The organism is Streptomyces roseolilacinus, assembly GCF_014649335.1.
Taxonomy (GTDB): Bacteria; Actinomycetota; Actinomycetes; order Streptomycetales; family Streptomycetaceae; genus Streptomyces; species Streptomyces roseolilacinus.
The window spans coordinates 388,347-482,737 of record NZ_BMSV01000007.1; the positions used below are offsets into that span (position 1 = coordinate 388,347).

Genomic DNA, 94,391 nt, shown 5'->3' on the forward strand with positions numbered 1-94,391 from the left:
TCCGCATAAACATCCAAACCCTGCCCGCGTCAGGGCGGCGACCGACCAGCGAGACGGCCGCAGCCGAGCCGCGGGCGAGACTCTCGGGAAGGCGCTACGTGAGTCCCAACGGCTCCGACCGCTCGTCGCGGCGCCCGATGCGGCGGAAGCTGCCGCAGGTGCTGACTGCGGGCCTGATCCTGGCTACCGCCTCCGGTTGCTCGTACAACTGGAAAGACTTCCCTCGCCTCGGCATGCCCACCCCGGTGACGGAAGAGGCCCCGCGGATCCTCTCCCTCTGGCAGGGCTCGTGGGCGGCAGCGCTCGCCACGGGCGTGCTCGTGTGGGGCCTGATCCTGTGGAGCGTCGTCTTCCACCGGCGCAGCCGCACCAAGGTCGAGGTTCCTCCGCAGACCCGGTACAACATGCCCATCGAGGCGCTGTACACGGTGACCCCGCTCATCATCGTCTCGGTGCTCTTCTACTTCACCGCGCGTGACGAGTCCAAGCTCCTCGCCCTCTCCGAAAAGCCGGCCCACACCATCAACGTGGTCGGCTACCAGTGGAGCTGGGGCTTCAACTACATCGAGAACGTGGACGGCAACGCCACCACGGGCGCCAAGCCCTCCCCGGAGCTCGGCGCCATTCCGGACAAGTGGCAGAAGCAGTTCCCCGCCGGTGCCGAGGGCGTCCACGACGCCGGCGTCCCGGGGACGCGGAACCCGCAGACCGGCAACCCGGGCCCGACGCTGTGGCTGCCGAAGGGCGAGAAGGTCCGGTTCGTCCTGACCTCCCGCGACGTGATCCACTCCTTCTGGGTGGTCCCGTTCCTGATGAAGCAGGACGTCATCCCGGGCCACACCAACGCCTTCGAGGTGACCCCGACGCAGGAGGGCACCTTCCTCGGCAAGTGCGCCGAGCTCTGCGGCGTCGACCACTCCCGGATGCTCTTCAACGTCAAGGTCGTCTCCCCGGAGCGCTACCAGCAGCACCTCAAGGAGCTGGCCGAGAAGGGGCAGACCGGCTACATCCCGTCGGGCATTCAGCAGACGGACCCGGCCAGGAATGCGGAGAAGAACCAACTGTGAGCATCCTCAACGATCCTCAGGGTGCCGCCACGGCAGCTGACGGCTCGAAGGAGCCGTACGAGAACGAGCTGCCCGTCCGGCGCAAGCAGCCCGGCAACGTCGTCGTGAAGTGGCTGACCACCACCGACCACAAGACGATCGGCACGCTCTACCTGGTCACCTCGTTCGTCTTCTTCTGCATCGGCGGTCTGCTGGCGCTGTTCATGCGCGCCGAACTGGCTCGTCCCGGCACGCAGATCATGTCGAACGAGCAGTTCAACCAGGCGTTCACGATGCACGGCACGATCATGCTGCTGATGTTCGCGACGCCGCTGTTCGCCGGATTCGCGAACTGGATCATGCCGCTGCAGATCGGCGCGCCCGACGTGGCGTTCCCGCGGCTGAACATGTTCGCCTACTGGCTCTACCTGTTCGGCTCGATCATCGCCGTGGCCGGCTTCCTCACCCCGCAGGGTGCCGCCGACTTCGGCTGGTTCGCCTACACCCCGCTGTCGGACGCCGTCCGCTCCCCGGGCGTCGGCGCCGACATGTGGATCATGGGCCTGGCCTTCTCCGGCTTCGGCACGATCCTCGGCTCGGTCAACTTCATCACCACGATCATCTGCATGCGTGCCCCCGGCATGACGATGTTCCGCATGCCGATCTTCACCTGGAACGTCCTGCTGACCGGTGTCCTGGTCCTGCTGGCCTTCCCGGTCCTGGCCGCGGCGCTCTTCGCGCTGGAGGCCGACCGCAAGTTCGGCTCGCACGTCTTCGACCCGGCCAACGGCGGTTCCCTGCTCTGGCAGCACCTCTTCTGGTTCTTCGGCCACCCGGAGGTGTACATCATCGCGCTGCCGTTCTTCGGCATCGTCTCCGAGATCATCCCGGTCTTCAGCCGCAAGCCGATGTTCGGTTACATCGGCCTCGTGGCCGCGACCATCGCGATCGCCGGCCTGTCGGTGACGGTGTGGGCGCACCACATGTACGTCACCGGTGGCGTGCTGCTGCCGTTCTTCTCCTTCATGACCTTCCTGATCGCGGTCCCGACCGGTGTGAAGTTCTTCAACTGGATCGGCACCATGTGGAAGGGCTCGCTGTCCTTCGAGACGCCGATGCTCTGGACGATCGGCTTCCTGGTCACCTTCACCTTCGGTGGCCTGACCGGTGTGATCCTGGCGTCGCCGCCGATGGACTTCCACGTCTCCGACTCGTACTTCGTCGTCGCGCACTTCCACTACGTCGTCTTCGGCACCGTGGTGTTCGCGATGTTCGCCGGGTTCCACTTCTGGTGGCCGAAGTTCACGGGCAAGATGCTGGACGAGCGCCTGGGCAAGATCACCTTCTGGACGCTGTTCATCGGCTTCCACGGCACCTTCCTCGTCCAGCACTGGCTGGGCGCCGAGGGCATGCCGCGCCGCTACGCCGACTACCTGGCCGCGGACGGCTTCACCGCGCTGAACACGATCTCCACGATCAGCTCGTTCCTGCTCGGCATGTCGATCCTGCCGTTCTTCTACAACGTCTGGAAGACCGCCAAGTACGGCAAGAAGATCGAGGTCGACGACCCGTGGGGCTACGGCCGGTCGCTGGAGTGGGCCACGTCCTGCCCGCCGCCGCGCCACAACTTCCTCACGCTTCCGCGCATCCGCTCGGAATCGCCGGCGTTCGACCTGCACCACCCTGAGATCACCGCGATCGACCAGCTCGAGAACCAGGGCCGCGAGGACACCGCGCTGGTCGGCGGCAAGGAGGCCGGCAAGTGAAGATCCAGGGCAAGATGTTCATCTGGCTGAGCTTCTTCATCCTGGCCATGGCCGTCCTGTACGGCCTGTGGTCGAAGGAGCCGGTCGGCACCACCGCGCTGTTCATGGCCTTCGGCCTGGCGATCATGGTCGGCTACTACCTGGCCTTCACGGCCCGGCGCGTGGACGCCATGGCGCAGGACGACAAGGAGGCCGACGTCGCGGACGAGGCCGGTGAGCTCGGCTTCTTCGCGCCGCACAGCTGGCAGCCGTTCTCCCTGGCCATCGGTGGCGCGTTCGCCTTCCTCGCGGTCGCCCTCGACTGGTGGCTGATGTTCTTCTCCCTGCCGATCATCCTGATCGGCATCTGGGGCTGGGTCTTCGAGTACTACCGCGGCGAGAACCAGAACCAGTAACCGCCCCGGCGGTGAAGGGACCCGGCGGCCTCCGGAAGGAGGCCGCCGGGTCCCTCTTTTGCACCCATCCGGCGTGCCGCGTTCGACAGCCGTTCCTACCGTGTGGTTATGAGCCACACGCCGAGTCTCCGCATCGCCCTCAGCTGCTCCCTGCTGGTCGCCGCCGCGGGTGCCGGCGTGGCCGGCTGCGGGGGACCGGACGGCCACCCGCTCTCCGCGCGGCCGTACGACGCCGCCCGGCAGGTCGCCTTCGAGGGGGTCCCCGAAGGCCGCGAGGTGCCCCTGGGCAAGCCCCTCACCGTCACCGCCGAGGACGGCGACGCCCGCATCACGGACGTCACCGCCGTCGACGAGGCGGGCCACTACCTGGCGGGCGAGCTCTCCGCCGACGGCAGCCGCTGGCGCTCCACCGCCCCGCTCGTCGCCGGCGCCCGCTACACCGTCAGGGTCGCCACGGAGAACGGCGACGGCGCCCCCGGCGCCCGTACGCTGACCTTCCAGACGGCGCGGGCCAAGAAGCTCCTGAAGGTGGATTTCGGGCCGGAGGCGGGCAAGTACGGCGTCGGACAGCCCCTCACGGCGACCCTCAGCGCCCCCGTCACCGGCAAGGAGGGCCGCGCGGCCGTCGAGCGCGCCCTGAAGGTCCGCTCCACCCCCACCGTCACCGGCGCCTGGCACTGGGTCGACGACAAGGAGCTCCACTTCCGGCCCCGGGAGTACTGGCCCGCCGGCGCCTCCGTCACCCTGACGAGCAACCTCGCCGGCGTCCACGTCGGCAACGGGTTCCACGGCACCGCCACCGCCCCGCTGCGGATCGACATCGGCGACCGCGTCGAGGCCGTCGCCGACGCCTCCACCCACCAGATGGTCGTCAAGCGCAACGGCGAAGTGATCAACACCATCCCGGTGACGACCGGCAAGCCCGGCTTCGCCACGCGCAACGGCGTCAAGGTGGTGCTGGAGAAGCAGGCGTTCGTCCGGATGCGCAGCACCACGGTCGGCATCGCCGAGGGCAGCAGCGAGGCGTACGACCTGCCCGTCCACTACGCCACCCGCGTCACCTGGAGCGGCGAGTACGTCCACGCCGCGCCCTGGTCGGTCGGCTCGCAGGGGTACGCCAACGTCAGCCACGGCTGCGTCGGGATGTCCACCGGCAACGCCGCCTGGTTCTTCGAGAACATCCGGCGCGGCGACATCGTCCGGGTCGTCAACAGCCAGGGCGAGGAGATGCCCCCGTTCGGCAACGGCTTCGGCGACTGGAACCTGCCCTGGGACCAGTGGCGCCAGGGCAGCGCCGTCCACGCCGGCACCCGCGAGGGCGCCCTCCCCGCCCGGCTGCGGCCCCAGCCGCTGTGACCGGGCCCGGGGCCGTACGGCGGGGGCGGCGGGGGGCCTAGGGAGTGTCTTCGAAGTAGCGTCGTCCGCCCGCAGGGCGGGCCGGGCGGCGTCTGGTGCGTGCGATCGCAAGGCGGAGGAGGGAGCCACTGCGGAGCATTGGCGACCGACGACAACGCGGCGAGCGTGCGTGCCAGACGCCGGCAGGCAGACGGGACTTCGAAGACACGACCTAAGCCTCCACGGCCAGGCGGCTGCGCAGGAGCGACGCCAGGGCCTCCGCCAGCTCCACCGGGTCCACCGGCAGCGTCACCGCCGCGTCGGCCCGGCTCCACGTCGCCAGCCACGCGTCCTGCGGCCGCCCGATCAGCAGCAGCACCGGCGGGCAGTCGAACACCTCGTCCTTGATCTGCCGGCACACGCCCATCCCGCCCGCCGGAACGGCCTCGCCGTCCAGCACGCACACGTCGACACCGCCCTCGCCCAGCTGTTCCAGGACCGCCGGCAGCGTCGCGCACTCGACGTACTCGACCGGGGGAACGTCGGCCGCGGGGCGCCGCCCGGCCGCCAGCCGCACCTGCGCGCGGGTGTTCGCGTCGTCGCTGTAGACCAGTACGGTGGCGCTGGACTGCATGGTTCCTCCGAGTTCGTAACGGGCAGTGCTCGGTAACCGATGCGGCGGATGCTACTCCGTCCCCCCGCCCGTCGACACCGGTCCGACACCGCTTCGGACGCACCTTCGCTGGGCCGTTCGGGTGGGCCCGCGACGCCCGCGGAGGGCCGGGACACTCCGAACGGCACCCCCCGGAGTGAGGGCGGGATAAGCGACCGACATAATGTCGGTCGTGGCGACAGCAACGACAGTAGACACCGGGCACGCGCACCCGTCGGTCAATCGACCGAACCTCACCAGCGTCGGAACCATCATCTGGCTGAGTTCCGAGCTGATGTTCTTCGCGGCCCTCTTCGCGATGTACTTCACCCTGCGATCGGTAACGGGTGCCGAATACTGGTCCGAGCAGGCGGGCCATCTGAACTTCCCGTTCTCGGCGACCAACACCACGATCCTGGTGCTCTCCTCCCTCACCTGCCAGCTCGGCGTCTTCGCCGCCGAGCGCGGTGACGTGAAGAAGCTGCGCGCCTGGTTCATCGTGACGTTCATCATGGGCGCGATCTTCATCGGCGGCCAGGTCCTCGAGTACACCGAGCTGGTCAAGGACGCGGGCATGTCCCTGTCCTCCGGCCCGTACGGTTCCGTGTTCTACCTGACCACGGGCTTCCACGGCCTCCACGTGACGGGTGGCCTCATTGCGTTCCTGCTGGTTCTCGGCCGGACGTACGCCGCGAGGCGGTTCACTCACGAGCAGGCAACCGCCGCCATCGTCGTGTCCTACTACTGGCACTTCGTCGATGTCGTCTGGATCGGCCTCTTCGCCACGATCTACATGATCAAGTAATCGGGCCCGGCCCGACACATCCAGCAAGCATCGACGCAGAAGATCCTGACACCGGGGTAATCCGTGAAAAAGCTCTCCGCACGACGACGCCATCCGCTGGCGGCGGTCGTCGTCCTACTTCTCGCGCTGGCGGCCACCGGGGGGCTGTACGCCGCGTTCGCGCCCGCGAGCACGGCACAGGCCGACGAGACCGCCCAGTCCCTCGCCATCGAGGAGGGCAAGAAGCTCTACACCGTCGGCTGCGCCAGCTGCCACGGCACCGGCGGTCAGGGCACCTCCGACGGCCCGTCCCTGGTGGGCGTGGGCTCCGCCGCCGTCGACTTCCAGGTCGGCACCGGCCGCATGCCCGCGCAGCAGCCGGGCGCCCAGGTCCCGCGGAAGAAGAACATCTACACGCAGGCCCAGATCGACCAGCTCGCGGCGTACATCGCGTCGCTCGGCGCCGGTCCGATCACCCCCACCGAGAAGCAGTACAGCGTGGAAGGCGCGGACGTCGCCAAGGGCGGCGAGCTCTTCCGCAACAACTGCGCCCAGTGCCACAACTTCACCGGTGAGGGTGGCGCGCTCACCAAGGGCAAGTACGCACCGAGCCTTGACGGCGTCAGCGAGAAGCACATCTACGAGGCCATGCAGACCGGCCCGCAGAACATGCCCGCCTTCCCCGACACGACGATGCCGGAGAAGGAGAAGAAGGACATCATCGCGTACATCAAGGCCGTGAACGGTGAGGAGACGCCGACCCCCGGCGGCTTCGCACTGGGCGGTCTGGGACCCGTCAGTGAGGGCCTGTTCGGCTGGATCTTCGGGCTGGGTTCGCTGATCGCTGTCGCCGTCTGGGTCGCGGCCCACACCGCTAAGGCCAAGAAGTCATGAGTAGCCAAGAGATTTCCGAAGAGAGCCTGCCGAGCGAGCAGGACACCGCGCACGGCAAGGCAGTAGCCGAGAGCCCGTTCGCCAACCCGGGGCTGCCGCCCCACAAGCCCCGCATCCAGGACATCGACGAGCGGGCGGCCAAGCGCTCGGAGCGCACGGTCGCCCTGCTGTTCACGATCTCGATGCTGGCCACGGTCGGCTTCATCGCCTCGTTCGTGATCTTCCCGGTCGACAAGATCGTGTACGTGTGGCCGCTCGGCCACGTGAGCGCGACCAACCTGTCGCTCGGCCTGACGCTGGGCATCGCCCTCTTCTGCATCGGCGCCGGCGCGGTCCACTGGGCCCGCACGCTGATGTCGGACGCGGAGGTCGCCGACGACCGTCACCCGATCGAGGCGGCGCCGGAGCTCAAGGCGAAGGTCATGGCCGACTTCGCCCAGGGTGCCCAGGAGTCCGCGCTGGGTCGGCGCAAGCTGATCCGCACCACCATGTTCGGCGCGCTGGCCATGGTGCCGCTCTCCGGTCTGGTGCTGCTGCGCGAGCTGGGCCCGATGCCGGAGAAGAAGCTCTTCCACACGTCGTGGGCCAAGGGCAAGCAGCTCATCAACATGAACACGATGCAGCCGCTGCGCCCCGAGGACGTCGCGGTGGGCTCGCTCACCTTCGCCATGCCGGAGGGCCTGAGCGAGGAGGACCACGACTTCAACAACAAGATCGCCAAGGATGCCCTGATGATCGTCCGGATCCAGCCGGCGGACATCAAGGACAAGCGCGAGCTCGAGTGGTCCTACGACGGCATCGTCGCGTTCTCCAAGATCTGCACCCACGTGGGCTGCCCGATCTCCCTGTACGAGCAGCAGACCCACCACGTCCTCTGCCCGTGTCACCAGTCCACCTTCGACCTGTCCGACGGCGCCCGCGTCATCTTCGGTCCTGCCGGTCACGCCCTTCCGCAGCTGCGGATCGGCGTCAACGGCAAGGGCAACCTCGAGGCGCTCGGCGACTTCGCGGAGCCGGTCGGTCCTGCATTCTGGGAGCGCGGATGAGTACCGCAAACGACACGAAGCGGAAGGCGCCCGCCGGTGAGCGGGTGGCCGACTGGGCGGACGGCCGTCTCGGGATCTACACCCTGGCCAAGTCCAACATGCGGAAGATCTTCCCGGACCACTGGTCCTTCATGCTGGGTGAGATCTGCCTCTACAGCTTCCTGATCATCATCCTCACGGGTGTGTATCTGACGCTGTTCTTCCACCCGAGCATGAACGAGGTCGTGTACCACGGCAGCTACGTGCCGATGCAGGGTGTCCGGATGACGGAGGCGTACGCCTCGACGCTGGACATCAGCTTCGACGTCCGCGGCGGCCTGCTGATCCGGCAGATCCACCACTGGGCCGCGGTGATCTTCCTCGCCGGCATGTTCGTGCACATGATGCGCGTCTTCTTCACCGGCGCGTTCCGCAAGCCGCGTGAGATCAACTGGCTGTTCGGCTTCCTGCTGTTCGTCCTGGGCATGTTCACCGGTTTCACCGGCTACTCGCTCCCGGACGACCTGCTCTCCGGCACCGGTGTGCGCTTCACGCAGGGCGCGATCCTGTCCATGCCGATCGTGGGCACGTACCTGTCGATGTTCATCTTCGGCGGCGAGTTCCCCGGCCACGACATGGTCGCCCGGTTCTACTCGATCCACATCCTGCTGCTGCCGGGCATCATGCTCGGCCTCGTGGTGGCCCACCTGATCCTGGTCTTCTACCACAAGCACACGCAGTTCGCGGGTCCCGGCCGGACCAACAAGAACGTGGTCGGCATGCCGTTCATGCCGGTCTACATGGCCAAGGCCGGCGGCTTCTTCTTCCTGGTCTTCGGTGTCATCGCGGCCATCGCCGGCATGTTCACCATCAACCCGGTGTGGGCGCTCGGCCCGTACCGCCCGGACCACGTGTCCACCGGCGCCCAGCCCGACTGGTACATGGGCTTCGCCGAGGGCCTCGTCCGCGCCATGCCGGGCTGGGAGATCACCGTGTGGGGCCACACGTTCGTCCTGGGCGTGCTCCTCCCGCTGGTCCTGTTCGGCGTGATGCTGGCCGCGATCGCCGCCTACCCGTTCATCGAGTCCTGGATCACCGGCGACAAGCGCGAGCACCACATCCTGGACCGCCCGCGCAACGCCCCGACGCGGACGGCGCTCGGCGTCGCCTGGATCACCGGCTACATGATCATGCTGATCGGCGGTGGCAACGACATCGTCGCCACCTACTTCCACCTGTCGATCAACGCGGTCACCTGGTTCGTCCGGATCTTCTTCTTCGTCGGACCGGTCCTCGCGTTCATCATCACCAAGCGGATCTGCCTGGGTCTCCAGCGCCGCGACCGCGACAAGGTGCTGCACGGCCGCGAGACCGGCATCATCAAGCGGCTGCCGCACGGTGAGTTCGTCGAGGTCCACGAGCCGCTCAGCCAGGCGCACCTGCACGCGCTCACCGCGCACGAGCAGTACGCCCCGGCCGAGATCGGCCCGACGGTCGACGAGAACGGCGTCGAGCGCAAGCCGACCGCCAAGGAGAAGCTCCGCTCGAAGCTCAGCAAGGGCTACTACGGCGAGGGGAACCAGATCCCCAAGGCCACGGTGGAGGAGTACAAGGAGATCAGCGCGGGCCACGGCCACCACTGATCACCTGACCGAAGGTCGCCACGGCGAGAGCCCCGTCCAATCATCGGACGGGGCTCTTTGCCGTCACCCGGGCTCGCTAGGCTGGAGCCGTCTATCCGTCACGGACCCAGGAGCGACCATGAGCGCTGTGCAACCCGCTGGAGGCCCCACGGCGGCGGGCCGCTCCTGGCCCGTCGTCCTCGACACCCTGCTCTCGGGCCGCGACCTGGACGCGGACGCGACCGCGTGGGCGATGGAGCGCATCCTCGGCGGGGAGGCCACGAACGCGCAGATCGCCGGCTTCGCGGTGGCCCTGCGCGGCAAGGGCGAGACCGTGGAGGAGATCTCCGGCCTCGTCCGCACCATGTACGCCCACGCCCGGACCATCGAGGTCCCCGGGCGGACGGTCGACATCGTCGGCACGGGCGGTGACGGCGCGAAGACCGTCAACATCTCCACCATGTCGGCGGTCGTCGTCGCCGGTACGGGCGCGAAGGTCGTCAAGCACGGCAACCGCGCCGCCTCGTCCGCCTCGGGTGCCTCCGACGTCCTGGAGAAGCTCGGCGTCAACCTGGAACTGTCCCCGGAGCGGGTCGCCGAGGTGGCGGAGGAGGCGGGCATCACGTTCTGCTTCGCCGTCAAGTTCCACCCGGCGCTCCGCCACGTCGCCGCCGCCCGCAAGGAGTTGGGCATCCGCACGACGTTCAACTTCCTGGGCCCGCTGACCAACCCGGCCCGGGTCCGCGCCCAGGCGACGGGAGTGGCGGACGCCCGGATGGCGCCCATCCTCGCCGGGGTGCTCGCCGGGCGCGGCTCGTCGGCGCTGGTGTTCCGCGGTGACGACGGGCTGGACGAGCTGACCACGACGGCCGGGTCCCGGGTGTGGGTCGTCCGGGACGGGGCCGTCCGCGAGGAGGCCTTCCACCCGCGCGACGTCGGCCTGGACCTGGTCCCGGTGGAGGCCCTGCGCGGCGCCGACGCCTCGTACAACGCGGACGTGGCGCGCCGGCTGCTGGCCGGCGAGACCGGGCCCGTACGGGACGCGGTGCTGCTGAACGCGGCGGCGGCGCTCGTCGCGCTGGACCCGTCGGACGCGCCGCTGGCCGAGCAGCTGCGGGCCGGCATGGTGAAGGCCGCCGAGTCCGTCGACTCGGGCGCCGCCCGCGACGCCCTGGACCGCTGGGTGCGGGCCAGCAACCGCTGACTCCACGGGTTCGCGGCGCCGCCCCGCGCGGGGCGGCGCCGCGAACCCGTCCGCCGTGCGGGCCCCCCGCCTTGCGGGGTGACGGGGTGCGTGTGGCAGGATGCTCGGCAAGGTCATGAGTGACAGCGACCACGGCCCCGGCCCGCTGTCCGGCAACCCTCCGTCCGTGGCGGGGTGCCCCGGGTGAAGACCAGGCCGCAGGCAAAGGTCTGCGGCAAGCGCGGACCCCTGCACACCCTGGGGTCCTGGTCCCGAGGGAGCAGTCTCGTGAGCAAGCGAATGCGCTAGGGCCCTTCGGCCCCTTCCCCCCTCCTCCGCACGGCCGTCGTCGTGCGTCGAGGCAACACCCGTGTGCCGTACGGCCGTCGAGCCGTCCCCGCGGGACGTCACCTCCGTTCGCCCTGTCCTCACCGGGAGAGTCCGCCATGTCCGCGTACCCGAACACCGCCACCGCCCCCGCGCCCACCACCGTCGCCGCGCCCGCCGCCACCGCCCCCGCGACCGCCGTCGGGCCCGTCGGGTCCGCCGACCCCGCCGGCTGTTCCGCCGCTCTGCCGCTGCCCGTGCTCGGGCGGGACGTGACCGTGCCGCTCGTCACCGGCGGGGAGGTCGCGTACGCCGCCCTGGACTACGCGGCCAGCGCCCCGGCGCTCCAGCGCGTGTGGGACGACGTCGCCGCCTACGCGCCGTACTACGGCAGCGTCCACCGGGGTGCCGGATACCTGTCGCAGCTGTCCACCGACCTGTTCGAGAACAGCCGCAGGACGGTCGCGGAGTTCCTCGGCTGCCGCCCCGGCGACCAGGTCGTGTTCACCCGCTCCACGACCGACTCGCTGAACCTGCTCGCCCACGCCCTGCCCGCCGGCTGCGAGGTGTTCGTCTTCGAGACCGAGCACCATGCCTCCCTCCTGCCGTGGCGGGGCGCGCGCGTGACGTATCTGGACGCGCCGCGCACCCCCGGCCGCGCCGTGGAGACGCTGGAGCGGGCCCTCGCCGACCGGGACCCCCACGGACCCGCCCTGGTGTGCGTGACCGGCGCCTCCAACGTGACCGGCGAGCTGTGGCCGGTACGGGAGCTGGCGGCCGCCGCGCACGCGCACGGCGCGCGGATCGTGCTGGACGCCGCCCAGCTGGCGCCGCACCACCCGGTGGACGTGGCGGAGCTGGACGTGGACTGGGTGGCGTTCTCGGGGCACAAGCTGTACGCGCCGTTCGGGGCCGGCGTGCTGGCCGGGCGGACCGACTGGCTGCGGGACGCCGAGCCGTACCTGGCGGGCGGCGGCGCGTCGCGGACGGTGGCCCGGCGGGCCGACGGCGGGGTGGACGTCGACTGGCACACCACGGCGGCCCGCCACGAGGCCGGCTCGCCGAACGTGATCGGCGCCTACGCCGTCGCCTCGGCCTGCGAGGCGCTCACCGCGGCGGGGTTCGACGCGCTCGTGGCCCGCGAGCGGGAGCTGATCGCCCGCGTGCGGGAGGGGCTGGCCGAGGTGCCCGAGGTGCGGGTGCTGTCGCTGTTCGGCGACGACGCCCCGCGCGTCGGCGTCCTCTCCTTCGTCGTGGAGGGCTGGAACAGCTCGCACTTCGCCGCGGCGCTCTCCGCCGAGTACGGCATCGGCGTCCGCGACGGGCTGTTCTGCGCCCACCCGCTGGTCCGGACCCTGCTGGGCGGGTCGCCGCAGGAGCCCGGGGAGTGCGGGGCGCCGGAGGCCGGGCCGGGGGAGGGGTCCCTCAACGCGATCCGGGTCAGCTTCGGGGCGGGGACCCCGGACGAGCACGTCGACCGCTTCGTCCGGGCCGTGCGGGAACTGGTCAGGGACGGCGCCCGGTGGAGCTACCGCACGGAGGACGGGCGCTGCGTGCCCGACCGCGGCTGAGGCGGCGGCCGGGCCGTGGCCGGTTCCGCCTCACCCGTTCAGGTGGATCGGGTGGCGGGGAGGGTCAGGTGTCGAGGCCGATCGCGAAGGCCGCTTCCAGGTCGTGCTGCGAGTACGTGCGGAACGCGACGTGCGTGTCCGTCGCGACGACGCCGGGGATCTTGCTGATGCGGCCGGGGATGATGTCGGCCAGGTTCTCGTGCCGGGGCACGCGGACCATGGCGACCAGGTCGTAGGTCCCGGTGACGGAGAAGACCTCGCTCACGCTGTCGAGCGCGGCGATCGCCTCCGCGATCTCCGGGATGCGGTCCACGCTGGTCTTGATGAGCACGATCGCGGTGATCACGGCTGTCCCTCTCCCTCGGTGGCCGCTGCTGGGGCCTTCACTCTAATGCCCCGGTAGCGCGCCCACGCGTACAGGAACCCCAGCGCGAACCCGATGAGGTGCGCCAGGTAGGCGACGCCCGGCCCGCTGCCCGCCCCGCGCGCCGCCAGCCACTGCAGGACGAACCAGAAGACCAGGACGATCCAGGCGGGGAAGCGCAGCGGCAGGAAGAACAGGAACGGGAAGAGGCTGGTGACCCGCGCCCGGGGGAAGAGGTACAGGAAGGCGCCGAGGACCCCCGAGATCGCCCCCGACGCCCCCACCAGGGTCTGCTCGCTGTCCGCGTGGGCCAGTGCGTAACCGGCCAGGGCGAGGTAGCCGCACACCACGTAGAACACCCCGAACCGGAGGTGTCCCATCCGCTCCTCGGCCATCGCGCCGAAGACGAAGAGGAAGAGCATGTTCCCCAGCAGGTGAAGCCAGTTGCCGTGCACGAACAGGGCGCTGAGCGGGGTGAGCAGCGCCCGGGGGGAGCCGCTCAGCAGGTCCGCCGGGATCACCCCCCACCGCTGGAAGTACACGCTCTGCGCGACGACCAGGGCGTCTTCGGTGCCGTACGAGGCGGACAGGCCCGAGGCCGGGCCGAGGACGAAGACCAGCGCGCACACCCCGATGACGCCGTACGTCACCGAGGGGCCGGTGACGGCGCGCCGCAGCGCCCCACGCCCATCGATCATGAACAGATCATGACGTAAAGGGAGTGAGCAGGACAGAGCGCCTCGCCGGGGCGGATGTGTCCCGGTTCGGGCTTCCCCCGCCGTCCGCACGGGCGGGACCGTGGAGGCCGTAGGGTTACGGGCGTGCCCGGGCCGCTCCCGGGGCACCCGCAGTCCGAGGGCGCACCGCGGGTCGAAGTAGTGGAACGACCGGACCATGACAAGGACGGCACCATGACGACGGTTCCCCAGCCGACCGCCGACACCCGCTGGCGCTGCACGCTCTGCGGCAACCTGACGCGCTTCGACGTGACGCGCTCCTCGAAGGTCGTGGAGTACGTCCATCTGGACCTGGCGGGGGAGCCCACGGTGGAGGAGCGCGAGGTGGTCAGTGAGACCATCGAGTCGGTCCGCTGCCGCTGGTGCAACGCGGTGGACCGGATCGAGCTGGTGGACAGGCCGGGCGCCGGTTCCTGAGCGCGGGCCCGGGACGACGGGCGGCCCGGCAGAGTCAGAACGGACGGGTAGTGGGGTGACGGATCGTGGCGCAGCCCGCAAGCGGCGCTGAGTCGGCCGGTGCGGCCGGTGACGCCGCCGAGGCGCTCGACCGCCCGCTGCCGGAGGCAGTGCGGCGCCGGGTCGTCGCGCTCGTCTCCGAGGCGTTCGGCGGCCTGACGGTCCCCGAGCTGCCGCCGCAGCTGCGGCAGTACGCCCGCTTCACCCCCTCCCGGCGGGCCCGGTTCGCGGGCAACGCGATGGCCGCCGCTCTGGAGGGCGACCCGCGGTTCCGCCGGCGCGTCGGCGACTGGCTGGGGACCGCCCAGCCGGAGCTGACCGCGACCGTCGAGTCGGGTGCGCCGCCCGCCGCCGCCGACCCGGTCGACGTGGCGGCCGCCGCGTACGTGCTGCGCCCCACCGGCTGGGTCAAGCTGGTCGCCGCCGCCGGCGAGGAGGTGCAGCGCGCGGACGCCGAACGCGCCGACGAGGCGGGCCGGCGCGAGCTGGAGCGGCTGCGCGAGGAACTGGCGGAGGCCCGCGCGCACACCCGTACCGAGACGGAGCGGCTGCGCTCCGAGCTGGAGGCCTCCCGCAAGGAGGCCGAGGCGCTGCAGCGCAAGCTCCGCAGCGCGCAGAGCGACGTCAAGCGCGGCGAGGCCGCCCTGCGCCGCACCCAGGCCGAGGTCGACGGGATCAGGGCGGACGCCGCCGCCCGCGTCTCGGCCGCCGAGAGCGAGACCCGCCGCCTCAAGGCCCGGCTCGGCGAGACCGAGGCCGCCCTGGAGGCGAGCCGCCGGGCCGCCCGCGAGGGCCGCTCGGTGGAGGACGTACGGCTCCGGCTGCTGCTGGACACGGTCCTGGAGGCCGCCCAGGGGCTGCGCCGCGAGCTGGCCCTGCCGCCCGTCTCCGTACGGCCCGCGGACTCCGTGGACGCGGTGGAGCCCGGCCGGATGTCGCCGAAGGACGTCGCCGCCCGCGCGCTGTCCGAGACCGACCCGGCCCTCCTCGACCAGCTCCTCGCCCTCCCGCAGGCCCATCTCGTCGTCGACGGCTACAACGTCACCAAGACCGGCTATCCGACGATGCCGCTGGAGAAGCAGCGGCTGCGGCTGCTCGGCGGGCTCTCCGCGCTGGCCGCCCGCTCCGGCGCCGAGGTCACCTGCGTCTTCGACGGCGCGGAGCTGGCCGCCCCGGTGCTGCTCGCCCCGCCGCGCGGGGTGCGCGTGCTGTTCTCCAAGCCGGGCGTGACCGCCGACGAGCTGATCCGCCAACTGGTCCGCGCCGAGCCCGCGGGCCGGCCGGTGGTCGTGGTCTCCAGCGACCGCGAGGTGGCCGACGGCGTCGCCGCGTCCGGCGCCCGCCCGGTCGCGTCCGTGATGCTGCTGAAGCGGCTTTCGCGGCTCTCGTAACTCCTGGGCCGGATGCCCGGTTTGAGGAAGTCCCCGGGGAACACAACGTCAACCCCGCGTGACGCATTGTGGGGTGGGAGTAAAGAAAATGCCTGGCAGGCGAGATTTTTCTCATGAGGATTTGAACTGATCACAAGGTGGTCACTAGGGTCTGGGCTCGAACCTTCGCGCGGTTGACCGTCCATCCGGGACGGCAGCGAAGGCACCGCCTGAACCGTGCAGTTCGGACGTGGATCACGGGGAGTGTCCGGACATCCAGCGCGGAACCGGGGCATTGACCGTCGACCCGGCAGGCGGCTCGAACGAGGAAGAAGGAGCTCGCCTCCGTGGCGTCCCACCGTCGACCCAAGCAGCCGAGCCGCGCCCGCGTGACCGTGCTCACCGCGACCGCCGCCGCTGCCGTCGCCCTGACCTCCCAGACCGCTTCGGCCACGCCGCAGCCCACCAAGGAACAGGTCAAGGAAAAGGTCGACAAGCTCCATCACGAGGCCGAAGAGGCCACGGAGCAGTTCAACCTCGCAGACGAGCGCCGTGAGAAGCTCCAGAAGGAGGTCACGGCCCTCCAGGACCAGGTCGCCCGCGGTCAGGAGGAGCTCAACACCCTGCGCGACAGCATCGGTTCGGTCGCCAGCGCCCAGTACCGCAACGGCGGCATGGACCCGTCGCTGCAGCTGTTCCTCTCCTCGAACCCGGACGACTACCTCGACAAGGCGTCCGCCGTCGACCAGCTCTCCGCCAAGCAGGCCGAGACGCTGCGCACCATCCAGGCCAAGCAGCGCGCCCTCGCCCAGCAGCGCGCCGAGGCCACGACGAAGCTCGCCGACCTCGAGGACGTCCGCAAGACGCTCGGCGAGAAGAAGAAGAAGTTCCAGGGCAAGCTCGCCGAGGCCCAGAAGCTCCTCAACACGCTCACCGCCGAGGAGCGGGAGAAGATGCGCGAGGAGGAGCAGCGGGCCAGCCGCGACGCCGGCGAGCGCGTCGAGCTCGGCAACGAGGTCCCCGCCTCGCAGCGCGGCGCCGCCGCCCTCAGCGCCGCCGCCACCCAGATCGGCAAGCCGTACGTGTCCGGTGCCGAGGGCCCCAGCTCGTACGACTGCTCCGGCCTGACGCAGTGGGCCTACCGCCAGGCCGGCGTCAGCATCACCCGCACCACCTACACGCAGCAGAACGACGGCGTGAAGATCGGCCGCGGCCAGCTCAAGCCGGGCGACCTCGTCTTCTTCAACAACCTCTCCCACGTGGGCCTCTACGCCGGCAACAACACCGTCCTGCACGCCCCGTACCCGGGCACCTCCGTCCGCTACGAGTCGATGAACTACCTGGGCACGTTCCAGTTCGGCGTCCGCATCTGAGCCGTCCCGCCCGCGCCCCGGGCGCCCGATGCGCGTGACGTGCCGGGACCGGTCCCGAACCGTCGCGCGCACGCGCCCGATCGGGGGATTTCCGCCCCCCGTGCCGACCCCCCGCCCCGCCGGTGACCTGTGGTTCCCGGCGGGGCGGCGCCGTGTGCGGGCCCCGGGGACTTTGGCCGCTCCGTGACCGCCCGGCTACTGTCTGCCGCGCAACAGCCCCGAACAGCTGAAGGGAGCGCGGTCCGTGGCGTCCCACCGCCGTCCCCCCCACCCGGGCCTCCACCGGAGCGCCGCCAAGGCCGGCGTCCTGTCCGCCGCGGCGGCCACGGCGGCCGCCGCCTTCGGCGCCACCCCCGTGAAGGCCGAGCCGGCCGGACCCGCCGACGCCGTGCGCGCCCGTGTCGACCGGCTCTACGCCGAGGCGGAGAAGGCCACGGAGGACTTCAACGCCGCCGACGAGCGCGCCGACGAGCTCCGCGTGATCGTCGCCGCCGCCCGTGACCGGGTGGCGCGCGGCCAGGAGCGCATCAACCGCATGCGCGGCACCCTCGGTTCGGTCGCCGGCGCCCAGTACCGGTCCGGCGGGATCGACCCGGCGCTCGCGCTGATGCTGTCGGAGGAGCCCGACACGTACCTCGCCAAGGCCGCCGCCCTGGACCGGCTCAGCGAACGGCAGGCGACCGTCCTCGCCGAACTCCGCCTCGGCCAGCGCCGGTTGGCCCAGGAGCGCGCCGAGGCCACCCGCACCCTCGCCGAACTGGAACGCAGCCGCGCGGTGGTGGCCCGGTACAAGCAGGCCGTCGAGCGGAAGCTCGCCGCGGCGCGGGCGCTGCTGAACTCCCTGCGGTCCGAGGAGCGCGGCGCCTTCGACCGGGCCTCCCGCTCCGGCCGCGACGGCGCCCTGCTGCCCCCCCTGCCGGGCGGGGCCGCCTCGCCGCGGGCCGCCGCCGCGGTGCGGGCCGTCCGGTCGGTGGTGGGCAGGCCGTACGTGTGGGGGGCGAACGGGCCCGACGCCTTCGACTGCTCGGGCCTCACGCAGTGGGCGTACGCGCAGGCCGGGGTCGGGCTGCCGCGCACCTCGCAGGCGCAGCGGAACGCGGGGCGGCACGTGGGGCTGGCGGAGGCGCGGCCGGGCGACCTGGTGACCTACCGCGCGGACGCGAGCCACGTGGCGATGTACATGGGCCACGGCCAGGTCGTCCACGCCCCGTACCCGGGGGCCGGGGTCCGCTACGACCCGGTGGGCATGATGCCCGTCTCCGCGGTGACCCGCCTCTGAGGGGCCGGGCGCCCCGGGGGGACCGGGGCCGGGCGTCTACGATCGGCGCGTGGGTGTTCCGGGACGTTGGGCGGCGGCCGTGCTCGCGGCGGTCGCGCTGCTCGCGGGGTGCGCCCCGCAGGGGGGCCCGCCGGCCGCCGGGGCGGCCGGGGGCGTCCGCGACGCGGTGGAGGCGCACCGCCGCACCGAACTCGGCGGAGCGCCCCTCGCGTCATGGGCGTACCGCGTCCTCGCCGTACGGCGGGACGGCCGCCGCGCGACCGTCGACGCCGAGCTGACCTACGCCCTCGACGGGTACGACCCCGCCCCCGCCACCACCCGCCGCCGCCTGGACCTGGCGGAGCGCGACGGCCGGTGGCGCGTCACCGGCGACCGCCCCGCCGAGGGGCAGCCCGCCCAGCTGTGGGACCAGGGGCCGGTCCGGGCGGCGCGCGGCGCCCGCAGCCTCGTGCTCGGCGTCGGCCAGCCCCCGGCGCGGCTCGACGAGGTCGCCGCGGCCGCCGACCGCGCCGTCCCCGCCGTGGCGGCCGCCTGGCCGGACGGGACGTGGCGGGGGAGGGTCGTCGTCCTCCTGCCGGGGTCGCTCGACGCCATGGCCGCCCTCCTGGGGGAGGGGCCCGCCGCGTACCGGGGCGTCGCCGCGGTCACCACCGGCCGCACCGGCGGCGGGGCCGCCGACCGGGTGGTGGTCAACCCGGAGGCGTACCGGGACCTCGGCGACTTCGGGCGGACCTTCGTCCTCACCCACGAGACCGCCCACGTCGCCACCCGCGCCGCCACGACCGCCGCCACGCCCCTGTGGCTCTCGGAGGGGCTGGCCGACCGGATCGCGTACCGGGGCACGGGCCGCACGGCGGTCGAGGGGGCGCCCGAGCTGGGCCGGGCGGTGCGCTCCGGGGCCGTACCGGCGGCGCTCCCGGCCGACGCGGACTTCTCCTTCGGCGGGGAGCCCGCCGCCGTGGCGCGCGCCTACGAGGGCGCCTGGCTGGCCTGCGAGCTGGTCGCGGAACGGTGGGGCGAGGAGCGGCTCGCCGGCTTCTACCGGGAGGCCGGGCGGTCCGGCGCGCGCCGCGCCTTCCGGGACGTCCTGGGCACCACGCCGGAGGAGTTCACCCGCGCCTGGCAGGGCCGCCTCCGTCAGGAGTTCAGCAGCGCCCCGTCACGGTGACCGCCCTGGGCCGGCACCCGCGCCGACGCGGCCCTGTCCGCGCGCAGCCGCGGCTCGGTGACCGTCTGCCGCCACAGCTGCCGCCCCGCGACCAGGGAGGCCGCGACGAGCAGCCCGTTGCGGACGAACAGCAGCGCCAGCCCCAGCGCGTCACTGGCCACCACGTGGGAGAACCAGATCGGGAACTCCAGGATCGTCACCCCGGTCGCCGCCAGCACCATCAGCGCCGCCCGGCGCATCCGGCTCCGGCGCCACACCAGGCACACCGCGGCCAGCCCGACCAGCCACAGCATGTACTGGGGGCTGATCACCCGGCTCGTCGTCGTGAACAGCAGCACCGCCACGAACGCCGCGTCGCACAGCGTCGTCGCGCCGAACTCCCGCGCCCGCAGCCGCCACAGCACCAGCCAGCCGAACGCCAGCGCCGTCAGCGCCATCGCCGCGCCGCTCACCAGCGGCACGTACGGGCCGAGGAACTCCACCGACCCGTAGTTCAGCCGCACCTCGCCGTGCCAGCCGCCGAAGAACCGCGCCACGTGGAACACCAGCGACCCCAGCGACTCCACCTCGGTGCCCCGGTCGCGCTGGAACGTCAGGAACGCCAGCGCGCCCGGCGCCGCGAGGAGGCACGCCGCCAGCACCGCCGCGCCCGACGCCGCCGCGGCCGCCCACGACCGGCGCGTGACGCGGCCCCGCGCCGTGCCCGCGAGCAGCAGCGCCGGCCACACCTTCAGCAGCGCGCCGATCCCGGCGAGGACGCCCATCGTGCGCGGGTTGCGGACCCCGGCGAGCAGCGCGGTGACGGCGACGGCGGTGACCATGATGTCGTACCGGGAGTACGCGGTCGGCCCGAGCAGCGGCACGCCCACGAGCCACACCCAGGCGCCCGCGCGGCTCTTGCCGGGGCGCCCGCCCGCGTACACGAGCAGCCCGAACACCACCGCGTCGCAGACGAGCGCGAGCACGAAGAACGCGTGCGCGTACTCCAGGAACGGCAGCAGGCCGGGGGCCAGGATCGCGAACGCCGCGGCCGGGGGGTACTGCCACGTCACGTCGTCCAGCGGGTACGTGCCGCCGCGCAGCACCTCGTACCAGTTGAAGTAGATCACCGAGACGTCGGTGGTGACGTCCGGGCCGGGGACGAAGACGACCCTGAAGGTGTAGAGCAGGAGGACGGCCCTGCTGACCAGCCAGAAGGCCGCCAGGGACAGTCGCGGTCCGCTCGGGTGCTTCATCGGTACCTCGTCCGGTCTCGTGGTGGTCTGCGGGTGGGGGCGGTACGGGGCGCGAGCGGTGCGGGCGGGCCGTTCGGTACTGTCGGCCACGATGCACAAGACGCTGATCGTAACGAACGACTTCCCGCCCAGGCCCGGCGGGATCCAGGCGTTCCTGCACAACATGGCGCTGCGCCTGGACCCGGAGCGGGTCGTCGTCTACGCCTCCACGTGGAAGCGCGGGCGGGAGGGCGCGGAGGCCACCGCGCGCTTCGACGCGGAGCAGCCGTTCCGGGTGGTGCGGGACCGTACGACGATGCTGCTGCCCACGCCGCGGGTGACCGCGCGGGCGGCCGGGCTGCTGCGGGAGCACGGCTGCACCTCGGTGTGGTTCGGCGCGGCCGCGCCGCTCGGGCTGATGGCGCCCGCGCTGCGCCGGGCCGGCGCCCGCCGCCTGGTCGCGACGACCCACGGCCACGAGGCCGGGTGGGCGCAGCTGCCGGTCGCGCGGCAGCTGCTGCGGCGCATCGGCGAGGGCACGGACACGATCACCTACCTCGGGGAGTACACACGCTCCCGCATCGCCGCCGCGCTCACCCCCGAGGCCGCGGCGCGCATGGTGCAGCTGCCGCCCGGCGTCGACGAGAAGACCTTCCACCCCGACTCGGGCGGCGACGCGGTGCGCGCCCGGCTGGGCCTGGCGGACCGGCCCGTGGTGGTGTGCGTCTCGCGGCTGGTGCCGCGCAAGGGGCAGGACACGCTGATCCGGGCGATGCCCGCGGTCCTCGCCGCCGTGCCGGACGCCGTCCTGCTGGTCGTCGGCGGCGGCCCGTACGCGAAGGACCTGCACCGCCTCGCCCGCGAGACGGGCGTGGCCGACTCCGTGCAGTTCACGGGCCCCGTGCCGTGGGAGGAGCTGCCCGCGCACCACGGGGCCGGCGACGTGTTCGCGATGCCGTGCCGCACCCGGCGCGGCGGACTGGACGTGGAGGGGCTCGGCATCGTCTACCTGGAGGCGTCCGCGACGGGCGTTCCGGTCGTCGCCGGCGACTCGGGCGGCGCCCCGGACGCGGTCCTGGACGGCGAGACCGGCTGGGTCGTGCGCGGCGACTCCCCGCAGGAGGCCGCCGAGCGGATCGTGCCCCTGCTCCAGGACCCGGAGCTGCGCCGCCGCATGGGCGAGCGGGGCCGCCGGTGGGTCGAGGAGAAGTGGCGCTGGGACCTCCTCGCGGAACGCCTCAAGGCCCTCCTGTAGCCCCCGCCCCGCGAGACCCGCCCCCGGGACCGTCCCCGGCCCGGCGGGCGGTCCCCGCGGCCCCTCGCGGGCCGTACGGGCCGGCCGTCGGCGGGGAGGGCCGGCCGTCGGCGGGCCGCCGGCCTCGCGGCCCTCGCCCCGGAGCGCCCGCGGACGCCGAAGCGCCCGCCAGGACGGGTCCTGACGGGCGCCGGAGGGCTTCGGGCGGCGGGCTCAGCCCCGGTAGATCGCCTCGATCTCGTCGGCGAAGTCCTTCGCCACCACGTTCCGCTTCAGCTTCAGCGACGGCGTGATGTGGCCGGCCTCCTCCGTGAACTGCGCGGGCAGGACGCGGAACTTGCGCACCGACTCCGCCTTGGACACGGCCGCGTTGCCGTCGTCCACGGCCCGCTGCACCTCCGCCAGCAGCTCCGGGTCCTCCCGCAGCTGCGCCGCCGTCGACCCGGCCGGCTTGCCGTGCTCGGCCGCCCAGCGCGCCAGGAACTCCTCGTCCAGCGTGACCAGCGCGCCCACGAAGGGCCGTCCGTCGCCGACGACCATGCACTCCGCGACCAGGGCGTGCCCGCGGATGCGGTCCTCGATCACCGCCGGGGCGACGTTCTTGCCGCCCGCGGTGACCAGGATCTCCTTCTTGCGGCCCGTGATGGCCAGGTAGCCGTCCTCGTCGAGGGTGCCGATGTCGCCCGTGTGGAACCAGCCGTCCGCCAGCGCCTCGGCCGTCGCCGCCTCGTTGTTCCAGTAGCCGGCGAAGACGTGCTCGCCGTGCAGCAGCACCTCGCCGTCGTCGGCGATCCGCACCTTGGAGCCGGGCAGCGGCTGGCCCACCGTGCCGATCTTCTGCCGGTCCCACGGGTTGAACGCGGTCGCCGCGCACGACTCCGTCAGGCCGTACCCCTCCAGCACCGTGAAGCCGATGCCGCTGTAGAAGTGGCCGAGCCGCTCGCCCAGCGGCGCGCCGCCCGAGATCGCGAACTCGCAGCGGCCGCCCAGCACCGCGCGCAGCTTGCCGTACACGAGCACGTCGAACAGCTTGTGCTTCAGCCGCAGGCCGAGGGACGGGCCGCCCGGCGCGGACTTCGCCCGGCTGTACGCGATGGCGGTCTGCGCGGCCCGGTCGAAGATCCGGCCCTTGCCGTCCGCCTGGGCCTTCGCCCGCGCCGAGTTGTACACCTTCTCGAAGACGCGCGGCACGCCCAGGATCAGCGTGGGCCGGAACGACGCCAGGTCGTCGGTGAGGTTCTTGATGTCCGGCACGCAGCCGAGCCGGATCGGCGCCAGCACCGACGCGACCTCGACCATGCGGCCGAAGACGTGCGCGGCGGGCAGGAACAGCAGCACCGACGAGCGGCCCGTCCGGAACAGCGGCCCCAGCCGCTCCACGACGTTGCCGCACTCGGCGAAGAAGTTGCGGTGGGTCAGCACGCAGCCCTTGGGGCGGCCCGTCGTGCCGGACGTGTAGACGATGGTCGCCACGTCGTCGGCCCCGGCGGTCGCGCCGCGCTCGTCGAGCGTCTCGTCGGACACGTCCCGGCCGGCCGCGGTCAGCTCCTCGACGGCGCCGCCGTCGATCCGCCACACGTGCTTCAGCGCCGGCAGCGCGTCCCGCACGGACTCGACCGCCTCGGCGTGCGCCGCGCTCTCCACGACCGCCGCGACCGCGCCCGAGTCGCCGAGGATCCACTGGATCTGCTCGGGCGAGCTGGTCTCGTACACCGGCACGGTCACCGCGCCCGCGCTCCAGATCGCGAAGTCCAGCTGCACCCACTCGTAGCGCGTGCGGGAGATCACCGCGACCCGGTCGCCCGGCCGCACGCCCTGCGCGACCAGGCCCTTGGCCGCGGCCCGCACCTCGGCGAGGAACTCCTTCGCGGTGACGTCCGACCAGCCGCCGGCGACCTTGCGGGCCATCACGGCCACGTCTGGGTGCTGCGCGGCGTTGCGGTGGACGAGATCCGTCAGATTGCCGTCGGCGGGGACCTCGTACAGGGCCGGAAGGCTGAACTCGCGCAAGACTGCTGCTCCTCATCGGGCGCCGACGCCACGGCTCTGTGTGATGCGCCGGTTCGCGGTCCAAATCGGACACGTGCTCAGTGGGGTGAGCACGACTGGACTGCCCGGACGTTACCCACCAGTACCGGGTTCCCGATAGGGGGTCCTGGTCAGATGTTCGCTGCGTCACACACATCATGGGCACTACCTCGCGCACAGTAGTCCACTCCCGTCACGACTCGGAAGTAACCGCAGGTCCGGCCCCCTCCGGACCGTAAGGTGGGGTCCCATGCGAGTTCATGTGGTCAGCGACGTACACGGGAACGCCCAGGACCTGGCCAAGGCGGGGGACGGCGCCGACGCGCTGATCTGCCTGGGCGACCTGGTGCTCTTCCTCGACTACGCGAACCACGCCCGCGGCATCTTCCCCGACCTCTTCGGCGAGGAGAACGCCCGCCGCATCGTCGCCCTGCGCACCGCCCGCCGCTTCGACGAGGCCCGCGTCTTCGCCCGCGGCCTGTGGGAGGAGCTGGCGCGGCGCGGCGTCGACAAGGCCACCGCCGTCGAGTCGGCCGTCCGCGACCAGTACGCCGAGCTGTTCGCCGCGTTCCCCGCGCCGACGTACGCCACGTACGGCAACGTCGACGTGCCCCCGCTGTGGCCCGAGTACGTCCGCCCCGGCACGACCGTCCTGGACGGCGAGCGCGTCGAGATCGGCGGCCGCGTCTTCGGCTTCGTCGGCGGCGGCCTGCCCTCCCCGATGCGCACCCCGTACGAGGTGCCGGAGGAGGAGTACGCGGCGAAGGTCGAGGCGCTCGGCGAGGTCGACGTGCTGTGCTCGCACATCCCGCCGGAGGTCCCCGAGCTGACGTACGACACCGTCGCCCGCCGCTTCGAGCGCGGATCCACCGCCCTGCTGGCCGCGATCCGCCGGGTGCGGCCCCGGTACGCCCTGTTCGGGCACGTGCACCAGCCGCTGGCGCGGCGCGTGCGCGTCGGCGCCACGGAGTGCGTCAACGTGGGCCACTTCGCCTCCTCGGGACGGCCCTGGGTCCTGGAGTGGTGACCTGCGGGCACGCGATAGCCTTCCCCCACGTACCGAGCCCTGCGGAGGAGCCACAGCGATGGCGGAACACACCAGCTCGAGCATCACGATCGAGGCGGCGCCCGCCGAGGTCATGGGAGTGATCGCCGACTTCGCGCGCTATCCGGAGTGGACGGGCGAGGTCAAGGAGGCGGAGGTCCTGTCGCGGGACGCGGCCGGCCGCGCCGAGCAGGTCCGCCTGCTCCTGGACGCCGGCGCGATCAAGGACGACCACACCCTGGCGTACACGTGGACCGGGGACGACGAGGTCGGCTGGACGCTGGTGAAGTCCCAGATGCTGCGGAGCCTCGACGGCTCGTACCGGCTCGCCCCCCTCGCCGGCGGGACCCGCACGGAGGTCACGTACCGGCTGACGGTGGACGTCAAGATCCCCATGCTGGGCATGATCAAGCGCAAGGCCGAGAAGGTCATCATCGACCGGGCCCTGGCCGGCCTGAAGAAGCGCGTCGAGTCGACCACCGGCGCCTGAGCACCGGGCCGTCCGGGGCGCGGCCGTGGCAGCGCCCCGGACGGGAGCCGCGCGCCCCGCCCCGGACACCGCCCGCTACCGTGCACCCATGCGCACCCTTCTCGTCACGGGGCCCGGCGGGGCCGGCCGGTCCACCGTCGCCGCCGCGACGGCCCTGGGCGCGGCCCGCGAGGGCCGGAAGGTCCTCCTCCTGACCGCCGACCCGGCCGGCGCCCTCGCGGCCGGCGGCGACGACGGCCCGGCCGCCCGGCGCCCGGCCGTCCACCGCCTGGACCCCGCCGCCCACTTCCGCGGGGAGGTCCTCGCCCTCCAGTCCCACGCCGCCCCCGCCCTGGAGCTGCTGGGCGCCGCCCCCCTCGACGACGACGAGCTCACCCCCCTCCCCGGCAGCGCCCACTTCGCGTACCTCGCGGCCCTGCGCGAGGCGGCCCGCGGCGACTGGGACCTCCTCGTCGCCGACCTCCCGCCCCTGCGCGACGCGATCGCCCTGCTCGCCCTGCCCGAGCAGCTCCGCCGCTACCTGCGCCGCCTCCTCCCGCCCGAGCGGCAGGCCGCCCGCGCCCTGCGCCCGATGCTGGCCCAGCTCGCCGGCGTCCCCATGCCCGCCGACGGGCTGTACGAGGCGGCCGCCCGCCGGGACGCCGAGCTGGCCGCCGTACAGGACCTGATCGACGCCCCCGGCACCAGCGTCCGCCTCGTCGTCGAACCCGGCCCCGCCGCCGCCGACGCGCTGCGCACCGCCCGCGCCGGACTCGCCCTGCACCGCCTTCCCCTCGACCCGGTCGTCGCCAACCGCGTCCTGCCCGCCACCTCCCCCGACCCGTGGCTCGCCGCCCTCGCCGCGCGGCAGCAGACCCACCTCAAGGAGCTGTACGAGGACGGCGCCGTGCACGAGGTCCCCCACCTGGGCCGCGACCCGCGCACCCCCGACGACCTGGCCCTCCTCGGCGCCCCCGCGCCCGCCGCCGCGCCCGCCCCGGCCCCGGAGTGGCCCGTGGAGGACCACCGCGGCACCGACGGCGTGCTGGTCTGGCGCGTCCCGCTGCCCGGCGCGGCCAAACCCGACCTGGGACTCGTGCGGCGCGGCGACGAACTGGTCCTCACCGTCGGCCCGTTCCGCCGGGTCACGCCGCTCCCGTCCGCGCTGCGCCGGTGCGCCGTCGCCGGGGCCGCCCTGCGCGACGGCGAGCTGCGCGTCCGGTTCGCCCCCGATCCGGGGCTGTGGCCCCGCACCCCCTGAACGCCCGCCGCGGTTCGGGTACCGTCGATGGCATGAGCGATGCCACCCACCGTCCCGGCCCTCCCGAGGACGACGCCTGGGCGCGGGCCTGCGCCGAGGACCTGGCCGCCGAGCGCGCCCGCCGCGGCCACGGTGGCCCCCCGCCCGGATCCGCCGCCGAGGAGCTGCGCAAGCTCGTCGACGCCGTCGCCGACAAGGTCTCCTCCCTGGGCACCCCGCTGCTCGGGGCCGGCGCGCAGAGCGCCGTCCGGCAGGCCGTCGCGCAGGCGAAGTCCGCGATCGAGCCGGTCATCGAGCGCAACCCGGAGGTTTTCGACCACCTCGCCGCCGCGGGCGGCGAACTCCTCGCCGCCTACCGCTCCGCCGTCCAGGGCCACGAGCACCGCTGGACGCAGGGGACCCGGGAACCACGGGCGCCGCGGGACGCCTCCGCACCCGGAGCCGGGGAGCCCGACGAGGGCCCGGAGGGCAGCCACCGCATCGACCTCGACTGACGCGGGAGCGACCGGGCGGGAGGCCGCCCTCGGGTACGGTTGGGCATAGCGGGGCTCGACCGAAAACTGAGGGACACATGGGACTCACCATCGGCGTCGACATCGGCGGCACGAAGATCGCGGCCGGCGTGGTCGACGAAGAGGGCACCATTCTCGACACCCACAAGGTGTCCACCCCGTCGACGCCCGAGGGCATCGTCGACGCGATCTGCGCGGCCGTCTCCGAGGCGGGCAAGGGCCACGACGTCGAGGCCGTCGGCATCGGCGCCGCCGGCTACGTCGACGACAAGCGCGCGACCGTCCTCTTCGCACCCAACATCCACTGGCGGCACGAGCCGCTGAAGGACAAGGTCGAGCAGCGCGTCGGGCTGCCCGTCGTCGTGGAGAACGACGCGAACGCCGCCGCCTGGGGCGAGTACCGCTTCGGCGCCGGCCAGGGCCACGACGACGTCATCTGCATCACGCTCGGCACGGGCCTCGGCGGCGGCATCATCATCGGCAACAAGCTGCGCCGCGGACGGTTCGGCGTCGCCGCGGAGTTCGGCCACATCCGGGTCGTCCCGGACGGCCTGCTGTGCGGCTGCGGCAGCCAGGGCTGCTGGGAGCAGTACGCCTCCGGCCGGGCCCTCGTCCGGTACGCGAAGCAGCGCGCCAACGCCACCCCGGAGAACGCCCGGATCCTCCTGTCCCTCGGCGACGGCACCCCCGACGGCATCCAGGGCAAGCACATCAGCGACGCCGCCCGCCAGGGCGACAAGGTGGCCGTCGACTCGTTCCGCGAGCTGGCCCGCTGGGCCGGCGCGGGCCTCGCCGACCTGGCCTCCCTGTTCGACCCGTCCGCGTTCATCGTCGGCGGCGGCGTCTCCGACGAGGGCGAGCTGGTCCTCGACCCGATCCGCAAGTCCTTCCGCCGCTGGCTCGTCGGCGGCCGGTACCGGCCGCACGCCCAGGTCCTCGCCGCCCAGCTCGGCGGCAAGGCCGGCCTGGTCGGCGCCGCGGACCTCGCCCGCCAGGGCTGAGCACCCGCCCGGGCCGGCGCCCGGGATCCCGGCGGCCGCCCGCCGCGCCCCCCGCGGGGCGCGGCGGGCGCTGTCGTATCGTGCCCGCATGGCGCTCACCGCACTGCCCGACTCCCGCACCGAGCCGGACGGTTCGGCCGTGGTCCGGGTGCTCGGCTACAACGTCCGGTCGATGCGCGACGACCAGGACGCCCTGGTCCGGGTCATCCGCGCCTGCGCCCCCGACGTCGTCCTCGTCCAGGAGGCGCCCCGCTTCTTCCGCTGGCGCGCGCACGCCGCCCGGCTCGCCGCCGGGAGCGGGCTGCTCGTCCTCGGCGGCGGGGCCCCCGCCGCCGGACCGCTGCTGCTGTGCTCCCCGCGCGTCACCGTCGAACGGACGCGGGACGTCCTGCTGCCGCTCACCCCCGGCCTGCACCGGCGCGGCTTCGCCACCGCCGTCGTCCGGGTCGCCGGCGCCCGCTTCGGGCTGCTCAGCTGCCACCTCGGCCTGCGCGGCGACGAGCGGTACGCGCAGGCGGGCATGCTGCTGGACGAGCTCGCCGCGCTCGACGTGCCCCACGCCGTCGCCGGGGGCGACGTCAACGAGGGCCCCGGCGGACGCTCGTTCCGCCGGCTCGCCGCCGAACTGCAGGACTGCCGGGCCGTACGCCCCTGGGGCGGCGAGCACACCTTCACGCCGGGCGACCCGCGCCGGCGGATCGACGCGATCTTCGCCACGAGGGGCGTGGAGGTGCTGGGCTGCGGCGTGCCGGCCGGGCTGCCCGGCGTCACCGACGCGGACCTGAGGGCGGCGACGGACCACCTGCCCGTGCTCGCCGCCCTCCGCGTACCGGCCGCCCCCTGACCGCGGGGGTCAGACGACCGCGCCGCGTCCCGGGTCGTCATCCTCGTCGTCGCCGGCCTGCATCCGCGCCACCAGCGTCGCGAAACCGCCCAGGAAGCCGCCGACGCACAACGTGGTCAGCCACCACGTCATGTCCCACCCGAGCAGCACGGCGAGCAGCATCAGCACCGGCCCGCCCACCACGCCCAGCCAGCCGAACTTCACCGCCGGGTCCGCCTCGGGCAGCGGGGGCGGCTCCGGCGGGACGAAGTGCCCCTCGCCGTCGTCGTCCTCGCCGGCCTTCGCGCCCGCGCCCGCGTCGGCCTTCGCGCCCGCGTCGGCCGCGCCGCCCCCGACGTCCGCCAGCTCGTAGTCGCGCGGGCCGCGCGGGCCGACACCCGGCGCGAACACGACGGAACCGCCCAGCACCGGCTTGCCCGCCGGGGCGTCGTCGTCCCTCCCCGCGTCCCGCCCGCCGTCGCCGTCGCCTTCGCCGTCCTCGTTCTTCGGGTCCTCCTCCAGCAGCGCCAGGTCCTCCACCGACCGGAACGGCTTCGCGCCCGGCGGGTCCGGCGGCTCCTCCCCGTACGCGGCGACGATCGCCGCCCAGGCCGCCTCCTCGTCGATCGGCGCCCCGCCGTCCACCGGCTCCGGCGCGGGCCGGTCCCCGGGGCCGTCGTGCCGGTCCCGGCTCTCCTCGCGGTCCGCGTCCGCGTCGTGTTGCTCAGCCACCGGTCGTGCTCCCCTCCCTGTGCCTGTCCTGGCCGGCGGTCCCGCCGGCCTCCGGAGCGAGCCGGCCGATGAACGCGTGGCTCTCCTCGAAGATCCGCTCCGCCTCGTGGTCCAACGTCGCCACGTGGTAGCTCTGTTCCAGCAGGATCTCCGTGACGTCCGTGGAGGAGACACGGCTCAGGACGCGCGCCGAGTCGGCGGGCGGTACGACGTGGTCCTGGGGCGCGCGCAGCAGCAGGAGCGGCTGTGTCACCTGCGGCAGCTCCCCGTCCACCAGGCGCAGGAACCGCCGCAGCGAGTACGCCGCGTGCAGCGGCACCCGGTCGTAGGCCAGCTCGTCCACGCCCTCCTTGGCGATGTCGTTCGCCAGTCCGCCCGTCGACGGCACCAGGTGGCGGACGAGCGGCAGCGCGTGCGCCGTCACGCCGTGCACCCTGTTCGCCGGGTTCACCACGACGACGCCGCGGACCGCGTCGCCGTGGCGGGCCGCCAGGCGCAGCGCCAGCGCGCCGCCCATGGACAGCCCGAACACGAAGACCCGGGCGCACTTCCCGCGCAGCGCGCGCAGCTCCCGGTCGACCTCCGCGTACCAGTCCTGCCACGTGGTGAGCTGCATGTCCTGCCAGCGCGTGCCGTGCCCGGGGAGCAGCGGCACCGACACCGTCAGGCCCCGCTCCGCGAGGTACTCGGCCCAGGGGCGCATCGACCGGGGCGAACCGGTGAAGCCGTGGCACAGGAGCACCCCGACGTCACCGCCCTCGTGGTGGTACGGCTCGGCTCCGGGAAGGACCGGCACGGAGGTCTCCTGTTCGATTCGGTGGGGCTCGTGGGCGTGTACTTCACCGTACGCGACCGGGGTGACACCGACCAGGGCCGTCGCACCCGCGGCCCGGACCCGTGTACGGGCGGGAGGGGGCCGGGGGCGGCACACGGGTTATGGTCTGTGCGACGGAACACGGGAGGAACACGAGTTGATCTACGGCGCTATGAAGTTCTCCATCGGAGGGACGCTGAAGCTCGCCTTCAGGCCCTGGGTGGAGGGCCTCGAGAACATTCCCGCCGAGGGGCCGGCGATCCTCGCGAGCAACCACCTGTCGTTCTCCGACTCCTTCTTCCTCCCGGCGGTCCTCGACCGCAAGGTCACCTTCATCGCCAAGGCCGAGTACTTCACCTCGCCCGGGGTGAAGGGCCGGCTCACCGCCGCGTTCTTCAAGGGCGTCGGCCAGCTGCCCGTGGACCGCTCGGGCGCCCGGGGCGCCGGCGACGCCGCCGTGCGCAGCGGCATCGACGTCATCAGGCGCGGTGAGCTGTTCGGCATCTACCCGGAGGGCACCCGCTCCCCGGACGGGCGGCTGTACCGCGGCAAGACCGGCGGCCTCGCGCGCGTGGCGCTGGCCACGGGCGCCCCGGTCATCCCGATCGCCATGATCGACACGGAGAAGATCCAGCCGCCCGGCAAGGTCGTCCCCAAGCTGATGCGCCCCGGCATCCGCATCGGCAAGCCGCTGGACTTCAGCCGCTACCAGGGCATGGACAACGACCGCTTCATCCTCCGCTCGGTCACCGACGAGGTGATGTACGAGATCATGAAGCTGTCGGGCCAGGAGTACGTCGACGTGTACGCCACGGTCGCCAAGCGGCGCATCGCCGAGGCGGAGAAGGCCGCCAAGGCGGCGGGCAGGGCCGAGGAGAAGGTCCAGGACAAGGCCCGGAACAAGGCCGACTGAGGCGGAGCGACGACGCACGCGCCCGGCGCCGGACGGCGGCCGGGCGTGCGCGCGGGGGGTGGGGGAGATGGCCAGGCGGGAGCGGGTGGTCCGCATGTCCGTGGAGCAGCCGCTGTGGCGTGCGCTCACCGCGTACCGCGTCCTCACCATGGTCTACGTGGACCTCCTCTTCGCGGTCAACCGCGGCGACTTCGAGCGGCCGTGGATCGCCGCCGGCTTCCTCGCCGCGATGAGCGCGTGGACGCTGGCGACCCTGCCCAAGGTGTCCGGCGCCGCCCGCTGCACCAAGCGGTTCCTGCTCGTCGACCTCGCCCTCGCGCTGACGGGCATCCTGCTCACGCCGCTCGCCGACAGCGACGCCCAGGTCCAGGACGGCCCCACGCTGCCCGGCATCTGGACGGCGGGCGCGGTCCTCGCCTACGCGATCAAGGGCGGCTGGCGCTGGGCCGGCTTCGCGTCCTCGCTGGTCGCCGTCGCCAACATCGTCGAGCGCGGCGAACCCAGCCGCGACACGCTCCACAACGTGCTGCTCGTCTGGGTGGCGTCCATCGCGATCGGCTACGTCGTCGAGGTCGCCCGCGCCTCCGAGCGGACGCTCGCCCGGGCGCTGGAGATCGAGGCCGCCACCCGCGAGCGGGAGCGCCTGGCCCGCGACATCCACGACTCGGTCCTCCAGGTGCTGGCCATGGTGCAGCGCCGCGGCACCGCCCTGGGCGGCGAGGCGGCCGAGCTGGGCCGGATGGCGGGGGAGCAGGAGGTCGCCCTGCGCACCCTGGTCGCCGGCGGCCTCGTCCGGCCCTCGCACCTCTGCGAGGACGCCTCGCAGGGGGCCGTCGTCCGCCTGGTCGACGAACCCGACGAGGACGACGGCGAGGACGGCGGCGAGCAGGACCTGCGGTCCCTCCTGGCCCCGCACGCCGGCTCCCGCGTCACGTTCGCCGAACCGGGCGCCCCGGTCGTGCTGCCGCGCCCGGCGGCCGCCGAGCTGGCGGCCGCCGTCGGTGCCGCCCTGGACAACGTGCGCAGGCACGCGGGGCCCGGCGCCCGGGCGTGGATCCTCGTCGAGGACTGGCCCGACGAGGTCGTCGTGACCGTGCGCGACGACGGGCCGGGCATCCCCGACGGGCGCCTCGCCCAGGCGGAGAGCGAGGGCCGGCTCGGCGTCGCCCAGTCCATCCGCGGCAGGCTGCGGGACCTGGGCGGGACGGCGGAGCTGGTCTCGGTGCCCGGCCAGGGCACGGAAGTCGAGTTGAAGGTCCCACGGGGGAAGGCGAGACGATGACGGAACGGCCGATCAAGGTGATGGTGGTCGACGACCACCCGATGTGGCGGGACGCCGTCGCCCGCGACCTGGCCGAGGCCGGGTTCGACGTGGTCGCCACGGCGGGCGACGGCGACCAGGCCGTCCGCCGCGCCCGCGCCACCGTCCCCGACGTGCTGGTCCTCGACCTGAACCTGCCGGCGAAGCCGGGCGTCGAGGTCTGCAAGGAGCTCGTCGCCGGCGGCGACCTGCCCGTGCGGGTCCTGGTGCTCTCCGCGAGCGGGGAGCACGCCGACGTCCTGGAGGCCGTGAAGTCCGGCGCCACGGGGTACCTGCTGAAGTCCGCCAGTACCGCCGAACTCCTCGACGCGGTACGGCGCACGGCCGCGGGCGACGCGGTGTTCACGCCCGGCCTCGCCGGCCTGGTGCTCGGCGAGTACCGCCGCCTGGCGGCCGAGCCCGCGCCGGCCCGGGGCGCCGCCGAGCCGGACGCGCCCCGCCTGACCGACCGCGAGACGGAGGTGCTCCGCCTGGTGGCGAAGGGCCTCGGCTACAAGCAGATCGCCGAACGGCTCGTCATCTCCCACCGCACGGTCCAGAACCACGTCCAGAACACCCTGGGCAAGCTCCAGCTCCACAACCGCGTCGAGCTGGTCCGCTACGCCATAGAACGCGGCCTCGACGACGCCTGACACCGGCGCCCCGCCCCGGGCCCGCTCCGGGTCCGGGTCCGGGTCGGGGCGCGCGCCGGGCGGGGTCCGGCCCGGAGCCGTATATTCGCGGTGACCGCACCGACCAGCGGGAGGCACCGTGGACGTCCTGGCCTTCGGCGTGCAGGCCGACGAGAAGCCCCTCCTGGAGCGCGCCTTCGCGGGCCGCCACGACCTGCGCTGCCTGGGCGTCTTCCTGACGGAGGACACCGCCCCCCTGGCCGCCGGCCACGAGGCCGTCTCCACCAGCGTCAACGCCGACCTCGGCGCCCGCGTCCTGCGCACCCTCGCCGAGGGCGGCACCCGGATGGTCGCCCAGCGCTCCACCGGCTTCAACAACATCGACCTGGACGTCGCCCGCGACCTCGGCCTGACCGTGGCCCGCGTGTCGTCCTACTCGCCGTACTCCGTCGCCGAGTTCGCGTGGGCGCTCGCCCTGGCGGTGAACCGCCGCATCGTCCGCGCCGCCCACCGCACCCGCGACTTCGACTTCCGCCTCGACGGCCTCCTCGGCCGCGACCTGCGCGGCCGCACCGTCGGCGTGGTCGGCACCGGCAGGATCGGCGAGGCGTTCACCCGGATCGCGCACGGCTTCGGCATGCGCCTCCTCGGGTGGGACCTGGCGGAGAACCCGGCCTGCCGGGACCTCGGCATGACGTACGTCGGCAAGGAGGAGCTCCTCGCCGCCTCCGACCTCGTCAGCCTGCACGTCCCGCTGACCTCCGCGACCCGGCACCTCCTCGACGGGGCCGCCCTCGCCACGATGAAGGACGACGCCGTCCTGGTGAACTCCAGCCGGGGCGGCCTCGTCGACACCGACGCCCTCGTCGCCCAGCTGCGCGCCGGGCGGTTCGCGGGCGTCGGCCTCGACGTCTACGAGGCGGAGGCCGGGCTGTTCCACCTCGACAAGTCACTCGTGGGCGTCGACGACGACACCCTGGCCCGGCTGATGACCTTCCCGAACGTGCTGGTCACCAGCCACCAGGCGTACTACACCGCCGAGGCGGTGGGCGAGATCGTCGCGGCGACCCTGCGCAACGTCACCGACTACGCCGAGGGCCGCCGCAACGAGAACGTGCTGGTCCCCGCCGGCTGACCGAGCAGGCCCCGCACGATCGCGGCGCCGTTCAGCGTGAGCACCGACTCGGGGTGGAACTGCACCCCGGCGAAGCCCCCGCCGCGCAGCGCGTGCACCTCCCCGGTCAGCGGGTCGCGGCTCACCTCCACCCCGCGCGCCGCCAGCCGCCCGGCCGCCGCGTCGTCGCAGCGGGCGGTGAAGCTGTTGTAGAAGCCGACCGTCTCCCGCGTCCCGAACAGGTCGATCCCCACCTGCGCGCCCTGGAACGGGGTCCGCTTGCGCACGATCTCCAGGCCCAGCTCCGCCGCGATCAGCTCGTGGCCCAGGCACACACCGAGCAGCGGGTACCGGTGGCCGCCCAGCAGCCGTGCGGCCAGGTCCCGCAGCATCCGCATCCGCGGGTCGCCGCCGTCGCCCGGGTCGCCCGGCCCGGGGCCCAGGACCACCGGCCCGGCGTGCGCCAGCGCGGCTCGGCGCAGCCCCGGCTCGTCGAACCGCCGCACCGTCACCTCCAGCCCGCAGGAGCGCAGCACGTGCGCCAGCATCGACGTGAACGTGTCCTCCGCGTCGACCACCAGCACGTGCCCGCCCAGCTCCGCGGACCGCTCCTGCATCCGCAGCCAGAACGGCGCCAGGTCCGCGCGGCGGGCGTCCAGCGCCGCCCGCACCCGCGGGTCGTCGGCGAGCCGCGGGGCCGGGGCGGCCTCGTCGCGCGGCCGCCCCGGACGCACCCCGAGCGCCGCCAGCACGCCCGCCGCCTTGGCGTGGGTCTCCGCGACCTCGCCCTCCGGGTCGGAGTGCCGCACCAGCGTCGCCCCGACCGGCACCCGCAGCCGGCCCTCGGCGTCGACGTCGGCGGTGCGGATCAGGATGGGCGAGTCCAGCGTCTGCGCGCCGCCGGCGTCCGTGCCGAGCAGCGCGAGCGCGCCCGCGTAGTAGCCGCGCCCGCCCTCCTCGTGGCGCTCGATGACCCGGCAGGCGTTCTGCACCGGCGACCCGGTGACCGTCGCCGCGAACATCGTCTCCCGCAGCACCTCGCGCACGTCCAGCGTCGACCGCCCGCGCAGCTCGTACTCGGTGTGGGCGAGGTGCGCCATCTCCTTCAGCCGGGGCCCGACCACGACACCGCCCATGTCGCCGACGGTGCACATCATCTTCAGTTCCTCGTCGACGACCATCGACAGCTCGTCGGTCTCCTTGCGGCTGGCGAGGAACGCCAGCAGGTCCTCGGGGGTCGGCCCGCCGGCCGGGTAGCGGTAGGTGCCGCTGATCGGGTTCATCACGACCGTGCCGCCGGACATCCGCACGTGGACCTCGGGGCTCGCCCCGACCAGGGTGCGGGCGCCGGTGTGGACGACGAAGGTCCAGTACGCGCCCCGCTCGCCGGCCAGCAGCCGCCGGAACAGGGCCAGCGCGTCCGCCCGGCCGAAGCCCGGCACGCGCCCGCGGTAGGTGCGGCGGATGACGAAGTTGGCGCCCTCGCCGCGGCCGATCTCGTCGTCGATCACGCGCCGCACGATCCGCGCGTACGCGTCGTCCGGCACGTCGAAGCCGCCGTCCTCCACCCGCACGTCGTGGGCGGGCAGCCGGTCCAGGGCGTCGGCGAGCGGCAGCTCGTACGTCTCGTCGGCGACCAGGACGGACAGCGGCGTCCCGTCGTCGCGGACGTCGAAGCCGCGCTCCCTCAGCTGCCGGAACGGGACGAGGGCCAGGGCGGGCCGCTCCCCGACGGGCAGGTCGGCGAGCCGCTCCACCTCGTGGACCTCGCCGACGAGCACCTCGACGGTGTCGTGGTCGCGGCCGGGCGTGCGGCGGCGGAGGAGGGCGAACGCCGGGCCGTTCGGGTCGAGCAGGTGGTCGAGGTCCATCCGTGGTGTTCCTTCCGTGGTGGGAGGAACGGCCCCGAGAACGAGAGAAGGCCGCCCCTCGGGCGGCCTTCGCGTGTCGTGTGCGCGCGTCGATCAGTGGGCCGCCGGATGAGCGGTCCACCACCAGTCACGGGTCGTCGTCGCGAACACGGTGGCGACACTAGCGCATCCGCCCGCGGCGCCGCAGGCCGTCTTGTGGAGTGGGACGGGCCGCGTGCCGCGGGCGGATGCGTGCCCCGGAGGGCGGGTGCGTCAGACGAACAGGTCGTAGACCTGCCAGCCCTTGCCGATCGTCGTGCGGGCGGCGAACGGGGCGGTGGCGCTGCCGGTGCCCCGGTAGAACCACAGCTCGCCGTTGCCGTCGCGGGCGATCACGTCCGGCCGGCCGTCCCTGTCCAGGTCGCCCGGGCCGAGCAGCGCGTCGTAGATCTGCCAGCCCCTGCCGACGGAGGTGCGGGCCGCGAACGGCGCGGTCGCGCTGCCGGTGCCCTGGTACAGCCACAGGTAGCCGGAGCCGTCCCGCGCGATCATGTCGGGCCTGCCGTCGCCGGTGACGTCACCGGCGTCGGTCATCGAGGGGTAGACCTGCCAGCCCTTGCCGACGGAGGTGCGAGTGGCGAACGGCGCGGCCGGGTTGCCGGTGCCCCGGTACAGCCACAGGTAGCCGGAGGCGTCGCGGGCGACGAGGTCCGCGAGGCCGTCGCCGGTGAGGTCCCGGGCGCCGCTCAGCAGGTCGTAGATCTGCCAGCCCCTGCCGACGTGCAGCCGGGAGGTGAACGGCGCGGACGGGTTGCCGCTGCCCTGGTGGTACCAGAGGTCGCCGGAGCCGTCGCGGGCCACGACGTCGCCCGTGCCGTCCGCGCGCAGCGCCGTCATCGAGGTGATCGCGTCGTACGCGTTCCAGGCGGTGCCGACCGGGTAGCGGGTGAGGAACGGGGCGGTGGCGCTGCCGGTGCCCTGGTACTGCCACAGCACGCCGTTGCCGTCGCGGGCGAGTGTGTTGTGGCGGTCGGTGCCCGGGTCGGGGGCGACGGAGGGGACCGTCTCCACGTCGGCCGCGTCGACCCACGCGAAGCGGTGGTTGTAGCGGATCGGGTAGAACGAGTTGCTCCCCCGCACCAGCGTCCGGGAGCCTGCGCCCGTGCCGTCGATCGTGCCGCCGTAGTAGTACGTGCCCGGCACGGCCGGACCGGCCAGCGTGTACAGCTGCCCGGCCGGGAGGGCGTACTTCGTCAGGTCCGCGCCGTTCTGGTCCTGCACCGGCACGCCCGTGCCCGCGTACGCCGCGTCGTCGGGGTAGCTGCGCCCGTACACCTTGACGGTCGCGCCGGCCTTGGCCCGCAGCGCGGTCCCCGACGCCACGGGCACGGTGAACTGGCCGCCCGGGTTGTGGAACCACGCCTTCTGGCCGCCGTACCAGATCGCCGTCCAGTCGTTCTGCGCCTCGGCGACGACGAACGTGCCGCCGGCGACGAGCTTGTTGCCCCAGTTCCAGCCCTCGGACCAGGTCTGCTCGCCCAGGTACGGGTCGCCGATGGTGGGCGAGCCGGTGGAGGGGGACGTGTACAGGTAGCCGAAGTTCGCCGGCTGCGTGGGCACCGCGGCGCCGTTGTTCGTCAGCTTCGGCTGGTTGGCCGTGGTGAAGGGCGGGACGAAACGGACGAGCTGCCCCGCCCGGAGCGGGCCGCCCGCGCCGCCGTCGCCCGTGCGGACGCCCATCAGGGACATGTAGTGGTTCCAGTCCCAGAACGGGCCCGGGTCCCAGTGCTGGGCGCGGACCTTGCCGTCCAGGACGCCCGGTATCTCGTCGTGGCCGATGATGTGCTCACGGTCGAGCGGGATGCCGTACTTGGCCGCGAGGTGCTTGACCAGCGCCGCGGACGACTCGTACTGCGGCTCCGTGTACCAGCTGCCCTCCTTGATCGCGTAGCCCTCGTGCTCGATGCCGATCGAGTGCACGTTGAGGGTCTTGTTGCCCGCGTGCCACGCCTCGTTCTTGTTCTCGACCATCTGGGTCACCAGACCGTCGGAGGCGCGGACCATGTAGTGGGCGCTGGCGTACGAGCCGGAGTTCTGGAAGAGCGCCAGCGACCCGTCGTAGCTGCCCTCCGTGTCGTGGATGGCGATGTAGCGGATGTCGTGGCCGCCCTCGGGGCGGTTGGCGACGTTGTAGTTGCCCCAGTCGTCGGGGCCGCTGTTCTGCCGGTACGCGGCCGGGCGGAAGTCGCAGCCCAGGCCGGCCGGGCAGTCGGGCGCCGGGACGTCGGCCGTGCCGGCGGGGGCCGCGGCGAGCGGGACCTTCGCCGCCTGGACGGGCTTCACGGACGGGTCGGCCGGGAGGGACAGCCGCTGGCCGTCGCCGGTGACCCGCCGCTCGCCGGTCCTGATCGACTCGAAGACGCGCTTCGCGAACAGCTGCGCGCCCTTGCGGTCGGGCGCCTGGCTGTAGCGGGCGACGGCCGGGTACCACCCGCCCGGCTCGTCGGGCAGGGAGCCGGTGGCCTCGCGCTGGTACTCGGCGAGGAGCGCCGCGCCGGCGCGGACGCTCTGCCCGGGGTCCTCGCGCACCGCGGCGGGGGAGGAGCCGATCAGCCCGGCGGCCTCGTCCAGCGTGTGCAGCCGGGGGTCGCCGGTGTCGACGGGCTCCCTCCCGACCGACTCCAGCGCCTTCTCGGCGTCGAAGTGCCTCTCGACGTTCGGGTCGCCGCTGCGGTTCATGTGGGCGAGGCGGTGGTCGTCGCCCTCGCCGTCGTGGCCGTCCTCCAGGTCCTCCGGATCGACCTGGGTGAGCCCCATGACGTTGTACGCGCCGGTGGTGCTGGGCAGGCCGTCATGGCTCTCCCAGCGCGTCTGCCGGTACGACACCGCCATCAGCACGCTCGTCGGGACGTCGAACTCGCGGGCCGCCTTCTCGAACTCGGTCTGCAGCTCCGCGGCCGGGGCCGCGGCGGCGGAGGGGCCCGGGAGACCCGGGGCCGCCACGGCGAGGGAGCCGGCGGTCGCCACGGCGGCCACCGCCGTGGCGATGCCGTGGATCAGGAACTTCCTCTTCTTGCGGTCTCTTCGATGGCCGACGCTCAAGTCCCACCCCTGTGTGAAGTTCGCGGCTAGGCAAAGTAGTTCAAGCCTCAAGAGTGCGTGACGCTACCAAACGCGTGTTCGGTCGGGTGCGGCGGGTCACCGCGCGCCGCCGCGTCCGGAACGGGAGGCGGCCGTCTCACTTTCTGATCCCCCACGTGGACGACCGCGCGGAACGCGTAATGTTGTCGAGGTGACCGTGAACGCTGACACCCACGCCGTCGCCGCCAAGGCGACCTGGCGAGACCTGCCCGCGGCGCAGCAGCCCGAGTACCCGGATGCCGAGGCTCTGCGCGATGTGATCGCCGACCTCGAGTCGTATCCGCCGCTCGTCTTCGCCGGAGAGTGCGACCAGCTGCGCGCCCGGATGGGGGCCGTCGCCCGGGGCGAGGCGTTCCTGCTCCAGGGCGGGGACTGCGCGGAGTCCTTCGACGCCGTGGGCGCCGAGGACATCCGGGCCAAGCTGAAGACCCTCCTCCAGATGGGCGCCGTGCTGACGTACGCCGCCTCCGTGCCCGTCGTGAAGGTGGGCCGGATCGCCGGCCAGTACTCCAAGCCGCGCTCCAAGCCCACCGAGACCCGCGACGGGGTGACCCTCCCGACGTACCGCGGCGACTCCGTCAACGGCTTCGACTTCACCGAAGAGGCCCGCATCCCGGACCCGCAGCGGCTGAAGCGCATGTACCAGGCGTCCGCCTCGACGCTGAACCTGGTCCGCGCCTTCACCACCGGCGGCTACGCCGACCTGCGCCAGGTGCACGCCTGGAACCAGGACTTCGTGAAGTCCTCCCCGTCCGGCCAGCGGTACGAGCAGCTGGCCCGCGAGATCGACAACGCCCTCAACTTCATGAAGGCGTGCGGCACCGACCCGGCCGAGTTCCGCACGGTCGAGTTCTTCGCCTCCCACGAGGCGCTGCTCCTCGACTACGAGTCCGCGCTGACCCGCATCGACTCGCGGACCGGCGACCTGTACGACACCTCCGGCCACATGGTGTGGATCGGCGAGCGCACGCGCCAGCTGGACCACGCGCACATCGAGTTCGCGTCCAGGATCCGCAACCCGATCGGCATCAAGCTCGGCCCCACCACGACGGTCGACGAGGCGCTCACCTACGTCGACCGCCTGGACCCGGAGCGCGAGCCGGGCCGGCTGACCTTCATCGTCCGCATGGGCGCCGACAAGGTCCGCGACAGGCTCCCCGAGCTGGTCGAGAAGGTCACGGCCTCGGGCGCGGTCGTCGCCTGGGTCACCGACCCGATGCACGGCAACACCTTCGAGGCGGCCTCCGGCCACAAGACGCGCCGCTTCGACGACGTCCTGGACGAGGTCAAGGGCTTCTTCGAGGTCCACAAGGCGCTCGGTACGCACCCGGGCGGCATCCATGTCGAGCTGACCGGCGACGACGTCACCGAGTGCGTGGGCGGCGGCGACGAGATCTTCGTCGACGACCTGCACCAGCGGTACGAGACGGCCTGCGACCCGCGGCTCAACCGCAGCCAGTCGCTGGACCTCGCGTTCCTGGTGGCGGAGATGTACCGGGACCAGTGAGCCGAGATCGTTGATCTTGGCTGGAAACAGCCGTGACATGCGCGTGGGGCGCGGATCCGTGTGATCCGCGCCCCACCGCCTTTTCCGGGGGCGTCCCGGGCTTTTGCGCATCGCGCCCTATAGGTAAGGTTAGGTTAGCCTCACCGACCAAGCGGGGGGCGTGAGCCCGTGACCTGCAGGGAGGTGACCCGCGTGTACGTCTGCTCGTGCTTCGGTATCACCGAGAAGCAGGTCAAGGAACACGCGGACGCCGGTGCCTGCACCCCGCGCCAGATAGCCTCGGCCTGCAAGGCGGGCACCGACTGCGGCTCCTGCGTGCGCCGCATCCAGGCCATCCTCGGCCGGGGTTCCTGCCCGAGGCGCGAGCTGGTCGACAAGGGCGAGCCGGCGCTGTCCGGGCTGTCCGGCCCGCCGGCGGCCCCCGTGCTCCGGGGCCTCTCCGAAGTCGCCTGAGACGCGCCCGGCACGCGGTCCGCGCGTCCTGGGCGTCGGCAGGCAGACGGGGCTTTGAAGGCGCGACCTAGCCCTCGGGCTGTTCGACGATCGTCGCCAGGTACAGCGACTCCCCGAGCTTCTGCACCAGCTCCAGCTGCGTGTCGAGGTAGTCGATGTGGTGCTCCTCGTCCGCGAGGATCGCCTCGAAGATGTTGGCCGAGGTGATGTCGCCCTTGTTGCGCATCACCTCGATGCCGCGCCGCAGCCGGTCGATCGCCTCGACCTCCACCTCGCGGTCCGCGTGGAACATCTCCGTCACCGTCTGGCCCACGCGCACGTGGAACAGCCGCTGGTAGTTCGGCAGGCCCTCCAGGAAGAGGATCCGGTCCGTGAGCACCTCGGCGTGCTTCATCTCGTCGAAGGACTCCGCGCGGGTGTACTTCGCGAGCTTCGTCCATCCGAAGTTCTCCTGCATCTTCGCATGCAGGAAGTACTGGTTGATCGCGGTCAGTTCGGCGGTCAGCTGTTCGTTGAGGAACTCGATGACCTCGGGGTCGCCCTGCATCGCAGAGGCTCCTTCCACGTGTGAAGGGGCGGGATGCGCATCCTCGCACCGCGGAAGGAGACCGTCCAGTAAGTGGAGGCTTAGTATGACTTGCCCGATTCGCCCCTGACCTCGGTCGTGACCACCCCTCCCGGTCTGTCACCATTGAGTCATGGGTCAGCCGGAGAGCGGGGAACACCGGGCAGCAGGGGAGTCCACGCTTCCGCCGGGGCAGCGTCTGCAACGCGGCTGGCCGGTCACCCACTACGGGCCCGTCCCCAAGTTCCGGCCGGAGCGCTGGGAGTTCCGGGTCTTCGGCGCCACGGCGGACGGCGGGAAGCACTGCTGGAGCCACGAGCAGTTCACCGCGCTCCCGTTCTCCACCGTCGTCGCCGATCTGCACTGCGTCACGAAGTTCAGCATGCTCGGGGCCGAATGGGGGGGTGTCCCCGCGCGCACGGTGCTGGAGCTGGCGCCGCCGGCCCCCGACGTCAGCCACGTGATGGTGTGGGCCGAGTACGGGTACAGCGCCAACGTGCGGCTGTCGGACTTCGCCTCCGAGCGCACCCTCTTCGCCACCCACAAGGACGGTGAGCTGCTCACCGCGGAGCACGGCTTCCCGCTGCGGCTGATCGTGCCCCACCTGTACGCCTGGAAGGGACCCAAATGGGTCCGCGGCGTCGAGTACATGACCGCCGACCGCCGCGGCTTCTGGGAGGAGCGCGGCTACCACAACATCGGCGACCCGTGGGCCGAGCAGCGCTACTCGTACCAGGAGGAGCCGGGCGACGGCCCGGAGCTCTGACCCCGGGCCCGGCCTCCGGCCGGGCCGGCGCGTGCGCCGTGGGGCGCCCCTCCTGCCCCCGCCGATCACGCGGGGCGTCTCCCCGCCCCGATCGCGCGGGGCGCCCGGCAGGGGTCAGGGCCGGGCGGTCCCGCGCAGGGACTTCAGCCGCGCCACGTCCTCGGCGTGCTTCTCCCTGCCGCCCGGCGTCTCGATGATCAGCGGCACGCCCTCCGTGGCGGGGTGGCGCATCAGCTCCCGGAAGGGCTCCTCGCCGATGTGCCCGGCGCCGATGTTGGCGTGCCGGTCCTTGTGCGCCCCGGCGACGTCCTTGGAGTCGTTGGCGTGGACCAGCTTCAGCCGGCCCTCGCCGACCGTCTCCACCAGCAGGTCCAGCGTCTTGCGCATGCCCTCGGCCCCGGTCAGGTCGTGGCCGGCGGCGAAGATGTGGCAGGTGTCCAGGCAGACGCCGAGCCGGGGGTGGGCGTCCAGCGCCTCGAAGTAGGGGCCGAAGTCCCAGGTCCGGGAGCAGAGCGAGGAGCCCTGCCCGGCCGTCGACTCCAGCAGCAGGAACGGGTCGTCGTCGTGCGTGAGCTCGTCCAGCAGCGGCAGCATCCGCTCCCGCACCTGCGCGAGCGCCTCCGCGCGGGGCCGGCCGCCGGTCGCCGAGCCGGTGTGGACGACGACGCCCAGGGCGCCGATCGCGCGGGCCCGGCGCAGCGAGTGGCGCAGGGACTCCACGGACCGCTCGACGGTGGCCTCGGTGTGCGAGCCGAAGTTGATCAGGTAGGGGGCGTGGACGTACGCCGGTATGCCCTCGGCGGCGCACTGGTCGCGGAACATCTCGTCCTGCGCCGGACTGCCGGCCGGAGTGGCCCAGCCCCGCGGGTTGGCGACGAAGACCTGCACGGCCTCGGCGCCGATCTCGCGGGCGGCGGCCAGACCGGTGGCGGCCAGGCCGCCGGCCACCGGGACGTGACCGCCCACGGGGCGCGCGGCGCCTTCGGGACGGGCGGTGCCTTCGGGGCGGGCGGTGCCTTCCGGGTGGGCGGATCCGAGGGCTCGGGGGAGCATGGGGGGCTAGATTCCCTTGGTCTTGATGGTGATGGTGCTGCCCTCGGGCGCGGTGCCGCCGCCGGGCACGGACTGCCCGCTGACGGTGTCGCCGAGGTACGGGAAGGACTTCTCGACCTTCACCTCGAAGCCCGCCGCCTTCAGCTCCCGCGTGGCGTCGTCGACGTTCGCGCCCGTCACGTCCGGTACGGCGACCATGCGGGGGCCCTTGGAGAGCGTGAGCGTCACGGTGTCGCCCTCGGCGGCGCGGGCGCCCGCCGGGAGGGACTGGGCGGCGACCGAACCGGCGGGGTGCGGGGAGTGGACGCGCTCCTCGGCGACCTCCACCCCGAACCCGGCGTCCGCGAGCGCGCCGCGGGCCTCCTCCAGCGGCCGTCCGACGGCGGCCGGCACGTCGACCGGGGCGCCCTTGCTGACGACCAGCGCCACGGCGGCGTCCGGCGACCGCTCGGTACCGGCCGGCGGGTCGCTGCTGACGACCGAGCCCCTCGCCACCTCGCCGTCGAACTCCTCGGTGACGACGCCCGCCGCGAGCCCCGCCCGGCGCAGCTCCTCCTTCGCGGCGGCCAGCGGCCGGCCCTTCAGGTCCGGCACCTTCACGATCCTCGGGCCGCGCGAGATGACGAGGTCCACCGAGCCGTTGCCGCGGATGCGCTCGCCGGGCGCCGGGTCCGTGGCCATGACCGTGCCCCGCTCGTACGCGCTGCTGAACTCCTGGCGCGTCGAGCCGACGTCGAGTCCCTCGTCCGTGAGCCGCCGCTCGGCGTCCGCCCGGGTCTTGCCGAGCAGCCCGGTGGCCGGGACGTGGGTGAACTGGCCCGAGTTGATGTACCAGACGCCGGCGCCGATCCCGAGGACCAGCAGCACGGCCGCCACGATCGCCGCGGCTCCCCGTCGCGGGCCGGAGGCCAGGGCCAGGGCGCGGCGGCGGGGCCCGGCGGGGCCGGCGGGCGGCTCGGGGCGCGGCTGCGGGCGCGTACCGGACTCCGGCGGCGCCTCCAGCCGGCTCGTGCGCTCCACGTCCCCGGCGACGGGCAGCGGGCGGGCGATGACGCTGGTCACGTCGTCGGGCCCGGCCTGCGCCCCCTGCCGTGCCGCGTCCGCGCGGTCCTCGCCGCGCGCGCCCGGCGGCACCAGGTCCAGCAGCGCGTCGTCGAGCGCGGCCCGGACGGCGAGGGTCCGGGAGAGCAGCGCCACGGCGTCGTGCGGGCGCTGCCCGGCGTCCCGCGCCGTGGCGGCGGCCACGAGGGCGTCCAGCTCGGGCGCGAGGCCGGGGACGGCGGCCGAGGGGGCCGGGACGTCGTGGTTCAGGTGCCGGTAGAGGACCTGGGCGGGCGTGTCGCCGCCGTGCGGCTTGCCGCCGGTCAGCATCTCGTACAGGACGACCCCGCACGCGTACACGTCGGTGCGGGTGTCGGCGGTGCCGTGCTCGATCTGCTCGGGCGCCAGGTACGACACGGTGCCCAGGACGGACCCGGTCGTGTGGGTGGCCGTGCCGACCGCCCGCACGAGGCCGAAGTCGGCGACCTTGACCCGGCCGTCGTCGCCGATCAGGACGTTCTCCGGCTTCATGTCCCGGTGGACGAACCCGGCCCGATGCGCCGCCCCGAGCGCGGCGAGCACCGGCTCCAGGACGTCCAGCGCCGCCCGCGGGGACAGCGCCCCGCGCTCGCGGAGCACGTCGCGGAGCGTGCAGCCGGCGACGTACTCCATCGCCAGGTACACGTACGGCCCGTCCGCTCCCTGGTCGAAGACGCCGACCACGTTCGGGTGGGAGAGCCGCGCCACGGACTTGGCCTCGCGGATGAACCGCTCCACGAACGACGCGTCGGTCGCCAGCGACGGGTGCATCACCTTCAGGGCGAGGTCGCGGTCGAGGCGGGTGTCGACCGCCCGGTAGACCGTGGCCATGCCGCCGACGGCGACACGCGCGTCGACGCGGTAGCGGCCGTCGAGCAGCCGGCCGACGAGCGGGTCGTGAAGGGTCGTATCCACGCGCCCGAGTCTACGAGCCCCGGCGGACCCGCCCGTCGCCCTGTACATGACCACGCCCGCGGTGCAGCGAACTTGTGACAGGCGCGGACGCCGCTCAGAAGGCCGGCCGCTCCGGGTCGAGGGCGGCGCGGCCCTCGGCGGGGGAGGAGGCGTGCGCGAAGTGCCGGCGCGGGATGCGGCCGGCCCGGTGGGCGAGCCGCCCCGCCTCCACGGCGTGCCGCATCGCCTCCGCCATCAGCACCGGCTCCTGGGCCCGGGTCACCGCGGACGCCAGCATCACCGCGGCGCAGCCCAGCTCCATCGCCAGCGCCGCGTCCGACGCCGTCCCCGCGCCCGCGTCCAGGATCACCGGCACCCGCGCCTGCTCCACGATCAGCTGGAAGTTGTGCGGGTTGCGGATGCCGAGCCCCGACCCGATGGGCGACCCCAGCGGCATGATCGCCGCGCAGCCCGCCTCCTCCAGCCTCCGTGCCAGGACCGGGTCGTCGTTCGTGTACGGCAGCACCGTGAAGCCGTCGTCGACCAGCGTCTCGGCGGCGTCCAGCAGCTCGACCGGGTCCGGCAGCAGCGTCCGCTCGTCCGCCACGACCTCCAGCTTCACCCAGTCCGTACCGAGCGCCTCGCGCGCGAGGCGGGCCGTCAGCACGGCCTCGCCCGCCGTGAAGCAGCCGGCCGTGTTCGGCAGGACGCGGATGCCCAGCCCGTCCAGCACGGACAGCACCGAGCCGTGGACGGTCGGGTCGATCCGCCGCATCGCCACGGTCGTCAGTTGCGTGCCGCTCGCCACGAGGGCCCGCTCCAGCACGTCGAGGCTCGGCGCCCCGCCCGTGCCCATGATCAGCCGGGAGTCGAAGGTGGTCCCGGCGATGGTGAGGCGGTCGTCACCCACGGTTCAGCCCCCCTGCACCGCGGTGAGGACCTCGACCCGGTCGCCGTCCGCGAGCACGGTGGACGCCCACCCGCCGCGCGGGACGACCGTCTCGTTGACCGCGGCGGCCACCCCGGAGGGGGCCGCGGTCAGCGTGGCCACCAGCGCGTCCAGGGTGACCGGGGCGGTGAGCTCGCGCGGCTCGCCGTTCACCGAGACGGTGACGGCGGCGCGTACCTGGTTCGTCATGACACTCCTACGGGGGCGAATCGGGCGGGCGTGAACGCGCGGGCGACCTCGGGCAGCTCCCCGGTCGTCAGCACGGCGGCCATCACGTCCCCGGTGACCGGGGTCAGCAGCACGCCGTTGCGGTAGTGGCCGGTCGCCAGGTGCAGGCCCGGCAGCGCGGACGGGCCCAGCAGCGGCGCGTTGTCGGGCGAGCCGGGCCGCAGCCCCGCGCGGGTCTCCGTGAGCGGCAGCTCCGTGATGCCAGGCACCAGCTCGTGGGCGTCGCGCAGCAGCTCGTACACCCCGCCCGCGGTGACCGTGGTGTCCCAGCCCATCTCCTCGCTCGTCGCGCCCACGACCAGCTCGCCGTTCTCGCGCGGCACCAGGTACACGTGGCTGCCCCGGACGACCGCCCGCACCGACCGGCTCAGGAACGGCGCGTACGCCCCCGGCACCGCCAGCCGCAGCACCTGCCCCTTCACCGGCCGCACCGGCGGCAGCGCCCCGTCGGGCACGCCGTCCAGGCGGCCGCTCATGCTCCCCGCCGCCAGCACCACCTGGTCCGCCGCCGGCTCCGCGCCGTCCGCGAGGACCGCGCCCGCCGCCCGGCCCCGCACCACCGACAGCCGGTCCGCCCGCGCGCGGTGGAAGACCACCCCGGCCCGCTCGCAGGCCAGCACCAGCGCCGCCGACAGCCGCCGCGGGTCGACCTGGTGGTCGCCGTCCACGCGCAGCCCGCCGCGCACGCAGGGCGCCAGCATCGGCTCCAGGCGCCGGCACTCCCGTCCCGTCAGCCACTCCGAGGCGAGCCCGCACCGCCGCTGCAGCGCGTGCAGCTCCCGCAGGTGGGCCCGGTCGTCGGCGTCCAGCGCCACGGCGAGCGTGCCGCTCGTGCGGAAGCCGACGTCCAGGCCGGTCGCCTCCTCCAGCTCGGCGACGAAGGCCGGGTAGCGCTCCGCCGAGGCCACGTTGAGGCCGAGGAGCGTCTCCTCCCCGTAGTGCAGCTCGGTGACCGCGGCGAGCATCCCCGCCGCCACCCGGGCGGCGCCGCCGCCCGGCTCCGGGTCCGCCACGGCGGTGCGCAGCCCGCGCTGCGCCGCCCGCCAGGCCGTGACCAGGCCGATGATCCCGCCCCCGATGACGAGGACGTCCGACGTGCTCCGTGACATGGGCGTCCAGCCCCTCCCTTCGCCGGCATGACCCGGATCAGGTTCGTACGGTCGGAGGCCGCCCAGCCTCCCTCTCAGCCCGGTGCGCCGGGCTCCCGCGATGTTCTGGCGTGGCCAGACTAACCCCACGCCCCGAGCCCCGGTAAGGGAGCCCGGGCCCGGCCGCCGCGTCGCGGGGATCCGCGGCGGACGCCCGGCGCGAGCGGCTTCCTGACGGTGTGACCGCTGCGTAAGGTGATCGCGTGAGCGAGCAGCAGCACGAGCAGCCGGGGCAGCGGCCCCCGGGAGGGCAGCCGGGGAACGGGGCGGCGCCCGGCCCCGCCGACACGCGGCGCGTGGTCGTCGTCGGCGCGGGGATGGCCGGGGTGCAGACCGCCGTCGCCCTGCGCGAGCAGGGGTTCACCGGGCCGGTGCTGCTCCTGGGCGCCGAGCCCCACCAGCCGTACGACAGGCCGCCGCTGTCCAAGGCGTACCTGCTCGGCGCGGCCGAGGGCTCCGCGTTCGAGGTGGACTTCGCGTCGCTCGGCGTCGAACTGCGCCTCGGCGTCGAGGTGACCGGGCTGCGCCCCGGCGACCACGAGGTCGACACGGAGGCCGGCCCCGTCCCGTACGACGTGCTGGTCGTCGCGACCGGCGCCGTCCCCGTGACGCTCCCCGGCTCCGAGGGCGTCCCCGGCGTCCACCTCCTGCGCACCCTGGACGACGCCGAGCGGCTGCGCCCGGTCCTCGCCGAGCAGCACGACGTGGTCGTCGTCGGCGCCGGCTGGATCGGCGCCGAGTTCGCCACGGCCGCCCGGGAGGCGGGCTGCGCGGTCACCGTCGTCGAGGCCGCCGGGCGGCCGCTGGCCGGCGCGCTGCCGGCCGAGGCCGCCGAGCCGATGGCCGCCTGGTACGAGGAGAGCGGCGCCACGCTGCTGACCCACGCGCGGGTGGACCGGGTCGAGCCCGGCGAGGTCGTCCTCGCCGACGGCCGCGTCCTGCCCGCCGGGGCCGTCGTCGTCGGCATCGGCGCGCGGCCCGCGACCGGCTGGCTGCGCGGCTCCGGCGTGGCGCTCGGCCCGGACGGCTCCGTGGTCGCCGACGACCACCTGCGCACCTCCGTGCCGGACGTGTACGCGGTCGGCGACTGCGCCTCGTTCCCCTCGGCCCGCTACGGGGCGCGGCTGCTGGTCCACCACTGGGACAACGCCCTGCAGGGGCCGCGCACGGTCGCCGCCGCCGTCGTGGGCGCGCCGTCCCGGCCGTACGACCCGGTGCCGTACTTCTGGTCCGAGCAGTTCGGCCGCTTCGTCCAGTACGCCGGCCACCACGCGTCCGCCGACACGGCCGTCTGGCGCGGCGACCCCGCCGACCCGGCGTGGGCCCTGGTGTGGCTGCGGGACGGCGCCCCGGTGGCGGTGCTCGCGGTGGGCCGGCCGCGCGACCTGGCGCAGGGGCGCAGGCTCATCGAGGCCGGCACGCCGCTCGACCCGGAGCTGGTCGCGGATCCGGACGTGCCGCTGAAGTCCGCGGTCCGCGCCTGACGGGCCGACACGGACCCGTGGCCCGGACGGCGGGCCCGGCTGTCGGCTGTCGGTGCGGGATGGCACGCTTGTCGTGTGACCGAGATTGACACGAAGATCGACGCGCTCGTCCCCGACTGGCTCTACCTCCCCGACATCGCCGAACTGCTCGACATCGAGGTGACGCGGGTGCGGCAGCTCGTCAAGGAGGGCCAGCTGATCGCCGTGCGCCGCGGCGAGAACCGGGCGCTGCAGGTGCCCGCCGCCTTCATCAAGGACGGCAAGGTCGTCAAGGGCCTCTCCGGCACCCTGACGCTGCTGAGGGACGACGGCTTCACCGACGAGGAGATGCTGGAGTGGCTCTTCACGCCGGACCCGTCCCTGCCGGGGACGCCCGCGCAGGCCCTGGCGGAGAACCGCGGCACGGAGGTGAAGCGCCGCGCCCAGGCGCTCGCCGTCTGAGCCCGCACATCAGCACACCGACACCGGGCGGTGCGCGGGCCGGGGCCTTCGGGCCCCGGCCGCGCGCCGCCGCACCGATCCGGGGGGAGCACCTCATGTCCACCAGCGTCCGCGCGGCCCTGTCCGACGCCCGGCTGTACCTGTGCACGGACGCGCGCAGGCGCCAGGGCGACCTCCCGGAGTTCCTCGACGCGGTCCTCGCCGCCGGGGTGGACGTCGTGCAGCTGCGCGACAAGGGCATGGAGGCCGGCGAGGAGCTGGAGCACCTCGCCGTGTTCGCCGACGCCTGCCGCCGGCACGGGAAGCTGCTCGCCGTGAACGACCGGGCCGACGTGGCGCACGCCGCCGCGTCCGACGTGCTGCACCTGGGCCAGGGCGACCTGCCGGTCCCGGCCGCCCGCGCGATCCTCGGCGACGGGGTGCTGATCGGCCGGTCCACGCACGCCGAGGCGGAGGTCGACGCGGCCGTCGCGGAGCCCGGCGTGGACTACTTCTGCACGGGCCCCTGCTGGCCCACGCCCACCAAGCCGGGGCGGTACGCGCCGGGCCTCGGCCTGGTGCGGTACGCGGCCTCCCTCGACCAGGACCGGCCCTGGTTCGCGATCGGCGGCATCGACGCCGGGAACCTCGACGAGGTCCTGGACGCCGGCGCCCGCCGCGTCGTCGTCGTCCGCGCCGTCACCGAGGCGGACGACCCGGCCGCCGCCGCGGCCGACCTGGCCCGCCGGATACGCGAGCGGGCCGCCGACGCGCGCCCCGTGGCGACCGGCTGACCGGCCCCGCCGGGGGTGGTGTCCGCATAGTGGGACGCCTGGGCCCGCAAACAGGCGTTTTGGGCCCGAAGTCGTCCGCTCCCTGGACAAGATTCCGGCAAAAAGCGCGAAACGCTCTGCTCTGGTTGGGTGACCCCTCCCCGGGTGGCTAACCTGCCCGTATGGCCCTTGGCACCCCCTCCACCAGGACGGATCACGCGCGTACCGTGCGTGATCTGCTCGCGAACGGCACCACCTACTCCTTCGAGTTCTGGGCGCCCAAGACCGAGAAGGGCGAGCGGAACCTCTGGAACGCGCTGCGCCGGGTGGAGGCGGTGGCCCCGAGCTTCGTCTCCGTGACCTACGGGGCCGGGGGCTCCACCCGCGACGGGACCGTCAGGGCCACCGAGCAGATCGCCGCCGACACGACGCTCACGCCCGTCGCCCACCTGACGGCCGTGGGCCACTCGGTCGCCGAACTGCGCAACATGGTGGGCCAGTTCGCCGACGTCGGCATCCGCAACATCCTCGCCCTGCGCGGCGACCCGCCCGGCGACCCGATGGGCCCGTGGGTCCCGCACCCGCAGGGGCTGCACTACGCGGCCGACCTGGTCCGGCTGATCAAGGAGGCCGGCGACTTCTGCGTGGGCGTCGCCGCCTTCCCCGAGATGCACCCCCGGTCCACGGACTGGGACACGGACGTCCGCCACTTCGTCGACAAGTGCCGGGCCGGCGCCGACTACGCGATCACGCAGATGTTCTTCGACCCCGAGAACTACCTGCGCCTGCGCGACCGGGTCGCCGCCGCGGGCTGCGACACGCCGATCATCCCCGAGGTCATGCCCGTCACGGCCGTGCGGCAGCTGGCCCGGCTGCCGCAGCTCAGCAACGCGCACTTCCCCGCGGCCGTCGAAGAACGGATCCTCGCGGTCAAGGACGACGCGGCCGCTGTACGCTCCTTGGGCATCGAGTTCGCGACGGAGTTCTGTGCGCGGCTGCTGTCCGAAGGCGTGCCCGGACTGCACTTCATCACGCTGAACAACTCCACGGCGACACTCGAGATCTACGAGAATCTCGGACTGCACCCGCAGTCCTGACCGGCCGTACCCGTCACGTCCCGAGGCGGCGGCCGAACGAGAGGGGCGGGCATGGACTGGAGCTGGTGGACGGTCCTCTACATCGCGTTCGGCGTCGTCGCGCTCTGGCTTCTCGGCGAGGTGCTCCTGCAGTACAAGGCGCGGCTGCGCTGGCGCCTGCTGGCCTTCTTCGGGTTCCTCGGCGTCGTCGCCGGCGTCGTCGTGTCGTCGATCGTCCTGATCATCGCCGGTGCCGCGGCCTTCGGCGTCGGCCAGACCTGCGTCACGCTGTCCTTCCTGCGCGGCTTCTCCACCGGGTGGGCGATCGGCGGCAGGCCCGGCGCCAGCCGCCGCCGCAGGACCGTGAAGGGCGGCCGGGACCGCGGCCCCGCCCTGGAGGTCACCGAGCTCGCGTACGACGAGCCGCAGGATCCGGCGGTGCCGGACGTCCCGCCCCTCCCGCCCGTCCACGAGCCGCAGCCGCTGCCCGACGACACCGGCGAGTACGGGATCTACGGCGCGGGCGCCCCGCGTCAGCCGGACGCCGCCGACCCGTCGGCGGCGGGCCACCCCGACGCGTACGGCGACTACCCGGCGTACGACCCGGGCGCCTACGACCCGAGCGCCTACGACCCGAGCGCCTACGACCCGGGCGCCTACGCCCCCGCCCACGACTACGACCCGGCCGGCCGGCAGCAGTACGCCGCCTACCCCGACCCGTACGCCGGCACGGCCACCGCCGCCCCCGACCCCCGGCAGTACGGCGCCCACGACGCGTACGGGCAGCCGTACGCCGACCCCTACGCGCAGCAGTACGCCACGGACACCCCGCCCGGCGGCGTGTGGGTGCCGCTCCAGCGCGACGGCGGGCAGCCGTTCCCGCCGCCCCCGCAGGAGCCCCCGGCCCCGTACGGCTACGACCAGGACGGCCGGCAGGGCTACTGAGCCGCCGCGGGCCCGCCCCGCCCCGCCCCCGACCGGGCGGCGGGGCGCCGCCCCGGGCTACCGCGAGCCGCGGAAGTCCGCGCCCTCCACGACCAGCCCCGCGACCAGCGCCCCCGACATCCCGGCGTGCGCCAGCCCGCCCCCCGGGTGGGACCAGCCGCCGGCGAAGTACAGGCCCGGCAGCGGCGCGGCGTTGGCCGCCGGCAGGTAGGCGCCGCCCCCGCCCGCCAGCGCGGGGCCGGGCACGCGCCGGCTGCCGGTCTCCTCCTCGGTGTGGACCGGTGTGCGGACCTCGCGCCACAGCAGCCGCTCCCGGAGCCCCGGCACCGCCGCCGCGGCGGCCTCCACCATCCGGTCCGCGAACGCCTCCGCGGCCCCCTCCGCGCCCCACGGGTCGCCCGGGGCCCCCGGGTCGCCCGCCGGGACGGTCGCCGTCACCGTGACCGCCTCGTGGTCACCGTCCGGCCGCAGCCCCGCGTCGTCGGGGCGCAAGACCACCACGGTCGGCCGCCCGCACGGCGGCCCGCCGCCCGCGAGGGCCGCCCGCTCCCCGGCCGGGTCCGCGGAGTGCACCACCGTGCGGTGCGCCGCACCCTCCTCCCGCGCGCCGCGCAGCGCCAGGCACACGGTCACCCGCCCCGTGGCCACCCCGGTCTGGAAGCGCGGCCAGGCGTCCTGCCGCTCCCAGGCCACCACGTGGTCCCGGTACAGCGCGGGCACGGGCGCCCCCGCCACCACGTGGTCGGCGTCCACGACCCGCCCGTCCGCCAGTTCCACCCCGGCGGCGCGCCCGTCCTCCTCCACCACACCGGTCACCTCGGCGCCGAAGACGAACGCGACCCGCCGCGCGAGGCACCGCTCGTACACCGCGTCCGCCAGCGCCCGCATGCCGCCGCGCACGTACCAGGTGCCGAAGGTCTGCTCCATGTACGGCAGGACCGCCGCCGACGGGGGAGCGGCCGCCGGGTCCAGGCCGTACGCCAGCGCGTACCCCTCCAGCAGCGCGGCCAGCCGCCCGTCCCCCAGCTCCCGGCGGCCCACCTCGGCCAGGGTCCTCGCGCTCCGGCGCAGCAGCCCCGTCCTCGGCGCCGGGTACGGGTCGCGGGAGAACGGCCCCACGTCGGCCGGCAGCGGCTCCTCCAGCAGGGGCCGCCGCGAGCGGTCCCACGCGTCGCGCGCCCGGTTCAGGAACGCCGCCCACCGCTCGCCCGCGCCCGGCCCGAGGGCGTCGTCCAGGGCCGAGACGGTCCCGGCCCGCGACGCGTTCGGCAGCGACACGGCCGTGCCGTCCGCGAAGACGTGCCGGCTCGCCGGGTCGACCTGCGTCAGCTCGACGCACCGCTCCAGCGGCTCCTTGCCGGTCTTGACGAACAGGTCCCGGTACACGGCGGGCAGGTGCAGCAGTCCGGGGCCGGTGTCGAAGCCGAAGCCGTCCCGCACGAGCCGGCGCACCCCGCCGCCGTACGTCTCCGTCCGCTCGTACACCGTCACCCGGTGGCCTGCCACGGCCAGCCGGGCCGCCGCCGCCATGGCGCCCGTCCCGGCGCCGATCACCGCAATCCGTGCCATGCCAGGGACTCTATAAGCCCCGCCGCGCGCCCCCGCGGGAAGCCCCGCGCGGCTCCGGCCGGCCGGCCGCCCGCCCGTGCGCGGGGTGCCCGCGGGGCGTCTGAGTATCCGTACTCAGGCCCCCGGATGAGTAGGCGCGCGGATGGTCCGGGCACCGCCGGGACGGAAGAGTGGGGGTCACGGAAAGGGAGCGCGACGCGGGCACCGCCGACACGGGGCTGCGGAACCGGCGTTGCGCACCCGTCCGGACCGGGGGGTGACGCGCCGGTCCGGTGGGGCTCGGGGGGATCGAGCCTCACCGGACCGGCGTTTTTCCGTGCCCACGCGCGCGGCCCCGGGGCCCGGGGCTGGGGGTCAGCGGCCGCTGACCCGCCCGTGCAGCAGCCGCGACAGGGCGGCGTGCACGTCGTCGATGGACCGCTCCCGCTGGAACGCCTGCCAGTCGAGCGCCGCCACCAGCACCATGCCGACGAGCGCGGCCGCCGTCAGCGGGATGTCGATGTCCTCGCTCAGCTCACCGCCCGCGACGGCGTCCCGCAGCACGGTCTCCACGACCGCCACCGCCTCCTGCCGCACCACCAGGAGGGTCGACTGCCACGCCCGGTTGGTGCGCCACAGCTCGGCCACGTACAGCTGGGTGAAGGCCGGGTACCGGTCGATGAAGACCAGGCCCGCCCGGATCATCGCGTCCAGCGCCTCGACCCGCGTCCCGCCGCGCGCCGCCGTCTCGTCGGCGGCGTCGCGCAGCGAGGCGGTGAGCAGTCCGACGCCGTGCCGCAGCAGCTCCTCGAACAGCTCGGTCTTGCTCCTGAAGTTGTAGTAGACCGTGCCCTTGGCCACCCCGGCCCGCTCCGCGATCTCGTCGACGGTCGTCGCCGAGAACCCCTGTTCCGCGATGAGGGTGACGGCTGCCTCGTACAGCTTGGTGCGGGTGGCCTGCCGTCGGGTGCTCTGGGTGTCCATGGCGTCGATTCTCACAGGTCTCGGCCGTCCTTCCCGCCTACAGGCTGAGCTCCGGGTGCAGACGGTCGAACGTCCACACCTGCTTGCGGCGGGCCGACAGGGCCGTCAGCGCGAGCGCTCCCGCCGTGAACGCGGCCAGGACCGCGCACGCCTGCCACACCGGGCCCAGGCCGCCGCCGGTGATGAGCCGGCGCAGCGCCTCGACGACGTGGGTCATCGGCAGGTACGGGTGGATCGCGTTGAAGAAGCCCGGGCTGGTCTGCACCGGGTACGTGCCGCCCGCCGAGGTCAGCTGGAGCATGAGCAGCGCCAGGACGAGGATGCGCCCCGCCGCCCCGAACCGGGCGTTCAGCCACTGGATGATCGCGGCGAAGCAGCAGGTCACGAGGGCCAGGAAGCCCACGGTCCCGGCGGCGCGCGCCATCTGCAGGCCGAGGCCCCAGTGCAGTACCGCCATCAGCGCCGCCACCTGCGCGAGGCCGATCGCGGCGACGGGCAGCCAGCCGGCGAAGGCGATCCGCCAGGCGGAGGCGCCCGCGGCGAGGGCCCGCCGGTTCATCGGCTGGATCAGCATGTACGCCACCATGGCGCCCACCCACAGGGACAGCGGGATGAAGTACGGGGCGAAGCCCGTGCCGTAGTTGGCCGCCTTGTGCAGCGACTGGGAGGCGAGCTGGACCGGGTCGGCCATGACCTCGGTGCGGCGGTCGCGGTCCTGCTTGTCGTAGTCGGGGATCCGCCCGACGCCCTCGTCGAGGCCGCTGGCGAGTTCGGTGGAGCCGTCGGCCAGTTTGAACAGACCGCCGTCCAGGTCGTTGGCGCCCTTCTTGATCTTGCCGAGGCCGGAGTCGATCCTGACGGCGCCGTCCTTGCTCTTGGTGATGCCCTTGTGCAGTTCGGCCATCCCCGTGGCGACGCGCTGCGCGCCGCTGTTCAGCTCGTTGATCCGGGCGATCGCGTAGTCCACGTCCTGGCTGAGGGTCGGCGCGCGCTTGCCGAGGGCCTCCGCCTTCCGCTGGAGGTCGGCGAGCTGGGCGTCCAGCCGCTTCAGGTCGCCGCCGCCGTCCTGTGCCAGCACGTGCAGGTCGTCCGCGATGGTCGCCACGTCGGTGGCGGCCACCACGGCCTTCTTCAGTTCGGCGCACAGCTCGGCGTCGGTGACCAGGGCGCCCTCGCACCGCTTGGCGTGCAGCGCGGTGAGGCCGTCGGCCGCCTTGTGCGCCCCGGTGCGGGCGGCGGGGCCGTTCCGGACGATGCTGTCCAGGCTGTTGCGGGCCGCCTTGGAGGTGTCCGCGACGAGGCGGGCCGCGTCGCCGATCTGCTTGCCGTTGTCCCGCAGGTACGGGCGGACCTTCGGCGCGACGCCGTTGACCCGGTCGGCGAGCTGCCGGGTGCCGTCCGCGACCTTGCGGGTGCCGCTCTCCAGCCGGCCGGCGGCGGAGTCGATCCTCTTGAGGCCGGAGGCGAGGTCGGCGGTGCCGTTCTTGGCCTTCGCCAGGTTGTCCGCGAGGCTCCGGGCGCCCTTCTTCGCCTCGCCGACGCCGTCCTTGAGGTCGTTGGCGCCCTTGGCCGCCTTCTCCGTCGCGTCGTGGATGTCGGAGAACGAGATGAAGATCTTGTCGAGGAACGAGCGGGACGACTTCGTCGACGCGGCGGTGCGCACCTCGGAGAACACGGTCCGCGAGATCTGGCCGACGATGTAGTTGTTGGCGTCGTTCGTCCGCACCCGGAGCGCGCCGGTCTCCGGGGCGTCGCCGGAGCTGGAGGCGACGCGGGCGCTGAAGTCCTCGGGCATGGTCAGCGACAGGTAGTACCTGCCGTCCTCGACGCCGTCGCGGGCCTCGGCGTCGCTCACCTCGTGCCAGTCGAAGACGGCGCTGTCCCGCAGGCCCTCGGTGATGTCGTCGCCGGCGTTGATCCTCTTGCCGTCGGCGGTGGCGCCCCGGTCCTCGTTGACGAGCGCCACGGGGATCCGGTCGAGCCTGCTGTACGGGTCCCAGAACGACCACAGGTACAGCGCGCCGTACAGCAGCGGCAGCAGCAGGATCGCGACCAGCGCGGCGCGCGGCAGCTTCCCCCGCCCGAACCGCTTCAGCTCAAGCGCGGCCAGTCTCGGCGAACGCATCGGCCGCCCCCTTCTCGTCGTCGGTGTCGTCCCCGGAGCCCGCGGCGTCCCGCCCGGCGTCCCCGGCGTCCTGCGCGGTCTTCCCGGCGTCCTGCGCGGTGTCCCCGGCATCGCGTGGGGTCTCCCCGGCGTCCCGTGCGGGTTCCGCGGCCCGGTCCTCGCCGCCGGAGTCCCGGGTCCCGCCGGGGCCCCGGGCCTTCCGGCCGGAGTCCCCGCCGTCCCGCCCGGTGCCGCCGTCCCGCCCGGTGCCGCCGTCCCCGTCACCGGAGCCGCCGCCGGCCGCGGCGGCCGGGCCCGCGGCCGTCGTGCGGATCACCACGTCCGCCTCGTCCGGGACCTCCGTGCAGACCGCCAGCACCGTGACGCCGCCGTCGGCGACGGCGCGGAGCATCGACCAGGCGGCCGCCTCCTCGGCGTCGTTCAGCTTCAGGTCCGTGTCGTCCACCGCGAGCAGCCGGGGCTCGCCCACCAGGGCGAGCGCGACGGACAGGCGCAGGGCCTCCAGCCGCTCCAGGTCCCGCACCGAGGTCCGCTCGCCCTTGGGCAGCGTCTCCGGGTCCAGCCCGGCCGCCTCCAGGGCGGCCGCCACCCGGCGCCGGTTCTCGGCCGCCCGCCCGGCGCGCGGCCGCAGCAGGGCCAGCGGCGAGCCGCCGAACCGGCGGCGCAGCAGCGCGGCCTCCCGCAGGTGCTCCGCGACGGTGAACGCCGGATCGAGGTCGCTCACCCCCGGTACGTGCGCGAGGGCGCTGAACCGCCGTACGGCGGCCATCCGGCGCGGCAGGCGCACCCCGCCCACCTCGGCGTACCCCTCGGCGGGCTTCATCCGCCCGCTCAGGGCGAGCAGCAGGCAGGTGCGGCCGGACCCGGAGGGCCCCGCCACGGCGACGAGGCTGCCGGGCGCGGCCTCCACGTCCACCCCGCGGAACGCCCAGCCGCGCGGGCCCTTCACACCGAACCCCTCGGCCCTGACGGCGGCTCCCGGCCGCGTCCGGGCCGCCTCCGTCCCCGTGGAACCGGTCCCGTTGTCCGCGCTCTCCACGAACCTCCCCCAACTCTTTTGAACTGACCAGTCAGTTCAAAAGTTACAGGTGGCCGGCGGAGGAGGCAAAACCGCAGGTCGGCCGGGACTGTCAGTGGCGGCTTGCACGATGGGAACCACACGGCCCCAGCGCCGTCAGCACGACGACAGGAGGTCCGTCATGGCGAGCGACGTCCACCCCGTGCCGCGCCGCGCCCCGGCACCGCCCGCCGCCCTCGACCTGCTCGCCCAGGCGCACGCCGGCCTGGCCGAGGCGACCACCCTCGGCGACCCCAACGAGCGGTACGCGAGGGCCCACCTGGCCGCCCTGCGCACCGCCGCCGCCGTCCTGGCCGTACGCGGCCGCCCCGAGGAGGCCCGGCAGCGCGGCCGGCGCAGGATTCGCACCGCCTGGGAGATCCTCACCGAGACCACGCCCGAGCTGGCCGAGTGGAGCGCCCTGTTCGCCGCCGGCGCCGACCGCAGGGCCCGCGCGGAGGCGGGCATACGCGGCGCCGCCACCGCCCGGGACGCCGACGACCTGGTCCGCGACGTCGCGATGTTCCTGCGCCTGGTGGAGCGGCTGCTCGGGCTGCGGCCGGAGCCGCGGCCGAGTACCGCTCCCGAGGCCATAGGCTGGGACCGTTCGTAACAGTCATCGAGGAGTCAACTGCCGTGTCCGACCCGCAGCGCCCCCGTGCCTCCCTCCGTACCGCCGTGGTGTGGGACGTTCTCGCGGAAGCCCTCGACCGCAGGGCCGAAGCGACCGGCAAGGACAGCCTCGACGTCCTCGACACGGGCGGCGGCAGCGGCAACTTCGCGGTGCCCGTCGCCCGCCTCGGCCACCGCGTGACCGTGGTCGACCCCAGCCCCAACGCCCTGTTCGCCCTGGAGCGCCGCATCGCGGAGGCGGGCGTCGCCGACCGCGTCCGCGGCGTCCAGGGGGACATCCACGACCTGTTCGACGTCGTCGGGCGCGGCGGCTTCGACGCGGTGCTCTGCCACGGGGTCCTGGAGTACGTCGACGACCCCGCCGAGGGCGTGCGCCACGCCGTCGAGGCCCTGCGCCCCGGCGGTGTGCTCAGCCTGCTCGCGGCCGGCCTCGGCGGCGCCGTCCTGGCGCGGGCCCTCGCCGGCCACTTCAACCAGGCGCTCCGCGCGCTGACCGACCCGGCGGGCAGCTGGGGCGAGGGCGACGCGGTGCCGCGCCGCTTCACCGCCGAGCAGCTCACCGAGGCCGTCCGGGCGGCCGGCGTGGAGATCGGCGCGGTGCACGGCGTGCGCGTCTTCGCCGATCTCGTCCCCGGCGTCCTCGTCGACACGGAGCCCGGCGCCATCGACGCCCTGAACCGGCTGGAAGCCGCCGCGGCCGAGCTGCCCGCCTTCCACTCGGTGGCCACGCAGCTGCACGTGCTGGGCGAAAAGCTCGACCGACCCGGCGAAGGGGTCTGAACAGCACCGCAGCGGCAGATGGAGTACGCCACAGCCGCCCCGATCGCGCCGGGATCCCCGTATGATCGAGGGACACCATCCGGCATGACGGTTCGGACGACGGGGAATCAACGCCTCACCAGCCGAACCGGCATGGCGGCTCGATCGGCGAATTGGCACTGAGGGCGGGTTTCACGGGGACGATTCCCTGCCTATCCTGAAAGGGCCGCATACCGGTCGCCCCCGCGACCGACGATGAGGAGGACTCCGTGCCGCTCTCGGAGCACGAGCAGCGAATGCTCGAGCAGATGGAGCGAGCGCTGTACGCCGAAGATCCCAAGTTCGCGACAGCGCTCGAGGGAAGCGGGCTGCGTACGTACACCCGACGACGGGTCTACCAGGCGGTCGCTGGATTCCTGGTGGGTATCGCGCTCCTCATGGCCGGAATGGTCGCCCAGCAGATCTGGATCAGCGTGGTGGGGTTCCTCGTCATGCTCGGCTGCGCGGTCCTGGCCGTCACCGGCTGGCGCAAGGCCCCCAAACCCGGGGAGCAGCCCGTTCCCGGGGGCGTGCCCCACGGCAGGGCGAACCGCCAGCGCCGCTCGATGATGGACCGCATCGAACAACGCTGGCAGCGTCGCCGCGACGAACAGGGCCACTGACACCCACCACGACGGAGGGGTGACCGCACCGGCGGTCACCCCTCCGTCGTGTTCCCACGCCCCGTCCCCCCGGGCCGGCCGGTGAGGTCCGCCCCCGTGCGGGGCGCGGACGCCGCAGCCCCGCACCCCGCCCGGGGGCCGGGGGCCGGGGGAGCCGCCGGGACGGCCCCGGCCTCACCCCGCCCAGAGGTGGATCCCGCTGGTCCCGGGACCGCCCTAGGGAGTGTCTTCAAAGTAGCGTCGTTCGCCCGTAGGGCGGGCCGGGCGGCGTCTGGTGCGTGCGATCGCAAGGCGGAGGAGGGAGCCACTGCGGAGCATTGGCGACCGACGACAACGCGGCGAGCGTGCGTGCCAGGCGTCGCCCGGCAGACGGGACTTTGAAGACACGACCTAGCCCTGCTGCCGGGACGGCCGCCGCAGCAGCGCGCCCCAGCGGGCCGCCACCGCCGCCCGGCGCCGCGACAGCGCCCACGCCACCCGCGCCGCCGACCGCGGCGCGAGCAGCGCCCGCAGGCGCACCCCGCGCCCGCTCGCCGCCACGATCCCGGCACGCACCCGCGCCGCGTCCTGCGCCAGGCCGTCCACGGGGCGCGGCGCCCGCGCATAGAGGGCCTCCTCCACGGCGCCCGCGATCCGGTGGACCGCCTCCGCCGCGGGGCCCTCCAGCGGCCCCGTCCGTACCAGCCGGTCCGCCGTGCCCCGCGGGGTCAGCGACTCGTCCGGCGGGACGCCGTGGTCCCAGGCCGTGTCCACGACCTCCGTCCACACCTCCAGCGGCCGCCCGCCGCGCAGCCGCCGCGCCCGCACCCGCCGCCGCCACAGCATCGGCGCCAGCGGCAGCACCAGGGCCGCCGTGGCGCCGGCCGCGGCCAGCAGCACCGGCCCGAGCGCCGCGCCCGCGTCCGCCGGCGGTTCGGCGCCCTGGGGCACCGGCCCCGCGCAGCCGCCCTCCGGCCCGGTCGCCCCCGGGGCGCAGACGTCCTGCGGGGACGGCTCCGCCGAGGGGACCACCGACGGGCGCGGCGCGGGCTCCTGGGTGTCCGGCTGCGCGCCGTCCGGCCGCTCCGTCAGCGCGTAGTCCGGGATCGAGCCCCGCGACGGCGTCGGCTCGAAGCGCGTCCAGCCCACGCCCTCGAAGTACAGCTCCGGCCACGCGTGGGCGTCCTTGATGCTCACCGACACGGTGCCCCCGCCCGAGGGCGTGCCCGGCATGAAGCCGACCGCGACCCGGGCCGGCACGTTCAGCGTGCGGGCCATCGCCGCCATCGCGAAGGAGAAGTGGACGCAGAAGCCCTCCTTGTCCCTCAGGAACCGGGAGATCGCCGTGACGCCCGTCCCCGACGACACCGTCGTGTCATACGTGAAGCCGCCCTTCGAGGCGAACCAGTCCTGCAGCCGGACCGCCCGCTCGTAGTCGTTCTTCGCCCCCGCCGTCACCTGGAGCGCGGTGGCCTTCACGTCGCGCGGCAGCGAGTCCGGTACGAGCGTGTACTCCCGCAGCAGCGCGCCGGGCGCCGCCGGGGCCGCCGCTAGCTGCTCCGCCGTGGGCTGCACCACCAGGCTGTTCACCGAGTACTGGACGCCGCTCGTCGTCTGCCCGTCGTCGCCGACGACCATCCGCCCGACCGGCTCGTACCGCCAGCGCCCCTCGATCCGCACGTCGGTCGCCGGGTACGGCATCGGCAGCCACTTCTGCTCGTACGAGCCGGCCGCCGAGACGTTCGTGCTGATCTCCGTCGTGCCGGTCCGCTCGCTCAGCCCGACCGGCCGGGGCAGCCGCTGCGGCACGTCCTCCACGCCGCGCACGGACGTCCGCCACGACGTGCCGTCGAACTGGTCCAGCGACACCAGCCGCAGGTACAGCCCGGAGCCGTCCGGAGCGTTCGTCCGGTACCGCAGGACCTCCCGGTCCTCCGACTGGTTGAGGTTTTCCTTGAGCGACACCAGCGGGTTCACCGCGGAGATCGTGCCGCCGCCCGCGCCCTCGCCCGTGCCGCCGGTGCCCAGCAGCCCGCCGTCCAGCGACGGCAGCACGCTCGGGACGACCAGCGCGATGCCCAGCGCGAACACACCGATCCGCCGCCCCGTGCGCAGCGGCGCGGGCGCCGTCCCGTCCGGGGACCCGAACGCGGCCGGACCGCCCGGCCGGGCCTGGGGCCCGCCGAACACCCGCCCCCACTGGGCGAGCCGGTCACGGCCCTCCGCCAGCAGCAGCATCAGGTATCCGGCCGCCGCCGCCAGGAAGCCCAGCCAGCTCGTCCCGCCGCCCGAGAGCCCGGCCGCGACCGAGTACAGCGCCAGCAGCGGGAGGCCCGCCGGGGCCGCGCTGCGGAACGTCACCGCCAGGACGTCCACGGCCAGGCCGATCAGCAGCACCCCGCCGACCAGCATCAGCCGGATGCCGTCCGTCGCCGGGGCCGGCGGCGCGTACTGCCCGACGTCCTGCGCGCCCGCCTCCAGCAGCGCGCCGAACCGGCGGAACACCTCGGGGGACGGCAGCACCCCGGCCACCGCCTGCTCCCGCGCGAAGACCACGGTCAGCAGCACGAGGCCCACCGCGACCTGGGAGGCCACCGTCAGCGGCCGCGCCACCGGCACCCGCCGCGCGGCCGCGCCCGTCCCGGCGACCGCCGCCAGCAGCAGCGCCGCCTGGACGATCCAGCCGACCTCGCCCACCAGGGGCAGCAGCGAGCACGCCGCCGCCACCGTGGCGATCAGGGCACACACCGTCAGGCGTCCACCGCCGCTCATGACCAACCCCCCGAGAACCCCGTCGTCCCACCGCCGGCGACCGCGCCCGCGTCCTGCGCGGCGTGCCGCCACAGCGCGGCGAGCGAGTCGCCCGGCCGCACCGGCACCGCCGACCAGCCCGCCTGCCGCAGGTGCCGCACCGCGTCCGCCGCACCGTCGGCCGCGCCGCTCCCGTCGTCCCGGACGAACGCGATCGCCGCGCCGCTGCGCCGCCGCATCCGGCCCGCCAGCTCCGCCTGCGCCTCGTCCAGCTCACCGAAGAACGCGATCAGCAGGCCCTCGCGCCCGGCGCGCAGCACGTCGTGGGCACGGGCGAGCCCGGCCTCCGACGAGTGGTCGACGACCGCGAGGGCGTCCATCATCAGGCCCGCGGTGTCCGCCGCCTCGTGCCCCGGCGTGACGTACCCGTCCGGACCGTCACCGGACAGCGCGTCCCCGGTATCCGTCAGGAGCCGCACCGCGTAGCCGCGTTCCAGCAGGTGGGCCACCGCCGACGCCGCGCCCGACACCGCCCACTCGAACGACGAGTCGGGCCCGTCGCCCCCGTACGCCTCCGCGCGCGTGTCCAGCAGCACGGTGCAGCGGGCCTGCTGCGGCTGCTCCTCGCGCCGCACCATCAGCTCGCCGTACCGCGCCGTGGACCGCCAGTGCACCCGGCGCAGGTCGTCGCCGTACCGGTACTCGCGGGGGATGATGTCGTCCTCGCCGACCTGGGCCAGTGCCCGGTGCCGCCCCTCGCCGTAGCCCGGGACCTCGCCGGCGAGCCGGGCGGCCGGCAGCGGCTCCGTCCGCGGCACGACCGTCAGCAGGTCGTACGCGCTGAACGAACGCGTCAGCTCGCACATCCCGAACGGGTCGCTCAGCCGCAGCTGGAGCGGGCCCAGCGGGTACCGCCCGCGCAGGTCCGACCGGACCCGGTACGACACCTCGCGTTTGCCGCCCGGCTCCACCCGGTCGAGCACGAACCGGGGCCGCGGCCCCAGCACGTACGGCACGTGGTCCTGGAGCATCAGCAGCCCGGTCGGCAGCCGCGAGACGTTGTCCAGGCGCAGCCGCACCCGTGCCTCCGCGCCCGCGGCGACCCGCTGCGGGGAGAGCCGCCGGCTGCCCGTGACCCGGTACCGCGTGCGGTACAGCACCGTCACGCACACCAGGGGCAGCGCCGCCAGCAGCAGCCCCACGCGCAGCAGGTCCGGCTGGCCCAGCACGTACGCGCACACCGCCGCCGCCACCCCGGCCGCCAGGAACGACCGGCCGCGCGTGGTCAGCCCGCCGAGGGCGCCCCGCACCCCGCCCCGGACCACGCCGTCCGGGACGGCGGGTCCCGCGGCCGTCATCACAGCCGCCGCAGGCCGGGCCGCTGGGAGAGGAACGCCTCCCCGGCGGGCTGCTGCGAGGCCACGGCCGGCACGGGCGTGCGCTGCAGGACGTCCATGACGACCTGCTCGGCGGTCCGCCGGTTCAGCTGGGCCTGCGCGGTCGGCAGCAGCCGGTGCGCCAGCACGGGCACGGCCAGCGCCTGCACGTCGTCCGGGAGGGCGTACTCGCGCCCGTTCAGCGCGGCGGCGGCCTTCGCGGCGCGCAGCAGGTGCAGCGTCGCGCGCGGGGACGCGCCCAGCCGCAGGTCCGGGTGGCTGCGGGTGGCCCCGACCAGGTCCACGGCGTACCGCCGGACCGAGTCGGCCACGTGGATCCCGCGCACCGCGTCGACCAGCTTCACGATGTCGTGGGCGTGCGCCACCGGCCGGAGGTCGTCCAGCGGGGACACCCCGCCGTGCGTGTCCAGCATCCGCAGCTCGGCCTCGGCGCTCGGGTAGCCGATCGAGACGCGCGCCATGAAGCGGTCCCGCTGCGCCTCGGGGAGGGGATACGTTCCTTCCATCTCCACCGGGTTCTGCGTGGCCACCACCATGAACGGGCTCGGCAGCTCGTACGACTGCCCGTCGACGGTGACCTGGCGCTCCTCCAGCGACTCCAGCAGCGCGGACTGCGTCTTCGGCGAGGCGCGGTTGATCTCGTCGCCGATCACGATCTGCGAGAAGATCGCGCCCGGCTTGAACTCGAACTCGCGCCGCTGCTGGTCGTACACCGACACGCCCGTGATGTCGGACGGCAGCAGGTCGGGCGTGAACTGGATCCGCCGCACCGAGCAGTCGATGGACCGCGCGAGGGCCTTCGCCAGCATCGTCTTGCCGACCCCCGGGACGTCCTCGATGAGGAGGTGTCCCTCGGCCAGCAGCACGGTCAGCGAGAGCCGTACGACCTCGGGCTTGCCCTCGATCACACCCTCCACCGACCGGCGGACCCGCTCCGCTGTGGTGGTCAGATCAGTGAGGCTCGCTCGGTCGTCATAGGTCGTCACCCGGCCCTCCTCGGCCCTTTCGATCGTGGGCGGGTGCGACGCGGTACGGCACGGCCCACCCAGAAACACGGAACACCGCCCGCGAAGCGTTCCTGCGGCCCGCCGGGGGTGTCACCCCCGCATTCTTGTTGGCGTACAGCGCGGTGTCACTCGGCTGCCGGCAACTGCGGGTGATATGTCAGGGCTTCGACGGATCGATCCCGTCGGTGACGGCCCTCGACGGCCCCCGGCGGCTCCTTCGGCAGGTCGTCCACCGGCCGGTCAGGCCGGATCGACCTCCCGCAGCAGACCGGTCGTCACGTCGAAGACGAAGCCCCGCACGTCGCCGGTGTGCTGGAGGAAGGGCGAGGTGCGCACCCGCTGCATCGACTGCCGCACGTCCTGGTCGACGTCCCGGAAGGCCTCCACCGCCCACGTCGGACGCTGGCCGACCTCGTGCTCCAGCTCGTCGCGGAAGCCCTCGGTGATCCTCTCCAGGCCGCACCCCGTGTGGTGCACGAGCACGATGCTGCGGGTGCCGAGCGCCCGCTGGCTGATGGTGAGCGAGCGGATCACGTCGTCCGTGACCACGCCGCCCGCGTTGCGGATGGTGTGGCAGTCGCCGAGGTGGAGGCCGAGTGCGGCGTGCAGGTCGAGGCGGGCGTCCATGCAGGCGACGACGGCCACCTTGAGCACGGGTCGCGCGTCCATGCCGGGATCGGTGAACTGCTCGGCGTAGCGGCGGTTGGCCTCGACGAGGCGGTCGGTGACCGTCTCGTCCTGAACGTCGTTCGGGAGGTGCGCGGAAGTCGACATGGCTACGACGTTAATGGTCACGCTGGTGGGGGGCTCGTCGTGAGAGGGGACAAAGAACGTCAATGAGGCGTGTTGTGAGGTAACCCACAAGGGTGGCGGGCGGCGAGGCCGGAGGGGTGATATGCGCTGTTCGTCCCTCCTCGCGCGGTCCCCGGACGACGCGCTGGCCGGTTGATTGACCGGGCGGGGGAGTGGACTAGAGTGGCGCGAAGTTCACGGAGACATTGAGCGAATTCCGAGCGATTTCCGCAGTTTCTCCTCCGCGTGTGCGGTGGCATGTACGGCTCGGCCCCTCCGCTCGCCGGTCGGTCGACGCCCCCTCCGGCGCCGGTGGCCCGGTGGTACGTACGCCGCGCCGGACCTGAGAGGGCAGATTGAAAGGGCGCGATGGGGGTGCCGCCGGCACGGATCCGGTGGAGCTCCCCGACAAGGACGGCGGCGAACGGCCGGACGGGAACACCCGGCACGTCCCCGTGATGCTCCAGCGGTGCCTGGACCTGCTCGCCCCCGCGCTGGAACGGCCCGGGGCGGTCGTCGTCGACTGCACCCTCGGCCTCGGCGGCCACAGCGAGGCCCTGCTCGCCCGGTTCCCCGAGGCGCGGCTCGTCGCCCTCGACCGCGACACCGAGGCGCTGCGCCTCTCCGGCAAGCGCCTCGCCCGGTTCGGCGACCGCGCCACGCTCGTCCACGCCGTCTACGACGAGCTGCCCGACGTGCTCGACCGGCTCGGCGTCCCGCGCGTCCAGGGCGTCCTGTTCGACCTCGGCGTCTCCTCCATGCAGCTCGACGAGGCCGACCGCGGCTTCGCCTACGCCCAGGACGCCCCGCTCGACATGCGCATGGACCAGACGGCCGGCGTCAGCGCCGCCGAGGTCCTCAACACCTACCCGCCCGGGGAACTGGTCCGCATCCTGCGCGCCTACGGCGAGGAGAAGCAGGCCAAGCGGATCGTCGCCGCCATCGTGCGGGAGCGCGAGAAGGAGCCGTTCACCCGCAGCGCCCGCCTGGTCGAGCTGATCCGCGACGCCCTGCCGCAGGCCGCCAAGCGCACCGGCGGCAACCCGGCCAAGCGGACCTTCCAGGCCCTGCGCATCGAGGTCAACGGCGAACTGGCCGTGCTGGAGCGGGCCGTCCCGGCCGCGGTGAGGGCCCTCGCGGTCGGCGGGCGCGTCGCCGTCCTGTCGTACCACTCGCTGGAGGACCGCCTGGTCAAACAGGTGTTCGCCGCCGGCGCCGCCACCACGGCGCCCCCCGGCCTGCCCGTCGTCCCCGAGCGGTACCAGCCGCGGCTCAGGCTCCTGACCCGCGGCGCCGAGCTCCCCACCGAGGAGGAGGTCGCCGAGAACCGCAGGGCCGCGCCGGCCCGGCTGCGCGGCGCGGAACGGATCAGGGAGGACGTGTGACGAAGGCGGGACCCCTGAAGGGGCGCGCGGCCCGGCTCGCCCGGTTCATGCCGTCCGGGCCGACCACCGCCGCCCGCACCCCCTTCGTCCTGCTCGTCGTCGTCCTCCTCGGCGGCGGGCTCATCGGGCTCCTGCTCCTCAACACCTCCCTCAGCCAGGGCTCCTTCAAGCTGACCGAGCTGAAGAAGAAGACCACCGAACTCACCGACGAGGAGCAGGCCCTCCAGCGGGACATCGACGCCCGCTCGGCCCCCGACGCCCTGGAGCGCCGGGCCCGCGAGCTGGGCATGGTGCCCGGCGGCGGCCCGGTCTTCCTGGAACCGGGCGGCAGGGTCCGGGGCGTCCCCGGCCCGGCCCCCACGCCCGACGGCGGCGTCCTCCCCGACGGTGGCGTCCTTCCCGACGGTGGCGCCTTCCCTGACGGCGGCGTCCTCCCCGACGGCGGCGTCCTCCCCGGCACGGACCCCTCCCCGGCCGGCGCCCCGGCTCCGCACCCCGTGTACCCCCCCGCGCTCCCGGTCCCCGCCCCGACGCCCTTCGGCAGGTGAGCAGTGCCCTCCCAGGAACCTCCGCACCGCCGCGCCCCCCGGCCCTCCGGCACCCGGCGCCCCACCGGACGCGCCCCCGGCGGCGCCCGCGCGAACGGCGCCGGCCACCCGCGCCCCGCCGCGCGCCGCCCCCGCCAGGCCCCGCCCCGGCCCGCGGCCGCGCGCCCGCTCCGCCTGGGCAGCCCGCGCCCCCGCCTGCGCCTGGTCAGCCTCGGCCTGACCCTCGTCATGCTGGCGTTCGTCGTACGGCTCCTCCAGGTCCAGGCCGTCGACGCCGCCGCGTACGCCGCCAAGGCCGAGAAGAACCGCTACCTCAGCCACAAGCTGGCCGCCGAGCGCGGCGAGATCACCGACCGCTCCGGCATCGCCCTCGCCACCAGCGTCGACGCGTACGACATCACCGCCGACCCGAAGATGTTCACCCCGCAGGAGAGCAAGGTCCCCGACGCGCCTGAGCAGGCCGCGGCCCTCCTCGCCCCGATCCTCGGCAAGGACCCCGCCGACCTCGTCCGCACCCTCGAGTCCCCGCCGTCCCCGCGCTACGCCGTCCTCGCCCGCAAGCAGACCCCGCAGGTCTGGAACCAGATCAAGGACCTCAAGGCGCTCTTCGCCAAGAAGGCCCGCGAGGACAAGGCCAGGGGCGGCCCCGGCACCAGCGTCCTGGCCGGTGTGCTCAGCGAGGAGAGCAGCAAGCGCGTCTACCCCAACGGCTCCCTCGGCGCGGGGATACTCGGCTACGTCAACACCGAGGGCCGCGGCGCCGGCGGCCTCGAGTCGATGCTCGACCGGGAACTCGCCGGCCGGGACGGCAAGATCACGTACGCCCACTCCGGCGGCCGCCGCGTGCCCACCGCCGGGGCCCGCGAGACGCCCGCCGTACCCGGCTCCGACATCGAGCTGACCATCGACCGCGACATCCAGTGGGCCGCCCAGAAGGCCATCAGCGAGCAGGTCGCCGCCTCCCGCGCCGACCGCGGCTACGTCATCGTCCAGAACACCCGGACCGGCGAGGTCCTCGCCATGGCCAACGCCCCCGGCTTCGACCCCAACGACCTGTCGCAGGCCGACTCCGCCGCCATGGGCAACGCCGCCCTCCAGGACGCCTTCGAACCCGGCTCCACCGCCAAGGTGATGTCGATGGCCGCGGTGCTGGAGGAGGGCGTCGCCACGCCCTCCACCCACGTCGTCGTCCCCAACCGGCTGCACCGCGGCGACCGCCTCTTCAAGGACGACATCGACCACCCCACCTGGTACCTGACGCTCAACGGCGTCCTCGCCAAGTCGTCCAACATCGGCACCATCCTCGCCACCGGCCAACTCGGCAGGAACCAGGCGGAGGCCAACCGGGTCCTCCACTCCTACCTGCGCAAGTTCGGCATCGGCAGCCCCACCGGCCTCGGCTACCCCGGCGAGACCTCCGGCATCCTCGCCCACCCGCGGGACTGGAACACCTCCCAGCAGTACACGATCCCCTTCGGCCAGGGCCTGTCCGTCAACGCCATGCAGGCCGCGTCCGTCTACTCGACCATCGCCAACGGCGGCGTCCGCATCGAGCCCACCCTCGTGCGCGGCACCCGGGGCCCCGACGGCCGCTTCACCCCGGCCCCCGAGCCCGACAGGACGCGTGTCGTGAGCGAGAAGACCGCCAAGACCCTCGCCGCCATGCTGGAATCGGTCGTCGACGACCGGGAGGGCACCGGCACCAAGGCCGCCATCCCCGGCTACCGCGTCGCCGGCAAGACCGGCACCGCCAACCGCGTCGACCCGAAACTCGGCCGCTACAAGGGCTACACCGCCTCCTTCGCCGGGTTCGCGCCCGCCGACGACCCCCAGCTCACCGTCTACTGCGCCATCCAGAACCCCACCCAGGGCAGCTACTTCGGCGGCCAGATCTGCGGCCCCGTCCACAAGAAGGTCACGGAGTTCGCCCTGAAGACCCTGCACATCGCGCCGACCGGAGCACAGCCCCCGCGCATGCCGGTCACCTTCACACCCGGCAGTTGAGCCGAGGGGAGCCCCAGTGACAACGATCACGCCCGACCCCGGGAACCGGTCCGGCACGGACCGTGACCCGGCGGCCTCATTTAGCCCGATCACGGGTGCGCCCGGTACGCTCACCGCCGTGCCACACCCCGATCAGTCCCCCACCACCGACCAGGACGCCCCCGCGAAACAGCCGGGAGCGCCCCGTCCGGTCCAGGTCCGTCCCACGCCCCTCGGCGAACTGGCCGCCCGGCTGGGCGTCCCCGCTCCGCGCGCGCCGCACCGGCCGTTCGAGGGGCAGGTCACCGGCATCACCCACGACTCCCGGGCGGTACGCCCCGGAGACGTGTACGCCGCCCTACCGGGCGCCCGGTTGCACGGTGCCGACTTCGCCGCCCAGGCGGCCGACCTCGGCGCCGTCGCGATCCTCACCGACCCGACGGGAGCCGACCGCGCCGCCGCGACGGGCCTGCCCGTCCTGGTGGTCGACGACCCGCGCGGCCGGATGGGCGAACTCGCCGCCGAGGTCTACGGCCGCCCCGGCACCGGTCTCCTGCGGATCGGCATCACCGGGACGTCCGGCAAGACCACCACGGCGTACCTCGTCGAAGGCGGCCTCAAGGCCGCCGGGCGCAAGCCCGGACTGATCGGCACCGTCGAGACGCGCATCGGTGACGAGCGCGTGAAGTCCGAGCGGACCACCCCCGAAGCCACCGACCTCCAGGCCCTGTTCGCCGTCATGCGCGAGCGCGGCGTGGAAGCCGTCGCCATGGAGGTGTCCAGCCACGCCCTCGTGCTCGGCCGGGTCGACGGCTGCGTCTTCGACGTCGCCGTCTTCAACAACCTCAGCCCGGAGCACATGGAGTTCCACTCCGACATGGAGGACTACTTCCAGGCCAAGGCGCAGCTGTTCACGCCGCGCCGCTCCCGCCGAGGGGTCGTCAACCACGACGACGCGTACGGCAGGAGGCTGGTGACGGAGGCGACCGTGCCCGTCGTCACCTTCTCCGCCGACGGCGACCCGGACGCCGACTGGCGCGTCGAGGACGTCCGCAGCGGCCCCCTCGGCAGCACGTTCACCATCGTCGGCCCCCAGGGCGAGCGGATCGGCGCCCGGGCGCCGCTGCCCGGCCCGTTCAACGTCGCCAACACCCTCGCCGCCGTCGTCACCCTCGCCGTCGCCGGGATCGACCCGCAGACGGCCGCCGACGGCGTCGCCGCCGTGCCCGGCGTCCCCGGCCGGCTGGAGCGCGTCGACGCCGGCCAGCCGTACCTCGCCGTCGTCGACTACGCCCACAAGACCGACGCCGTCGAGTCCGTGCTGCGCTCCCTGCGCAAGGTCACCGAGGGCAGGCTGCACGTCGTCCTCGGCTGCGGCGGCGACCGTGACGTCACCAAGCGCGGCCCCATGGGCGCCGCCGCGGCGCGCCTCGCCGACACCGCCGTGCTGACCTCCGACAACCCGCGCTCCGAGGACCCCCTCGCGATCCTCTCCGCGATGCTCGCCGGCGCCGCCCAGGTACCCGCCCACGAGCGGGGCACCGTCCTCGTCGACGCCGACCGGGCCTCCGCGATCGCCGCCGCCGTGGCCCTCGCGGGACCGGGCGACACCGTGCTGGTCGCGGGCAAGGGCCACGAGCAGGGTCAGGACATCGCAGGCGTGGTACGGCCCTTCGACGACCGCCAGGTCCTGCGGGAAGCCATCCAGAACAGTCAGGGATGAAGAAGTGATCGCCCTCTCCCTCACCGAGATCGCCGAAATCGTCGGCGGGCAGACGTACGACATACCGGATCCGGCGGTGCAGGTCACCGGGTCCGTCGTCTACGACTCCCGCCAGGTCGGGCCCGGCAGTCTCTTCGCCGCCTTCGCCGGTGAGAACGTCGACGGACACGACTACGCCGAAGGCGCCGTCGCGGCCGGAGCGGTGGCCGTGCTGGCCACCCGGCCCGTCGGCGTCCCCGCCGTCGTCGTACCCGACGTGACCGCCGCCCTCGGCGCGCTCGCCCGCACCGTCGTCGAACGGCTCGGGACCACCGTCGTCGCCCTGACGGGCTCGGCCGGCAAGACCAGCACCAAGGACCTCATCGCGCAGCTCCTCCAGCGCAAGGGCCCCACGGTCTGGCCGGCCGGCAACCTCAACAACGAGATCGGCCTCCCGGTGACCGCCCTGCGGGCCACCGAGGAGACCCGGCACCTCGTCCTGGAGATGGGCGCCCGCGGCGTCGGCCACATCCGGTACCTCACCGAGCTGACCCCGCCCCGCATCGGCCTCGTCCTCAACGTGGGTTCCGCCCACATCGGCGAGTTCGGCGGCCGCGAGCGGATCGCCCTGGCGAAGGGCGAGCTCGTCGAGGCCCTCCCGTCCGCCGAGGAGGGCGGCGTGGCCGTCCTCAACGCCGACGACCCGCTCGTGAAGGCCATGGCGTCCCGCACCACGGCGCGCGTGGTCTTCTTCGGCGAGTCCGCGGAAGCGTCCGTACGCGCCGAAAATGTCCGTCTCACAGAGAACGGACAGCCCTCTTTCAGTCTTCACACACCCACCGGGTGCAGCGACGTGACCATGCGCCTGTACGGTGAGCACCACGTGTCGAACGCGCTCGCCGCGGCCGCCGTCGCCCATGAGCTGGGCATGCCCGTGCACGAGATCGCCGTCGCGCTCTCCGAGGCGGGCTCCCTCTCCCGCTGGCGCATGGAGGTCACCGAGCGTCCGGACGGTGTGACGATCGTCAACGACGCCTACAACGCGAACCCCGAGTCCATGCGGGCCGCCCTGCGCGCGCTGGCCGCCATGGGCGAGGCCGCACGGGCCAAGGGGGGGCGCACGTGGGCGGTGCTCGGCCTGATGGCCGAGCTCGGCGACGAGGCGCTCGCCGAGCACGACGCGGTCGGACGGCTCGCCGTCCGGCTCAATGTCGGCAAGCTCGTCGCAGTCGGGGGCAGGGAAGCGTCCTGGCTGCAACTGGGCGCATATAACGAGGGTTCGTGGGGTGAGGAGTCGGTGCACGTGTCCGACGCGCAGGCGGCGATCGACCTGTTGCGCAGTGAACTGCGTCCGGGTGACGTCGTGCTGGTGAAGGCTTCCAGGTCGGTCGGGCTCGAGCGGGTCGCCCAGGCACTGCTCGGGAACGCCACCGAGGGCGAGGTCGCCGACCGATGAGGCAGATCCTCTTCGCGGGGGCCATCGGGCTCTTCCTGACCCTGATCGGCACGCCGCTGCTGATCAAGCTCCTGGCCCGCAAGGGATACGGGCAGTTCATCCGGGACGACGGCCCGCGCACGCACGGCAGCAAGAAGGGCACGCCCACCATGGGCGGCATCTCCTTCATCCTGGCCACGCTCATCGCGTACGCCCTGGCCAAGGTCATCACCGGCGAGGACCCGTCGTACTCGGGCCTCCTGGTGCTGTTCCTGATGGCCGGCATGGGCCTCGTCGGGTTCCTCGACGACTACATCAAGATCGTCAAGCAGCGGTCGCTCGGTCTGCGGGCCAAGGCCAAGATGGCCGGGCAGCTGATCGTCGGCATCGCCTTCGCCGTGCTCGCGCTGCAGTTCTCCGACAAGCGCGGACTGGCCCCGGCCTCCACCAAGCTGTCGTTCATCACCGACTTCGGCTGGACCATCGGCCCGGTGCTGTTCGTCGTCTGGGCGCTGTTCATGATCCTGGCGATGTCGAACGGCGTGAACCTGACGGACGGTCTGGACGGCCTCGCCACCGGCGCGTCGGTGATGGTCTTCGGCGCGTACACGTTCATCGGGCTCTGGCAGTTCCAGGAGTCCTGCGCCAACGCCAAGACGCTCACCAACCCGAGCGCCTGCTTCGAGGTGCGCGACCCGCTCGACCTCGCCGTCGTGGCCTCCGCGCTGATGGGCGCCTGCTTCGGCTTCCTGTGGTGGAACACCTCGCCCGCGAAGATCTTCATGGGTGACACCGGATCGCTCGCCCTCGGCGGCGCCCTCGCCGGCCTCGCCATCTGCTCCCGCACGGAGCTGCTGCTGGCGATCCTCGGCGGCCTCTTCGTCCTGATCACCCTCTCGGTGGTCATCCAGGTCGGCTCCTTCCGGATGACCGGCAAGCGCGTCTTCCGCATGGCGCCGCTCCAGCACCACTTCGAACTCAAGGGGTGGTCGGAAGTGCTCGTCGTGGTCCGTTTCTGGATCATCCAGGGGATGTGCGTCATCGTGGGTCTCGGCCTCTTCTACGCGGGATGGGCAGCCGACAAGTGAGCACCGAAGCAGCGGACTGGCAGGGCCGGAAGGTCACCGTCGCCGGACTGGGCGTGAGCGGCGTGCCCGCCGCCCGCGTCCTGCACGGCCTGGGCGCGCGCGTCACCGTCGTCAACGACGGCGCCGACGAGCGCGCCCGCGCCCAGGCGGCCGGACTGGAGGCCGAGGGGATCACGGTCCGCCTCGGGGACGGCGACACGCTGCCCGAGGGCACCGAACTGATCGTCACCGCCCCCGGCTGGCGCCCCGACAAGCCGCTGTTCGCCGCCGCGGAGGCGGCCGGCGTCCCCGTCTGGGGCGACGTCGAACTGGCCTGGCAGCTGCGCGGCCTGGGCGGCCGGAAGCCCGCCCCCTGGCTCGCGGTCACCGGCACCAACGGCAAGACGACGACGGTCCGCATGCTCGCCTCCATCCTGGAGGCGGCCGGCCTGCGGACCGCCGCCGTCGGCAACATCGGCGTCTCCCTCCTCGACGCCGTCCTCGGCGACGAGGAGTACGACGTCCTCGCCGTCGAGCTGTCCAGCTACCAGCTGCACTGGGCGCCGAGCGTGCGCGCCCACTCCGGGGCCGTGCTCAACCTGGCCCCGGACCACCTCGACTGGCACGGCTCCATGGAGGCGTACGCCGCCGACAAGGGCCGCGTCTACGAGGGCAACACCGTCGCCTGCGTCTACAACGCCGCCGACGGGGCCACCGAGGACCTGGTCCGGAAGGCCGACGTGGAGGAGGGCTGCCGCGCGATCGGCTTCACCCTCGGCACGCCCGGCCCGTCCCAGCTCGGCCTCGTCGACGACATCCTCGTGGACCGCGCGTTCGTCCCGAACCGCCAGAAGCAGGCCCAGGAGCTGGCGCAGGTCTCCGACGTGAACCCGCCGGCCCCCCACAACATCGCCAACGCGCTCGCCGCGGCGGCCCTCGCCCGCGCCTTCGGCGTGGAGCCGGCGGCCGTCCGCGAGGGCCTGCGGAACTTCCGCCCCGACGCCCACCGCATCGCGTACGTCGCGGAGGTCGGGGGGGTCGCGTACGTCGACGACTCCAAGGCCACCAACACGCACGCCGCGGAGGCCTCGCTCGCCGCCTACGACCCGATCGTCTGGATCGCCGGCGGCCTCGCCAAGGGCGCCACGTTCGACGAGCTCGTCGCGAAGTCGGCGGAGCGGCTGCGGGGCGTCGTCCTCATCGGCGCCGACCGCGCCCTGATCCGCGAAGCCCTCGCGCGACACGCCCCGCAGGTGCCGGTGGTCGACCTCGACCGGACCGACACTGGGGCGATGGCGGCGGCGGTCCGGGAGGCGGCGCGGCTCGCCCGGCCGGGGGACACCGTGCTCCTCGCCCCGGCCTGCGCCTCGATGGACATGTTCGTCAACTACAACAAGCGGGGCGAGGCGTTCGCGGACGCCGTCCACGCGCTCGCCGCCAAGGACGCCTGACCGGCCGCCGGGTCCGGCGCGCCGGACACGACTGGAGGGGACAGCGACCATGCCGGCCGACGACACCGCAGCCCCGGCGCCCGCGCTCGCGCGGGCCCGGGCGGCAGCCGACGCCCTCGCCGTGCGGCTCGCGGCCGCAGGCCGGCGCCTCGCGGCCCCGGCCGCCCCGCCGCGCCCGCCGGCCGCCGCCGGGGCGTGGGCGCCCGTCGGGGCCGGCCCGCGCCTCGCGCCCGGGCTCGCCCGGCGCACCCGCACGACGGCCCTCCGCAAGGCCGCCGTGCCGCGCGGCAGGCCCCGTACGCGGCCCTCGGGCACCCCCGGTCCGCCGCGCGGCTCGGGCGTGCGGGGGCTGTACGAGCGGGCGCGCCGCGCCTGGGACCGGCCGCTCACGGCGTACTACGTGATCCTCGGCGCCAGCATGCTGATCACCGTGCTCGGCCTCGTCATGGTCTACTCGGCGTCGATCATCAAGGCGCTGGAGCTGTCCCTGCCGGCCACGTACTTCTTCCGCAAGCAGTTCCTCGCCGCCGTCATCGGCGCCGCCCTGCTCCTGTTCGCCTCCCGCATGCCGGTCAGGCTGCACCGCGCCCTGGCGTACCCGCTGCTCGTGGTCACGGTCTTCCTGATGGTCCTGGTCCAGGTCCCGGGGATAGGGCACGCGGTCAACGGCAACCAGAACTGGCTGTACCTCGGCGGCCCCTTCCAGCTCCAGCCCAGCGAGTTCGGCAAGCTGGCGCTGATCCTGTGGGGGGCGGACCTGCTCGCCAGGAAGCAGGACAAGCGGCTGCTCACGCAGTGGAAGCACCTGCTCGTGCCGCTCGTGCCCGTCGCGTTCCTGCTGCTCGGGCTGATCATGCTGGGCGGCGACATGGGCACCGCGATCATCCTCACGGCCATCCTCTTCGGCCTGCTGTGGCTGACCGGCGCGCCCACGCGGCTGTTCGCCGGCGTCCTGGGCGTCGCCGCCGTCATCGGCGTGGTGCTCATCCGGGGCAGCGCCAACCGCATGGCGCGGGTCGCCTGCCTGGGCGCCACGGATCCCGGCCCGGGGGACGCCTGCTGGCAGGCCGTCCACGGGATCTATGCTCTGGCGTCCGGCGGATGGTTCGGTTCCGGCCTGGGGGCGAGTGTGGAAAAATGGGGCCAACTCCCCGAACCACACACCGACTTCATCTTCGCCATCACCGGGGAGGAACTGGGGCTGGCGGGGACGCTGTCGGTGCTCGCCCTGTTCGCGGCTCTAGGCTATGCGGGTATTCGCGTGGCCGGACGCACGGAGGACCCCTTCGTGAGGTATGCCGCGGGAGGTGTGACCACCTGGATCACGGCCCAGGCCGTGGTCAACATCGGTGCGGTGCTCGGCCTGCTGCCGATCGCCGGTGTCCCCCTCCCGCTGTTCTCCTACGGGGGCTCCGCCCTGCTGCCGACCATGTTCGCCGTCGGGTTGCTGATCGCCTTCGCGCGAGACGAGCCCGCCGCGAAAGCGGCCCTGGCCGGCCGGGAGCCCCGTTTCGGCGGCCGGACCGGGGTGAGTTGGATGTCGATGCGACGGCGCGTCAAGAAGCGCCCGTCCGGAGAGCGGTGAATTTCGGTGCATGTCGTACTCGCCGGCGGGGGGACCGCCGGCCACATCGAGCCCGCGCTCGCCCTCGCGGATGCCCTGCGCAGGCAGGACCCGACCGTGGGGATCACGGCCCTCGGCACGGAGCGGGGCCTGGAGACCCGGCTCGTGCCCGAGCGGGGCTACGAGCTGGCGCTCATCCCCGCCGTACCGCTGCCGCGCAAGCCCACCCCCGAGCTGATCACCGTTCCCGGGCGGCTGCGCGGCACGATCAAGGCCGCCGAGCAGATCCTGGAGCGCACCAAGGCGGACTGCGTCGTCGGCTTCGGCGGCTACGTGGCGCTGCCCGGCTACCTGGCCGCCAAGCGGCTGGGCGTGCCCATCGTCGTCCACGAGGCCAACGCCCGGCCCGGCCTGGCCAACAAGATCGGCTCCCGGTACGCCTCCGCGGTCGCCGTCGCCACGCCCGACAGCAAGCTGCGCAACGCCCGGTACATCGGCATCCCGCTGCGCCACTCCATCGCGACCCTCGACCGCGCCCGGGTCCGCCCCGAGGCGCGGGCGGCCTTCGGCCTCGACCCCAACCTGCCCACGCTGCTGGTCTCCGGCGGCTCGCAGGGCGCCCGGCGCCTCAACGAGGTCGTCCAGCAGGCCGCCCCGGTCCTCCAGCGGTCCGGGATCCAGATCCTGCACGCGGTCGGCCCGAAGAACGAGGTGCCGCACGTCGACAACATGCCCGGTATGCCGCCTTACGTCCCGGTATCGTATGTGGACCGGATGGACCTCGCGTACGCGGCGGCCGACATGATGCTCTGCCGCGCGGGCGCGATGACCGTCGCCGAGCTCTCCGCCGTCGGCCTCCCCGCCGCGTACGTCCCGCTGCCCATCGGCAACGGCGAGCAGCGGCTCAACGCCCAGCCGGTGGTCAAGGCCGGCGGCGGCCTGCTGGTCGACGACGCCGAGCTGACCCCCGAGTGGGTCCAGGGCAGCGTCCTGCCGGTGCTCGCCGACCCGCACCGGCTGTACGAGATGTCCCGCGCCGCCGCCGAGTTCGGCCGTCGGGACGCCGACCAGTTGCTCGTCGGCATGGTCCACGAGGCGATCGCGGCACGCCGGTAGGGGCGCGCCCCGGCTGAGGGAAGGGCAGGGAGCATGGCCGGACCGACGACCGCCGAGCGCGGCGCCAAGAGGGCCGCGGGCGCGTCGCCGGGCCGGTCCCCCAAGGGCCTCGGCCCGGAGCGCGGCGGGGGCGTGCGCGCCCTTCCGGCGCGCTCCCGCGCCCTGCTCCTCGCCCTCGCCGCCCTCACGCTCGCCGGCGGGGTGCTCTGGCTGCTGTACGGCTCCCCGTGGCTGCGCGTCGAGCACGTCTCCGTGTCCGGTACGCGTGTCCTGGCGCCCGGCCAGGTCCGCTCCGCGGCGGCCGTCCCCGTCGGCTCGCCGCTCGCCTCCGTCGACACGGACGCCATCGAGGGGCGGCTGCGGCGCGCCCTGCCGCGGATCGACTCGGTCGAGGTCGTCCGCTCGTGGCCGCACGGAATCGGTCTCGAAGTGATCGAACGCGAACCTGTCCTGCTGGCCCAACAGGGCGGAAAATACACCGAAGTGGACGCGAAGGGCGTCCGTTACGCCACGGTCGACACCGCTCCCGCCGGGGTGCCCCTGCTCCGCCTGCCCGCCGGGCGCTCGCCCAGTCTGCGCCGTTTCGACGCCGACCGCTTGACCCGGGAGGCGGTGGACGTGGTGGCCGGGCTCCCGCAGGAGATCGGCCGCGACCTGAGGTCCGTCCGCGTCCGCTCGTACGACTCCCTCACCCTGGAGCTGACGGGCGGCCGCACGGTGTTCTGGGGGAGCGGGGAGGAGGGCGAGACGAAGAAGCGCGCGCTCCTGGCGCTGATGAAGGCGGTACCCAAAGCGGGGCACTTCGACGTGAGCGCCCCGAGCGCCCCCGCGGCGTCGCGGAGTTGACGTACATACGCGCTGGCCAGCACCCTGGTTGGTCAGCGCCATGGGTGATCACATAGGGTGAAAAGAAAAACGGGAGGTTCGGCGTGTTCGTTGAACGCGCGCCACTCGTCGACTTAGTGTCCTGTTCGGAAGAGTGCAGGGAGCAGGCACACTGGTAACCCTAAACTTCAACGTTAGGGTTTGGGTCGGCGATTCGGACCGTCCCTTCGGCATCCGCCGTCGCGGCGCGCCACGCAGCGCGAAGCGGCGGCACGTAACTCGAGGCGAGAGGCCTTCGACGTGGCAGCACCGCAGAACTACCTCGCAGTCATCAAGGTCATCGGTGTCGGCGGCGGTGGTGTCAATGCCATCAACCGAATGATCGAGGTCGGTCTCAAGGGCGTCGAGTTCATCGCGATCAACACGGACGCGCAAGCCCTGTTGATGAGCGACGCCGACGTCAAGCTGGACGTCGGCCGCGAACTCACCCGCGGCCTCGGGGCCGGGGCCAACCCGGCAGTCGGTCGCAAGGCGGCAGAGGACCACCGCGAGGAGATCGAGGAGGTCCTCAAGGGGGCCGACATGGTCTTCGTCACCGCCGGCGAGGGCGGCGGCACCGGAACCGGCGGCGCGCCCGTCGTCGCGAACATCGCGCGTTCCCTCGGCGCGCTCACCATCGGTGTGGTGACCCGCCCCTTCACCTTCGAGGGCCGGCGCCGCGCGAACCAGGCGGAGGACGGCATCGCCGAGCTCCGCGAAGAGGTCGACACCCTCATCGTCATCCCCAACGACCGGCTGCTGTCCATCTCGGACCGCCAGGTCAGCGTGCTGGACGCGTTCAAGTCCGCCGACCAGGTGCTGCTCTCCGGCGTCCAGGGCATCACGGACCTCATCACCACCCCGGGCCTGATCAACCTCGACTTCGCCGACGTCAAGTCGGTCATGTCCGAGGCCGGTTCGGCGCTCATGGGCATCGGCTCCGCCCGCGGCGACGACCGCGCCGTGGCCGCCGCCGAGATGGCGATCTCCTCGCCGCTCCTGGAGGCGTCCATCGACGGCGCCCGGGGCGTGCTGCTCTCCATCTCCGGCGGCTCCGACCTCGGCCTGTTCGAGATCAACGAGGCCGCCCAGCTGGTCAGCGAGGCCGCCCACCCCGAGGCCAACATCATCTTCGGCGCCGTCATCGACGACGCCCTGGGCGACGAGGTGCGGGTCACGGTCATCGCGGCCGGCTTCGACGGCGGCCAGCCGCCCGCCCGGCGCGACAACGTGCTGGGCGCCTCGGCGGCCAAGCGCGAGGAGCCCGCCGCGCCGGCGCCCCGCGTCTCCGAGCCCTCCCGCTCCGCGAGCGGCGGGCTCGGCACGGTCCCGGTCCGCGAGGAGCCCCCGGCCCCTCCGGCCGAGCCCGCCCCGGCCGCCGTCGAGACGCCCCTCTCGACCGCCACGCCGCCGTCGATCCCGACGACGCGCCCGTACCCGGACAGCCAGGCGGAAGAGCTGGACGTCCCGGACTTCCTGAAGTGACGGACGCGAAGTGACCCTGACGTGATAGCGCGGCACGAGACCGTGGACGGCGCGCACTTCGCCTTCACCGACCGGTGGGGCGGGGTGAGCGCCGTTCCGTACGAAGAGCTCAACCTCGGTGGCGCCGTGGGCGACGACCCCGCCGCCGTACGGCAGAACCGGAAGATCGCGGCCGACGGGCTGGGCGTCGACGCCGGGCTGGTCGTGTGGATGCGCCAGGTGCACGGCCGGACCGTGCACGTGGTCGACGGGCCCTGGCCGGCGGAAGTGGAAGTTCCGGAAGGCGACGGCGTCGTCACCGCCCGACGGGGGCTGCCGCTCGCGGTCCTGACCGCCGACTGCGTCCCCGTTCTCCTCGCCGACCCGGCCGCGGGCGTCGTGGCCGCGGCCCACGCGGGGCGCCCCGGCATGGTCGCCGGGGTCGTCCCGGCGGCGGTCGAGGCCATGATCGCGCTCGGGGCGGAGCCGTCCCGGATCGTCGCCAGGACCGGCCCCGCCGTCTGCGGACGCTGCTACGAGGTCCCGGCGGCCATGCGGGACGAGGTCGCCGCCGTCGAGCCGGCCGCCCGGGCCGAGACCTCCTGGGGAACCCCGGCCGTCGACGTGGTCGCCGGGGTCCACGCCCAGCTGGAGCGGATGGGCGTCCGGAACAGGCGGGCCTCCGGGGTCTGCACCCGCGAGTCGGAGGACCACTTCTCGTACCGCCGCGACCGCACCACGGGACGACTCGCGGGATATGTCTGGTTTGACGGGGGAGCCGCCCGGCCGGGGTCGGGGGAGGACAGGACATGACGGACCGCAGGACCGAGCTCGCCGAGAACCTCGCGCGGGTGGAGGAGCGCATCGCCGCGGCGTGCGCGGCGGCCGGGCGCGCACGCGAGGACGTGACCCTGATCGTGGTCACCAAGACCTACCCCGCGAGCGACGTCCGCATCCTCGCCGAACTCGGCGTCCGCCACGTCGCGGAGAACCGGGACCAGGACGCGGCCCCCAAGGCCGCCGCGTGCGCGGACCTCGATCTGACATGGCACTTCGTCGGTCAGCTCCAGACCAACAAGGTGCGCTCCGTGGCCGGTTATGCCCAGGTTGTGCAGTCGGTCGACCGGTTGAAGCTGGTTTCGGCGCTGTCGACGGCCGCCGTGCGGGCCGGGCGGGAGCTGGACTGCCTGCTCCAGGTCGCGCTCGACGCCGAGGCGGGCGAGCGGGGGGAGCGCGGGGGCGTCGCGCCCGAGGGTGTCGAGGAGTTGGCGGCCGCGGTCGACGACGCGCCCGGGCTCCGGCTCCGCGGACTGATGACGGTGGCGCCGCTGGCCGGCCCGTACGCGGGGCGGCAACGTGCCGCGTTCGAGCGGCTGATGGAATTCTCGTCCCACCTGCGTGTGAACCGCCCGGCTGCGAACATGGTGTCGGCGGGGATGAGTGCGGATCTGGAGGACGCGGTGGCGGCCGGGGCGACACATGTGCGCATCGGTACGGCGGTGCTCGGAGTCCGTCCCCGGCTCGGGTAACGTCGCGAAGCAAGTCGGACCACAGTAGAAAATATGGTCATTTCCGCCAAATGGCGGTCAGGCCCAGTGGATCGCGGGCGCGACCCGACGTTGCCGATCCACCACAGAGCGGAGGAATCGGAGAATGGCCGGCGCGATGCGCAAGATGGCGGTCTACCTCGGCCTCGTGGAGGACGATGGGTACGACGGCCGGGGATTCGACCCCGATGACGATTTCGAACCCGAACTCGAGCCGGAGCCCGAGCGTGACCGGCGCCACCACCAGCCCCCCCGCCAGGTGGAGCGCGAGGAGTCGGTCCGTGCGCCGGTAGTGCAACCCCCGGTTCAGCGCGATCCCGTTCCGCTTCCCGCTGAAAGCGGACGACCCGCCCGAATCGCCCCCGTGGCGTCCATCACACCTGAACGCCCGAGCCTGGAGAAGAGCGCACCGGTGATCATGCCCAAGGTCGTGTCCGAGCGGGAGCCCTACCGCATCACCACGCTGCACCCGCGGACCTACAACGAGGCCCGTACCATCGGGGAACACTTCCGCGAGGGCACGCCCGTGATCATGAACCTCACGGAGATGGACGACACGGACGCGAAGCGACTTGTCGACTTTGCCGCCGGTCTCGTCTTCGGGCTGCATGGCAGCATTGAGCGAGTGACGCAGAAGGTGTTCCTGTTGTCGCCTGCTAACGTCGATGTCACGGCGGAGGACAAGGCCCGCATCGCAGAGGGCGGATTCTTCAACCAGAGCTGAGACACGACACCGGGAACGGCCCGGCCGAGAGGCCGGTAAGAGAGCCAGGGGAGAGGGAACGCGGGATGGGTATCGCACTACAGGTGATCTACATCGCGCTGATGTGCTTCCTGATCCTGCTGATCTTCCGGCTGGTCATGCAGTACGTCTTCCAGTTCGCCCGTTCATGGCAACCCGGCAAGGCGATGGTGGTCGTCCTGGAGGCCACCTACACTGTCACCGATCCACCACTGAAGCTTCTGCAGCGGTTCATCCCACCGCTGCGTCTCGGGGGCGTGGCACTCGACCTGTCCTTCTTCGTTCTGATGATCATCGTCTACATCCTGCTCAACATCGTGGGTACCTTCGCGATGAGGGTGTGAGCGATACGGTCCTGCCGACTGCCGACGACTACGTAGAGGTGAAGAAGAGATGCCGCTGACCCCCGAGGACGTGCGGAACAAGCAGTTCACGACCGTCCGTCTCCGAGAAGGCTACGACGAGGACGAGGTCGATGCCTTTCTCGACGAGGTCGAGGCCGAGCTGACCCGCCTGCTCCGAGAGAACGAGGATCTGCGCGCGAAGCTGGCCGCCGCGACGCGTGCCGCCGCGCAGAACCAGCAGCAGCAGGCGATGCGCAAGCCGCCGGAGCAGCAGGAGCGCCCGGTCGGCCCCGGCGGTCCGGGGGGCCCGGTGCCCGCCGCCATATCCGGTCCGCCGGTCCAGCAGCAGCCCCCGCAGATGGGTCCCCCCCAGCTGCCCGGTGGTGCTCCCCAGCTGCCGGCCGGTCCCAGTCACGGCGGACCGCAGGGTCCGCACGGCCCCGGACCCATGCAGGGCGGCCCCATGGGCGGCCCGATGGGTGGACCCATGGGTGGTCACGGTCCGGGGATGCCCCAGCAGGGGCCCGGCGGCGACAGCGCTGCGCGCGTTCTGTCGCTGGCCCAGCAGACTGCCGACCAGGCGATCGCGGAGGCCCGCTCCGAGGCCAACAAGATCGTCGGTGAGGCCCGGTCGCGCGCCGAGGGCCTGGAGCGGGACGCCCGCGCCAAGGCCGACGCGCTGGAGCGGGACGCGCAGGAGAAGCACCGCGTCGCGATGGGCTCCCTGGAGTCCGCCCGCGCCACGCTGGAGCGCAAGGTCGAGGACCTGCGCGGCTTCGAGCGCGAGTACCGCACGCGACTGAAGTCGTACCTGGAGAGCCAGCTGCGTCAGCTGGAGAGCCAGGGCGACGAGTCGCTGGCCCCGCCGCGCACGCCGTCCGCGGCCCCGTCGCTGCCGCCGTCCCCGTCGATGGCGTCGGCCGGTGCGAACGGCCCGTCGTACGGCGGCAACCAGCCGATGGGCGGCTCCCCGACGATGGGCGGCGGCCCGTCGTACGGCGGCCAGCAGCAGATGTCGCCCGCGATGACGCAGCCGATGGCACCGGTGCGGCCCCAGGCCCCGCAGCCGATGCAGCAGGCCCCGTCGCCGATGCGCGGTTTCCTCATCGACGAGGACGACAACTAGGAGCCGAAGGCAGTCGGCCACCCCCGGGGGCCCAGGACACACGTCCTGGGCCCCCGGGCCTTTTGCCGTCCCGGGGCGGACGGGCCCCGGCGCCCCGGGGCGGTCGCCGCCGTCTTCGGAGGGGACGGGAAAGCCCCGGCCGCGGACGGCCGGGGCTTTCCGGGGGCGTCGTCCCCGGGGTCCGGGGCGTCACCCCCGGGGGGGTCACGCCTTGTGCAGGCGGAAGACCAGGGACAGCGCCTCGTCCGTGAACGGCTCGCCGAACGTCCCGTCGCCCTCACCGCGCGCGAAGTCCGTGGCCAGGACCTCCTCCGCGATGAGCCCCGCGTGCTCCTCCAGGGCGGACGCGACCTCCGCGTCCGTCGACGACCAGCGCAGCGCGATCCGGTCCGCGACGTCCAGGCCGCTGTTCTTCCGGGCCTCCTGGATCAGCCGGATCGCGTCCCGCGCCAGGCCCGCCAGCCGCAGCTCCGGGGTGATCTCCAGGTCCAGTGCGACGGTCGCGCCCGCGTCGGAGGCCACCGACCAGCCCTCGCGGGGGGTCTCCGTGACGATGACCTCCTCGGGGGTGAGCGTGATCGTCTCGCCGTTCACGTCCAGCGTGGCCCCGCCCTCCCGCAGCGCCAGCGACAGCGCCGCCGCGTCCGTGGCCGCGATCGCCTTGGCCACGTCCTGGACGCCCTTGCCGAACCGCTTGCCCAGCGCCCGGAAGTTCGCCTTCGCCGTCGTGTCGACCAGCGACCCGCCCACCTCGGAGAGGGACGCCAGCGAGGAGACGTTCAGCTCCTCGGTGATCTGGGCGCGCAGCTCGGGCGACAGCGACTCGAAGCCGGCCGCGGCGACCAGCGCCCGCGACAGCGGCTGCCGGGTCTTCACGCCGGACTCCGCGCGCGTGGCGCGGCCCAGCTCGACCAGCCGCCGGACGAGCGCCATCTGCTGCGACAGCGTCGGGTCGATCGCCGACAGGTCCGCCTCGGGCCACGTCGACAGGTGCACCGACTCCGGAGCGCCCGGCGTCACCGGCACCACCAGGTCCTGCCACACCCGCTCGGTGATGAACGGGGTCAGGGGGGCCATCAGGCGCGTGACGGTCTCCACGACCTCGTGGAGCGTGCGCAGCGCGCCCTTGTCGCCCTGCCAGAACCGGCGCCGCGACCGGCGCACGTACCAGTTCGACAGGTCGTCCACGAACGCGGACAGCAGCTTGCCGGCGCGCTGCGTGTCGTACGCCTCCAGCGCCTGCGTCACCTGGTCGGTCAGCGCGTGCAGCTCGCTCAGCAGCCAGCGGTCCAGGACCGTGCGCTCGGCCGGGGCGGGGTCGGCGTCGGACGGGGCCCAGCCCGCCGTGCGCGCGTACAGCGCCTGGAACGCGACGGTGTTCCAGTAGGTGAGGAGCGTCTTGCGGACGACCTCCTGGATCGTGCCGTGGCCGACGCGGCGGGCCGCCCACGGGGAGCCGCCGGCCGCCATGAACCAGCGGACCGCGTCCGCGCCGTGCTGGTCCATCAGCGGGATGGGCTGGAGGATGTTGCCGAGGTGCTTGGACATCTTCCGGCCGTCCTCGGCCAGGATGTGGCCCAGGCACACGACGTTCTCGTAGCTCGACTTGTCGAAGACGAGGGTGCCGACCGCCATCAGCGTGTAGAACCAGCCGCGGGTCTGGTCGATGGCCTCCGAGATGAACTGCGCCGGGTAGCGCTTCTCGAACAGCTCCTTGTTCTTGTACGGGTAGCCCCACTGCGCGAACGGCATCGAACCCGAGTCGTACCAGGCGTCGATGACCTCGGGCACGCGGGTCGCGGTGAGTCGGCAGCCCTCGTGGGTGCACTCGAACGTGACGTCGTCGATGTACGGGCGGTGCGGGTCCAGGTCCGACTGGTCGGTGCCGGACAGCTCGGTCAGCTCCGCGCGCGAGCCGACGCACGTGAGGTGGCCCTCCTCGCAGCGCCAGATCGGCAGCGGCGTGCCCCAGTAGCGGTTGCGGGAGAGCGCCCAGTCGATGTTGTTGTTCAGCCAGTCGCCGAAGCGGCCGTGCTTGACGGAGTCCGGGAACCAGTTGGTCGCCTCGTTCTCCTCCAGGAGCCGGTCCTTGACCGCGGTGGTGCGGATGTACCAGGAGGGCTGCGCGTAGTACAGCAGCGCCGTGTGGCAGCGCCAGCAGTGCGGGTAGCTGTGCTCGTACGCGATGTGCTTGAACAGCAGGCCGCGCGCGTCCAGGTCGGCGGTCAGCGCCTCGTCGGCCTTCTTGAAGAACACGCCGCCGACGAGCCCGAGGGACTCCTCGAACGTGCCGTCGGGGCGGACCGGGTTCACCACGGGCAGGCCGTACGAGCGGCAGACCCTGAGGTCGTCCTCGCCGAACGCCGGCGACTGGTGGACCAGGCCCGTACCGTCCTCGGTGGTGACGTACTCGGCGTTCACCACGTAGTGGGCCGGGGCCCCGCCGTCGGCCGCGGCCGGGAACTCGACCAGGTCGAACGGGCGCCGGTACGTCCAGCGCTCCATCTCCGCGCCCGTGAAGGTCCGGTCCGTGGCCTCCCAGCCCTCGCCCAGGGCCTTCTCCAGCAGCGGCTGGGCGACGACCAGCTTCTCCCGGCCGTCCGTGGCCACCACGTACGTCACGTCGGGGTGGGCGGCGACCGCCGTGTTCGACACCAGCGTCCACGGGGTCGTCGTCCACACCACCAGGGACGCCTCGCCCGCGAGGGGGCCGGACGTCAGCGGGAAGCGGACGTACACGGACGGGTCGACGACCGTCTCGTAGCCCTGCGCCAGCTCGTGGTCCGACAGGCCCGTGCCGCAGCGGGGGCACCAGGGCGCGACGCGGTGGTCCTGGACCAGCAGGCCCTTGGAGAAGATCTCCTTCAGCGACCACCACACGGATTCGACGTACTCGGGGTCCATCGTCCGGTAGGCGTCGTCCAGGTCGACCCAGTAGCCCATGCGGGTCGTCAGCTCGGCGAACGCGTCGGTGTGCCGGGTCACGGACTCGCGGCACTTGGCGTTGAACTCGGCGATGCCGTACGCCTCGATGTCCTTCTTGCCGGAGAAGCCCAGCTCCTTCTCGACGGCGAGCTCCACGGGCAGGCCGTGGCAGTCCCAGCCGGCCTTGCGGGCGACGTGGTAGCCGCGCATGGTCCGGAAGCGGGGGAACACGTCCTTGAAGACGCGGGCCTCGATGTGGTGGGCGCCCGGCATGCCGTTGGCCGTGGGCGGCCCCTCGTAGAACACCCACTCCGGGCGTCCCTCGGACTGTTCGAGGCTCTTGGCGAAGACCTTGCTCTCGCGCCAGAAATCGAGCACGGCGTGCTCGAGCGCGGGCAGGTCGACCTGGGCGGGTACCTGGCGGTACTGCGACATCGAATCCTCCGGCGGACAGGTTCGTCGTTCCGTCGGAGGGACGAGAGCGACTGCTCCCGCGGTACCACCCTCCTTGGCGCCGGCCACACGGGTCCGGCACCCCCTCATTCGGGTCGCGAAGCCGGTTCTACTGACCTCTCGCCGGTGGGCGGGCCCACGGTCCGAGGCGTTCTTCCGGCGGCTCCGGGGTGATGCTTCACGTCGGGCTCGCCCCCGGGCTCTCACCGTCCCCGGGTCGCTCATGGCCGCGTGCGACGCTACTGGTCCCCATCCACGCCTTTCGCTGCGCCCAGTGTACGGGCCTGCGCGGACACCGGCCGACACGATGGGCGGGGCGGGACGGCGGGCGGGGGTGACCCGGACGGGCGCGCCCGGGACGGGCGGCTTCCGGGCGGGGCGCGCGACCGGTCGCCGGGCCGTGGGGCGGGGGGCGCGGGCCCCGCGGGCTCGCCTGGTCGGGTACCGGGTGCCCGGTACGGGCGGCGTGCCCCGTTGCCGCGGGACCGGAGTCGATTTATCGTCCCAGCACGATTCGCGCGCAAGATCACAATATGTGAAGGGGCCGCGGCATGGTGGCGAAGAAGACCGCCGTCGAGAGGACGGCGCCCACGCGGTCGGCCCCGGGCGAGCCCACGGAGGGCGGCGGGAGGGCCGCGGCGCCGGAGGCCGGGGCGGCGCCGTCCGGGGGAGCGGCGGCCCGGAAGCGGGCGGCGAAGAGGGCCCCGGAGAAGAGCGCCCCGGCGGAGGAGGCCCCGGCGAAGAAGGCCCCGGCGAAGAAGGCCCCGGCGAAGAAGACCTCGGCGAAGAAGGTCCCGGGGAGGGGGGCCGCCGCCGAGGAGCCGCAGCCGAAGAAGACCGCCGCCAAGGCGCCGCCGGCCGCGGCGGCCGGGAAGGCGCCCACCCGGAAGACGGCCGAGGGGAAGTCTCCCGCCGGGAAGTCCCCCTCCGGGAAGGCGGCGACCGGGAAGGCGGCGGCCGGGGAGGGGCCGGCTCCGGACAAGGCCGCGACCGGGAAGGCCCCCGCCCGGAAGAAGGCCGCCGGGAGGGCGCCGTCGGCGGAAGCGGGTGCGAAGGAGGCGTCCGCCGGGAAGGCATCAGGTCGGAAGGCGGTTGTCTCCGGGGCGGCCGGTGGGGCCGCGCGGGGTGGGGAGGAGGCCGCCGGGGTGTCCGGGGGCGCTGAGGTGGGTAAAGCGGCTGGGGCCGCTCGTACGGGTGGGAAGAGGGCCGCCGGGGGTGCGGCCGAGGCTGAACAGACAGGAGCCAGGACGGTGGCAGCGAAGAAGACGGCTGACGTGACCACGGCGGCCGGCGGGGCCATGCCCACGGCCCGCGGAGTCGCCGAGGCGGTGCCCGGGGAGCTCGCCGTACGGCCGGGCGAGGAGCCGTGGACGCCGGAGGAGGTCACGGAGGCCCGCGCCGAGCTGGAGGGCGAGGTCCGCCGCCTGCAGCAGGAGCTCGCCCTGTCCGAGGAGGCCCTGTCGGGGCTGATGCGGGACTCCGGTGAGGGCGCCGGCCACGACGAGGCCGACACCGGCACCAAGAACATCACGCGCGAGCACGAGATGGCCCTCGCCGCGAACGCCCGCGCGACGCTGGAGCAGACCCAGCACGCGCTCCAGCGGCTCGACGCCGGTACGTACGGGCTGTGCGAGGTCTGCGGCAAGCCCATCGGCAAGGCCCGCATGCAGGCGTTCCCGCGGGCCACCCTGTGCGTGGAGGACAAGCAGAAGCAGGAGCGGCGCGGCTGACCCGTACGCGTGTGCCGTACCCTCGTCACAGTCAGGTACCTAGGTTGAGGGACTCACGTGACAGAGGCGGAGCACGGCATCGGTACGCCGGACGTTGACGACGGGGCCGAGGCGTCCGCCGAGCGGCCCAGGGGCCGGCGCAGGGTCGTGGCGCTCCTCGCCATGGCCCTCGTCGCCTACCTGCTGGACCTCGGCAGCAAGATGCTCGTCGTGGCGAGGCTGGAGCACCGCGACCCGATCGTGATCGTCGACGGCCTGCTGAAGTTCGAGGCCGTGCGGAACCCGGGCGCGGCGTTCGGCATCGGCGAGGCGTTCACCGTCGTCTTCACCGCGATCGCGGCCATCGTGATCGTCGTGATCGTGCGGCTGGCGCGCAAGCTGTACAGCCTGCCCTGGGCGATCGCGCTGGGCCTGCTGCTGGGCGGCGCGCTCGGCAACCTCACGGACCGGATCTTCCGCGCGCCGGGCGTGTTCGAGGGCGCGGTGGTCGACTTCATCGCGCCCGCGCACTTCGCGGTGTTCAACCTCGCGGACTCGGCGATCGTCTGCGGCGGCTTCCTCATCGTGATCCTCTCCTTCAAGGGCCTGGACCCCGACGGGACCGTCCACAAGGACTGAGCGGCTGCCTCCGGTCGTCCACAGGTCCGACCGGGCACGGCCGCCGACAAGGCATACTCGACGGGTGAGCACGATTCCCGAGATCCGTACGCTGCCCGTTCCCGACGGCCTGGAAGGCGAGCGCGTCGACGCCGCCATCGCCCGCATGTTCGGGTTCTCCCGCACGAAGGCGGCCGAGCTGGCCTCGGCCGGGAAGGTCCTCGTCGACGGCGTCGCCGTCGGCAAGTCCGAGCGGGTCACGGGCGGCGCCTGGCTCGAGGTCGAGATGCCCGGCGCCCCCGCGCCGGTGCAGATCGTCGCGGAGCCGGTCGAGGGCATGGAGATCATCCACGACGACGACGACATCGTGGTGATCGTGAAGCCGGTCGGCGTCGCCGCCCACCCCAGCCCCGGCTGGACCGGCACGACCGTGATCGGCGGCCTGGCCGCCGCCGGGTACCGGATCTCCACCTCGGGCGCCGCCGAGCGCCAGGGCATCGTCCACCGCCTCGACGTGGGCACCTCCGGCCTGATGGTCGTCGCCAAGTCGGAGCGGGCCTACACGCTGCTGAAGGCGCAGTTCCGCGAGCGGGTCGTCGACAAGCGGTACCACGCGCTCGTGCAGGGCCACCCCGACCCGCTGAGCGGCACGATCGACGCGCCCATCGGCCGCCACCCGAACCACGACTACAAGTGGGCGGTCACCGCCGAGGGCAAGCCCTCCGTCACGCACTACGACCTGATAGAGGCCTACCGGGCCGCGTCCCTGCTGGACATCAAGCTGGAGACGGGCCGCACGCACCAGATCCGCGTCCACATGTCGGCGCACCGCCACCCGTGCGTCGGCGACCTGACGTACGGCGCCGACCCGACGCTCGCCAAGCGGCTCCGCCTCAACCGCCAGTGGCTGCACGCCGTGCGCCTCGGCTTCGAGCACCCGTCGGACGGCCGGTGGGTCGAGTTCGAGAGCGGCTACCCCGCCGACCTCCAGCACGCGCTGGACACCATCGCCGCGGAGAGCGCGTGAGCGCCTACGCGGTACGGGAGGCGCTGAGCGAGGAGGACCGCAAGGCGGCCTTCGCGGTCCGCCACGAGGTCTTCGTCGTCGAGCAGGGCGTTCCCGAGGAGATCGAGTACGACGCGCACGACGCGACGGCCGTGCACGTCCTGGCCGTCCGCACCGCCGACGGGGCCGCCCTCGGCACGGGCCGGCTCCTGTACGGGCCGGACGCCGCGGACCGCACGGGCGGCGAGGACGGCGTGGGCGCGCTCGGCCGTCTCGCCGTCACGCGGGCCGCCCGCGGCCTCGGCGTGGGCGCGGCGCTCGTGCGGGCCGTCGAGGAGGCGGCGCGGGCGCGCGGCCTCAGGGCCGTGGACCTGCACGCCCAGACCCACGCGCTGGGCTTCTACGAGCGCCTGGGGTACGAGGCGTACGGCTCGGAGTTCCCCGACGCGGGAATACCCCACCGGGCGATGCGCCGCGCGCTCTGATCCGCGCGTGCGCGTGGCAGGGTGGAGGCCCTGACCTGGCGTTCGTGAGCGGGCGGAGGGCGTCGCACCGTGGACCAGCTGGCCCTGCTGCTCGTTCTGCTGCTCGGTGCCGTGCTGACCGTTCCGCTCGGTGACCGGCTCGGGCTGCCCGCGCCGGTGCTGATGACGCTCCTCGGGGTCGTGCTGGCGCTGCTGCCGTTCGTGCCGGACGTCGACATCCCGCCCGAGTTCATCCTGCCGCTCGTCCTGCCGCCGCTGCTCTACGCGACCGTGCAGCGCACGTCCTGGCGGCAGTTCGCGGCGAACCTGCGGCCGATCCTGCTCCTCGCGGTGGCGCTCGTCCTGGTCACGACGGCCGCCGTCGCCGCGGTCGCGCACACGGTCGTCCCCGGGCTGCCGGTCGCCGCCGCCGTCGCGCTGGGCGCGCTCGTCGCCCCGCCCGACCCGGTCGCCGCCACCGCCGTCGCCGGGTCGGTGGGCCTGCCGCGCCGCCTCGTCTCCATCCTGGAGGGCGAGGGCCTGTTCAACGACGTGACGGCCATCGTCGTCTACCACGTGGCGGTCGGCGCGGTCGTCGCCGGGACGTTCTCGTGGGCGGACGCCGGTGTGGAACTGCTGCTGTCCGCCGCCGTCGCCGTCGCCGTCGGGCTGCTCCTCGGCAAGCTGGGCGGCCGGCTGGCGGGCGCCCTGGACGATCCCACCCTGCGGACCGGGCTGACCCTGCTGGTGCCGTTCGCCGCGTACGCGCTCGCCGAGGAACTGCACGGCTCGGGTGTCCTCGCGGTCCTCGTCACGGCGCTGGTCCTGGCCGGGCACACCCTCGACGCGGACGACGTGACGGGCCGGCTCGCGGGCCGCACCTTCTGGGAGATCGTCGACACCCTGGTCACCGGGGTGGCGTTCGGCCTCGTCGGGCTGGAGCTGAGCGCGGTGCTCAGGCCGGCCGAGGGGCGCGAGCTGCGGATGCTCGGCTGGGGCGCGGTCGTCGCCGCGACCGTCGTCGGGGTGCGGCTGCTGTGGCTGCTGCCCGCCACGTGGCTGGCGAAGCGGCTGCACACGCCGGGCTCCTCGGCCGAGGAGATCCCGGTGAGCTGGCGGGAGACGGTCGTCATGTGGTGGTCGGGCATGCGCGGCGTCGCGTCGGTCGCGCTGGCGCTGGCCATCCCGCTCACCACCGACGCGGGGGAGGGGTTCCCGGCACGTGACGAGATCCTGTTCGTCGCGTTCTGCGTGATCATGACGACGCTGGTGTTCCAGGGCCTGACCCTGCCCTGGCTGGTCGGGCGGCTCGGCGTGCGCGCCGACAGCGACGCCGAGCGGCGGCTGGAGCGGGAGCTCGCGCTGCGCGCCACCCGCGCCGCCCGACGGCGCCTGGAGGAGGTCCGGCGGACCGAGGACCTCTCCGACGAGCTGGTGGACCATCTGCGGCGGCTGGCGTTCGACATCGGGGCGCGGATCAGCCCCGACGTGGTCGACGAGGAGCGGCGGGCGGCGTACGAGCGGCGGGCGCGGCGCCTGGGGACCGTCCACCGCGTCCGGCACGACATGCTGTCGGCGGCCCGCCACGAGGTGCTGGCCGCCCGGACCGAGCCGGGCGCCGACCCGGAGGTCGTCGACCGGGTGCTGCACCAGCTGGACGTCCGCAGCCTCCGCTGAGCCCGGGCGCGGGCCGCGCGGCGCCCCGGGCGGGCAAGCGGCCCGCGGGATGCACGGCGGCGCCCTCCGGTACGCGGCCTAGGTGTATTGATCACGAGCGTTGTTAACAGGGCCGGGGTCTTGATCATGGCGAAGACCTCCGGTGTGGTGGAGGTGTCTAAGCTGCACCGCACACGGAGGTTTTCGTGTCCCACCGTAATGCCCGTCTGACCGTTCACGGCAGACGGATCCTGGTCGAACGTGTGCTGTCCGGTCGTCCGGTCGCGCACGTGGCGGCCGAGATGGGCATATCGCGGCCCACCGCCCACAAGTGGATCCGCCGCTGGCGGGCCGAGGGCGAGGTCGGGCTGCACGACCGCTCCAGCAAGCCCCGAACCACACCCCATCGCACACCACCCGCGCTCGAGGCCCGGGTCTGCCGGCTGAGGACCGACCGCAAGCTCGGCCCGGCCCGCATCGGACCGGTTCTGGGCCTGCCCGCTTCGACCGTGCACCGCATCCTGGCCCGTCACGGCCTCAACCGACTGGCCTGGCTCGACCGGCCCACCGGCGTGATCGTCCGCCGCTACGAACGCGCCCGGCCGGGCGAACTCGTCCACGTCGACATCAAAAAGCTCGGCAACATCCCCGACGGCGGCGGTCACAAGGTCATGGACCGCCGCCGGCTTCTGGCAGCGGGCGAACGCCTTCTTCGCCGCCCACGGCATCACCGTCG

85 protein-coding genes and 2 riboswitches are annotated in these 94,391 nt (G+C 73.7%); of the genes, 59 read left to right on the top strand and 26 right to left on the bottom strand.

Annotated features, from left to right (window positions below; genetic code table 11):
- The first annotated feature begins 98 nt into the window (after positions 1–98).
- From ctaC to IE106_RS19495, 4 genes are all read left to right on the top strand, one after another.
- Entirely contained in the window at positions 99–1,067 is a 969-nt protein-coding gene (ctaC, locus tag IE106_RS19480) for an aa3-type cytochrome oxidase subunit II (RefSeq protein ID WP_189535722.1), read from the top strand.
- Positions 1,064–2,812 carry an aa3-type cytochrome oxidase subunit I gene (ctaD, locus tag IE106_RS19485; protein WP_189535724.1) on the top strand — a complete coding sequence of 583 codons (1,749 nt, stop codon included), beginning with the start codon at positions 1,064–1,066 and terminating at the stop codon, positions 2,810–2,812. The genes ctaC and ctaD overlap by 4 nt, the downstream gene beginning before the upstream one ends.
- Positions 2,809–3,207: a cytochrome c oxidase subunit 4 gene (locus IE106_RS19490; RefSeq protein WP_189535725.1), complete on the top strand. Its 399-nt coding sequence runs from the start codon at positions 2,809–2,811 to the stop codon at positions 3,205–3,207. Before ctaD ends, IE106_RS19490 begins: the two co-directional genes overlap by 4 nt.
- Before the next feature lie 108 nt (positions 3,208–3,315).
- On the top strand, positions 3,316–4,563 hold the full coding sequence (locus IE106_RS19495) for a L,D-transpeptidase (protein ID WP_189535727.1): 1,248 nt from the start codon (positions 3,316–3,318) through the stop codon (positions 4,561–4,563).
- A 211-nt stretch (positions 4,564–4,774) separates the two neighbouring features.
- Here the strand turns inward: IE106_RS19495 and IE106_RS19500 are convergent, their stop codons facing one another.
- Entirely contained in the window at positions 4,775–5,176 is a 402-nt protein-coding gene (locus IE106_RS19500) for a DNA-binding transcriptional response regulator (RefSeq protein WP_189535730.1), read from the bottom strand.
- A gap of 202 nt (positions 5,177–5,378) precedes the next feature.
- Here IE106_RS19500 and ctaE point away from each other — a divergent pair, with 202 nt between their 5' ends.
- From ctaE to IE106_RS19530, 6 genes are all read left to right on the top strand, one after another.
- Positions 5,379–5,999, top strand: a complete 621-nt coding sequence (ctaE, locus tag IE106_RS19505) for an aa3-type cytochrome oxidase subunit III (RefSeq protein ID WP_189535732.1) — start codon at positions 5,379–5,381, stop codon at positions 5,997–5,999.
- A 63-nt stretch (positions 6,000–6,062) separates the two neighbouring features.
- Positions 6,063–6,872, top strand: a complete 810-nt coding sequence (qcrC, locus tag IE106_RS19510; protein ID WP_189535734.1) for a cytochrome bc1 complex diheme cytochrome c subunit — start codon at positions 6,063–6,065, stop codon at positions 6,870–6,872.
- Positions 6,869–7,918, top strand: a complete 1,050-nt coding sequence (gene qcrA, locus IE106_RS19515; RefSeq protein ID WP_189535736.1) for a cytochrome bc1 complex Rieske iron-sulfur subunit — start codon at positions 6,869–6,871, stop codon at positions 7,916–7,918. The genes qcrC and qcrA overlap by 4 nt, the downstream gene beginning before the upstream one ends.
- The gene (gene qcrB / locus IE106_RS19520; RefSeq protein WP_189535737.1) at positions 7,915–9,540 is read left to right on the top strand and encodes a cytochrome bc1 complex cytochrome b subunit; all 1,626 of its coding nucleotides are present in this window, start codon (positions 7,915–7,917) and stop codon (positions 9,538–9,540) included. Before qcrA ends, qcrB begins: the two co-directional genes overlap by 4 nt.
- A gap of 118 nt (positions 9,541–9,658) precedes the next feature.
- Positions 9,659–10,723, top strand: a complete 1,065-nt coding sequence (gene trpD, locus IE106_RS19525) for an anthranilate phosphoribosyltransferase (protein ID WP_189535739.1) — start codon at positions 9,659–9,661, stop codon at positions 10,721–10,723.
- A 111-nt stretch (positions 10,724–10,834) separates the two neighbouring features.
- Positions 10,835–10,950: riboswitch (SAM riboswitch) on the top strand.
- Between the two features lie 198 nt (positions 10,951–11,148).
- Entirely contained in the window at positions 11,149–12,600 is a 1,452-nt protein-coding gene (locus IE106_RS19530; RefSeq protein WP_229840595.1) for an aminotransferase class V-fold PLP-dependent enzyme, read from the top strand.
- A gap of 64 nt (positions 12,601–12,664) precedes the next feature.
- Here the strand turns inward: IE106_RS19530 and IE106_RS19535 are convergent, their stop codons facing one another.
- The gene (locus tag IE106_RS19535; protein ID WP_189535742.1) at positions 12,665–12,946 is read right to left on the bottom strand and encodes an Lrp/AsnC family transcriptional regulator; all 282 of its coding nucleotides are present in this window, start codon (positions 12,944–12,946) and stop codon (positions 12,665–12,667) included.
- The gene (locus IE106_RS19540) at positions 12,943–13,662 is read right to left on the bottom strand and encodes a rhomboid family intramembrane serine protease (RefSeq protein WP_189535744.1); all 720 of its coding nucleotides are present in this window, start codon (positions 13,660–13,662) and stop codon (positions 12,943–12,945) included. Before IE106_RS19540 ends, IE106_RS19535 begins: the two co-directional genes overlap by 4 nt.
- Before the next feature lie 213 nt (positions 13,663–13,875).
- Between IE106_RS19540 and IE106_RS19545 the strand changes: the two genes are divergently transcribed.
- The 5 genes from IE106_RS19545 to IE106_RS19565 all read left to right on the top strand — a co-directional run bounded on the left by IE106_RS19545 (position 13,876) and on the right by IE106_RS19565 (position 19,347).
- A complete protein-coding gene (locus IE106_RS19545; protein WP_023589074.1) occupies positions 13,876–14,118 on the top strand; it encodes a hypothetical protein in 243 nt (80 codons plus the stop codon).
- Positions 14,119–14,183: 65 nt separating this feature from the next.
- Complete coding sequence (locus IE106_RS19550) at positions 14,184–15,548, top strand: NYN domain-containing protein (protein ID WP_189535746.1); 1,365 nt, start codon at positions 14,184–14,186, stop codon at positions 15,546–15,548.
- A 326-nt stretch (positions 15,549–15,874) separates the two neighbouring features.
- The gene (locus IE106_RS19555; protein ID WP_189535747.1) at positions 15,875–16,900 is read left to right on the top strand and encodes a C40 family peptidase; all 1,026 of its coding nucleotides are present in this window, start codon (positions 15,875–15,877) and stop codon (positions 16,898–16,900) included.
- 244 nt (positions 16,901–17,144) lie between these two features.
- A complete protein-coding gene (locus IE106_RS19560) occupies positions 17,145–18,179 on the top strand; it encodes a C40 family peptidase (protein ID WP_189535749.1) in 1,035 nt (344 codons plus the stop codon).
- 49 nt (positions 18,180–18,228) lie between these two features.
- Positions 18,229–19,347 carry a hypothetical protein gene (locus tag IE106_RS19565; protein ID WP_229840596.1) on the top strand — a complete coding sequence of 373 codons (1,119 nt, stop codon included), beginning with the start codon at positions 18,229–18,231 and terminating at the stop codon, positions 19,345–19,347.
- Here IE106_RS19565 and IE106_RS19570 read toward each other — a convergent pair.
- Positions 19,317–20,582, bottom strand: coding sequence for a glycosyltransferase 87 family protein (locus tag IE106_RS19570; RefSeq protein WP_189535751.1), 1,266 nt, complete (start codon positions 20,580–20,582; stop codon positions 19,317–19,319). The two genes, IE106_RS19565 and IE106_RS19570, sit on opposite strands and share 31 nt — an antisense overlap.
- Positions 20,583–20,673: 91 nt before the next feature.
- On the opposite strand from IE106_RS19570, the gene IE106_RS19575 reads away from it, so the two are divergent.
- Positions 20,674–21,816 (top strand): glycosyltransferase family 4 protein, encoded by a 1,143-nt coding sequence (locus IE106_RS19575; protein ID WP_189535754.1) that lies wholly within the window; start codon positions 20,674–20,676, stop codon positions 21,814–21,816.
- Positions 21,817–22,029: 213 nt separating this feature from the next.
- Here IE106_RS19575 and IE106_RS19580 read toward each other — a convergent pair whose 3' ends face one another.
- Complete coding sequence (locus IE106_RS19580) at positions 22,030–23,826, bottom strand: AMP-dependent synthetase/ligase (protein ID WP_189535755.1); 1,797 nt, start codon at positions 23,824–23,826, stop codon at positions 22,030–22,032.
- Between the two features lie 268 nt (positions 23,827–24,094).
- On the opposite strand from IE106_RS19580, the gene IE106_RS19585 reads away from it, so the two are divergent.
- The 6 genes from IE106_RS19585 (at position 24,095) to IE106_RS19610 (ending at position 28,976) form a co-directional block, all read left to right on the top strand.
- Entirely contained in the window at positions 24,095–24,871 is a 777-nt protein-coding gene (locus IE106_RS19585) for a metallophosphoesterase family protein (protein WP_189535757.1), read from the top strand.
- A 58-nt stretch (positions 24,872–24,929) separates the two neighbouring features.
- Entirely contained in the window at positions 24,930–25,379 is a 450-nt protein-coding gene (locus IE106_RS19590) for an SRPBCC family protein (protein ID WP_189535759.1), read from the top strand.
- A gap of 88 nt (positions 25,380–25,467) precedes the next feature.
- The gene (locus IE106_RS19595; RefSeq protein ID WP_189535761.1) at positions 25,468–26,619 is read left to right on the top strand and encodes an ArsA family ATPase; all 1,152 of its coding nucleotides are present in this window, start codon (positions 25,468–25,470) and stop codon (positions 26,617–26,619) included.
- Between the two features lie 32 nt (positions 26,620–26,651).
- Positions 26,652–27,113 carry a DUF5304 domain-containing protein gene (locus tag IE106_RS19600; protein ID WP_189535763.1) on the top strand — a complete coding sequence of 154 codons (462 nt, stop codon included), beginning with the start codon at positions 26,652–26,654 and terminating at the stop codon, positions 27,111–27,113.
- Positions 27,114–27,190: 77 nt separating this feature from the next.
- Positions 27,191–28,132 (top strand): ROK family glucokinase, encoded by a 942-nt coding sequence (locus IE106_RS19605; protein WP_189535769.1) that lies wholly within the window; start codon positions 27,191–27,193, stop codon positions 28,130–28,132.
- Between the two features lie 88 nt (positions 28,133–28,220).
- Complete coding sequence (locus IE106_RS19610) at positions 28,221–28,976, top strand: endonuclease/exonuclease/phosphatase family protein (RefSeq protein ID WP_189535771.1); 756 nt, start codon at positions 28,221–28,223, stop codon at positions 28,974–28,976.
- A 9-nt stretch (positions 28,977–28,985) separates the two neighbouring features.
- Here IE106_RS19610 and IE106_RS19615 read toward each other — a convergent pair whose 3' ends face one another.
- The gene (locus tag IE106_RS19615) at positions 28,986–29,687 is read right to left on the bottom strand and encodes a hypothetical protein (RefSeq protein ID WP_189535774.1); all 702 of its coding nucleotides are present in this window, start codon (positions 29,685–29,687) and stop codon (positions 28,986–28,988) included.
- A complete protein-coding gene (locus tag IE106_RS19620; protein WP_189535777.1) occupies positions 29,680–30,483 on the bottom strand; it encodes an alpha/beta hydrolase in 804 nt (267 codons plus the stop codon). Before IE106_RS19620 ends, IE106_RS19615 begins: the two co-directional genes overlap by 8 nt.
- 190 nt (positions 30,484–30,673) lie before the next feature.
- Between IE106_RS19620 and IE106_RS19625 the strand changes: the two genes are divergently transcribed.
- From IE106_RS19625 to IE106_RS19640, 4 genes are all read left to right on the top strand, one after another.
- Positions 30,674–31,414, top strand: coding sequence for a lysophospholipid acyltransferase family protein (locus IE106_RS19625; protein ID WP_189535942.1), 741 nt, complete (start codon positions 30,674–30,676; stop codon positions 31,412–31,414).
- Positions 31,415–31,481: 67 nt separating this feature from the next.
- The gene (macS, locus tag IE106_RS19630; protein ID WP_189535780.1) at positions 31,482–32,696 is read left to right on the top strand and encodes a MacS family sensor histidine kinase; all 1,215 of its coding nucleotides are present in this window, start codon (positions 31,482–31,484) and stop codon (positions 32,694–32,696) included.
- Positions 32,693–33,367, top strand: a complete 675-nt coding sequence (locus tag IE106_RS19635) for a response regulator (RefSeq protein WP_189535782.1) — start codon at positions 32,693–32,695, stop codon at positions 33,365–33,367. Before macS ends, IE106_RS19635 begins: the two co-directional genes overlap by 4 nt.
- 118 nt (positions 33,368–33,485) lie before the next feature.
- Entirely contained in the window at positions 33,486–34,481 is a 996-nt protein-coding gene (locus tag IE106_RS19640) for a 2-hydroxyacid dehydrogenase (protein ID WP_189535784.1), read from the top strand.
- Here the strand turns inward: IE106_RS19640 and IE106_RS19645 are convergent.
- The 3 genes from IE106_RS19645 to IE106_RS19655 all read right to left on the bottom strand — a co-directional run bounded on the left by IE106_RS19645 (position 34,433) and on the right by IE106_RS19655 (position 39,412).
- Positions 34,433–36,331 carry an anthranilate synthase family protein gene (locus IE106_RS19645; RefSeq protein WP_189535785.1) on the bottom strand — a complete coding sequence of 633 codons (1,899 nt, stop codon included), beginning with the start codon at positions 36,329–36,331 and terminating at the stop codon, positions 34,433–34,435. The genes IE106_RS19640 and IE106_RS19645 overlap by 49 nt on opposite strands.
- A 93-nt stretch (positions 36,332–36,424) precedes the next feature.
- On the bottom strand, positions 36,425–36,481 hold the full coding sequence (locus IE106_RS31005; protein WP_189535944.1) for a trp operon leader peptide: 57 nt from the start codon (positions 36,479–36,481) through the stop codon (positions 36,425–36,427).
- A 102-nt stretch (positions 36,482–36,583) separates the two neighbouring features.
- Positions 36,584–39,412 carry an N-acetylmuramoyl-L-alanine amidase gene (locus IE106_RS19655; protein ID WP_189535787.1) on the bottom strand — a complete coding sequence of 943 codons (2,829 nt, stop codon included), beginning with the start codon at positions 39,410–39,412 and terminating at the stop codon, positions 36,584–36,586.
- Between the two features lie 190 nt (positions 39,413–39,602).
- Here IE106_RS19655 and IE106_RS19660 point away from each other — a divergent pair, with 190 nt between their 5' ends.
- Both IE106_RS19660 and IE106_RS19665 read left to right on the top strand, forming a co-directional pair.
- The gene (locus IE106_RS19660; RefSeq protein WP_189535789.1) at positions 39,603–40,958 is read left to right on the top strand and encodes a class II 3-deoxy-7-phosphoheptulonate synthase; all 1,356 of its coding nucleotides are present in this window, start codon (positions 39,603–39,605) and stop codon (positions 40,956–40,958) included.
- 183 nt (positions 40,959–41,141) lie between these two features.
- The gene (locus IE106_RS19665; protein WP_189535948.1) at positions 41,142–41,411 is read left to right on the top strand and encodes a (2Fe-2S)-binding protein; all 270 of its coding nucleotides are present in this window, start codon (positions 41,142–41,144) and stop codon (positions 41,409–41,411) included.
- Between the two features lie 67 nt (positions 41,412–41,478).
- On the opposite strand, the gene bfr is transcribed toward IE106_RS19665, so the two are convergent.
- The gene (bfr, locus tag IE106_RS19670; protein ID WP_189535791.1) at positions 41,479–41,958 is read right to left on the bottom strand and encodes a bacterioferritin; all 480 of its coding nucleotides are present in this window, start codon (positions 41,956–41,958) and stop codon (positions 41,479–41,481) included.
- Between the two features lie 151 nt (positions 41,959–42,109).
- Between bfr and IE106_RS19675 the strand changes: the two genes are divergently transcribed.
- Entirely contained in the window at positions 42,110–42,742 is a 633-nt protein-coding gene (locus tag IE106_RS19675; RefSeq protein WP_189535793.1) for a sulfite oxidase-like oxidoreductase, read from the top strand.
- A gap of 114 nt (positions 42,743–42,856) precedes the next feature.
- Here IE106_RS19675 and IE106_RS19680 read toward each other — a convergent pair whose 3' ends face one another.
- The 5 genes from IE106_RS19680 to thiO all read right to left on the bottom strand — a co-directional run bounded on the left by IE106_RS19680 (position 42,857) and on the right by thiO (position 48,055).
- Entirely contained in the window at positions 42,857–43,795 is a 939-nt protein-coding gene (locus IE106_RS19680; protein WP_189535796.1) for a deoxyribonuclease IV, read from the bottom strand.
- Between the two features lie 6 nt (positions 43,796–43,801).
- Positions 43,802–45,790 (bottom strand): Stk1 family PASTA domain-containing Ser/Thr kinase, encoded by a 1,989-nt coding sequence (gene pknB / locus IE106_RS19685; RefSeq protein WP_189535798.1) that lies wholly within the window; start codon positions 45,788–45,790, stop codon positions 43,802–43,804.
- A gap of 94 nt (positions 45,791–45,884) precedes the next feature.
- On the bottom strand, positions 45,885–46,679 hold the full coding sequence (locus IE106_RS19690) for a thiazole synthase (protein WP_189535800.1): 795 nt from the start codon (positions 46,677–46,679) through the stop codon (positions 45,885–45,887).
- 3 nt (positions 46,680–46,682) lie between these two features.
- A complete protein-coding gene (gene thiS, locus IE106_RS19695) occupies positions 46,683–46,907 on the bottom strand; it encodes a sulfur carrier protein ThiS (protein ID WP_189535802.1) in 225 nt (74 codons plus the stop codon).
- Positions 46,904–48,055, bottom strand: coding sequence for a glycine oxidase ThiO (gene thiO, locus IE106_RS19700; protein WP_189535804.1), 1,152 nt, complete (start codon positions 48,053–48,055; stop codon positions 46,904–46,906). Before thiO ends, thiS begins: the two co-directional genes overlap by 4 nt.
- Positions 48,053–48,164, bottom strand: a riboswitch (TPP riboswitch). (Overlaps the previous gene by 3 nt.)
- A 226-nt stretch (positions 48,165–48,390) precedes the next feature.
- On the opposite strand from thiO, the gene IE106_RS19705 reads away from it, so the two are divergent.
- The 5 genes from IE106_RS19705 to IE106_RS19725 all read left to right on the top strand — a co-directional run bounded on the left by IE106_RS19705 (position 48,391) and on the right by IE106_RS19725 (position 52,792).
- The gene (locus IE106_RS19705; protein ID WP_189535950.1) at positions 48,391–49,578 is read left to right on the top strand and encodes an NAD(P)/FAD-dependent oxidoreductase; all 1,188 of its coding nucleotides are present in this window, start codon (positions 48,391–48,393) and stop codon (positions 49,576–49,578) included.
- Positions 49,579–49,653: 75 nt separating this feature from the next.
- Positions 49,654–50,019, top strand: a complete 366-nt coding sequence (locus tag IE106_RS19710; protein ID WP_189535805.1) for an Rv2175c family DNA-binding protein — start codon at positions 49,654–49,656, stop codon at positions 50,017–50,019.
- 95 nt (positions 50,020–50,114) lie between these two features.
- Positions 50,115–50,792: a thiamine phosphate synthase gene (gene thiE, locus IE106_RS19715; protein WP_189535807.1), complete on the top strand. Its 678-nt coding sequence runs from the start codon at positions 50,115–50,117 to the stop codon at positions 50,790–50,792.
- Between the two features lie 161 nt (positions 50,793–50,953).
- Entirely contained in the window at positions 50,954–51,868 is a 915-nt protein-coding gene (gene metF, locus IE106_RS19720) for a methylenetetrahydrofolate reductase [NAD(P)H] (protein ID WP_189535809.1), read from the top strand.
- Between the two features lie 51 nt (positions 51,869–51,919).
- Positions 51,920–52,792, top strand: a complete 873-nt coding sequence (locus IE106_RS19725) for a hypothetical protein (protein WP_189535811.1) — start codon at positions 51,920–51,922, stop codon at positions 52,790–52,792.
- Positions 52,793–52,849: 57 nt separating this feature from the next.
- On the opposite strand, the gene IE106_RS19730 is transcribed toward IE106_RS19725, so the two are convergent.
- The 4 genes from IE106_RS19730 to IE106_RS19745 form a co-directional block, all read right to left on the bottom strand.
- Positions 52,850–54,361 (bottom strand): phytoene desaturase family protein, encoded by a 1,512-nt coding sequence (locus IE106_RS19730; protein ID WP_189535814.1) that lies wholly within the window; start codon positions 54,359–54,361, stop codon positions 52,850–52,852.
- A gap of 354 nt (positions 54,362–54,715) precedes the next feature.
- Positions 54,716–55,324, bottom strand: a complete 609-nt coding sequence (locus tag IE106_RS19735) for a TetR/AcrR family transcriptional regulator (RefSeq protein ID WP_189535816.1) — start codon at positions 55,322–55,324, stop codon at positions 54,716–54,718.
- Between the two features lie 37 nt (positions 55,325–55,361).
- Positions 55,362–57,449 (bottom strand): YhgE/Pip family protein, encoded by a 2,088-nt coding sequence (locus IE106_RS19740; protein ID WP_189535817.1) that lies wholly within the window; start codon positions 57,447–57,449, stop codon positions 55,362–55,364.
- Entirely contained in the window at positions 57,421–58,488 is a 1,068-nt protein-coding gene (locus IE106_RS19745; protein ID WP_189535819.1) for an ATP-binding cassette domain-containing protein, read from the bottom strand. The genes IE106_RS19740 and IE106_RS19745 overlap by 29 nt, the downstream gene beginning before the upstream one ends.
- A 160-nt stretch (positions 58,489–58,648) precedes the next feature.
- Between IE106_RS19745 and IE106_RS19750 the strand changes: the two genes are divergently transcribed.
- From IE106_RS19750 to IE106_RS19760, 3 genes are all read left to right on the top strand, one after another.
- Complete coding sequence (locus tag IE106_RS19750) at positions 58,649–59,119, top strand: SAV_6107 family HEPN domain-containing protein (RefSeq protein WP_189535821.1); 471 nt, start codon at positions 58,649–58,651, stop codon at positions 59,117–59,119.
- A 23-nt stretch (positions 59,120–59,142) separates the two neighbouring features.
- Positions 59,143–59,919 carry a methyltransferase gene (locus IE106_RS19755; protein ID WP_189535823.1) on the top strand — a complete coding sequence of 259 codons (777 nt, stop codon included), beginning with the start codon at positions 59,143–59,145 and terminating at the stop codon, positions 59,917–59,919.
- A gap of 248 nt (positions 59,920–60,167) precedes the next feature.
- Positions 60,168–60,560, top strand: a complete 393-nt coding sequence (locus IE106_RS19760) for an SCO2097 family morphological protein (RefSeq protein ID WP_189535825.1) — start codon at positions 60,168–60,170, stop codon at positions 60,558–60,560.
- Between the two features lie 390 nt (positions 60,561–60,950).
- Here the strand turns inward: IE106_RS19760 and IE106_RS19765 are convergent, their stop codons facing one another.
- The 4 genes from IE106_RS19765 to IE106_RS19780 all read right to left on the bottom strand — a co-directional run bounded on the left by IE106_RS19765 (position 60,951) and on the right by IE106_RS19780 (position 66,468).
- Complete coding sequence (locus IE106_RS19765; RefSeq protein WP_189535827.1) at positions 60,951–63,311, bottom strand: transglutaminaseTgpA domain-containing protein; 2,361 nt, start codon at positions 63,309–63,311, stop codon at positions 60,951–60,953.
- Positions 63,308–64,648 carry a DUF58 domain-containing protein gene (locus IE106_RS19770; protein WP_189535829.1) on the bottom strand — a complete coding sequence of 447 codons (1,341 nt, stop codon included), beginning with the start codon at positions 64,646–64,648 and terminating at the stop codon, positions 63,308–63,310. Before IE106_RS19770 ends, IE106_RS19765 begins: the two co-directional genes overlap by 4 nt.
- A complete protein-coding gene (locus tag IE106_RS19775; protein ID WP_189535831.1) occupies positions 64,648–65,673 on the bottom strand; it encodes an AAA family ATPase in 1,026 nt (341 codons plus the stop codon). Before IE106_RS19775 ends, IE106_RS19770 begins: the two co-directional genes overlap by 1 nt.
- A gap of 261 nt (positions 65,674–65,934) precedes the next feature.
- A complete protein-coding gene (locus IE106_RS19780; protein ID WP_189535833.1) occupies positions 65,935–66,468 on the bottom strand; it encodes a beta-class carbonic anhydrase in 534 nt (177 codons plus the stop codon).
- Between the two features lie 413 nt (positions 66,469–66,881).
- On the opposite strand from IE106_RS19780, the gene rsmH reads away from it, so the two are divergent.
- The 16 genes from rsmH to IE106_RS19860 all read left to right on the top strand — a co-directional run bounded on the left by rsmH (position 66,882) and on the right by IE106_RS19860 (position 84,824).
- Entirely contained in the window at positions 66,882–67,871 is a 990-nt protein-coding gene (gene rsmH / locus IE106_RS19785; protein WP_189535835.1) for a 16S rRNA (cytosine(1402)-N(4))-methyltransferase RsmH, read from the top strand.
- A complete protein-coding gene (gene ftsL, locus IE106_RS19790; RefSeq protein ID WP_189535838.1) occupies positions 67,868–68,419 on the top strand; it encodes a cell division protein FtsL in 552 nt (183 codons plus the stop codon). The genes rsmH and ftsL overlap by 4 nt, the downstream gene beginning before the upstream one ends.
- Positions 68,420–68,422: 3 nt before the next feature.
- Positions 68,423–70,423: a peptidoglycan D,D-transpeptidase FtsI family protein gene (locus tag IE106_RS19795; protein WP_189535839.1), complete on the top strand. Its 2,001-nt coding sequence runs from the start codon at positions 68,423–68,425 to the stop codon at positions 70,421–70,423.
- A 16-nt stretch (positions 70,424–70,439) separates the two neighbouring features.
- A complete protein-coding gene (locus IE106_RS19800; protein WP_189535841.1) occupies positions 70,440–72,125 on the top strand; it encodes a UDP-N-acetylmuramoyl-L-alanyl-D-glutamate--2,6-diaminopimelate ligase in 1,686 nt (561 codons plus the stop codon).
- A gap of 4 nt (positions 72,126–72,129) precedes the next feature.
- Positions 72,130–73,560: a UDP-N-acetylmuramoyl-tripeptide--D-alanyl-D-alanine ligase gene (locus IE106_RS19805; protein WP_189535842.1), complete on the top strand. Its 1,431-nt coding sequence runs from the start codon at positions 72,130–72,132 to the stop codon at positions 73,558–73,560.
- Complete coding sequence (mraY, locus tag IE106_RS19810) at positions 73,557–74,627, top strand: phospho-N-acetylmuramoyl-pentapeptide-transferase (RefSeq protein ID WP_189535844.1); 1,071 nt, start codon at positions 73,557–73,559, stop codon at positions 74,625–74,627. The genes IE106_RS19805 and mraY overlap by 4 nt, the downstream gene beginning before the upstream one ends.
- Complete coding sequence (murD, locus tag IE106_RS19815; RefSeq protein WP_189535846.1) at positions 74,609–76,057, top strand: UDP-N-acetylmuramoyl-L-alanine--D-glutamate ligase; 1,449 nt, start codon at positions 74,609–74,611, stop codon at positions 76,055–76,057. The genes mraY and murD overlap by 19 nt, the downstream gene beginning before the upstream one ends.
- Positions 76,058–76,106: 49 nt before the next feature.
- Positions 76,107–77,642: a putative lipid II flippase FtsW gene (ftsW, locus tag IE106_RS19820; protein ID WP_229840597.1), complete on the top strand. Its 1,536-nt coding sequence runs from the start codon at positions 76,107–76,109 to the stop codon at positions 77,640–77,642.
- 6 nt (positions 77,643–77,648) lie between these two features.
- Positions 77,649–78,737, top strand: a complete 1,089-nt coding sequence (gene murG / locus IE106_RS19825) for an undecaprenyldiphospho-muramoylpentapeptide beta-N-acetylglucosaminyltransferase (RefSeq protein WP_189535848.1) — start codon at positions 77,649–77,651, stop codon at positions 78,735–78,737.
- Between the two features lie 33 nt (positions 78,738–78,770).
- A complete protein-coding gene (locus tag IE106_RS19830) occupies positions 78,771–79,583 on the top strand; it encodes a cell division protein FtsQ/DivIB (protein WP_189535850.1) in 813 nt (270 codons plus the stop codon).
- A 279-nt stretch (positions 79,584–79,862) separates the two neighbouring features.
- On the top strand, positions 79,863–81,086 hold the full coding sequence (gene ftsZ, locus IE106_RS19835; RefSeq protein ID WP_189535852.1) for a cell division protein FtsZ: 1,224 nt from the start codon (positions 79,863–79,865) through the stop codon (positions 81,084–81,086).
- A 42-nt stretch (positions 81,087–81,128) separates the two neighbouring features.
- The gene (gene pgeF, locus IE106_RS19840) at positions 81,129–81,878 is read left to right on the top strand and encodes a peptidoglycan editing factor PgeF (protein ID WP_189535954.1); all 750 of its coding nucleotides are present in this window, start codon (positions 81,129–81,131) and stop codon (positions 81,876–81,878) included.
- A complete protein-coding gene (locus tag IE106_RS19845) occupies positions 81,875–82,594 on the top strand; it encodes a YggS family pyridoxal phosphate-dependent enzyme (protein ID WP_189535854.1) in 720 nt (239 codons plus the stop codon). Before pgeF ends, IE106_RS19845 begins: the two co-directional genes overlap by 4 nt.
- Before the next feature lie 124 nt (positions 82,595–82,718).
- Entirely contained in the window at positions 82,719–83,336 is a 618-nt protein-coding gene (locus tag IE106_RS19850) for a cell division protein SepF (protein ID WP_189535856.1), read from the top strand.
- 65 nt (positions 83,337–83,401) lie between these two features.
- Positions 83,402–83,698 (top strand): YggT family protein, encoded by a 297-nt coding sequence (locus tag IE106_RS19855; protein ID WP_023589137.1) that lies wholly within the window; start codon positions 83,402–83,404, stop codon positions 83,696–83,698.
- 49 nt (positions 83,699–83,747) lie between these two features.
- Positions 83,748–84,824: a DivIVA domain-containing protein gene (locus IE106_RS19860; protein WP_189535858.1), complete on the top strand. Its 1,077-nt coding sequence runs from the start codon at positions 83,748–83,750 to the stop codon at positions 84,822–84,824.
- A gap of 204 nt (positions 84,825–85,028) precedes the next feature.
- Here IE106_RS19860 and ileS read toward each other — a convergent pair whose 3' ends face one another.
- Both ileS and IE106_RS30735 read right to left on the bottom strand, forming a co-directional pair.
- Complete coding sequence (ileS, locus tag IE106_RS19865; RefSeq protein ID WP_189535860.1) at positions 85,029–88,184, bottom strand: isoleucine--tRNA ligase; 3,156 nt, start codon at positions 88,182–88,184, stop codon at positions 85,029–85,031.
- Between the two features lie 544 nt (positions 88,185–88,728).
- Complete coding sequence (locus IE106_RS30735) at positions 88,729–89,184, bottom strand: hypothetical protein (RefSeq protein ID WP_268255310.1); 456 nt, start codon at positions 89,182–89,184, stop codon at positions 88,729–88,731.
- Between the two features lie 268 nt (positions 89,185–89,452).
- On the opposite strand from IE106_RS30735, the gene IE106_RS30445 reads away from it, so the two are divergent.
- The 6 genes from IE106_RS30445 to IE106_RS19895 form a co-directional block, all read left to right on the top strand.
- Positions 89,453–89,932: a TraR/DksA family transcriptional regulator gene (locus IE106_RS30445; RefSeq protein WP_229840612.1), complete on the top strand. Its 480-nt coding sequence runs from the start codon at positions 89,453–89,455 to the stop codon at positions 89,930–89,932.
- A gap of 57 nt (positions 89,933–89,989) precedes the next feature.
- Positions 89,990–90,550, top strand: a complete 561-nt coding sequence (lspA, locus tag IE106_RS19875; protein ID WP_189535864.1) for a signal peptidase II — start codon at positions 89,990–89,992, stop codon at positions 90,548–90,550.
- 64 nt (positions 90,551–90,614) lie between these two features.
- Complete coding sequence (locus tag IE106_RS19880) at positions 90,615–91,556, top strand: RluA family pseudouridine synthase (RefSeq protein WP_189535866.1); 942 nt, start codon at positions 90,615–90,617, stop codon at positions 91,554–91,556.
- The gene (locus IE106_RS19885) at positions 91,553–92,020 is read left to right on the top strand and encodes a GNAT family N-acetyltransferase (protein WP_189535868.1); all 468 of its coding nucleotides are present in this window, start codon (positions 91,553–91,555) and stop codon (positions 92,018–92,020) included. Before IE106_RS19880 ends, IE106_RS19885 begins: the two co-directional genes overlap by 4 nt.
- 69 nt (positions 92,021–92,089) lie before the next feature.
- Positions 92,090–93,676: a Na+/H+ antiporter gene (locus IE106_RS19890; RefSeq protein WP_189535870.1), complete on the top strand. Its 1,587-nt coding sequence runs from the start codon at positions 92,090–92,092 to the stop codon at positions 93,674–93,676.
- 185 nt (positions 93,677–93,861) lie between these two features.
- Positions 93,862–94,391, top strand: a 530-nt coding sequence (locus IE106_RS19895) for a helix-turn-helix domain-containing protein (RefSeq protein ID WP_373295963.1), incomplete at its 3' end; no start/stop codon positions are given.

Bases quoted from the DNA above. Each gene is read 5' to 3' on its own strand.
- IE106_RS19495 (WP_189535727.1), top strand. From the start codon at position 3,316: ATGAGCCACACGCCGAGTCTCCGCATCGCCCTCAGCTGCTCCCTGCTG.
- IE106_RS19500 (WP_189535730.1), bottom strand. From the start codon at position 5,176: ATGCAGTCCAGCGCCACCGTACTGGTCTACAGCGACGACGCGAACACC.
- ctaE (WP_189535732.1), top strand. From the start codon at position 5,379: ATGTCGGTCGTGGCGACAGCAACGACAGTAGACACCGGGCACGCGCAC.
- qcrA (WP_189535736.1), top strand. From the start codon at position 6,869: ATGAGTAGCCAAGAGATTTCCGAAGAGAGCCTGCCGAGCGAGCAGGAC.
- qcrB (WP_189535737.1), top strand. From the start codon at position 7,915: ATGAGTACCGCAAACGACACGAAGCGGAAGGCGCCCGCCGGTGAGCGG.
- trpD (WP_189535739.1), top strand. From the start codon at position 9,659: ATGAGCGCTGTGCAACCCGCTGGAGGCCCCACGGCGGCGGGCCGCTCC.
- IE106_RS19530 (WP_229840595.1), top strand. From the start codon at position 11,149: ATGTCCGCGTACCCGAACACCGCCACCGCCCCCGCGCCCACCACCGTC.
- IE106_RS19540 (WP_189535744.1), bottom strand. From the start codon at position 13,662: ATGATCGATGGGCGTGGGGCGCTGCGGCGCGCCGTCACCGGCCCCTCG.
- IE106_RS19545 (WP_023589074.1), top strand. From the start codon at position 13,876: ATGACGACGGTTCCCCAGCCGACCGCCGACACCCGCTGGCGCTGCACG.
- IE106_RS19570 (WP_189535751.1), bottom strand. From the start codon at position 20,582: ATGAAGCACCCGAGCGGACCGCGACTGTCCCTGGCGGCCTTCTGGCTG.
- IE106_RS19575 (WP_189535754.1), top strand. From the start codon at position 20,674: ATGCACAAGACGCTGATCGTAACGAACGACTTCCCGCCCAGGCCCGGC.
- IE106_RS19585 (WP_189535757.1), top strand. From the start codon at position 24,095: ATGCGAGTTCATGTGGTCAGCGACGTACACGGGAACGCCCAGGACCTG.
- IE106_RS19590 (WP_189535759.1), top strand. From the start codon at position 24,930: ATGGCGGAACACACCAGCTCGAGCATCACGATCGAGGCGGCGCCCGCC.
- IE106_RS19595 (WP_189535761.1), top strand. From the start codon at position 25,468: ATGCGCACCCTTCTCGTCACGGGGCCCGGCGGGGCCGGCCGGTCCACC.
- IE106_RS19600 (WP_189535763.1), top strand. From the start codon at position 26,652: ATGAGCGATGCCACCCACCGTCCCGGCCCTCCCGAGGACGACGCCTGG.
- IE106_RS19605 (WP_189535769.1), top strand. From the start codon at position 27,191: ATGGGACTCACCATCGGCGTCGACATCGGCGGCACGAAGATCGCGGCC.
- IE106_RS19610 (WP_189535771.1), top strand. From the start codon at position 28,221: ATGGCGCTCACCGCACTGCCCGACTCCCGCACCGAGCCGGACGGTTCG.
- IE106_RS19625 (WP_189535942.1), top strand. From the start codon at position 30,674: ATGAAGTTCTCCATCGGAGGGACGCTGAAGCTCGCCTTCAGGCCCTGG.
- macS (WP_189535780.1), top strand. From the start codon at position 31,482: ATGGCCAGGCGGGAGCGGGTGGTCCGCATGTCCGTGGAGCAGCCGCTG.
- IE106_RS19635 (WP_189535782.1), top strand. From the start codon at position 32,693: ATGACGGAACGGCCGATCAAGGTGATGGTGGTCGACGACCACCCGATG.
- IE106_RS19645 (WP_189535785.1), bottom strand. From the start codon at position 36,331: ATGGACCTCGACCACCTGCTCGACCCGAACGGCCCGGCGTTCGCCCTC.
- bfr (WP_189535791.1), bottom strand. From the start codon at position 41,958: ATGCAGGGCGACCCCGAGGTCATCGAGTTCCTCAACGAACAGCTGACC.
- IE106_RS19675 (WP_189535793.1), top strand. From the start codon at position 42,110: ATGGGTCAGCCGGAGAGCGGGGAACACCGGGCAGCAGGGGAGTCCACG.
- IE106_RS19680 (WP_189535796.1), bottom strand. From the start codon at position 43,795: ATGCTCCCCCGAGCCCTCGGATCCGCCCACCCGGAAGGCACCGCCCGC.
- thiS (WP_189535802.1), bottom strand. From the start codon at position 46,907: ATGACGAACCAGGTACGCGCCGCCGTCACCGTCTCGGTGAACGGCGAG.
- thiO (WP_189535804.1), bottom strand. From the start codon at position 48,055: ATGTCACGGAGCACGTCGGACGTCCTCGTCATCGGGGGCGGGATCATC.
- thiE (WP_189535807.1), top strand. From the start codon at position 50,115: ATGTCCACCAGCGTCCGCGCGGCCCTGTCCGACGCCCGGCTGTACCTG.
- metF (WP_189535809.1), top strand. From the start codon at position 50,954: ATGGCCCTTGGCACCCCCTCCACCAGGACGGATCACGCGCGTACCGTG.
- IE106_RS19725 (WP_189535811.1), top strand. From the start codon at position 51,920: ATGGACTGGAGCTGGTGGACGGTCCTCTACATCGCGTTCGGCGTCGTC.
- IE106_RS19730 (WP_189535814.1), bottom strand. From the start codon at position 54,361: ATGGCACGGATTGCGGTGATCGGCGCCGGGACGGGCGCCATGGCGGCG.
- IE106_RS19735 (WP_189535816.1), bottom strand. From the start codon at position 55,324: ATGGACACCCAGAGCACCCGACGGCAGGCCACCCGCACCAAGCTGTAC.
- IE106_RS19740 (WP_189535817.1), bottom strand. From the start codon at position 57,449: ATGCGTTCGCCGAGACTGGCCGCGCTTGAGCTGAAGCGGTTCGGGCGG.
- IE106_RS19750 (WP_189535821.1), top strand. From the start codon at position 58,649: ATGGCGAGCGACGTCCACCCCGTGCCGCGCCGCGCCCCGGCACCGCCC.
- IE106_RS19765 (WP_189535827.1), bottom strand. From the start codon at position 63,311: ATGAGCGGCGGTGGACGCCTGACGGTGTGTGCCCTGATCGCCACGGTG.
- IE106_RS19770 (WP_189535829.1), bottom strand. From the start codon at position 64,648: ATGACGGCCGCGGGACCCGCCGTCCCGGACGGCGTGGTCCGGGGCGGG.
- IE106_RS19780 (WP_189535833.1), bottom strand. From the start codon at position 66,468: ATGTCGACTTCCGCGCACCTCCCGAACGACGTTCAGGACGAGACGGTC.
- mraY (WP_189535844.1), top strand. From the start codon at position 73,557: ATGAGGCAGATCCTCTTCGCGGGGGCCATCGGGCTCTTCCTGACCCTG.
- murD (WP_189535846.1), top strand. From the start codon at position 74,609: ATGGGCAGCCGACAAGTGAGCACCGAAGCAGCGGACTGGCAGGGCCGG.
- ftsW (WP_229840597.1), top strand. From the start codon at position 76,107: ATGCCGGCCGACGACACCGCAGCCCCGGCGCCCGCGCTCGCGCGGGCC.
- IE106_RS19830 (WP_189535850.1), top strand. From the start codon at position 78,771: ATGGCCGGACCGACGACCGCCGAGCGCGGCGCCAAGAGGGCCGCGGGC.
- IE106_RS19845 (WP_189535854.1), top strand. From the start codon at position 81,875: ATGACGGACCGCAGGACCGAGCTCGCCGAGAACCTCGCGCGGGTGGAG.
- IE106_RS19850 (WP_189535856.1), top strand. From the start codon at position 82,719: ATGGCCGGCGCGATGCGCAAGATGGCGGTCTACCTCGGCCTCGTGGAG.
- IE106_RS19855 (WP_023589137.1), top strand. From the start codon at position 83,402: ATGGGTATCGCACTACAGGTGATCTACATCGCGCTGATGTGCTTCCTG.
- IE106_RS19860 (WP_189535858.1), top strand. From the start codon at position 83,748: ATGCCGCTGACCCCCGAGGACGTGCGGAACAAGCAGTTCACGACCGTC.
- ileS (WP_189535860.1), bottom strand. From the start codon at position 88,184: ATGTCGCAGTACCGCCAGGTACCCGCCCAGGTCGACCTGCCCGCGCTC.